The following is a 115,343-nucleotide window of genomic DNA, read 5'->3' as shown; positions in this document are numbered from 1 at the left end:
GAGTTTGCCGCCCTGCAGTACGTACTCCGCCAGCCGGCTCTGAAGCTCCGCCTCCATGTACGCGGTCGAGAATACCCATAGCGTAGGCACGTCCTGCACGCGGATCGGCCGCAGCAAATCCACCGCTTCGAACTGCAGGTTCGCCGCCACGAGAAGCCGGACGATGCCGTCGAATGCCGCTTGTTCCCGCTTCGCCACGATTTCGCGGATCATCCCTTGCTCGCGCTCCTCCACGACCTCCGTCATATAGTCGTTCGGGTGGAAACCGATATGCGTGTGAATGCGCTTGGGCGCATTCAGCAGCCGGGTTCCGATCGCCTGGAACATGCGGCCCAGATGCTGGGCTTTCCAATAATTCGCGCCCGGATTGCCGGCGGAATCAAGCGGCGCCTGCCATTCGTGGCGGCGGCCGAACAGCCCGATATGCTCGTAATTCTCACCGGCCGCGAACATGTAATAGTTGAGCGCGTTCATGCCATGCGCGACGCAAGTACGCGTGTTGAGGTCGAGGTCCTGGGGGTATAGGCGCGGCCGGTCGACCAGGCGTCCGGATTGGAATTCCGCCGAGAACAGCGGCTGTTCCGGATGTGATACCGCCTTCGTGTAGGCGGACGCCAGCACCAGGTCGTGATAGCTGTCGTAGCCGATGTGACCGGGGTAGAAGTCCCCCGCCAGCACGACGTCGTCGAATTGCACCGTCTCATACAGCTGGGACAGCCCGACCGGATAATCGGTGCCCCGGCTGTAGATCGAGTAGTCCTTGAAGCCGTGCACGTTGATGATGAACGGAACGTCGATGCCCGTCCAGCGCGCGAAACCGCGCAAGTCTCCCACGTAATCGCGGATATACGTCCGCCAGAACTCGCCCCACAGCGTATGGAACGAAGGATCGTTCTCGCTTAACCCGCGGCCGAACCGCTCTGCGAACGCGCCGAAAGACGCTTCCTCCACGCCGTAAGCTTCGTTGAACGACGCAACGGATTCGAAACGCCCGGATAGATATTCGCCGAACCTCTTCAGCGTGTCCGGATTGAAATCGGACGTGTTCGTCACCCAATGCAGCATGCCGATCTCGTTGCACAGCTGGTACATGATGACCGGACCGCCGCGCGTGATTTGCATGGGCGCGAGAACCTCGTTTACCACCTCGTACCAATTGCGCACCTTCGCAAGGAAAGTCGGATGGCGATAAGACACGATGCGGGCCGGATGATTCTCCCCGCCGCGCTGCTTCGCCACGACTTCGGGATACTGCTCGTGCACCCAGGTCGGCACGCCTTCATAACGCACCTCGGCCATAACGTACGGACCCGGGCGGACGATGCAGTATAAGCCGGATTCCGCCACCAGTTCGAGGAACGATTTCAGATCCCGCTCTCCCCGCGTCGTGCCGGTCAGGTCGTAGCTGCCTTCCGAAATTTCGTGCCAGACCCATGGAACGTAGGTGCTGACGAGGTTGCAGCCCGCCGCCTTCAATTTATCGAGCCGGTCTTTCCACTCTTGCTTCGGAACCCGGAAGTAATGGCATTCCCCGCCGTAAAGAAAAACGTCTTGCCCATCGATCGTAAATTTGCCGCTCTGCATCCGCACAGCCATGATGTTTCCTCCCGCTCCAATCGCGATCCGATCCTTCTCTTCTCTCTATCACTTCAGTTTGGCGTTCAAGGCTTCGATCTGCTCCTGCATGCCCGGCTGGCTGCCGAATGCGTCGGAGAGCATATCGAGCACGTCCTTCGCTTCGTCCTTGCGGTCCTGCTCGATCAGCTTCTTCGTGGAAGACACAAGGATTTCCGGCAGGAAGGCGTTATCCTGGCGCAAATACTTCTGGACAAGCTGCACGCCCGCTTCGGGGGTCAGCTTGTCGTTCACGATCTCGTCGATTTTGTCCTTCGCCTTGTCGTACACCGCCGGCCTAGGCCAAGCGTACGGACTCTTCCAAATGCTGAGCACTTGTTCGTAACCGCCCACGTACTCGTATTTTTTGGAGGTCCGGTTGTAAGCTTCATCACCTTTAAGGGCGATATCGTACCTTTGTTTGTTCATGTTCTCTTCGGCCTGGTCGTAATACTTGACGGCCATCTTGTAGCTGCCCAGCCATACGTAGCCGTAGACCAGCACGACGGCGAGGACGGCGGCCAGCGCGGCAATCCATTTTTTCATCGCCTCTGTCGCCTCCTTATTTCAAGCCCACGCCGGTAAAGGCGTTGACGAAGTATCGCTGCAGGAAGAAGAAGACCACGACCACCGGCAGCGTGGTCATCGTCAGCGCGGCCCAGAGCTGGTCCAGATTTTGTCCGGGAATTTCCGACTTGATCGTGTACAGCCCGAGCTGCAGCGTGTACATTTCCCTGTCCTGAAGATACAGGAGCGGACCGGCGAGGTCGTTCCAGCTGCCCATGAACGTCAGGATGGCGACGGTCGACAATACCGGCAAAGACATGGGGAGCACGATTCGCAGAAAAGTCTGGATTTCCGTGCAGCCGTCCAGCCGCGAGGCCTCGAGAAAATCGTTCGGGATGGCCGTCATAAACTGACGGATCAAGAAAATATTGTAGGCGCTGAGCGCCGCGGGAATGATCATGACCGTGTAGGTGTTGATCCATCCCCATTGGTAATACATCGAGTACGCCGGGATCATGAGCAGCACGCCTGGGATCATCATCGATCCGATAATGACCTGGAACAGCAGGCCTTTGCCGGGAAAATTCAACTTGCTCAGCGCATAGGCGACCATGGAGCTGAGCACGACGTTCAGCGCGGTGACGCTGACGGCGATGATGATCGTGTTTTTGAACATATTGCCCAGGTCAAGCTGCTCGAACACTCTATGGTAACCGTTAAGGGACCAATGCCGGGGCAGACGCGTCGGGTAATTGAGGATCTCCGTTCCGATCTTGAAAGAGTTCAATATCATGAAAATGAACGGATAGACGACCAGCAAAGACCCGAGAATCAGCACCAGATAAACCCATAACTGCCGTTTTCGTAATAGAGTCATGCTCATCGTCCTTTCCTAATTCGTTTCTTTCCGGTTAAACAGCTTCCACTGAACGGTCGTAAGGAAGACGATGATCAACATGAGGAAAATGCCGACCGTAGAGGCGTATCCCATGTTCATTTCGTTGAAGCCCTTCTTGTAGAGATACAGAACAGGCGTCAATCCCGAATGGTACGGACCGCCTTCGAGGTTGAACATCATGAAGACTTCGGAAAACATCTGCATGCCGTTGATAATATTCATGGTGGTGACGAATACGATTTGCGGCTTCAGCATCGGCAAAGTGACGTTGCAGAACCGATTCCACCAGCTTGCACCGTCGACTTCCGCCGCTTCATAGAGCTCGGGATTTATGGAGAGCAGGCCGCCCAGGAAAATGATCATTTGGATCGCGAACCATTTCCAGCTGTTGAACAGCGCCAGCACGGGCATCGCCCACCATTTGCTGAACGCCCAATCCACGCCCTTGTCCAGGATGCCGAGCGAAATCAGGATCTGTTGGATCGGTCCCGACGGACCGGACAGCATGTTGAACACGATGATGGATACCGCGACCGACGTGATGACGGGCAGAAAATACATCGTCCGGATCAACGCGCCGCCCTTGGTGATTTCCTTGAGCAGCAGAGCCAAGCCGAGCGAGACGACGAATACGACCGCAATGAAGATGGCCTGGTTGTAAACCACGTTGAACGTGGCTTTCCAGAACAAGGAGTCCTGAACGACGGCCACCCAATTGCCGAAACCGACGAATTCCGCTTTATTGGCTTGCGTGACGCTGATGTTTTGAAAGCTCATTTTGAAAGCCAGCAGCAAGGGATACGTCAGGAACACGAGGAAAAAAACGACCCAAGGCAGCGAGAACAAATAGCCGGTCATCGCTTCGCGTCTTTTCTGCGGGTTCATTCATCTTCACTTCCCTTCAGGAAGAGGAACAGCCTGCGCAGGGCAGACTGTTCCGCTGATTTGTGGAATTGTGACGGGCGACGGCCGGCGATCAGCCTTTCAGTTTCTGGCGGGCTGCCTCGGCCGCGTTCTTGACGGCGTCTTCCGGGCTGATTTCGCCCTTGAGGACCGCGCGCGTGTATTCGCCGAGTAGAATATTGCTGACGTCGTCGAGTTCCGGCACCGTTTCGTTCGGAATGACGTTCGCAAGCTGGTCGACGAACGGCTTCACGTCAGGCGTTTGGAAGAACGGATCGCCTGTCAGCGATTTCAGCGTCGGCAGCTGGGCAAGTGCCTTGAGGGATTCCAGGTTAACCTTGTCGTCCATCATGAACTTGATGAAGTCGAATGCCAGCTCTTCGCGTTCCGGGTTGCTCTTGAAGATCATCAGCGAGCGTCCGTCCAGCGTAGACCAGTGCGTGTCGCCTTCCTTGCGTACCGGAATCGGAGCGAGACCTACGTCTTTGCCGATTTCCATCGGCTTGTCTTTGGCTTGCTTGAGGTTCGCCATCCAGCCGTAGCCGAATTGCAGCCACATGCCCTTGTCGCGCTTGAAGAAGTCGTTGTCTTTGGAGCTCATCGGCGCGTAGGATTGGGCTTGTTTCATGAACTTCAAGAATTCGACCATGTTGGCTTCCGGTTTGTCGAACACGATGTCCGTGCCCATCTTGTTGAACAGGCCGTACTTGGCGTCGTTGAAGTTGTAGTAGATCTGGGTTTTCATCGTCCAGTACCAGCCGCCCCAAGTGAGCGCCTCGTTCCAGAAATAGTCGCCGTATACTTTGGAGCCGTCCGCGCGCTTAGGCAGCGCGCTGATTTTCTTGGCGGCTTCCAGGTATTGGTCGAACGTGACCGGCGGCTTCTCCGGGTCCAGGCCTGCTTCGCGGAACAGGTCTTTGTTATAGATCATGAGCTGGGTCGTCGCGTTCCACGGCACATAGTAGCGGCCGCCGAAATCTTCATGCACGAACTGAGGCGCGATGCGGTCGAACAGTTCCGGCGCTCCCGGCATGTCTTTCAGGTCGACGATCAATTTCTCCTTGGCGAACTTCGCGGGCTGGTAGCCGAATACGCCGACGTACACGTCCGGCAGGTCGTGTGCGGCGATCCGCGCGGTCAGTTGGCCGCCTTCCGGCTCCTGCTCGACCTTAACCGTGACGCCGGGGTTCTTCTCCATGTATTGCTTGGCGATGGTGTCCTGTACGTAAGCCAGGTAGTTGCCGCCGCCGGGAACCATGACTTTCACTTCGCCTTTCAGCGGCGCGCTGCTTGCGCTTGCGCTTGGGCTTGCGCTTTCGCTCGGCGCTGCCGACGCGGAAGGAGACGCCGAATCCTTGCTTGCCCCGTCATTGTTGTTCTTGCCTCCGCAGGCGGTCAGGATAAGCGACAAAGCGAATACGAACGTCAAAGCCAGACTCCATGTTTTTTTCACGATTGTGTCCTCCCCGTTTGGGTTCCATGTTCTTGATTGCCGTTTGCGGTTAGTCGACCTTGCGGCAGGACCCGCGTTCCACGAGTTCCACCGAAAGCTTGTAATCTTTGTTGTCGACGGCGTGCCGTTCCACGCATTGGAACAGCAGGTGCGCGGACAACGCGCCCGCCTCGTACTTGGGCTGCCTGATCGTCGTCAGGGCCGGCTGCGTGTATTCCGCCAGTTGGATATCGTCATATCCGATGACCGACACGTCGTCCGGCACGCGGATTCCCGCTTCTGCGAACGCTTTCAAACCGCCCAATGCCATCTCGTCGTTGGCGTAAAACACAGCCGTCGGCAAATCCCCTTGCATGATCAGCATTTTGGTAGCCTGGTAGCCGCCTTCCTGCTGAAAGCCCCCTGACAAATTCCACTTCGGCATTTCCGGGATTCCGTGTTCCTCCAAGGCTTTGCGAAAACCGCAGTAACGCTGCCGGTTATCGTAGGACGTCGGCGGACCGCTGATATACGCGATGCTGCGGTGACCGTCGCGGATTAAATAATCCGCTGCCTCATACCCGCCCTGCACGCCGTCGACGAGCACCTGGATGATGAACTCCCCTTGGAGCACCCTGTCGAGCACGACGATGGGAAACCCTTCCCGCGCCGCGTCCAAGATATCCTCGTCGGTAATGTTGTGCGCGAGAATGATGGCTCCGTCCACGCGCTTCTCCCGCAAAAACTTCACCGCGGTCGAATCGCGTCCGCCTACCGAGCTGCAGGCGATCAGATCGTAACCTTTGGACAGGGTCACCTCCTGCACGCTCCGGATCAGCTCCGAGTAATACGGACCCGACAGATCGCTGAGGATAAGCGCGATCGTCTTCGTCTGGCTTCGTTTCAGATCCATGGCGAAGCCGTTCTTCTGATAATTCAGCTGACGCGCGGCCTCGACGACTTTCCGGCGAGTCGAAGGACTTACCTTGTTGTCGCCGTTCAAAGCGATGGATGCGGTCGACACGGCGACCCCGGCCAGCTTCGCAACATCTTTGATCGTAGCCATGGCCGATACTCCCATCCACGGTAAATTTTCTAGCGAACGATGTTTCGAAACGTTTCGATTTTCGTTACGCCTTTAGATTATGACAAACTTTAAAGTCGTCAATATCTAAGTTATATGGATTTTTACCACATGCTATCGTTATCGAAACGTTTCGTTGTAAGCGGTTGCTAGTTTTCCTTTCCATTTGCTCTCCGTGAGGCTTTACCGAGAGACGGGAGAATACAAAGCCCGCCGCTCCTGACTGGAGTGACGGGCTTTCATTCGATCAAAGAGTAAAGCCTCGATACCAATTCTCTTTGGATGTTCTCCGTGAAAGGAATTAAGATATTTCCTTCGTGAGTAGGAACGACAACAACTCGCAAATTCGGGTCGTATGAGCTTATCTTTTTCACGTTCACGATCGTTCCCCGATCCAGCTGCATAAATCCTTCGTTCTGCAACAATGTGAACCAGTTCTGCAATGAGGTTAACGGTTTGAACCTCTCGTCAAAGGCGTAAAAATCCAATCCTCCAAAACCACTCGTTTGCAAGTATAAAATATCCTGCACATTCATTAAGCGAAGCTTCCCCTTCGAATCGATCAGCAAAAGAGTCATCGTTCTCTCCCTCAATGGAATCCATGAATAAGATTCATTTAAAGCAGGAATGATATTTGTATGGCTCATACCGAAAAGGAATGCGACTTGAACATCACAATTATACATAAATTTAATACCCATAGGCAACAGTAATGCGAAAAACAATATTCAACAACCTATGTATGCTCTATTTCTAGTTCTCTACACTTTTTAACAAGAGGTGTGGACGATGGAAGATGATATTCTCAGACTGGTTGGCCGAAGAATTCGTGATTTACGTAAAGAGAGGGAGATGTCGCAGGAACTCCTTGGGGAGAAGGGCGGCTTTCATTACTCTTATATCGGTCAAATCGAGCGGGGCGAGAAAAACATTTCTCTCATTAACCTCGCGAAGATTGCAGCAGCATTGGATGTCAGCATTTCTCAATTGTTCACCTACGTAGATGAAGAAGATAAACGAACCGATTCCGAGACTGACCTCCAAGAGATCGTGTCTACTCTGAGGATCAAAAAACCAAACGAAGTACTAATGATCAGAAATGTCGTACGAGAGATTTTCGGGGAATACTCAGGCGACAATAAAAAGGGACAATAAAAAAATCGGTAAAACCTAAGGGCACCAAAACTGTGACAGGCTCCCCTCACGGCACCAGGGTTTCATTATTTGACCTGTCTACCGTATGGGGAGCCTATCAGCTTGAGCGGATACGGCCTTTTTCTATTAAACGTTAAATTCAGAGCTTCAATACTTCATTTAGCTTCTTCCTTATTTTTTGCTCCTCGCCACTTTCTGTCGTAGGTATTCTTAATATTGGAATCCTATATTTCTCGAGTATATTGTCCTTTAATTGATCTCTTTTTAGCTGCTTAGGGTTATTCTCGTGATAAGCAAAGCCGTCCACTTCAATAACCATTACTGGACTTTTATCAAACTTTTGAAAAAGAACGAAGTCAACCGAAGCGCCGTTATTTATGTATTGCCTCTCCTCATCGTTTAGTTTCTCTATGTCTTTCAATAAATTTCGAACCATAATCTGAATATTACATTCAAGTCCGATATATGACGTATCTTGCAAAATACGGTTCAATAAAGTCCACGTGATATTCTCAGACGCATACTTCGTTGGCCCCAGGAGTAAACTTTTGAAAGATATCAGTTTTTCCGAGTACTCCTTATATAGCAGATCAAATACTGATACTATCTCACTTTCGATAACATTTTCATCCAAAGTGCTATATTCCATGTATCTAATCAAATCTCGAATCTCACTGCCGAAATCACGGAATAATCCATTATCCGTTACTAAGATAAACTTCTGCTGGGCTCTGGAAACGGCAACATTGATCATGCAAGGGTCGTTAACAAATGTAAGCCCCATTTTACCAGAACGAGATTTATCCAAGACTGTCGAAAGTATCATGATTGGCTTTTCCCGACCCTGATATTTATGAATCGTATCACTCTCAATGTCCTTTGCAAGTTGGTCGGTAGCCTTTTCCACCTGCTTCCGATAAGGCGTAGTGAATCCAATGTCGGAATTATTTCTAATAGCATTATTCAAATCTATTAGCACTTCCTGTTGAATTACATCAAGCTCCCGCTGATTAAACTTTCCTTTACGCCCATGAGTCACTTCTCTCATATGGTTGCCCTTAACCGTCCGATAGATTAAAAGTGGAACGTCTCCATCTTTCTCCTCCGTAAAAGCAATTAGTTGTCCGTTATAATATTTTTGATTACAGAACTCAATGATCTTGGGATGGCATCTGTAGTGCTCTTTTAACATAACCTTAGGCAATTCCTCACCAAATAATTCGAGCATTGAAGATAATAGATTTTGACGAAAATAATCGTAAACAGCATCGATATTTTCCTTCTCTTCACCTAAGCGTTCCTCAATGGTTTGTTTTACGATTTGAGGTAATTGCTTTGTGTCCCCAACAATAATTACTTGCTTACAACAAGAAAGTGCGAGGGCGCCTGTTAGAAGATCTACTTGGGATGCCTCATCAATAATGACATAGTCGAACAAAAAGTTCTCAGGTATACAATTACGAAGTGAATGTGTCGTGCTAATGATTATCGGATATTGATCGATAAACTCTGCAAAATTTTTCTTGTAATTTTTTTCGTTAGTTTGAATTTGTTCACGGCCATTGTACTTCTCATATAGTTTATGACGGAACAACTGCTCTGAATATTGCTGATGCATTTTAATGAGCATTTCGAATGACCCTTGATCCAACTTCTTCTTTAAGCCTTCAATCTGCTCTGTTAGCTGCTCGATCTTCAACTGGTAATACTTTCGCTGAAAGTTTAAAAGCAAGTCTATTTCTTTATTCTTTAACCGGTTAAAATCTTTAATTCCATATCGAATAAGGAGCTTGAGCTTATGTAAGATGCTGTTTGTCCTGTTTCGTTCAGATGCAATATGGTTGTCAACGAGGAAGTTTAAGATTTTATCAGGTGTTTGACGGTAAAACGAGAGTCTCCGGATTTGCTCAATTTCTTGTTTTACAAAATAAACCTCAAAATGTTCTTGCTCGAGTCGATACGAAGACAACTTTTGTTGCAATCTGGCCCTCTCTTTCTCTACTTCCATTAAGTGCTGAATATCACCATTTATCTCAGTGATTCGTTTCAGCAGTTTCTCCTCCGTGGAATCACTCTTCCAGTTCGAGACTTCGGGAAGGGGACGATTAGCAAAGAACCGCTCCTTATTTTGGTTACTTCCTAGCGCCGCTACAAGGAAATGATAACCTTCAGTCTCCAGTTTATCCTTCACATTTTGTACAGCGGCATTATTGCCGGATACAACAGCTACTTTCTTGTTTTGCATAACCACAAGATTAGCAAGGATATTCAGAATCGTTTGCGTTTTCCCCGTTCCGGGAGGCCCCTCAATAATTGAAATTTGGCTCCTCAATGCATGGTCAAGTGCATCCCTCTGGCTCAAGTTAAATTTGAACGGAAATATTGTGTCGCGTATAGTGGGCGACGTTATCCATATAGGTTGTCGATTAAGAAAACAGCTCAATGCGCTGTTTGGACTTACGAATGTAAGCTTATCAAATTGTTTTTTTAAAAATGCGTCTTTGTCCATCTCGTCTTCCGTGATGTGAGTATGCTGAGAAATAGAGGTCCAGTATTTCAGAATTTTTACAGACACTGAATTCTCTAGAGCACTTTTCTCCACCCGAATCGTTTCTGTATCGTATATTCTACTTTTACGTTTGTTAAATTTAATACGAACTTTAGGGCCAAAATAATAAATTTGAACTACATCACCCATAGGAATATCAAGGTGATACACCATCATGCCCTCAATAATGTCAGATATATTGGGGGATTGATACACTCTAAAATCCTTAAAAGAACACGGATACTCTTTTGATGAACGATGATAAGTGATCCATACAGCTGACTCACGTACTTCATAAGCATGAATTTCCGCTGTTTTGTCTTCTTCTTTTACAAGAATTAAATAGTTGTTCTCATCCATTCCGATACACTTCCACTTACTATAAAGATTATATATTTAGGCGATAATGTCCCGCTTTTTATTTCCACATATCGCCAAAATAAGCCTTTTGAAGTAGAATGGTATCACAAATAGTAAAAAGAAACTACTCCTTCTTGAGGTGAATAAGAATGGATAACTTTATTGATCAAGTAAAGTCTTTATCTCGCCGAGTCCAAAAAATGAAGGAAAACATTCTAACAGAGGAAGCAACCAAAACCTCCGTTATAATGCCTTTTTTCCAACTCTTAGGTTACGATATATTTAATCCTGAAGAATTCATTCCTGAGTTCGTCGCAGATGTCGGTATCAAAAAGGGAGAAAAAGTGGATTATGCAATTCTTCAAAATGCACAGCCCGTTATTCTAATTGAGGCGAAATCCATACAAGAGGAACTAACTAAACACGACTCCCAGCTATTCCGTTATTTCGGTACTACTAGCGCAAAATTCGCTATACTAACTAACGGAATTATCTATCGATTTTATACCGACTTAGAAGAACAGAATAAAATGGACACATCCCCATTTTTTGAATTCAGTCTTTTTGATATCAAAGAGCATCAGCTTGTGGAATTACATAAGTTCCAAAAAGATAAATTCAATATTGAAAGCATTAACTCAGCTGCTGCCGAACTTAAGTATACAAATCAAATCAAACGGTTTTTGAAACAACAATGGGATGCACCAACGGACGAATTCATAACCTTCATACTTTCAGATATATATCCCGGAAAGAAAACAAAACAGGTTATTGAGAAGTTCAACAGTATTGTAAAAAAGTCATTAAAAGAATTCGTGAATGATCTTCTTAATGACAAATTACAATCCGCATTAGCGAATACTAATAATGAATCAACATTTATTAATGAAGTGGCTGCGACATCAGAAATAGCCACAGCCCAAGAGCAACCGGATGTTGTGACTACTCAGGAAGAAATTGAAGGATACATAACAGTAAAAGTCCTATTGAAAGACATAATTTCACCAGATCGAATCCACTATCGAGATAATCTTAGTTACTTTAACATTTTAATTGACAACAGTATCCGCAAGTGGATTTGCCGACTACATTTAAATTCAACAAATTGGGCTTTGACTTTTAATGATGAAGCTACAACCACAGTAAAGATCTCGTCCGTATCCGATATTATTGGGCATAAAGAAAAAATTATTGAAGTCGCCAAAAAGTTTCAGTAGCTGTATTAAATAATTTTCTCAACCAATGTGAAAAGACCGTCAAATCTTTGACGGTCTTTTCACATTGGTTGCTTAACGTCTGCGATATATTGATCTAGGGCTCATAGTCATAGATATTAAACGACTACACTAATAATCTCATCCCATTTTTTCACTTCTGCAGTGCCCCAAATATCATCAAAATGTTTCTCATATGAATAAAATAATCCTTCCTCAGTTCTCTTAAATAAAAACAATGGTGCTGATTTTCCTCGAAGGCCATATAAATGGGGCGTCACAAACAACTCATCATCAAATCTATAGAGTGAACAATACAGAGGAGAGCAATGTAATCTTATTTCAATGCTCTTATTGTTTTTTAATGAACTTAAACGTGCCAAGCTTGTCTCAATTCGACTTGAAATTGATCCTTCAAACTTCTCTTCAAGGTTTCGTTCCTTCACAGCATTTGATTTTGGATCTCCGAGCAATATTCTTATTTGACAACCTTCTAATGCTTTTTTTCAAGCAACTCAACAAAATGTGGATGCTCCGGCAAGAATGCCATCGCATAGCCCAAAAAGTCCAATCTCTCCTTTGATGATTTTATTTTTTCAATCCAATGAGAATCGTGTACATCTGCACGGTGTTTCCATATTGAAATCAAACCTGTTTTATTAGCTCTTTCAAGTATTTCAATTGATCCTCTAAGCTTGTCCAGGATTGGGGAAAATGGATCTCCTAATACTAAATTAACAATAAAGTATATTACCGCAGTTGCTATAAAAGATGTACCGATACTTACCAACACATTTTGACCGACATTACTTTTAATTAAAAAACCAGTGATAATTAATATACTTCCGGATAATGCAAGGCAGATATAAACCAACCACTCGACAATCCGTTTAGAGAACTCCTTTTCAGCTTTTTTCATCTCTGCCTCCCCGATCATCTAATAAAGGTTTTTTCGGAATTAGCACATGCATCTTTTATTCTTATAAGTTGTGCTGGGTGAATTGGAATAGTATTTATTTCTTCTAGTTTAAAAAAACATAATTCATGTGACTCAGAGCTAAGAGTCATTTTCCCATTTACAATCAAACATTCGAAACATATTGAAAATTGCTGTCGGACTTCTCCATCTGAGTATTCAATTATGTGGTTTGGATCAGTGTATATCCCGACGACTCGTTTTACCTCAACATTAAAACCCGTTTCTTCAAAAACCTCACGTTTAATTGTATTTTCGATGTTCTCACCCGGATCCATTCCTCCCCCTGGGAGTGACCAGAGCAAATTATCAGTACGCTTATGGAGTAAAACCCTTCCCTTGTCATCGAAAATTACAGCCGAAGCAGCGGGAACAATAGAATTTGGTACTGGTGCGTTTGCATCATGATAATAGTCTTTTCTCGACATTTAGTTTCCCTCACTTTGAATCTAGAAATGACAAGCTCTTCTCTAACCTGTCTTACCTATGTCAATTAAATATTTTCCTCTTCCCAGGATTCCATTTGCCCCATCTTCTTAACTTGTCTTCAATGAGTCCTCCATGCCAGTAGTCTACTCGGTATTGCTCCGCTTCCTTCTTGGCTGGCCCCGTTAAATCGGAGGTTGTGATCAGTAAAGCTAAGATGCAATCATGATTCCTCTTGGCCGTGCCAAGTTCCCTTACCGTCTGCACGGGTACTAAATTATGGTTTGAGTAACATTTGGCTTGAACAGCTGTCTTCTCTCCGCGTCGATCAATAATAACTAGATCAACCCCGCCGTCATTGCCACCGATACCAACTTCACGAACTTCATAACCTTGGTCTCGGAAATATAGTGCAAGAAGGCGTTCAAACTCCGGGCCATTCAAGTCGCTTAAAAGACTAGTTAGAATAACCTCGTCTGTCCGGCATACTTTCAATCTTCGATGATTCAACAACTCTTTACTAACTGTCTTTGTCTTACTTTTAGAAGAGCTTGCAACTCGTTTCTTCTTCTTTTTCTTCGTAGGTTTAAGTAAACCTGAGATAACTCCCAAGGCAATCGGTATGAGTAATAACCACCAAAATGTTTGCATCTCCACGTCCCCATCCTCTAGGTTTCTTGTTCAATAGCTAAGGATTCCAAAGTGTTTGCGCGATCCAAATTGTAAGCATCCCACTTCACATTCACCTTACCGCGGCGCCGCTTTTCTCGCCAATCTCGAAGCTGCTCCTCTGACTCGAGCCGTAGCTCGGCCACTTCTTCTGCTCGGTTGAAAATGGATTCCGAAGTGAAAAGCACATGCTGGATCCCATGCCCACCCGGTAAAATAGGTCGATCTCGATGCAGCCATTCCTCTACATCGAACTTTACATACAACTCCGACGTTGCTCCACGGCGAGATGGGATCTCACGAATCTGCTCCCGGGGCAGCACACTCCATGATTTAACTCGCCCGTACAAGGTAATACCTGCCTGCTCTCGGCCAAACGTTGCAATCGATTGATAAATCGACACGTAATCAAGCTTTGCCATTTCCCCGTGATCGGTGAAATGCTTCAAAGGAACATGGTAGAAACCGTGCCTCTGTAAGTCACTTAACTGATCCTTATGGCTAAGTGCACCGACGAGTACGTTTTTTCCAGCAAGCTTGTCTTTGTAGTATTCCTTCGTCCCTCTTGGTTGTGACGCTCGCTCATATGCTTTTTCCGGGCTATCCATGATCAACTCATCAAGGAATTGCTCAACCAACGTCGTGGTACTTGGCAAAAATGGTAAGGCCCCTACATTCACAAGCTCGATGCTTCGATATAATGGATGCTGCCGGTACTCTTCTTCGTTGGGATACGGAAACAAGACATAGGCACCAAACATCGTCCGTTCGAACTCTTTTTGTTCCCTATCCTGAGAGGACTCATATACAATCGCATCCCGATACCGGTGCATCGTATTGATATCCTCTTCTAGCGGCCCCGGCGTCAAATAATCTCTTTTGTACGAGGTCCCTTCATAGGCCGGGTTAATGCGGTACTTGGCATCAAAAACGTACTTATACTCGATGGCCGAATGTTGTTTTTTCAATGTCAGGACATTGTCGGGTCGCTGGGATACCGTCCTACTCCTATCTCCTGAGGGGAGCGAGTTGTAATACAGCGTAAACTGCTCACCATTCCTCGGGTTGCGATACACAATCCGCGCAGCATTTGTACGATCCAGGGTAACGAACAGTCCTCCGCGGTTGAGTTTAATTACATTTTGAGATACCAGTTCATATTTGCGGCTCAGCAGGTCATGTATCTTTAAAAAACACCAATATTCATAAAGCTGCGCAAGATCCTTCATGGACAACCTGAACAGGTCATTCTGAATGGACAAGCCTTTCATCAGTAGAAGATAGTTCTTGTAAACCTCACGATATCCTGGGGCCATCTGTAAAACCAAGGAAATCGTAAGCTGAGTCATGTCCCCCACTTGAAGAAAATCAAGCTTTAGCAAGCGCTGCAAATCCGACTGCATGCGGTTTAGTTTCGTGACGATGACTGGATCTGTTGCACGCTCTTTTTGCGCAAGGAGCCTCTTCAATGTTTTGAGCCTTTGCTGAATGCGAAGCAACACCCACCGGACAAAACGATTTTCTAAAGTGTCATAATCCACATGGCGCCTGGTCTCCAACACACGCTTCGGCGTGTACGACTTGCCTTGGATATGTAGCTGCCCACCACGTTCGTTCAATTCCAACAAATGAGGCCGTTTTGAGAGAAACGAAATGTTCGCTCGCCCTGTTTTCTTCACGCGGGCAGAATCGACGAGCCGGTTTTCCACGCGATGCCGATGGTTAGGAGCACTTTGAATCAGCTCCACCTGATGGACAAGTTGTTGAAACACCTGCTGAAGAATCACAAAAAACTCTGACAAGCTCTGATTCCTTGATTCCTTTAACCCCATGAGATTATATGTTTTACGTAAGAAATCGAAGGCAAGGTTATAGATCTGCTCATTCACATCTCGAAGGATGGCTTCGTAATCTTTCTTATAGTCCATCTTCGAAGGAAAGATTTCTAGTTGCAGTCTGAATACGGGCTCCCCATACAGACGGAGCTCCAGTTCAGTAAATCCAACCTCATTCTGAAAATTCAGTAGCCCTGATAAGAGCCGTTTCCCTTTCGGGAGAATCGCTTCACGTAACGAAATGTTTTCGTGAAAAAAAGTTAAAGGGAAGTCCGGTTCCAGTTCCACGATTAGCTCGTAGTTCTGTGTCTCATAGAACAGTGGCGGACTAATTTGGTCTGGATCCCAAGGGATCAATTGCTTCTCAATTGGCGAGAATCGCTCGACGGAGAGAAAATTCAACTCTGAATGCAGAGATTGCGGTTGGAATCGAGCATTCACCCAAGTAGAATCTTCTGTCCGATGAAGCTGCAGTGTCTCCACAGTTGGGTGAAATGGCTTGCCTTGAATATAAAGCTGAAACCAATTTGTTTCGATCCGGAGCAGCTCTACCGCACGGTTAAGAGAGCCAGTAGGAGGTAAAGCCATCCTCGTCTAACCTCCGCAACATGAAGATGATTTTCTTCGCGCTTTGTGGATAGGTCGCAGCTTCGATTGTTTTCTCGACGCTCGCCCACAGTTCCGAAGCATCGTCTTCCAATTCAGTTTTATTTAGTCGCTTCCTGAGAGTGATCTCCAATAGCTGTAACAACACTCGCTTCACCGCGCGGTTGCTGCCTTGGATTCTGGGCAATATTTTCTGGAGTAGTTGAAGGTCGAGCGCTTGCTCTCTCGTCATTAAATCCGACTGCTCGTTGTAGATTAGGTAAAAACAAATGGCATCCCGGATGCGAAAACCTACATGAGCATGAATGCCCTCTAGGATTTCATTAATCCGAACCAGCATTTGAGTTGTAGATTCGATTTGACCTTTATATTCATCGTGATACGCGTCTACCAGTTGCAAGTATTGAGACTGTAAAAATGAATTCGGAGCTTGCTGGGGCGTTACTACTGCCGAAGTGCTTATCGGATATTGATCCAACTGGATGTAGTTAAATTCAATCGTGTTTGCACGATCGAGCACCTTCTTACTAAAGGGATGCGTAGTCTCGTCCATGTTTACGGTCCCGATCAGATATACATTGTCGGGGATTCGAAGATCACCATACGTCGACTGGTCATCCGGAGTCACAAGTGCAGAACGCCTAAGAAGCACATCGGTTTCAATGCGATCCCCATAGCGGTTTTGCGTTTCAAGAATGCTCAAAATATCGCTGAAATAATGCTCCACGCGGGCCAAGTTCATTTCGTCCAGACAAACGAAATAGGGCTTGTGCCGATTAGCTGGATTAGACGCCTGCACAAGCACCTCCGCAAGTGGCCCAGGTCGAAACCGATCGTTGAGATCCTTATAACCAATCAAATCCGCGGGATCGCTCCAATCCGGTCTTACCGGAATGAGTGTAAACTGACCATTCTCGCTTGTCGCTCCAAGGGATTCGGCGAACAATTGGACAAGCTTCGTTTTTCCTGTTCCAGATACGCCAGCAAGAATGACAAAGGGCTTCGTTTTTAAGCACAGGTAGAAGTTTTCGATCAGGTTGTCGGGGAAGGAGAAGCCTTTTTGACGGATGTATGTTTTCGTTGCATTTAAGCGTTCAGTGACACTAAGGCTCACTGCTGCGTTTTCGTTCATAGTCACTTGTGTTGTCTCCTGACCTTCACGGGATTGAAGTTCTATATCCACGAATTGCTTGTAATTGGAGACCAAGTTAACAAGATCGGAAACCAGCTGTTCCTCGGTCGGTAGATTGTTCTGATCGTATTTGTAGTAGGCTACGGTTGATACTTGATAATCTCGGCCTAGCCCACCAGAGGTCAGATAAATTTCTTCATCCTTCCTTAGGTTTTCAAGTGGCAACTGAGTCCTGATCTCTTGGACCCTACGGCGAAGATATTTGTAGCCTTCTGTTTTGCCATTTTTGTTCGGCTCCGTGACACCTTGGGCCAACGTCAAATAGACGGAGCTCATGTCTTCCGCGAACAAATAGACGATGTATACTCCATTCTGCGTTGACTCTGTAAGTCGACGATCCATAATTGCGATCCACGGAATGGTGGCCCAGTTTCCCATACCAGCGGAAGCTTGAACCTTTAGATTCGGATCTTCACTAATGAAATCGAATTCTCTGAACCCTGTGGGAATTTGTTGGCGGATGTACATCCCCATTGAATTGTTCCTAAAAGGTTCCCGTTTGGCATCCGAATACTTAGTCAGTACAACGGACAATGCTTCTCTTATGGAAAAATTGGAGGGCTGTCTTTGTTGATGATATTTCTCGAGCTCTTGGAAGGCATGATCATAAAGCTCGTTCAATACACCTTGTTCCCAAGAATTATAAAAATTCTCTTTGAACGCTAAAGTCTTTTGTTGGGGGTTGACATCCAAGAGTTGCTCCAGCGCGGTTATTGGGGTTGAGATTACATGTGATATTTGATTCAAAGTTACATCCGCCCAGCGCATTGCCGGACTGACTGGAGTATCAATAGATTCATTTCTGATTTCTCGATCTTGAAGTATCGACAAGAAACGAGCTTTCACATTTTCAAGAGACACCACACGTTTTCCTATTTCATTCATTTCTTGCAACAAAGCAATGATGAGAACCATCTTATACGATTTCTGCTTGTGTGTGAAAATTCCAGAAAGTTCATTAGGTAAACTCATAAAAAAACCACCTTGGGCGGAAGTGTAGGAAAACGACATTATTCCTACAAATTCGTCAAGGTGGTATTTGGTTCCTGCAAAACAAACCTTTGAGAATCAAGATCTTGGTAGGCTTCCGGAACCCCTTGCCAATCACTAACGGGCAAGCATGTTATATACGGAAAGCCGAGCCATCACCCGCTGAATGGAAATGTACGGTGACCCGACATTAATTCGTTTGATTAATGTGCTTTTGTTCGTATTAAGCCCTTCTTTTCCCGTAAACAAGTATGGAATGTCCGATTGGTGTGCGATATCGACCAACGTGCTATCGTACTGGCCGTGAGGAAAACACAGCAGATTAATCTTGTTGCCCAATCTGGCGTTAAGGATGTCGTCCGCTTTGCTCAAATCCTCACGGATTCTGGCTTCGTATTCCCCTTCAGTTTCGATTCGATTGGCACCAGGAATAGGAAGCTTGGCGACTAACGGCGATGTCGGCTTCCCTTTGATTTGCACATCTTCGTGAGAATGAAAGGAGTGGGAGTAGAAGCTGAAGCCGTCGCGGTGCATCTCCATGATTTCTTGCCAGTTTAATATCGGCGGGTGGTGAATGGTTCCGTCCTCAATATACCCGACAATGAGAAAGAAGGTGGCCGTCATGCCCTCCGATTTCAAAATCGGATAAGCATACTTGTACACGGATTCGTAACCGTCATCGAAGGTAATCACGACCGCGTTCGGCGGAACGGGCTTTTTCTTTTGCAAGAAGGCAACGAAATCCTCCATCGAAATCACATGAAAACCGTTCTGCTTCAACGCTTCCAAATCGGATTTGAACCGCTGCGGCGTAATCGTAATGGACGATTCCACGGCATCAAGGTGATGGTAAGTGAGTACCGCGACTTTGTCGTTATAATAGATCTTTCCTGCAAAATTATATTGAGGCGAAATTACGTTCTGACTTTGCTGTCTGCCCATTGTACGGGTCGAACGGGGTATCCGCCTGATGGAGTTGGGGTTCGCATAATGCCCCGGATAGCTTTGCTGCCGGTGTTGGCCGATTCTGCCATGCCAAATACCGGCCGATATCGAAATCACGACAATCGCAAAAATAGCCCAAATATACTTTGTTTTAAGCAGTCGTTCGACCATTGGACTTGCTCCCTCACCCCATATTGGACCTATAATTATTATATTAGCATCCTTAAATTAAAGTCGCTTCCTAAAAACCAAAAACCAGTCCAAACACCAATAAAAGTGTCAGACTGGTTAATGATTTTGGGAGTACCCCGCACTCGTCCCCCTACTCCTTCACTGCCCCCAGCATAATCCCCGACACGAAATACTTCTGCAGAAACGGATATACCAGCAGCATCGGTACCATCGCGATAAACACCTTAGCCGCATTCAGCGTCCTGTTTGATAGCTCGGACAGCTTCTTATACTGTTCGGGCGTAAGCGACGTGCCGACCGGGATGTTGACCACCAGCTGCTGGATATAGGTTTGCAGCGGATACTTATCCGAGGTGTTCATCAGCACCAGGCCGTTGAAGAACTCGTTCCAGTGATACACGCTGATGAACAGTGCCACGGCCGCGAGCACGGGGACGGAGCACGGAATATAGACCCGGAACAGGATCGACCAAGGGCCGCCGCCGTCCACCACTGCCGCTTCGTTCATATCCTTCGGCAGATTGCGGAAGAAGTTCATGATCAGAATGACGTTGAAGATCGGGACGCCGCCGCCGAGCACCAGTGCCCAGATCGTGTTAATGAGATGATAATGCTGGACCGTGAGATACCAGGGAATCAAGCCGCCGTTAAAGAGCATGCAGAAGACGAGGATCCACATGAACGTATTGCGCATTTTGAATTCTCGATTGGGTCTCGCCAGCGGATAGGCCATCAGCACGGTAACGAGCATGGAGAATGCCGTCCCGAGCACGGTGCGTTGAATGGAAATCCAAAATGAGTTCAGGAACAGCTTGTCGTTAATGATTTCCTGGTACGGAGTCAAGGAGAAGCCGATCGGATAGATGGTGACCAAGCCCGCGTTGGCGGCCGCTTTGTTGGAGATGGATACGCAGAAGGTGTACCACAACGGGTATAGGCAACTGAGCAGCAGCAGGCCGAGGAGGATCACATTGGTTATTTCGAAAGTCCGCGAACCTAACGTACGATTTCTGACCAATGCGGCACCCTCCCTTTAAAACACCGTATAATCGGCGAATCGGTACGCCAGACGGTAGGATACGTAGATCAACACGAAGCTGATGACCGACTTGAACAGACCTGCCGCGGTGGCCAGCGAGAATTGAAGATTTTGCAAGCCAAGCCGGTAAACCCAAGTATCCAAAATATCGCCCGTCGAGTACACCAGCGGATTATACAGGTTGTACACCTGGTCGAACCCCGCATTGAGCACGTTGCCGAGACTGAGCACGCCCAGCAGCACGACGGTAGTTGACAGCGCCGGAAGCGTGACGTGCCAGATGAGCCGCCAACGGTTGGCCCCGTCGATGGCCGCCGCTTCATACAGGTTCAGATTCACGCCGGTCAACGCCGCGAGAAAAATGATCGCGTTATAACCGAACTCCTTCCACACATCCGTACCGATGACGATTTGCCGGAAAATGCCCGCATCCGCCATGAACAACTGGGGATGCCCCCCGAAGGCTTTCACCACCGTATTGGCCACTCCGTAATAACCGAAAATCCCGATGACGATCGTCGCCATGATAACCCAAGACAAGAAGTGCGGCAGATACACGACCGTCTGGACCCATTTCTTATACCGCATGCTCCTCAGCTCGTTCAGCAAAATCGCGAAAATCAGCGGCACCAGCAGGTTGAACACGATTTTGCCGACCGCGATGATGAACGTGTTGATCAGCACGGGGATGCTGTCATTGAGCTGGAACATGTACTTGAAGTTCTCCAGCCCCACCCACTCGGAACGGAGGAGGCCCTGACCCGGATTGTAATTCTGGAAGGCCATGATGATGCCGAACATCGGCACGATGCTGAACATGACGAGCCAGACCATTCCCGGAAGCAGCATGAGATAGTAATGCTTCTGAACGCCGCCCAATCTCTTCATCCGTAAGCAACCTCCAATCTCGACAGTCTCGATGAAACCCGCAAAAGGCGCCCCGCCTGCAGACGCCTCTTGCCGGTAATCCCAAGCGTTACTTTTTCAGCAGCTCCGCGACTTCCTTCGTGATCTCGTCTCCGCCTTGCGATTTCCAATCCTTCACGAATTGGTCGAACGCGTCGATGGACGATTGGCCCAGGATGATTTTCAGAACGGTCTCGTCCTCGAGCTTCTTGAGGTTGGCCCACTTGGTCTCCATCGTCGGAGTCTGGTTGTAGGTGACGCTGTACACTTTCTTATCGATCGGAATCGTCGAGTACGGACGGTCGCCGATCATGAGCGAATACATTCGCTGGAAATCGCCGAAGTTCGTCATGTCGAAGTTGCTGACGTTCAGGTTGTCGTACGGAGGTTTGATGACGTTTTGCACTTTTTTCGCGTCCGCGTACATCAGCTTATAGAGGCTGTTCGGCTTGTTGTAATCTTCGGGTTTCGTCTGCCCGTTCAGGACCTTGAGCAGCTCGGTATACTCGTACTCGGTCTCGTTGGCGGCCGCCATGACGTTGCGCAGCGGGTACCAGCCCACGGCGACGGACAGATCGAAGGTCGCCTCATCGCGTACCAGCGCGTTGTTCATGATGAGAATGGCTTTGACGACGTCCTCTTTCGCTTTCTTGCTGATGACCGTGTAGGTGCTGCCCGTCGTCTTCATGTGAACGTTCCATTTGCCTTGGTCGTCATAGACCGGGTAGGCTTGCCAGTTGGCCGTCTTGTCGTTCTTGAAGGAGTCGCCGTTGCCGTAACCGCCGTTCCACCACGGGCCGAAGAAGATCCCCGCTTGGTTCGCGTTGATCGGATCGCCGACATTGTCGCGGGTGCCGACCTCCGGATCGATGAGCCCTTTCTTATACCAGTCGGCCAGCAGAGCCAGCGTTTTCTTCGTATTTTCGGTCGTCGTTCCGTACGTGACCGTGCCGTCTCCGTTGTCGAGCCAGTATCCCGGGTAAGCATCCATGGCGCCGAAAACGGGATCGAAACCGCCCATGTTGTTGGAGGAAACGAGGAACGTCGCGTAAGGGAACGTATTCTTGGACGGGCCGGCGATGCCGATCGTATTGGCCCCTCCCATTTTGTTATCGATGAAGGCTTTCGCCGTTTTCTCGATGTCGCTGAGCGTCTTGGGCACCGGCAAATTCAGCTTGTCGAGCCAGTCCTTGCGGACCCACATGACGTGAACGCCGTCGGTATCGACCGTAATATTAGGGAGCGAAACCATGCGACCTTTATAGCTGGCGTTCTCCATCGCGCGTCCCTGCGTACTGGCCATAATGTCCTTGACCTGCTGCGATTGATACTGCTGGAACAGGTCGGTGATATCATACAGCAGCCCCGAGCTGGCGGCTTTGGTCATGAAGGACCGGTCGTCGACGACCATGCCGTCCGGCAGGTTGCCCGATGCGATGGACAAGCTGACTTTCTGTTTAAAATCGTTGCCCGTCGCCGCCGTCCAATCCACGATGATGTTGATGTTGTACTTGTCCTTCAGGTAGCGGGTGTACTGGTTGTTGCCGACGCTGTCGCCTTTGGGCAGCGTTTTGTCGGTCGGATCGACGACCATGCCGATGTGCACGTCGACGGGCTTCGGGAACTTGTAGAAGGCCAAGTCATCTCCCGATAGATTCGACGAACTTGAGGATGGAGACGCTTTCACATCATTCGATGATTTGGAGGACGTGCAGGCTGATAAGCTTACCGCTAGCAATGCCGTGATTAGGGTGAAGGCCATCTTTCTTTTCAACAGAATCCCTCCCTTGTTCTATTCCCCTCCATTGTAGCGCGGGTGTTGGAATAAAAAGTCAGAAGGGTGTCTCGTGTTTATCGACAGCGGATATGGATCAGGGTAGACGATTGTTCGATTCGCGGTGATCAATGTTCCCCGTCGTCTGGTGCCTGGCGCGGTATTCGGACGGCAGCAGCCGGGTCTGTTCGTGGAAAATGTGCGAAAAATACTTCGAGTCCCCGTACCCCACCGCATTGGCCACCCATGTCACCGACTGGTTCGTCTCGGCGAGCAGACGCTCGGCCGCACGGACCCTCTCTTGCCTCAGAAAATCGTTAAACGTCGTTCCCGTCACCTTCTTGAACATCTGGCAAAAATAGCTCCGGCTCATGTTCACATGGTCGGCCGCGTCCTCGGCGTGAAGCGGATCGGCGGTATGTTCGCGAAGGTAAAGCACGGCTTTGAGCATGCATATCGCCGTTTTCGTGAGGTCGGTGGAGCCGGCCGCCTGCGCATAGATTGTCTTCCGGTATTGGCGAATCCGTTCCATCGCCGACCGAATGTCGTCCACTTCGGACCAGAACTCCGCCTCCAACTGCGTGGCCGTCTCTACCTGCGAGATGACGCGCATAAGTAGTGACTCGATCCGGCGAACGGAGGGATTCGCCTCTTCGGTCTGTTGGCAGAGCCGCTCGAAAATCCCCTCGCTATACAGCCAGTACAGGGAACGCCAATCTTGCTCGAGCTTGCGCCATTGTTCCTCATTGCCGGATGATGCGTTGTTGTGCGTCGTGGCAGGTGTGCGCGGCTGAACTTCGTCCGTCAGCTTCTCCCGGATCCGCTTCAGGATCTGCTCGTCATCCTCCAGCTCCAGACGCGCTTTGGACACGTAGTCGAGCACGCCGAGCCGGTACGCCGTTTGCACGTTTTCGAATTCCTCATGAAACGTCAGCACCACCGAACGCAGGTTGGGATACTTTTTTCGCGCGGCCTGTATCAGTTCCGTTCCCGACATGACGGGCATGGAGAGGTCCACGAACATGAGATCCACGGGATGCTGTTCAAGAAACTCCATCGCTTTGGCGCCGTTCGCCGCTTCCCCGGCCACCGTCATGTCATGAGCGGACCAGGGCATGATGGAGATCAAGCCCTTGCGCGCCAGCTTGTCATCGTCCACGATCAAGACACGGATCATACCGCTTTCTCCTTTCCGTAAGGGAGATACATGCTGACCGTCGTCCCTTGATGGGGCGTGCTGTTAATTTGGATACGGGCTTTATCTTCGTAAAAGGATTCGAGCATGGACCGCACATACCGGAGTCCGATCCCCCGGCCCTTCTGCTGTTGCTCTTGCGTTTCCGGCTGCAGCAGCGCCAGCGTCTCCTGGCTCAGTCCCTTGCCGTCATCGCGGATGACGATTTGGATCGTATGCGTGGCGGGGTCGGGTGCGATGCGGATTTCCAGCTTGCCGTGCTCATCGAGACCATGGGTGACGGCATTCTCGACGATCGGCTGCAGGATGAACCGCGCGACTGGGCGATCCAGATAGCTGCCCTCTTCGATCTCGAGCTCCACTTCGAAGTCGTACCGCATTTGCTGCAGATCCAGATAGGCACGCATAACCTCGATTTCCGACCGCAGAGTGGCCGTTTCCTGAGACTTCCCCAAGTTGTAGCTGAGCAGGAAAGTGAGCGAAGAAACGAACTTCTCGATCTCGGGTTGCCGATGCATGACCGCCAGCCAGCGCACGGAGTACAGGGCATTCATCAGAAAATGGGGATTGATTTGGTGAGCGAGCTTCTCGATTTCGAGCTGGTGCCGCTTCTTTTCCTTCTGTTCGACATCAAGGATGAGCTGCTGGATTTGCCGCTTCATCCGATCAAACTGGTCGAAGAGCCGGTCGAATTCGAAAATGCCCGTCCGGTACTGCATGGCACTCAAACGCCCTCTTCCGAGCGCTCTCATTTCCAATTCGAAGATCCGCAGCGGTCGGTTGATCAGCCGTTGCAGCAGCAACGCGATCGATAACAGGATCAACAGCGCGATTCCGAGGATGAGGAACATGTGGTTTTTCCAGGCGTAAAGCTCATGGTTGTAGCTGGAGATCGGCAAGAGGAGCGCGAGTTCATAACCGTAGTCGCTCTGCGTTCGCTGCCAGATGTAATGGCCGGTGGTGCCCGAGTCGCCGGTGAGCGCGAGTTTCTGGCCAGAGGGTACGGCAGTTGGGTCGCTGCTGTACTTCACCACCCCTTCCGGGTCGGTCAGGAGGAGCACATACGGCATATTCACGCTGGAAGACAGAGTGCTCATGTCCGTCGCGATGTCGGACTTGGCTTCGACGTAAATCACTTGCTGCGTCCCGTCCGAAAAGGCGATTTCGCGCGTCACCGAAACCACCTGATCCGAGCAAAACCTGCACAACGATTGATGGGGCGGCTGGTAGTTGATGCCCGCATTGCCCGCCACGTTCACCAAGGTGGGCAAAGTGAAATCTTCGCGAAGCGGAAGGTTGGAGTAGGAGGTTAGCCTATTTTGGGGGTTGTAGTACATCACCATTTCCATGGTGGGGTTCGAAAACGTGATCAGTCCGATATTGTAGGAAATGCTTCGCGACAAGAGCGATCGGTTGAAAGGGTCGCCGGTTGAGCCGGTGGAGAAATATGTTTCCACCAGGCTGCCGACGGTACCTTGGGGGGTCATTTGTTGAGTAACCATCAGCAAACTGTTGTAGATTTGCGTGAGCTTCATGGATTGCTGATACAAATCGAAGGCCATGGAGGTTTTGATTTTGTTCTGCTGCATCGTGTAAATCGCGTTGTATGAGACGGCGGCCATGAGAATGGAGCATCCCAGAAAACCGACGGCCAAGACGACCACGGTTCTTTTTCGGAGCGATGACAGGCCGAAGGCGTTGAACAACCGATGGAGCAACCCCAAGTTGCGCACGTCCACCACCCCATGAGCTCAGGCTTGCAAGCGGATTCATGGCTGTGGTAAACCTTATTCGATACGGATTGTATATATCCTTCTCCCCGCAGCAAAAGGGCGACGAGTGAAATACTCGCCGCCCAGTTGTGTAAATTTACGAAGCCACGCTGAGCGATTTTGCGGCTGCTTCCTTATTCCGATAACGGCTGGTGACGATGGTATAGCCCATAGCCCCATAGGCAAGCCCCCAGAATAACGCGAACCAGCTCTCCAACCCGGGAATGCCGAACGATACGAGCATAACGACGAACAGCAACACGTTCCAGAGAGGAAAGACTTTGGCACGGAACGTTACGATGCCCAGCAGGATCGTGCCCAGCATCATTCCGATTCCGACGAGCGCGCCGGTTACGTTCACGAATAATCCCTTTTCTGCATAGGCGCCATAGGCCCAAATCCCGTATTGCTGCCCGGAAATGACGATGTTGCCGGCTGCCGTAATGAACACAGCCGCGAAGCCAAGTTTGCCGGTTTCCTTCATTTGAGGCAAATAGAGCGCGATTGAACTGAAAGCCATGAGAATCGCGGCGACGTATCCGCACAGCAGCTCCTGATGGCTGTCACCTCCCCAGATGAGTGCCGAGGGAGTCATTCCCATTCTCGCGATGCCCGCCAAAATAACGACCACGCCCAACCACTTCACAACTTTTTGCATCCGTTTCATAACCTCCAGGAACTTAACTGTTTTACAAATGAATCATAACAAGGCGGCATTCCCGATCACGAGGGCAGGGCATACCTATTTCGGTCGGGAAGTTTCGGTAGGAGATTCGGGAAACGAAAGGTCCGGGAGAGTCGTTCTATGCATGGATTTTCTTGGTTGATATAATAATGGCATCCAAAATGGCGGGCCAGGTGATCGTGATGAGACTCAGGAATCTATCGCTGCAAATTCTCGCTTATCTGATGATTGCGGCTGCCTCGCTATTTTTTATCCGAAATATACCTGTCTATTACGATTTATTGCGGTCGAAATGCTTTCTTCAATCCTGCGAGCCGATCGGACCCTTGTTTTATACGATTGAGACGTTAAGCCGATACCGCCTGACGCCGGACTCCTACGCTTTGGCTTTCGTGCTCAATGATTGCGGGCTGGCTTTGGTTTATTTCGCGGCGGCGGTCGTCATTCTTCTCAAAAGCAAACGGGACGGGATGGCACTCCTTGCGGCGGTCGCTCTCGTTACGTACGGCTGCACGTTTTCGTCCCTGTTGTATCTTGCCGCTGAGGGGCGCCCGGCTATTGCGTCATGGACGGAATTCATCGCGGTCGTCGGAAGAATGGCGCTGTTTTTATTTTTGCTGCTATTTCCGAATGGCAAGCTGACAACGCCATGGACAATGGCCGCTTACGTTCCGTTCTGCTTGGTCCAGCTGCTGAGTCTGACCTTCCCCGGAACGCCGCTTGATCTCAAGGTTTGGCCCGGTCATCTTAGGATCATGTACTACGGAATTATGATCGTGACCGCCCTAGGGTCGCAAATCCATTCTTATCTGAAGCGGATTAACCGTGAGCATGGGCAGCAGACCAAATGGGTCGTGTATGGCGCCGCAATGTCCTTTCTCGGTTTCTTCGTGACCAGCGGATTCATCGTGCTGCTCCCCTCGCCTAATCCGATCACCTATATCTCCTTAATTGCTGTGCTGTCGGTTGCCGTCTCCATCATCCCCCTCACGCTTGCGTTCGCGGTGCTTCGCCATCGGTTGTGGGATATCGATCCGCTGGTGAATCGGACGCTTCTGTACGGAGCTTTATCGCTTTCCATCCTGCTCGTCTACTCACTCTCCGTCTGGTATCTGGGGAATTTATTTCAGGCCCGGGGCAATTACTGGGTTTCGTTGATCGCCACCGCGATTGTCGCCGTCATGTTCGGGCCCCTCAAAGAATGGCTGCAAAAGCTTCTAAAACGTCTGATGAAAGGCAGGCATGATGATCCTTATGCCATATTGGCCGGCCTTGGCAATCAGTTGATCAAACCGATCGACCCCGAGGAAATGGTGAAGGTTGTCGCGGAGTCCGTCCGGGACGCGCTGCGTCTGCCTTATGCGGCGATATCGATTGATGTTAACGGCGTGCCGCAATTGGCGGCAGCTTCGGGCGTCACGCGATACGACACCTATCACTTCCCGATTCTGCACGGAGGGGAACGTGTCGGATCGCTGACGATCTCAAGCCGTTCTCCGGACGAAACCTTCTCCTCGGATGACCGAAAGCTGCTGGAAGTCATGTTGCGCCAAGCCGGCCCGATCGTCCAAAACGTGAAAATGCATCTGGGCATGAAGCTTCTTGCGGGCGACCTGCAGGAGTCCCGGGAAAAGCTTGTGTTAGCACGGGAGGAGGAACGAAGGCAAATTCGGCGAAATTTGCATGACGAACTTGCGCCCCGGCTATTGTCGCTTGGTTTCAATGTCGCCGCGGCCGAACAGTACATCGGCAAAAATCCCGATACCGCGAAGCAAATGCTCTCGGAGCTTCGCGGGGAAATCCGTTCCACGGTGACGGATATTCGAACCTTGGTTCACGACATGCGCCCGCCGGCCTTGGATGAGTTTGGCTTGCTAGGCGCGATCCAAGCGCGCATCGACCAAATGCATCTCCCCGAATTGACCGTTCGCCTGCATGGCCCCGAGCAGCTTCCTCCGCTGCCCGCTGCAGTAGAGGTCGCCGCTTATCGCATCGTCGTGGAATCCTTCGTGAATGTCGTGAAGCATGCAAGGGCGACGAGTTGTGATATCAACATAGACGTTCACAATGACAAACTCATCATGCAGATCGAAGACAACGGGATCGGCCTTTCTCGCCTTGTGCAGCCGGAGCCCGGCGGAGGCATCGGCCTGAATTCCATTCAAGAACGGGCTGCCGAGCTCGGAGGTCACTGTACGGTGGAACCGCGCGACACCGGTGGGACCGTGATTAAAGCTGTCATCCCGTTCGGTGCCAAAGGAGAGGAAAGCGCATGAAAATTTTGTTGGCCGACGATCATCCGCTTTTTCGAAGCGGAGTACGCAATTTGATTCAAACCACGGACGATTTGGAAGTAATCGGGGAAGCTTCGACCGGGGAAGAGGCCGTTGAGCTGGCTGTACGGCTTCAACCGGATGTCATCGTGATGGATATTCGCATGCCGGGCATTAATGGGATTGAGGCCACTCGCCTGATTATGGAGAAGGATTCCCGGATTAAAATCCTCATCGTCACCATGCTCGCAAACGACAAGTCCGTTTTTAGCGCGATGCAGTCCGGGGCCCGGGGATACGTATTGAAGGATGCCGGGGAGATGGAGTTGCTGCAGTCCATTCGGATGGTGGGCAACGGCGGCGCTGTTTTCAGCACCGATATCGCCTCCAGAATGATGGATTACTTCTCGGTGACGAAGCAGAACGCCCCGCTCAATCCGGCATTGGCAGAGCTGACCGCGAGGGAAATGGAAATTTTGCAATTCATTAAAGACGACTACACGAATGCCAAAATTGCCGCGGCCCTTCACCTGAGTCCCAAAACCGTTGCGAACCACATTTCCAATATCCTTAATAAGCTGCAGGTTGCGGATCGTCACGAGGCCGGCATGCTTTATCGGTCAACCAGTGATGAATTGAATGACGAATGAGAGGTGAACGCCTTGCACGAATTTGATACCCCCGACAAGCAGAGAGCTCTATATAAACGGACGTTATTCATCGTCAGTCTTTCGCAAATATTCGGCGGTGCCGGGCTGGCGGCGGGGGTTACGGTGGGCGCGCTCCTCGCGCAGCAAATGCTTGGAACGAATGCGTATGCAGGATTGCCGGCAGGTCTGCTGACATTGGGGTCCGCAGGAGCTGCGTTTTGGGTCGGAAGGCTTTCTCAGCGTTTGGGGCGCCGGACAGGTCTTACGGCAGGATTTCTTGCCGGCGGGCTTGGCGCGATCGGCGTTGTCTCGGCTGCCGTGCTGAACAGCGTATTCCTGTTATTCGTCTCCCTGCTGATTTACGGCGCTGGTACGGCGACCAATCTGCAAGCTCGTTATGCCGGCACGGATTTGGCGAGCGCCAAGCAGAGAGCGACGGCGGTCAGCATCGCATTGGTTTCGACGACGTTCGGTGCGGTAGCCGGTCCGAACCTGGTGGATGTCATGGGCCGCTTTGCGAGCTCACTCGGCATCCCCGCACTCGCGGGTCCTTTTCTGCTCGGTGCAGCGGCATTCCTATCGGCGGGTCTTGTCGTTTTCGTGTTGCTTCGTCCGGATCCCCTGATCGTGGCCAAAGCGATCGCGCAAGCTCAGCAACATACCGGGCAAGCTGCGGAAGGTACGGCTGCCGTTCTACAACCGCTCAATAAAAGAGGCGTAGCGGTAGGCGCTGCGATCATGGTGCTCACTCAAATCGTGATGGTGGCCATCATGACCATGACGCCCGTACATATGCAGCATCATGGCCACGGGCTCCGCGAAGTCGGTCTCGTCATCGGCATCCATATCGGAGCGATGTACCTTCCCTCCCTCGTGACCGGTATCTTAGTCGATAAGATTGGCCGGATGGCGATGACCATCGCTTCGGGAGCGACCTTGCTTCTTGCAGGCGTACTGGCGGCTGCCGCACCGGGAGATTCCCTCGTGTACTTGGTTCTGGCCCTTGCATTGCTGGGTTTAGGGTGGAACTTCGGCTTGATCAGCGGCACGGCGCTCATTGTCGATTCGACGCAGTCGTCTTCGCGGGCCAAGACGCAAGGCACGGTGGACGTGTTGGTTGCGCTGGCAGGAGCTTCCGGCGGCACCTTATCCGGCATGGTTATGGCGGGCACCAGTTATGCCACGCTTTCCTTGGCCGGCGGTATCATGTCCCTGATTCTGATTCCCGTGGTGATATGGTCTCGTGGGGGCGGTCAGCGACAGACGGCCGTCCAGCAGGGAAAGTTGAACAAAACGTTATAGGAAAAGCCGACCTCACGGGGTCGGCTTTTTTCGGCAACCGTGCAACATTTATCCTCTTAGATCGTTCTACTTAATCGGGAGGAGTGACTTAGATGATGAAAAAGAACGCTGCATTTTTGGTATCGATACTGACGCTGTTGTTCACCTTGGCGATTCCGCAAACTCTTTTTGCTGCACCCAGCCAAGTGAGCGTGACTTTGCCGAGCTTTAACGTGTCCCTCAACGGGATTAAGATCGATAACGCTTATCGGCAGTACCCGCTGATCGTGTACAAGGACATTACCTATTTTCCGATGACCTACAATGACAGCCGGTTCCTCGGGGTGGAAACGACCTGGGACAGCAACAATGGACTGGCGATCAATCAAACCCGTGTCGCCGCCGCTTATCGCGATGTGCGGGGAATGTTCGTGAATAAGAAGACGCAGACGGCAACGATCCGGACGGGCGACCTTCATTTGAACGGAAAAGTCATTCGAGACGCCGATCAGGGGCAGTACCCGTTCCTCTCATTCCGCAACGTGACGTATTTTCCGCTTACCTGGAGCTACGCCGTGAAGGAACTCGGATGGTCTTATCATTTTGATTCCAAAACGGGACTAGCCGTCTCGTCCACCAATCCGAAGGTCACGAAAGCGGCCTCCATGCCCGGAACAACCGCGGACGGCGCAACCCTCTACCAAGGATACAAATACGCTATCGGAAAAGACGGAGCCGTGGTAAGTTCCAAAGTCGGAACCATCGGCAAATCCGTGACGCTCACTCAGCTTCCGATCTGGAGCGAAGGGGACGGAAAATCCCGCGTGACAGGCAGCTTGTACGTGCAAGACGGAAGTCTATGGCTGTCCTACCATCAAGGCGGAGCCATCATGGGACATGATGAATACTTTAGGTTGAACGAGAAGGGTAAATTCGAACTCGCGGAGTCCGGTTACCTGACGTTTCGGACGTTCGGAGACACGAAAATCAAAGTGAGACAAGGCTTTCCGCCGAGCCCGAACAATTTGAGCGTGGCAATCGGAACCCAGGAAGCAAAGCCGGCCGGCGATCCCGCTTACGTATATGGCGAGACTATGAAAGCTCTAGCTAATGGAGGATCCACGGGCAGCAGCAGCCGCGATCTCAGCTTGATCGATCACGATCTTTATGTACTGGCTTACAACATGGAGAAGGACACGGATTTCAGCCGCCTCCACAAAATCAATCTGGTAACCAACGAGACCACTCGGGTCAGCGATCTGGAAGCGACGGGATTCGCGATTATCGGGAACAACGTTTATCTGAACAGCGACGGCGACCTCTATCGATTCTCTTTGGAAGGCGGGCCGGAAGAACATCTGAACCCCGAATCCAAACTCGCATCGGTAACCGAAGACGATGGCTACGTCCTGTGCACATTCGTCAAAGAAGCCAATACGCCGTACACGCTTGTCGTTTATGATCTGAATGGCAATATCGTTTTCAAAACTTCCGATGTGGTCAGCAGCTCGGCTGTCGAGGGCGGGAAGGTGTATTATACGGAGAAGGAAGGCCATAATGTTTATAGCGCTTCGCTGAAATAAGCTAAGATGACAAATGCGCCCCCATTGATTGGGGGCGCATTTCTTTACTTGCTTTAACAACAATATTTTCGATTCATCTTTGTCACCCTTAGAAATTCTAGATACTCTTATACGATCATATCAAATCCGATTTTTGAAGCAAACGCTGGATCAGTACGGCAACTTCCGCTCTCGAAATATAAGCTTTGGGAGCCAAAAGGCTTTCATTTCGTCCCGAAACGATTCCCGCACTTATGCTGTCGGCAACGCCGTTCTTCGCCCATTCCGAAATGTTTATCGAATCTGCATACGGCTTCAGCCAATCTTCTGCCGAACCGGCCGGAATCTTTGCCTTCAAATTCGTGAATCGCATCGCTTTTGCCACGATCACCATGGCTTGTTCTCTCGTTATTTTCGCCGTTGGGCGGAACGTTCCGTCTTCGAATCCGCTGATCAGCCCGTACGAGTGAGCGGTCGACACCGCGCTGCTGAACCAATCCGAAGGCTTCACGTCAGAGAACGGGAAATTTCCGCTTTCGAGCTTCAATCCCAAGCCACGAACCATAATTGCCGCGAATTCCGCTCGGGTTATATCTTGATCCGGTTGGAAGAGGTCCGCGGTTATACCGCTAATCACCATTCTGGAGCCCAAGTCGTTCACGGCTGCTTTAGCCCAATGTCCGGCTACATCCTTAAACTCGCGCGGATTCCAAACAACGGAGTACGTTCCATTCGTCGGGCTGCTGATTTTGGCGTAATACTTCCCTTCAACGTTAATGATCTTCGTCGGCACTTGACGCACGGTTCCATCCGGTTCGATCACGACTCCGGTAGTGATCTTATGGGGATCTACTCCGTCCGGTATGGCAATGGTACGTTCCACAAAACCGTTGAACTTCGGGATCTCAACCGTCGTATTGCCGGAGGTCGCTTTTACCGTGAATTCGATTGGAGGCACGACGATCGCGAACCCTCCGGAAGCCGCGGTATTTTCCACGACCTTCATCATGTCGGCGGCAGGCTTGCCGATTTCGATTTGAAGATCGATATCCTGCAGGGCACCGATATTGATTAGCTGGGCCGGCAAAGTAAAGGTTGCGTTCTCCGTCTTGATCACGACGACCGCTTCATTTTGTTTCATGGCTTTGACCAGCCGACCGTTCAATTCGCCCACGATAACGTCGGATTGCGTACGGACCCGAATCGTGATCACTGCACCCTGGCCTTCAGCCGTCAGCTTCTCCCCTATTTTCTGCGGATCGACAACGACGGTCGTAGCGGTTTGCTCCTTCCTTACGGTTTTCGTCGCCATTCCTGCATTCTGCACCGCCTTGCCGTTGACCAGAATTTCCACTGCCTGACTCTGATTCCCGGTCGAGTTTGTAGACCCGGTCGTGCTCGTGGCAGGCGCACTCGGCGTGACGGGAGCGGAGGCCGCGGAAGCCGGACTGCTTCCCGCGCTGTTGATCGCTTTTACCGTAAAAGTATAGGACGTTCCGTTCGTCAATCCCGTAACGTTAATCGTATTCGTTGTCCCGCTCACAACGATACCGCCGGGAGAAGATATCACCTGATAGCCGGTCACGGCGCTTCCGCCATTGTTCGTCGAAGGGGTGAACGTGATGGTCGCTTGGCCGTCTCCTGCAGTCGCCACGACGTTGGTCGGTGCCAGTGGGACTGTCATCGGCGTTGCGCTCACCTGGTTGGAAGCTGAGCTCTCGCCGCTCCCGTTCATTGCCGTAACGACGAAATAATAAGTCGTTCCATTGGTCAACCCGGTCACATCCGCTCCATATACCGAACCGGTAACGGTTAATGCTTCCGTTCCGTAGGTGCTGGAAGTTACGCTTTGGTAGATTTTATAGCCTGTCGCGCCGGCCACCGGGCTCCAGCCCAGACTGACTTTGCCGTCTCCCGCAGTTGCGGAATGAATATTCGGCACGCCGGGAACATCCACCATGAAGTAGGCGATGTAGGTAATCGGAGCCGTCACCGGTGTCGATGCCACTTGCGCGGACGTGAGTTTGGTGACGCCGCCGTCACTGCTCCAGCCGGCGAACACATAACCGCTGTCGGGAGTGACTGCCGGCACTGTTGCAGGGGTTCCGCCGCTGCCGACCATCTCGCTCGTCGAACTGATCGAGCCATTGGCTCCAACAACATAGCTCACCGTATAGGTAATTTGCGCCCATTGGGCGTATACGTTCTGGTTGCCGGTGACGGTCGTTGCCGCCGTGAACGGGCTGCCGCTTCCGTTCGATGCGGTGTTCCAGCCTGCGAACGTGTAGTGCGCCCGCGTCGGCGCGGTAGGCAGCGTGCCCACATTGCCTCCATGGGTGACTGTAATCGTCGCCGGTGAGGCATCCGTATCCCCGCCGTTCTTATCGAACGTGACTGTGTACGTGTTCAGTGACCATTGCGCGTACACCGTCTGGTTTGCGGTGACGACCGTCGATGCGGTAAACGCGCTGCCGGTTCCGTCCGCAGCCGTGTTCCAGCCCGCGAATGTGTGGCCCGCACTCGTCGGCTCGGTCGGCAGCGTGCCTACGTTGCCTCCATGAGTGACCGTTATCGTCGCCGGAGAGGCATCCGTATCTCCGCCGTTCTTATCGAAAGTCACCTTGTGGTTGACCACCAACGTCGCCGGATTACTGGTTACACTGCCCCCTCCATTGGTGACCTCAACCGTGTAAACGCCCGCGTCGCCGGATTGTGCGCTGGCAATGGTAAAAGTAGCGGCATTCGCTCCGTTAATGTTGGTACCATCCTTCTTCCATTGGTAACTGAGCGGCTCGTCACCACCGGCAGTCACGGAGAAGGAAGCGGACTGTCCTTGCGTCACCGTCTGGTCAGCCGGGTGGATTATGATCGTCGGAGACTGCACCTGGTACAGCACCAAATCTCCCGAGATATCGTTATAGACCCCGAACCCCGGTTGAGGATTCAAGGTGTAGGGAGTATATCCATATTGCGAAGATTCGGATGAATCCGCAGCCGTCCAATCCTTGATTAGCACGCCTGCGTTTGTATATTCTTTCACTCTCGCTGTTTTGGTCGTACTGCTGAAATCATAGAGAATGGCTCTTCCGTCAGCCGTGGGGAATAGCATGGGATTCGGCCATGTAGGTTCGTAGTCGTAGGCAGAGACGGGACCGAAGGGCCCTCCCACGTTGATCGGTGTCCCCACGGCGCTCCCGTTTGGATCGTATATACTCATCGACAGGGAGGACGCGGGATCTCCGGAGAGGATGGCGAAGTTCCCGTTGGACAAAGCAGTGGCAAAAAGATTCGTCCCGCTGACAACGTCTTTTACGAAATTTCCGCTATTATCATATAACGTTGCCTGGAAGGCGTTGGTGGCCGAATTCGTTCTTTTGAGCAGCATCACCCGGTTATCGTTGTTCGCGGTCACGGAGTAAACCCTTTTGACCTGGCTGATCTGATCGGAAAACGTTACGGTTCGGACCGGGTTCATGTTCGCGTCGTAAAAATGCAAGCCGTAATCAAACCCCGTGTCATTGTGAAAAGTCACGGCCACTCCGCCATTGGACAGCAGGGCCGCGCTTGTCGGATAAGTCATATAGGTGGATGTTGCTAGCGTTGTTGCGGTGCCGACATTGCCGTCTTTATCGATAATCAAATATTTAAGATAACCGAATGAATCGCCGTTATTTGTATCTTCGACAAATACGATGAGCGTATCCCCCCCGTTCCTCGCGAAAGGGTAAACCCTGTAGGTCACAGTGTCATCCGTTCTTGTGAATAATTTTCTGCTGAATGCCTCCGTGCCGTTAGCGTTGAGAACCTTATACCAAATATCTTTCCAGCTGTTGGTATAAAACACGTATCCAACTCTTCCGTTCGGCAGTCCGATCGCGCTATCCACATAGCTTCCTGCTGAGTCATCGGTAATGTGGATTGTCGTGCGAGTGGCAGCTTGAGCTTTCCCTAAAAACAATCCGGAACTGAATAAGCAGACAGCCATTAGTAATAAAAAGAAAACTCTCGCACAAAACCACTTCGTTGCCGGACTATCGGACATGAATGCCCCTCCCAACGCGATTATCCATCGTGAAACATATTGTATCAAATTAATAATACATTTTGTATCATTCGGTGGGAGATGAAGTTTGGTGAGTACGAAAAAACCCAACCGGTGAGGTCGGGCTTGGTGATGGTCGCTCAAATTAACACGGGTTTTGCGGCTTATTTTTCATGAAAACGGATTTCGATTGTATTTTGCAAGTCGTGTCTTTATAATGCTTTGAGTAATGGGAACGAAATGACCCTTACCTCACTTGAAGGAGATTCATCCTATGTGGAAAGAGTTTAAGGCTTTTGCGCTGAAAGGCAATGTTCTTGACCTGGCGATCGGGGTTATCATCGGTGCCGCATTCGGAAAAATCGTGACTTCTTTAGTCAATGATCTCATCACGCCCATTATCGGTTTGCTTATCGGAGGCGTTGACCTGAATGGCCTTCACTTCAAGTACGGCGACGCTGTCTTGAATTACGGCACCTTTCTCCAGACGGTCATTGATTTCTTAATCGTCGCTTTTTCCATTTTCTTATTCATTAAACTCATCACGAAGTTCAAGAGAAAAGAAGAAAATAAGCCGCCGGCACCGGCCGCTCCTTCTAAAGAAGAAATTCTGCTGACGGAAATTAGGGACTTGTTGAAACAAAAGCAATAAACCGACGTGATTCTCCCCTTTAAGTAGGCGCGACTACTTAAAGGGGAGTTTTCATTTGTTTAGCCGCGATCGTTTGCTCTAACTTGCGATTGAAGAGCAACATCAAGGCATTCGCGAAAAGAACGCCCATGGTGATATAGAAAACGTAATGGATGTCGAACATCGCAGACACCGTACTGCCTAAGAGCGGGCCGATCATGTTACCGAGAAATTGGGAAGAAGAATTCAAACCGAATGCCCGGGCTTGAACTTCCTGCGGAGCCAGCTTCTTTACGAGAACGTTGAGAGACGGCAGCATCCCGCCGACAAACAACCCGAGCAGAAATCGGCCGATCAGAAGCACGTTGATATTGTGGGTTAAAGCCTGCGGTATAAAGGTCAAGCCCGACATCACCAGCGAGAAAATGAGGATCTTCCGCTGACCGACGCGATCCCCGAACCGCCCGAGCAAGGGAGACCCGATCAAATTGGCGACGCCGGTCACGGAGACGACCAGTCCCGCGATGAATTCAAGATGGACGCCATGGTAAAGCAATTTCGTATAGATCGACAAAATCGGTTGAATGGACATCATCCCGATTTGGGTGACCATGGTGGCGACGAATACGGGAATGAGCGGAGCCATCAATCGCCAATTGCCCGCTCCGCGTGAACTTTCTTTCTCTTTGGATCGCAGAGGAGCTCCTTTGTCCACGAAGACCATCACGACGATACTTGCCGCAAGCAGAAGCGCCCCCGTCAAGACGAATACATAACGGAAACCGACGGCTTCAGCCAAAATGCCCCCGATCAAAGGTCCGATCAAGCTTCCGGCCATTTGACCTGTCTGCAAGGTGCCCAAAGCCTTTCCGGCATGTTCATTCGGGGTGACCGACGCCTGCAAAGAAATGGACATCGAGATAAACCCGGAAAAAACGCCGTTGATCAGCCTTAAGACAAGCAATTGCCAAGGCGCGTCTACAAAACCCATAAGGATGGTCATGACGGCCATGCCAATTCCGGCCCTCAAAAGCATCACTTTGCGCCCGTATTTGTCCGCCATCGCTCCCCATAAAGGCTGGAAAATGACAGCGGTCACGGATTGCGCGGCAAAGATCCATCCGGACCATAGATTGATATCTCTCAGTTGATGAACGCCAAGCTCTTCGATATACAACGGCAAGAAAGGGATGATCAAACTCACCCCTGCCACCGCGATGAAATTAGAGGTCCATAAAATCCATAAGGTTCGTTTCCATTTCATCATGCTTCGTTCAAGCTTTCAATCCAAGCCCCCGCCGTCATCACGTCGGCCTGACGGGGGAACACTTTCTCCATGAGCACGTTGTGCACCTCGGGATCGGCGTCAAGACACGCATCCGAGAGCACCTGGAGTTCGAAATCCTTATCCGCCGCTTCCCGAAGCGTCGACAATACCACTCCGCTCGTTGAGATGCCGGTCAGCACAAGTTTGCTGATCCCGCGAGCGCGGAGAATGACTTCCAGGTCACTGCCGGCAAAGGCGCTTATGCGGCGCTTCGTTACAAGCACATCACCCGGTTGCGGCTTCACCGAGTCGTGAATTTGCGTCGCCTCGTCCGATTCCGTCATGCCTTGAGGCCGTTGAGTGACCGCCCCAAAAAACTTGTTGTTCGGGCTGACTTCCGGATAACCTTCGCGAAAAGCGACGCGGACATAGATGATCTGGATGCCGCGGCTGCGCGCGACCTCGATCGCTTGCCGGAACGGAAGCAGCGCCTCCGGCTTGTCAGCGAACCGAGACACGATGCCGTTCTGCAGGTCCATCACCAGGAGAGCCGTGTTTGGAAGCTTACTTGTCATAGGTTGAACACTCCTCTGTCGCATGTTAGGATGAAGCGGAGACCTCTCCTCTTTATATAAACGGAGAATTCTCCGCTTGTCAATGGCAGAGAATGATGGACGGAAAGGAAGCTGGAAATCATGAGCAAGGCAGAGATCCCCCCTTCCCGTGCGGAACGCCGGGATGCCGCGGAAAATCGGCAACGTATCCTGAACGCCGCCATCCGATTGTTCGAGCAGTATGGCGTCGAGCAGGTCAGCATGAATCAGATTGCCGCGGAAGCGCAGCTCGGCCCGGGTACGCTTTATCGCCGCTATCGCAATAAAAGCGAGCTTTGTCAGGACCTGATTAAAGATCATGTCGATCTTCTGTTTGAGGATATGGAAGCATATTTGGAGCAAAATCAGCCGGAACCTCCGTATCTGCGGTTGAGAGGCATCCTGCGTTTATTCTTGGCTTTTCGAGAGAAGAAATTGCAGTTGCTGACCGGAGTCGAGGAATCCGTAACGTCCGGCCGGCCGAAGGACCGCCGTGCGCGCGGCCCCATTTACCATGAACTGCACAAGCTGCTTGTTGGGCTGTATGATGAGATGGCCGCTAGCGGAGTGGATCAGTCACCCCCAGATAGCGTTTTTCGCGCCGACATGTTGCTCACCGCACTAAGCAGCGACTCGTATATATTCCAGCGGGACATTCGCGGCTACTCGCCGGATACGATGCTGGAGCAGCTTTACAGAACTTTCGTGTTGTCGAAGGATGAATGAGCGATAGCGCAATAAAAAAACTCTGACCCCAAGGTCAGAGTTTTGAAATTTCATCACATGTGGCCGTCCGGATCCTCGAAGCTGTACACGAATAGGGGGGGTTTTTAGGGCAATAATGAACGAAAAGAAGGTTCACAATATGAAGTGACGGGGATTTGTGAAATGCCATTAGTCGTATGTGTTTTTATCGCCTGGTTAACCATCATTTTATTCGCCATCACGCCAAAAAGGCTGTCTATTCTGGATGTTGTCTTTTTGTACGGTATTGTACTAAGCCTTACCGCAACTTCTTACACCATACTCGATCTAAACTTTCATTACATAAGCATTCCAAAGAACGGCACCGCTTTGCTTGCGGCGACGGTATATCGAGTCATTACCGTTCCGCTTTTCATCCTGCTGGCCTTGAATGCTCTGCAAACTCCAGATGGAAGAAAACCGCAGTGGGGCATCCCCATCGTCATTTGGGTTGGACTAACCCTATTCGACTGGGCCCTAAACCGTTTCAAAATTATTTCGTATCATTACTCCTTCGTATGGCCCGTAATAGGAATAGGTTATCTGGGTTTATTCGTAATTCTTTGGGGTTTAACGTCCTGGTACAAGCGGTTTGACCAAAGGAAAGAGGGACATGCTTGACGGCCATAAAAGTATATGACACTCATTTTAATGCCAATGAGTGGTATGTGATTGCGGGATTGTGCCTCGGGCTCTTCATTATTTATAAAGTTCCTCCGCGCTTCCCAAGAAAACTTTCCGCTATTTTCTTTCTATGCGGAGTGACATTCGGAGCGTTGGCAGACCACTACATAGGTTCGATCGCATTCAGCTTTTACGACACCAATGACACATCCGCATTCGATTTTGCGGATATTCCTGCGTTGTTGATGTATGGTCCCTACAGTTATTTATTCTTTTACCTTTACGATCCGATTAAAAGGAAAACCAAATTGGCTCCATTGTACATTCTTTCTTGGGCGTTGGTTTCGGTGGTTTTCGAATGGACTGCCGTGCTGGCGGGGGTATTTCACTATACCGACGGTTATTGGCTTGGAATCTCCTTCATGATCTACCTCTTGGTTCAGTCGATATGGGTCTTTCTATTTCATCTTCTGGTAAATGCAGAAAAGAATGGCCATGAAGCTCTATTCACATAGAAGTTCATGGCCTTAGCCGTTTAACTCGTAAGATATTTCATAAGGAGTCTAGGACAGAAGCGCCCCGCCCTCGATCAGGATAACGGTACCGGTGGTGAATCCGTTTTTCGCAAGATAAACATAAGCTTCCGCAATATCTTCCGGCTGCGCGACCCGTCCCACAGGCAACTGGCTCGCGATCGCGTTGAACATGGATTTCCGATGTTCCTCCGGCATACCCGCGTAGACAGGCGTATCCACGATTCCGGGAGAAACTACGTTTACCCGAATCGGTGCAAGGTCGACCGCCAATCCGCGCATTAAACCTTCCAATGCCGAATTGATTGCGGCTAGAGTGGATGCACCTTTCGCGGGCCGTTTGCCGTAAACGCCGGAAGTCAAGGAGATCGACCCTTCTTTGTTCAAATAGGGCAGCGCTGCTTTAACCGTCATATACTGGCCCCAGAACTTGCTGTTAAAAGCGGTTTGCGCCTGATCAACCGGCAATTCGCGGAAATCGCCCATTGCGCCTTCGCCCGCCGTAATCACCAAGTGATCGAACTCGCCGACCTTTTTGAAAAGTGACGCGGCGTTCTCCTCGCTCCGAAAATCCAGCTCATACGTCTCGACATTCCCGCCAAGCGTCTGTTTCGCTTCCGAGAGCTTGGCGGAGGAACGGCTGGCAATAACCACCTGAGCCCCTTCCTCCAGAAATGCCTTCGCAGTCGACAGACCGATACCTGAAGTACCTCCCACCACAATGACGCGCTTTCCTTTCAATGACATTCGGATAGCCCCCTTGGTTGAATACGATACTTGCCACCCATTATAGTTTTCCTGACCGGCCTTTACAAACCTGCCCTCTCCTTTCCTAACGGAGGATGAACGCCTTCATCCTCAGGCCTAGAACTTTACCCGTATGACTGTATGTTGCTTTAATAATGCGGTAACCGAGCTTCATTACATTCGGAACAGAAAGAAATTTCTCCTTAAGGCAGGCGTACGCCGAGCGGTTACCTCGTTTCGAGTTGCAATCGCTGCATGCAGCAAGCAAGTTTCGAGGATGATCGGACCCGCCTTTGCTGGAGGGAACAATGTGATCTACCGTCGATGCAGGCAGTCCGCACCACAAACAAGTGTAATGATCCCGTTTTAAGGCGGCTTTTCGATATTGTTGGAAAACAAATGGGTTGTAGAGTAATTGGATGGTCCGCTCGTCGATCCAGACGGCACGGGCTCGGTTCACTTCCCGTTCGGCCCGGTGAGGCAAACAAGGGGTGAGGTTTTGGCCGTCCACATTGAGAACTGTGATCATGGTGTGTCACCTCCGAAGATTAGATCAAGACTTCTCAATGCTCCCCATACGAACCCGACTATTTCATGTCGGTTTCTTGGGTCGCTTATCTACTCGGCGCGGGGGTATCTGACTTCTTTTATTGAAATTGCTGACGAAACTTATTCGACGATGACAACCTTAGCGGTAGAATCAGATGCCGTGCTCAGACTGCTTTGCAGTCTTGCGCGCGGAACGAACCCTACTGTCCTCTTTCGTACAGGTTCAACCCCTCGCTTCATACAAAAAAGCCGACCTCACGCGGTCGGCTTTCTTGATGGTGGAGGCGAGGGGAGTTGAACCCCTGTCCGAAAACAACGCCACATAGGCTTCTACGGGTGTAGTCCCAGTTTTGATGTCACCCGAGCAACGCCCCGGAACCGGCTTTGCGTTGGGTCAGCCTGATTATCTTCTTCAGCTAGCCCCAGGCGGAGACTAGACAGCGTATCCCACTAAAGTTGAGCCCTAATCCCGCCACATGGGCGATGGAGAGTTAGAGCCTGGTGACCGTTATTAGGCGGCCAGAGCCAGAGAAGGTTGTTTGTTGCCGTTTAATAGGCTTTCCGCGTTGTTAAAGCAGGCGCAGCCCTACTACCCGCTACCCATGCTCGAACTGTCCCCGTCGAATCCATAAACGCCCCCGAAAGTGATTGCGCGAACCGCCCACCAGCGGTGCAATCCAAGGGCGCTGCCATTCCAGACGGCAGCTATGGAGCATGACTAACTAAATTCATTATAGCACACGGAGCTTGAAAATACCCCGTGATGTTGCTGGTAACCTTGCCAAACGCCAAACCAACAACCAACGCAGCTTAAAAACTGACCTTTTGCTTCTCCCGAAGAATCCGCTGAATGTCGCGCTGCACGTCTTTCTTGGCGGCGTCGGCACGCTTGTCGAACTGCTTCTTGCCTTTGCCCAGGCCGATCAGAAGCTTGGCGTAACCATTGCGCGTGTACACCTTGAGCGGCACGATCGTGTAGCCTTCCCGCTTAACGAAGCCGAGCAGCTTATGAATCTGCTGTTTGTGCAACAGAAGCTTGCGGGCGCGCGTCGGATCGCCGTTGGCACGGTTGCCTTCCTCGAACGGACTGATGTGCATGTTGTGGATGAACATCTCGCCGTTGCGGATCGTCGCGAAAGCGTCGTTGATGTTCGCCCGGGCCCGCCGGAGCGACTTGATCTCGGTGCCCGTCAGCACCATGCCGGCTTCGAAGGTTTCCTCGATGAAGTAGTCATGGGACGCTTTTTTGTTTTGCGCGAGCGGTTTGTCGAACTGGTCTTTGTTTTTGCTGCCCATTTTCCTTCACCTTCTTCCCCTATTCCCGAAAATGCCGCCGGACACCCATTATAGCACGCCCCGCCGTCAGTCCGCCATATTGAGACACTTGGCGATGAGCGCCATTCGAATGTACAATCCGTTGTGCGCCTGGCGGAAGTACGCCGCCCTCGGATCCGCGTCCACTTCCTCCGTAATCTCGCCGGCGCGCGGCAGCGGGTGAAGCACGATGGCCTCCTTGCGCATGCGGTCCATCAACGCCGCGTCGATGATGTATTTGCCCGCGGCTTTCTCATACTCCTCAACCGACGGAAAACGTTCCTTCTGGATTCGAGTCTGATACACGACGTCGACCGAGCCGGCCACCGCGTTCAGATCGTTGGTCTCTTGATATCTTATACCCTTCTCATCCATGTACTGCTTCACGTAGCTCGGAATTTGCACGTTTTCCGGCGCGATGTAGTACACCATGACGTCTTGGTAATTCGCTAAAATGTAGCTGAGAGAGTGGACCGTCCGTCCGTACGTGAGATCGCCGACCATCGCGATTTTGAGCCCGTCGATGCGGCCGAACTCCTTCTGGATGGTGTATGCGTCCAACAGCGCCTGCGTGGGGTGCTCGCCCGCGCCGTCCCCGGCGTTTATGACCGGAATGCCGGCGACCTTAGCCGCACGCTTGGCCGCGCCGATCTCGGTATGCCGCATGACGATGACGTCGCTGTAACCGGTGATGATCCGAATGGTGTCTTCGAGCGTCTCGCCCTTGATCGCCGACGAGAATTGTGCGGCGTTCTCCGTCCCGATGACGCTGCCGCCCAACCGGTTCATCGCCGACTCGAACGACAGCCGCGTACGCGTGCTCGCTTCGAAGAACAACGTCGTCATGATCCGTCCAGACAGCCGCTTGTCCCCGCCTGCCGCGACGACGCCCTCCATCTCCTTCGAAGCCGCGAACAACCGGTCCAGCTCCGCCCGGTCGAACTGCTTCGCACCCAGTACATGATACAAACTCCGATCCATTGATCCGCACCCTCTCCGCCAAAATCCGTTCTACCGTGCACCATTTCTTATCCTATAAGATACGGCGCGAATTGTAAAATGGCTTGTGCGAACCAGGTTTACGATATCTGAATGCCTTGTTTCTTGGACTTCATGTCTTTGTTCGTATTGATAAGCTCCGGCAGCATCTTCACGCTTCTCACCATGGGGGATTGACAAAGATGGCAAACCGGCTCCTTGGCGAATGCGAAATTATCCCTGACCCAGCCCTTGCAATCCTCATTGACGCAGGTCCATATCACCGTTTCTACATGTTGGAGTTCTTCGATCGGTTTGCCTCGATAAGCCATGACAAAATTCCTCCTTTATGAAAAACTGCCCTTAACCTGGTGTTAAGGGCAGTTCGTTTGAATTTACAGTTTGACTACATTCTCGGCTTGCGGCCCGCGATTTCCTTGGGCTACATTGAATTGCACGCGTTGTCCTTCATCAAGCGTTTTAAAGCCTTCGCCTTGAATGGCGCTGAAATGGACGAAAACATCGCTTCCGCCTTCCACTTCGATAAAGCCGAAGCCTTTGTCCGCGTTAAACCATTTAACTGTTCCTGTTTGCATATGAGATATGCCTCCTCGTTTTTCATTAACATGTTTTTTCTGTATAAACAAAAATCACACATTGAAAAAGGTACCATCGCGACATGTGAACCCTTTTCAATATGTGAATTAGGATTTGCTTCGGCTAAGGAATTAATCATATCACAAAACCATACATAAGGCAAAGATGTATGTTATCATAAGGGGTAAAATCTTTTTTAGGGGAGTGCTAGGTCTGAAAAAAAGAAACAAGCCGATTTCCTTTGACGAACTGCTGATCGAATTGCAAGGCATGAAAACGAACGCGGGAAACCCCGATCATGTGCCCTTGGAAATCCTCTTTAATGAAGCATTCATGAGCGGCTGCTCTTCCTTAGCGAGCTTCGAGGAGTTTCTGCGGAAGGGGAATTTTTCGATTTCAACGATTGAGGACATCGGCGGTATTCCCGAGGAGCTCCTTGACCGGCATGTGGATCGGGAAACCCGCTTTGCCAATTGGAAATCGATGCTTGATCAAGCGAATGCGGAATATGCAGCTCAGCAACCGAGATAATCGGCGAACTTAATAAAAGACGATCATAACCCGCAAACGGGGAATGATCGTCTTTTTTGTTGTTCTGCACCGTCGGCTGCGTCCCATACGAAGGGCCAGCCCCAATATAGGAGGCTGGCCCGTTCGTTTATTCTTTCGGTTTGCCTCTTCTTCTCGGCGGTCTGCTGCCGCCACCACCGCCGGCATCCGAGCCGCCGCCGGATGGAGCTCCGCCGCCTTTGCGGCGACCGCCTCCACCGCCACCGCCGCCTTCGCGGCGTCTGGCTTTGCGCATTTCGGCGAGCGCTTCGCTCTCGCCGCCGTCGTCCTTCAGGCCCACGCCCGACACGGGGAGTCCCCACATGTCGACCTTCTTGCCCCGACCGCGCGGCGGCTTTTCAGCCGCTGCCGGTGCAGGCGCGGCGCTCGCGCGCTCGACCGCGGGGGCAGCGGCGTTGCCGCCGCCGGCGCCGCGCTTCTGCCGGCGCCCGCCGCCCTGCGTCGCCGCGGACCCGGCGTCGCCTCCGCTCGGCGCGGCCGCGATCGCTTCCGCGACGCGCTTATCGCGCCCGCCGGCGCCACGCCCGCCGCCGCGCCGGCCCTTGCCCGCGCCGCTCTCGCCGGCGCGGCGATCCTCGCGGCCGCCCACTGCGCCCGGGCCGCCCTGCTGCGCCGAGGCGGCGAACCCGCCGCCGCCCTGGCGCTTCTTCTTGCGCTGGCGGCCTCCGCCGCCACCGCCGAAACCTCCGGCGCGCGCATCCACCCAGCGCGCCCGATCCGCGCTGCGGTGCTTCATGTCGACCATCTCGAAATCGATCGTATGGTCGTCCATGTTCACGCGCGCCACGCGGATTTTCACTTCGTCGCCGATGCGATAGATCTTCGACGTACGTTCCCCGATCAGCGCCATTTGCAGCTCGTGGAAATGGTAGTAGTCATCCGTCAGATCGCTCAGCCGGATAAGACCTTCAACGGTGTTGTCCAGTTCCACGAACATGCCGAACCCGGTCACGCCGCTGATGATGCCGCTGAATTCCTCGCCGATCTTATCCAGCATGAACTCGGCTTTCTTCAGCTTCTCCGTGTCGCGCTCCGCGTCGACCGCCACGCGTTCGCGCTCGGACGACTGCTGCGCGATGTCCGGCATCCGGCCCGACAGGACGTCGAACCGAAGCTCGGGCAAGCCGCCTCCGCCGTTCTCGAGCACCTCTCGCATCACCCGGTGGATGACGAGGTCAGGATAGCGCCGGATCGGCGAGGTGAAGTGCGAATAGAACTCCGCCGCCAGCCCAAAGTGTCCCAAGCTCTCGGCGTCGTATTTCGCCTGCTTCATGGACCGCAGCATCATCGTGCTGATGACGGTCTCTTCCTTCGTGCCGCGGATTTCCTCCAGCAGCGACTGCAACGCTCGCGGATGCACGGAGTTACCCTTGCCGCGCACCGCATAGCCGAAGTTGCCCGCGAACTGCATGAAGTGCCGCAGCTTCTCCCCGTCCGGCTCCTCGTGGATCCGGTACAGGAACGGCACCTTCAGCCAATGGAAATGCTCCGCCACCGTCTCGTTCGCCGCCAGCATGAACTCCTCGATCATCTGTTCCGCGATCGAGCGCTCCCTTTTGACGATATCGACCGGTTTGCCCTGCTCGTCCACGATGACCTTCGACTCCTGGAAGTCGAAGTCGATCGCGCCCCGGCGCATCCGGCTGCCCCTCAGCGCCAACGCAAGCTCCTTCATCAGCCGGAAGTTGTCGACGAGGTCGGCGTAACGCTCCATCACTTCCGGATCTTCGTCCTGGACGATTTTGCGCACGTTCGTATAGGTCATCCGTTCTTTGGTACGGATCACGCTCGTGAAAATATCATGCCGGACCCGCTTCATCGTGCGGGGATCGAATTCCATTTCGCAGGACATCGTCAGCCTGTCCACTTTCGGATTGAGCGAACAGATGCCGTTCGACAGCCGGTGCGGCAGCATCGGGATGACCCGATCGACCAAATAAACGCTGCAACCCCGGTTGTAGGCTTCTTGATCCAGCTTGGAGTTCTCGCGCACGTAATAGCTGACGTCCGCGATGTGGACGCCCAGCAGCCAGTTGCCGTTTTCGAGCCGTTCCACGTTGACCGCGTCGTCCAAGTCCTTCGCGTCTTCGCCGTCGATCGTCACAATGACGCGGTTGCGCAGATCGCGCCGGCCTTGGCGCACGATTTCATCCTCCGTAATGGAGTCCGGCGCGGCTTCGGCTTCGGCCATGACGTCGTCAGGAAAGCCTTCCGGCAGTCCATGCTTGCGGATAATGCTCAGAATATCGACGCCCGGGTCGTCTTTGTGCCCAAGCACTTCGATGATTTCGCCTTCGGCGGCAGACCGCCCTTCGGGATAGCGGATGATGTTGGCCACGACCTTTTGGCCGGTGACCGCACCCTTGAAGTTCTCCTGGCGGATGAAAATGTCCTTGTTGATCCGCTTGTCGTCCGGCACGACGAACCCGAACGTTTCATGGTTCTGGAACAGGCCGACGACCTGCGTGACCGCGCGCTTGACGATCCGCACGATTTCGCCTTCCATACGCTGGCCGTTGTCGCTCTTACCCGTCACGCGCACGAGCACGATATCGCCGTTCATGGCGCTTTTCATGTCGTTCGCGTGAATATAGACGTCCGGATGGTCCGGCTCGTCCGGAATCAAGAAGGCAAAGCCTTTGGGATGGCCTTGCAGACGTCCCCGAAGCAAATTCATCCTTTCCGGCACGCCGTAGCGCTCGGTTCGGGTACGCAGGATTTTACCGTCCTGCTCCATCTCGGTCAATAAACGCAGAAAGTCCTTGAAATCCTCGGCATTATCGATGCCAAAATGCTTCTCCAGCTCCTGGTACGTCATGGGTTTATAAGCCGTCTCGCGCATGAAGTCGAGCAGCTCCTGTTCCGTACACATCGGCATCCGCATCACCTCGTTCTATGTATAGTATACACGCTTTATCGCCCGGGCAACCGGAATGCGCCTTCCAGCCTCACCCATCCTTGATTTTCCAATCCAAGACGGCATAAAAAAAGCAGGAAGCGCTCGCTCCCTGCTCTCTCCCGTTATGCTTAACGATTCACGAAATAAGCCACGACCAGGGCCAGGATGAAGAATCCAGCCGCCAGTACGACCGTGAGCCGCTGCAGGAACAAATCCAAACCGCGGGCTTTCTGCTTACCGAACAGGTGCTCAGCACCGCCGGAGATGGCACCCGACAGACCCGCGCTCTTGCCGCGCTGCAGCAGAACGACGGCGATCAGGCCCAGCGAGAAAATGACCAATACGACCTTAAAGAAAATTTCCAACGCTTCCACCTCCCAAGTGCCGAAACACGCTGACTCGAATCGACATAAACGGCAACGCCGTATCTAGAAAAACAGTATTTTCATTCTATCATAAGGGGGTTCCGGTTGACAACCATTCGAATAAGAGGAACGGCTGTGAAACTTACCCAATCATCCCCTCAGAAAAAGTCCGCCAAGTACGGAGTTTGCCACGGCACTCGACGCTCAAGCGCGGCCAGCGCCGCCTCCGGCGCTTGCAGCCTGCCGGCGCGTTGAAGGAACCCGGGCCTGCGTCCTCCCACGAGCATCGCCGTCAACGCCGCGATGTCGATGGCCGTGACTCCGTCTCCGTCCCGCCTTACCCCGTCATCCGCAACCCGCTCAAGAGATCCGATTCCTTCCGAATCCACACATAGCCTGAAAGTGCCCGCATTCCACGGAGCTTGGGCGTCTTCGATGCGAAGAACCACCTCATCCGCAGCGCCGCCGCTTGAAGGCTTGAACGGATACTGCGCGACGAAACCCGGCGCATCCACGATCCGCGACATGAAGTAGGGCTCGATCTCCTGCTTGAACCGGGGATCCGGCACGAGGAACGGCAGGCCGTCGTCCGCCGGGACGGTGATCTTCAGCTCCCGAATCATGGAATCATGGTTCCCTATGTAGCTCCACAGGCCGATCCGCGCGTCCTCCGTCAGTTCCGCCCAGTCGTGCACCTTGAGCACCTTATCCGCCACCTCGTACAACACATAACCCTGCGGCTTCCCGTTCTCGTCGTAATAGACCGCCGCAAGACCGGGCTTGTTCATCACCCGGTTCTTCCACCACTCTCCGTCGCGGGACAACGTCCCGTCGTAACGCGAAGCGTAGGCTTCGTACACCGGAGCGAGAAGCGCGAAATCCTTGTCCACGATACGTACAGTGCCGGGCGTTTCCTTCCGCGCGGGCAGATACTTGGTCTCGAGCGTGTAGTTCTTGCGCTCGATCGTGAATTCGTAGCCGAACTTCCGGTAGAAGGGGAACGAGAACGGATGCAGCATGCTGAGGCTTTGCCCCTCCCGCTTCATCGTCTCGAACGCATGCGAGAGCAGGCCGGCGACTCCGCCCTGCCGCCGCGCATCCGGCCAGGAAGCGACGCCGGCCACGCCTCCCATCTTGAATTTACGTCCCTGCACCCAGGCTTCGAACGGAATCAGCAGCAGCGCGGACAGCAGCCTGCCGTCGTCCGAGAACAAGCCGTAGTCCCATTCCGGGTGGAACGCGGCCCTGCGTACTTCCATCTGGTCCGCAGGAATTTGGAATTGGAACGCGAACTGCGACAGTTTCATCCGTTCCTCGAATTCGTCTGCCTTTAACTGCCGAATCTCTGCCATAACCAAGGCACTCCCCTCTTGCTCCCAACATTTTCTAATCCATCATACCTTACGCGGGGCTGACAAGAAAAGAACCCGGCCGCATGGGCCGGGCCGGGTTCCGCTTGAATCGGTTATGCCGTTTTATTCGTTCCACAGCTTAACTCGGTCTTTGACGAGCTGTTCGCGAAGCTGCTCCGCTTTGTGCACGTCCGCTTTCTCCAACTGGGCGACATAATCGTCCCACAAGGCATCGAACTCTTCCGGCTTGGCGAGAATCGCCTTCGGGATCATCTTCCAGGTGATGTTCTTCAGTTTCTCCTCGATGACCGTCGAATCGCTGTCGGACGGGACCGGGATGTTCCACGCCGCTCCCCACAGTTTGATTTTGAATTCTTCTTCTTTGGGGAACAGGTCTTTCCAGATCGTCGCGCCGTAATTCTTCAGCACTTCTTTCTCCACGTCGCTGTAATCGTTCACCAGCTGTTCCGGGAATTTCAGCGTGTAATAGTTGCCCGTCGGATCCTTCACGCCGTCTCCGTAGTGAGCGGAGAGCAGCGTATAGTTGCCGATGCCCGTTTCCTTCTGGAAATTGGTGCCGTCGTTGATGCGGCGGTCGTTGACTTCTTTGATCATGACGCGTTTGCCGTTCTCGACGGTGTAGTGCTTGCCTTCGATGCCCCAGTTGATCAGCACTTGGCCTTCGTCGGAAGCGAGCCAATCGAGGAACTTGATCGTGCGGACCGGATCCGGATTCGTCTTGGAAATCGAGACGCCGTTGCCCGCCATGAAGCCCGTCGGCCAGAAAGAAGTATCTTTGAAGTTCTCGTTTAACGTAACCGGATAATGGCCGTAAGCTTGGTCGAACTTGCCTTCCGCTTTCAGCGCTTTCTCGCCGTCCGCGTAATCCCACAGCTGGTCGATCAAGCCGAGCACGCGGCCGGAAGCGACTTTCGCCTTGTACTGGTCGTACTTCTGCACGAAGCTTTCTTTGTCCAGCAGCCCTTCCGCGTTCATATGGTTCAGCCAGCGGAAGTATTCCTTTTCCTCCGGACGAAGAAAGTGGTACGTTACTTTCTGCGTCTCGACGTCGATGTTGAATTCGCCGTCATCCGCGCCGCCGGTCGTCAGGAAAGCCGGGTTCGTAACGGAGATATACATGTGCCAGTCGTCCGCGTTCAGCGTCAGGCCGATGTTCTTGTTCCCTTTCTCGTCGGTTGGGTGTTTGGCCAAGTATTGCTTGATCGCGTTCTCGAAATCCTGCACCGTACGGATTTTCGGATAGCCGAGCTCTTTCGCGACGCGGTGTTGCAGCTCGAATCCGCCGCCGGCTTCGAAATAAGTCTGGCCTACGCCCGCATAGCTGGGCAGAACGTAAATGGAAGGATCGTCATTGCTGTAGCGCAGGCGTTTCATCTGGTCCCCGTATACTTTTTTGAGGTGGGGTCCGTATTTGTCGATCAAGTCGGTCAAGTCGATGACGGCGCCGGCGTCGACGAATTTGCTGATGCTGTTCTTTGCGCTGATAAGGTCGGGGTATTTGCCGCTGGTCGCGATCAGGGCCGACTTCTGCACGGCGTCGCCGACGGCGAATTCCGCGTCGAGCGTGATGCCGGTTTTCTCGGTAATGACTTTGCCCGTCTCGTCCTGCATGTTCGCCCAGTTCGGGTTCGGGTCCTCGCTGTAATACGTCAGCTTGAGCGGTTTCAAATCCTCGGCCGGCGCGGATGCCGATGCCGAAGGGCTTGCGGAACCGGATGCGGCGTTGCCGCTCGTACCGGCACCGTTGTTGCCCTTGCCGGAGCAGCCCGCAAGCAAACCGGCGATCAGCGCGGTGCTCATGAGCAAGACAGGCCATTTTCTTTGTTTTGCCATCTTCAGATACCCCTCCTGAATAGGAATGCGTGAATCAAGCGTTTATGCGTATGAACAGGTCGTCCCTGTCGATACCGGAAGTGACGGTTGCTCGGCGCGGCTTATGGGCCTTAACCTTTAACGGCGCCAAGCGTCATGCCTTTGACGAAATACCGCTGCAAGAACGGATAGACGAGCAGAATCGGCACGGTGACGACGATCGTGATCGCCATTTTGACGGACTCCGGCGAAACCGTAGCCAGTACCTGCGTGATGTTCGTGTTGCGGTAATCCCCGTTGTTGCCTGAGGTCGTACTGAGCAGTACCTTCGTCAGCTCGTACTGCAAGGTCGTCAGGTTATCGCTGGAACCGTTGTAAAGGAACGTATCGAACCAGGCGTTCCACTGTCCGACCGCCAGGAACAACGCGATCGTCGCAAGCGCTGGCGTCGACATCGGCAGGACGACCCGCCAATAGATCGTGAAATCGTTGGCGCCGTCGATCTTGGCCGATTCCTGCAGCGCATAAGGGATTCCGTCGATGAACGACCGGATGATGAATACGTTAAACGCGCTGACGAGGCCGGGAAGTACGTAAACCGCGAACGTGTTCATCATGTGCAGGTCCTTGATCAGCAGATAGAACGGGATGAGGCCCGCGGACACGTACATCGTGATCGCCAAATACGTGGAGACGAATTTGCGTCCCTGGAAATCCGGGCGGGCCAGCGTATAGGCGAGCATCGAAGCGCTGATCAGGCCCAGGATCGTGCCGACGACGGTTCGGAGCACCGAAATCTTGAAACCGGTGACGAGCCCGCTAAACGAGAAAATGATGCTGTAGTTTTTCAGCGTGAACTCCCGGGGGATGATCGTGATGCCTCCCCTGACGCTGTCCGTCGAATCGTTGAACGAGAGCGCGAGCACGTTCAGGAACGGGTACAGCGTCACGATCACGACGAACAACATCACGATCACGATGACGGCGTCGAGCACGCGGTCGGACAGGGGAGCCCCTCTCGTCATTCGTTTGGCGGCCATGGCGGCTCCCTCCTTACATGATGCTTTCTTTGGTGATCCGCTTGAACAGTCCGTTGGCGGCGAACAGCAGGATCACGCTGACGACGGAGTTGAAAATGTTGATGGCCGTGCCGAACGAATAGCGGCTCATTTGCAGACCGTATTGCAGCGAATACAGATCCAGCACTTGGGAGTAATCCCGGACCAGGTTGTTGCCGAGCAGGAATTGTTTTTCGAAACCGATGCTGATCAAGTGGCCGATCGACAGGATCAGGAGCACGATGATCGTGGATCGAATGCCCGGCAGCGTAATGTGCCAGATCTGGCGCAGGCGGCTCGCGCCGTCCACCTTGGCCGCTTCGTACAGCTCGGGACCGATGCCCGCCATCGCGGCCAGGTAAATGATCGCGTTCCAGCCTGTCTCCTTCCACACGTCGGATACGGTGACGATGCCCCAGAACAGATGGCCTTGTCCCATCCACTGAACCGGTTCTCGGATCAACCCGAGCGCCATGAGCACGTCGTTCACGACGCCGTTGTCGCTCGACAGCATCCTGGTGATAATGCTGGTCGCGACCGCCCACGAGACGAAATGGGGCAAGTATGAGATCGTCTGGACGGCCCTTTTGAAAAACATGCTTTTGAATTCGTTGAGCATGACGGCGAACAGAATCGGAACCGTGAAAACGGCGACCAAACCCATCAAGCTCATGGCGAGGGTGTTGCGCATGACTTGGTAGAACAGATCGTCGTGGAACAGCGTTTTGAACTGGTCGAAACCGACCCATTTCTGTTCCCAGATCGACTTGCCCGGCTTCCATCTCTGGAACGCGATCAGCCAGCCCCACAGCGGATAGTAGCTGAACACGAACACCCAGATGACGAATGGCAGGGACATCGCGTACAGATAACGATTCCGGAGCGCGACCTTCCAGAAGCTGCTCTTCTTCGGTCTCGCTGTACCCGGGGCTGCCGTATTCGCGGCGGCGACGGCTGATACCGCTTTCATTCGACTCCTCCTTCATGCTGCGCGTCAGGCTGCGTGCCTTGCGTGATACTTTCATGATAAAGAAATCGCCCCGGAGACTCTACCCGGAGGATTCGGCACAAAATCATATAAAAATCCGCACAGGATTTCCGGAAACGGCGCGATATGAAAAACGGCGCCTGTTTACAGGTCGCCGTCAGATTGTTTGCGGTACGCGGATGGGGAGGTCCCGACGTACTTGCGGAATTTGCTATGAAAATAGTCCACGTTGGAGTAGCCGACCTTCTCCGCGACCTGATACACTTTCATGCCTTGGTCGAGGAATTCCTTCGCCTTCCCGATGCGCACTTTGTCCAGGTACGTATTGAACGATTCCCCTGTGGCGTTCTTTAGCAGCTTGCCGAGATAGGAGCTGTTGTAATTGAACACTTCGGCCAGCGTCTCCAGCTTCAGGTTCTCGTGGTAGTTGCGGTGGATCAGGTCGAGCAGCTTGCGGATCTGCTTGTCCGTCCCGTACGCGTTGAGCTTCCCGGCCATCGCGGCGCCCAGCGAGCACAGCCGGTCGAGCAGCGCGTAATATCGGTACTCGGCGTAGGCATCGAACAATTCGGTAGAAAAAGTCTCGCTTTTCTCGCGGAATTCCGGGTTGCTTTGCGCCAGCTTCCCGATCACGTTCGTCATCATCTGCACGAACGCCGTCTTGATGTACGTTTCGGACATGCCCGACGACAGCATCGCCGTTCCGGCTTCTCGGATGAGCGCCTCGACGCCTTCCGCGTTCCCCAGATCGAGCGCCAAGTAGATTTTCTCTTCCGTCACCGCCCGGTCGAATCCGCTTTCCCGATCCGTCTGCGGCTCCCGGTCATGGATCCGCCCGCCCTCGTAGACGAACCGATGCGCCATGAGCTCCAGAGCACGGCGGTAAGAGCTTCCCATCTCGCGAGGATCGCGGACCGCGCCGCCCGATACCGCGGTAAAATCGACGCCATATTCCCGGCATGCGGCCGCGATGCCCTCATAGGCCGCCTGATGTGCGCGTCCTTCTTCCGCCGGAGTTCCGGTTCCGCCAAGGAGGATGCCCAAGTACGGATCCATCGAGAACACGGTTCCGGAGCCGGACGCGTCGAACGTCTCCATCAACCTCGACTTGATGTGGGCGACGGTCGAAGCTTCGATTTCCGTGCGGTTCTGCAGCTTCACGAGAAGGACCTCGTACGCCGGGCGATCCCATCCGGTCAGATCGAAAGCCTCGATATCTCTCTCTTCCCCGGCCAACAGCTGCTCGATCCGCTTGCCGACGATCTGCCGGTCCGCCAGGTCTTCTTCGTCCATCAGCCGTTTCAGCCGAACCAGATGGTCGATCAGCTCATCCTCGTCAACGGGCTTCAGCAAGTACCCGTCCGCCCTCATCTGCAAAGCGGCCCGGGCGTAATCGAAATCCGCGTGTCCGCTCAAGACGAGGAATCGGGGACTCGGCCGGTATTGGCCCTGAATCGTCCGCATGAGCTGGATGCCGTCCATGCCGGGCATTCGAATATCGATGATGATCAGATCCGGCTTGCACGACGGAAGCTTCTGCAGCGCGTCCATGGCGTCGGTCGCGGTACCCACGACCTCGAATCCGGACTCCTCCCAATCGACGATCGTCTTCAACCCTTCGCGGATCAGCGGCTCGTCATCCACGATCAGCACTCTATACATGCGCGATTCCCTCCGTCAGCGGGATCCGGAACGAGACGCGGGTCCCCTGTTGGCTGCTCTCGATCCGCAGCTCCGACCGGCTTCCGTAAGTAAGCCGCAGCCGCTGCTGGATATTGTTCAAGCCGATCCGCTCGGCCTCCTGCTCCGCCAGCGATTGGCGGACCGCCTCCAGCTTCTCCGGGGAGAAGCCGATGCCGTTGTCCTCCACCGTAACCGTCAATCCGCCGTCCTCCAGCCGCGCCCGGACGGCCACCTTCCCGCCGTCGAAATGCCTCTCGAGGCCGTGGATGACCGAATTTTCCACGAGCGGCTGTATCAGCAGCGGCAGCAGCGTGACCCGCTCCGCGCCGGGCTCGACGTCGATGTCGTAATCGATCCGGTCGTCATGCCGGAACTTCTGGATTTCCAGATAACAACGGACGATCTCGATCTCGTCTCTCAGGCTGATTTCCTGCCCCTTGATCTCCAGGTTCTTGCGCATGAGCTTGCCCAGCATCTTCACCGCCTGGGAAATCTCCTTCTCGCCCTTCAAATGCGCCTTCATCCGGATCGATTCCAGGGCGTTGTACAAGAAATGGGGGTTGATCTGGCTCGCGAGCATTTTCAGCTTGATTTCGCTCTGCTTGCGTTCGAGCTCGTTGGTCTGCTCGTGCGACTTCGTCACTTCCTCCATCAGATCGCGGATGTTCGCGACCATCTGGTTGAACTGCCGCGTGATCTGCCCGATCTCGTCGTTGCCGTCCAACGCCAGCGCCACGTTGAAGTTGCCCATGGACACCCGGTTGATCTGCCGGCTGAAGTTCAGGAGCCGTTTGGTCAGCAGGGTACAGATGAAATAGATCAATATCAAGGCCAGAACCGCCGCCACGCTGATGACCAGAAGTCCCGTCCGGTTGATCCGGTTAGCCTCTCTCACGATGCTCTCGATCGGGGATACGGTCATGATGCGCAAGCCGGAGAAGCTTTTGTCGGGCGTGAACTCGTCCACGAACACCTTCGATTTGTGCCCATCGACGTCGAGGTCGTAAGTACCCGGCTTCAGATCGACCGCATCCGGCCCCAGATGGGTATCCTGGATTTTGCGGCCGATCATGCTGTCGCGGTTGGAAGCCACAATGACGCCGTTCCCGTCCGCCAGGACGGTCTCGGTATCCTCCTGCCGCAGCATGGAGTTCAGCAGGTTCGTGTTCACGTCCATCACCTGCACGCCGAACGTCCGGCTTTCCGCGAAATAAACGCTCCGGACCAAACTCAGCATGCTGTTCGCGTTGCGCGTCACGTCAGGGAAATAGTACCACCCGATCAGACCGCTCTGCTTCCGGGCAGCCTGGTACCAGAAGCTGGTCTCCGTATCCTTCTCGATCGGCAGGAACTCCCAGTTGTTGAGGAGCGTCGGATTATCCACGTAAAGCTTGATCCGCGAAATCTCCGGGTTGAAGTCGGTGTAATACGACCGGAATTTCTCGTATTCCCGGTAGGCGTCCACGACGTCGATCGTGTTCTGGTACCGCGTCGTGACGATCGTCTCGAGATCGTTGTCCAGCATCAGCCGGCTCGATGCCGCGATGACGACGCCAAGCGTTTCATCCGTGCGCATCTTCACGCGCTCGATCGTGCTTTTCGTTTGCTCGGTCGCCTTGTCGATCGCGGATTGCCGGTATTGGTCGACGACGAAGAAACCGATGAGCATGAACGGAAGGAGGAAGAACAGGAAGTTGGACAGCACCATTTTGTTGCGGAGCTTCATGTCATTGAATTTGATCGGTAATCGACGAAGCAGGGGACGTTCCCTCCGATCGGATGACTGTTGGACTTCGCTTTGCTTTGCTAGTTTTCACCCTCGATACTACCATGAAGACGCTTACGGTTTCGATGCGAAATTCGGAATATGAGCGAAAAGTCACGGCGATCTCTCCTCGCCGATACCTCTCGTGGATGCCCCCAGCCTTCTCTTTTCCAGATTTAAGACGTTGGGAACACCTTATTACCGCCCATACGCACCCATTCTCGAAAATAAGCTGATGCGAAACCGTTAATTTGTCGAAAATGCCGTCGGAGCGCCAACCTGGGGAGCAATAGCGTTACCGCAGCGTCTTATCGCAGACCCCGCCGGGCTTCACCGAGCAAATAACGTTTTGTCATAACGTTATTTTGCTTTGTTGTTACCTCCAACGGTTCGCTTTCGGACCGAGGACGTAAGTCCGAACGCGGGCGGAGCCCGACGCGGGAACGAGCAGCTCCTTCTCCACCAACTCGTGCAGCAGTTTGCGCGCATACTGGGCATGAACGCCTAGCGGTACGCAGATCTCGGTTGGCGTAAAGGGACGGCGAAGCACGGAAGCCACGCGCATGATTTCCCGCTGCTCCAGCGTTAACAAGTACGGTTCCATCAAGCCGTTGCCATACAGCTTACCGAGCATTTGCAGAATGAACTGCTGGCATTGCCGAGGGCGTTCCGTGATCGCATCAAGCGTAAACCGAATCACCTTCCATCCATCCGCCACCAATTGGTTCTGTCTGTCACGTTCGTAGTCGAAGCTCCGTCTGCTCACGTTTTTCGCATGCGAGCTAAAATCATCGACTTCCCAATCAATCAGATACGGCGGCCTCACATAGGCATGATCCAGATAATACGATCCGTCCCGGAAATTCGCCACTTCGTATTCCGCATGAAGATAATCGAAATTGCCGATCGCCGGCCACCAGATGTTCTGTGCGAACAACTTTTCATTTCGGCCATGGCCTACCTTCAATCTCCGCAGCGCTTCGCCCGTGCGGTTCTTGGCCTGTTTGTCCAGCCACCTGAGATATTGCTCTTCCACGACGCCGAAACCTCCCCGAAAACGCGAAAACACCGCAGCCTCCCCCTCCGGGGCGGTGCGGTGTGCTTCACGCGCTTATTTTTATAATTTTAGATCCATCCGCGTTCGCGGAACCACGCGAAGTTCAGCTTCGCGCTTTCGAGCGAACCGACTTCGTACCGCTCTTGCTCGATAATGACGTACTCGACGCCGGCTTTTTCGCAAGCCGCCAGCGCGGAGTCCCAATCGACGGAGCCGCGGCCGATTTCCGTGTCCACGCCGTCGTCTTTGAAATCCTTCGCATGGACAAGCGGCAGTCGTCCCGCATACTTGGCCACGTAAGCCGCCGGATCCTGGCCCGCGACCTTCACCCAGCCGAGGTCGAATTCCGCGAACAGCTTGCCGGCCGGAACCCGATCGAAAACGCGGTCGATCACGAGTTCGCTGCTGCCGGAGATCGGCTTGAACTCAAAATCATGGTTATGGTAGCCGAAAGTCATGCCCGAAGCCGTCACGATGTCGGACGCTTCTTCCAGCACTGCGGCCATTTTGTCCACCGCTTCGGCGGTCGCATTCTGGCCCAGCGGGTACCACGGCACGACGAAGCGCTTGATGCCCAGCTCGGAGTAGTATTCCACGGAAGCTTTCAGGTTGTCCTTCCACTGGTCCGGTTGGTCCATCGTCAGGCCGACGTGCGCGGAAGGCGCGTTCAGCCCGGCGTCGGACAACGCCGCTTTCAGATCCTTCGCGGATACGCCGTAATAACCGGCCAGCTCCACGTTCTTGTAGCCGATATCCGCGATTTGGCGGATCGTGCCGAGGAAGTCCTTTTCGCTCAGGTCGCGAACCGAATACAGTTGAATGCCGACTTGAGGTTTCGTCATTGTACCTGCACCACCTTCATTTTCTCTTTGACGCGCAATACGAGGTCATATCCATTATAGGCTTACGACCCCTCCCGTTCGAAAGCGGTTATTTTGCCGTATTTGTATGCCATTTGGACGAGGAGCCGGCCCGCGGCTACCAAACGGCTTTGCTGTGCCCCATCAACTCGGAGACGGTGACGAAACGATAGCCCAGTTTTTGCAGCTCCGGCAAAATGATTTTCAGCGCGTCCACCGTCTGCGTAGAGCCGTTCACGTAGTCGTGGAGCAGGACGATATCGCCGTTCCGGGCGTTGCGCAGCACCTTGCGGACGATTCGCCCGACGCCGGGTCGCGCCCAGTCCTTCGTGTCCTGATGCCAGGACCACATGACCGTCTGCAGGCGCTCCTTTTTCACTTCCGCGAGCACCACGTCGGTGAATACGCCTCCCGGAGGACGGAACAAACGCGACGTCTGTCCCGTCGTTTCGAAGATGATTTTCTGCGTTTTCGAGACTTCTTCCCGGATCCTCTCCTGCGTGCTGGAAGGACCGAGAAAACGATGCGTATAGGTGTGGTTAGCCAGTTCGTGACCTTCCGAAACCTGGCGTTTGGCAAGCTCGGGATTTTCGCGGACCTTACGCCCGATCGTGAAGAAGGTCGCTCTCGCATGGTATTGCTTCAGCAAATCCAGGATCGCGGGAGTGTTTTGGGGATCGGGACCGTCGTCGAACGTGAGGGCCAGGACCTTCTCGTTCCCCGGCACTTCCCATACGACGTCTCCTCTGGACTCATAGTAAGTACGGTCGTGCCTGGGCGCAGCATCGGCTTTCAAGGCTGACGAGGCCAGGACTGCCAGCGCCAACGCAAGGGCAGCCGCCGTTAATCGGCTTGCGCGTTTTCTCTGCATTTTCATCCCTCCGCAACCGGAAAGAAGCCCCGCTCGCGCGGCGCTTCTTCATGGAGTCGGCTTTTGATTAGAAGCCTTTATATTGGGGTTCTTCGTTCTCCAGCTGAGTGACGCGCGCTTCGACTTGCTGCAGGATTTGGCCGGTTTGGGTGGCCGCATCGGTGAACATCTGCTTCGCTTCTTGGTTCTGCGTGCTCAGGGCGAACGACTCCAGGCTGGCTTGGGCACTTTTCAGCGACGCTACGCACGTTTTAACTTGAGTTGCTACAGTCACGAATCGATCACCCTTTTGAGTTTAATGAATTGCCGAACGATAGGATGCCCCCGGCGCGGCCGATTACTCAGGAGACATTTTCCATCCCTAAAACATGCGATCCCAACGCATCCTTGTAATCAAATGGGCAGACGAGGGGGTCAACACATGGCCAACAAGAAATTGAAAAAGCTGACGCCGGTGCAGCAGGAGTATCAGAAAGTCGCCAAAAGAAGGGAGCCCAAGCGGCCGGTCCTTCTGAATACGGTGCGGGCGTTCCTCGTCGGCGGCGTCATCTGCACGCTCGGGCAAGGGATCCAGCAGGCGATGATCCGCTGGGGCGGCTTCGACGAGAAGCAGGCGTCCAATCCGACCGTCGCGATCCTTATTCTGATCTCCGTCCTGCTGACCAGCTTCGGCGTTTACGATAAAATCGGCCAGTGGGCAGGCGCAGGCTCAGCCGTGCCCGTGACCGGATTCGCGAATTCGATGGCTTCCGCGGCGATCGAGCACCGGAGCGAAGGGATCGTGCTGGGCGTCGGCGGGAATATGTTCAAAATGGCCGGCCCCGTCATCGTCTTCGGCACCGCGGCCGCATTCTTCGTCGCTCTGATCCGGCTGATCTTGAAAGGAGGGTGAGGCCGGGATGCTGAAGGGGCACCAAAGCTGGGTTTTCGAACGGAAACCCGTCATCGCGTCCACGGCGGCGGTCGTCGGGCCCTTCGAAGGCAGGGGGCCGCTGGCCGACGACTTCGACATCATCCACGGCGATTCCATGCTCGAGCAAGCCAGCTGGGAGAAAGCGGAGAGAACCCTGCTGGAGGAAGCCGCCAAAATCGCGATCGAACGTGCCGGCGTGACCAAGGAGGAAATCCAGTTCTACGTCGGCGGCGACCTGCTGAACCAGATCACGAGCAGCAGCTTCGCCGCCCGTTCGCTGGCGATCCCGTACCTCGGCGTATTCGGCGCGTGCTCGACGTCGATGGAGAGCCTTGCGCTCGCCTCCTACATCGTCAACTCCGAGGGGGCGAATTACGCGCTCGCGGGCACCTGCAGCCACAACTCCACCGCGGAGAAGCAGTTCCGCTACCCGACGGAGTACGGCTCCCAGAAGCCGCCGACCGCGCAGTACACGGTGACGGGCGCGGGCACGGCCGTCGTGTCGCGTTCGGGGTCGGGCCCGGTCGTTGCCGCGGCGACCATTGGCCGCATCGTCGACATGGGCATCAAGGACCCGTTCAACATGGGCGCCGCCATGGCTCCGGCAGCCGTCGATACGATGACGGCGCATTTTCGCGACCTGGGCATCTCGCCGGACCATTACGATCTCATCGTGACGGGCGACCTTGCCAAGGTCGGGTATGAGATCGCCTGCGACTTGATCGAGAAACACAAGCTCCCGATCGACCTCGCTCGTTATAAGGATTGCGGCATGATGATTTACGACTACAAGAAGCAGATGGTTCAGGCCGGCGGCAGCGGGTGCGCCTGCTCGGCCGTTGTCACGTACGGTCATATCATGAAGAAGATCCGCTCAGGGGAGCTCAAGCGTGTCCTCGTGGTCGCGACGGGCGCGCTGCTGTCCCCGTTGTCCTTCCAGCAGGGCGAATCGATTCCGTGTATCGCCCATGCGGTGGCGATCGAAGCGCCGGAAGGCGCCGCGGCGTCCGGCTCCAGTTCCGGTTCCGGGGAAAGGGGGTAAGCGCACATGCCGCAATGGATCGAAATTTTGCTTCGTTCTCTCGGCGCGCTTGTCTCCCTGTTCATTTTCACGCGCATTTTGGGGAAGAAACAGATTTCGCAGCTGACGTTCTTCGAGTACGTCACGGGGATTACGCTGGGCGAATTGGCCGGTTTCATCTCCACGGACATGGAGAGGCATTATATCCTCGGCATTCTCGCGATGTCCGTCTGGTTTATCGTCCCGTTCGGTCTCGAAATGCTGACGCTGAAAAGCAAAATCCTCCGCCAATGGCTGGAGGGCAAAGGCACCGTCTTGATCAAGGAAGGCAAAGTGCTCGAGGACAGCCTGAAAAAGGAACGTTTGACCGCGGACGAACTGCTCGAGCAGCTGCGGGGCAAAAACGTGTTCCGAACCGCCGACGTCGAATTCGCCGTCATGGAGTCCAGCGGCGAACTAAGCGTGCTCCTCAAAAAGGATAAGCAGCCGCTGACGCCGAGCGACATGAACATCAAGACCGTCAACGAAGTTGAGCCGCAAACCGTCATCATCGACGGCAAAATCATGCACGAGCCGCTCGCCACGATCGGCCTGAACCAAGGCTGGCTGAAAACGGAGCTCGAGAAAGTCGGCGTGACGGTGGAGAACGTATTTCTGGCGCAAGTCGACGCTTATCAACAGCTGTACGTGGACTTGTTCGACGACAAGCTCACGGTCCCGCTGCCTCAAGCCAAGGCGCTGCTGCTCTCGACCTTGAAGAAAATCCAGGCCGACCTCGAGCTGTTCGCCCTCACGACCCGCAACGCCGACGCCAAGAAGATGTATGGAGAACAAGCGCAGACGATGGACAAGATGGTTTCGGATTTGAAGCCGATGCTGCAGAATTGATGGTTTTGGGGAGGGGCAGGGACCGACAGGCGGTTCCCTGCCTTCTCGTTTAGGTGCTTTGTCCGGCTTCGTGGTGATATAGTAAAAGAGGGAAATTTTATCGGAGGTTGGAATTTTGGACTACATCATACTCGATATCGAATTCAACGGCCGCAAATTCGCGAGCGACCTGCCCATGGAGGTCATCGAGATCGGAGCCGTGCGGCTGAACGAGGCGCTGGAGACCACGGACGTGTTCTCGTCGATGGTCAAGCCGGTCTACTTCTCCAAGCTGAACAGCTTCATCAAAAAGAAAACCGGGATCGCCCAAGAGGAAATCGACGGCGCGGACGGGTTTCCGAAGGTGATCGGGGCTTTCCAGGCGTGGCTGAACCGCAGCGATTCTTTCATGCTCGTCACATGGGGCGGCGAGGATTTGAAGCGCATCGTGTTCGACACGCGCATGCACAAGCTGGATGACGCCTACTGGATGTCCGTTTACTACTATGATTTGCTCAAAGGATTTTTGCGCTACAAAAACGTCACCAACGACGTCAGCGTCGAGGCTGCGGTGGCGGATTTGGGGATCGAGGCGGAAGGCTCGGCCCACCGGGCGCTGGACGATGCGCGGATGACGGCGGAAGTGTTCCGGCGCGTTTTCGGCAATCTGGACTGGGATCGGAAGCAGCAATACAAGGACATGTTCTCCAACTCTAAAGAGCGCAGAATGGTTAAAAACGCCGTGCGGGCGATGCTCTCCCAGAAGACCGCGCCCCAATGGGAGAAGGTCGTGGAGCATTATTTGGACGGAAAAGTGGATTTGTCGGATGCGAGGAAAGCTGCGGAGCTGCGGGAGTTTTTCGAGGCGGAGGCCGCGAAAGTGGCGAAACGGTAAAGAGAAGGGAGCTTCCCGGGCGGGAGCTCCCTTCTTTTATTTGCGGCTGTTGCGCATGGCAGGCACGATTTTGACGTTTTCGACTTCGCCGGCCAGGAACCGTTGATACTCGGGGGATTCCCTCGGGATGAGCGCCAGCTTGCCTTCGGCGTTGAAGTGGATGCCCCAGCCGTACTTTTTCGGCAGCATCGACGCGCGCATGCACGCCGTCGGCTTCTTGTAGAATTCTTCCTTATGCTCGGCGAATTCCTCCTCCGGAATTCCCTTATGCCGGGCGTGCACCTCGAAAAGCAGCTCTTCTTGCGTGTAAACGTACGGCTGCTCGGCAACGAGCTCGAATTCGATGCCGGGCTTCGTTTTCCCGCTTTTCTTATCCGGAGGCGCAATGCCGTACTCGGCCGGACAATCCGGGGCTACCGTTATGAACGTGTCATAGTAGTTCCACTCCATGTGCGACTACCTCCTCGCTTTGTTCCCGTACTTGTCGTTCTTCATCTCTATTTATTACCACCTTAAGCCAAAATAGGCGATTTTTCAATCGGTCATTGTAACAGTCCCCATTCGCGAGTTCTGCACTCTAAGACGTTTTCGCCTTCTTACGGGGGCCATCTGCTGTGATTTCCACTCCCTAAGACGATTTCTCCGTCTTACGGAGGCCAACTGCCGTAATTCCTGCTCCCTAAGACGGTCTCGCCGTCTTAGAGCGGACGCTCAATCGCATGGTGGCGACGGACGGTGCTAGTTATTCGGATGGTGGGGACGTGCGGGTTTAAGTAAACGTGGTTTACTTATGACGGCAGAGGCGACTCTTCGGGCGGGGTTTAAGTTGTCGTGGTTTACTTAGTGTTACGGATTGCGGGGCTGCGGCTTGGTTTAAGTAATCGTGATTTACTTAACGTGACGATTGGCGGGGGGCCGGCTGGGTTTAGTAAACGTCGTTTACTTAAGGCAGCGGATGGCGTGGTTGCGATCGGGCAACACGAAAAAGCCGGGTCCCCTGAAGGGAACCCGGCCACCCAAACTTATCCCATATGCAGCGCTTCGACCGAAACCTCGGCCTTCGCGGCCTGTGCTTCGCCGTCCGAGGGCTTCTTGCCGCGGCGGAGTACGAAGCCGAGCAGGATGCCGAACACCGCGACGGAAAGCATGACGCCGAACGTGTAGTCGAACGCCTTGGGTGCCAAGGCGATCATCGCTTTCGCCGTCGCGGTTTGGTCCCCTCCGGCTGCCGCCATGGCCGGATCCGCGGCCGCCAGCGTCTTCATGTGCGTCGTGAGGACCGTCACGACCGTCGCTACCGCGAGCGAGCTGATGACCTGTTGCAACGCGCCCGTCAGCGAGGTGACGCGGCTGACGAGTTCGCGTGGCGCCTTGGTCATCAGATGCGAGTTGAGCGGCATCATCATAAGCCCCATGCCGGCACCGGCCATGATAAGCGGGAGCAGCAGGTCCTTCCCTTCCGTCGTCAGATCGAGGAAAGTGTACTGATAGATCGCGCCCGACACGAGGCTGAGGCCGATGACGACGAGCCAGCGTACGCCGATCCGGTCGAACAGGAAGCCCCCGATCGGCATCAGGCACGCCGACGCGAGCGCCTGCGGGAACAGCGTCAACCCGGTGTCCAGCGCTCCGAAGCCTCGTGCCTGCTGCAGGAACTGCGGCATGAGGAAGATCGCGCCGAACATGGAGAATTGGACGATCCACTGCGCCACGATGGCCAGCGAGAAATCCGCGGACTTGAACACCCGAAGCTCCAGCAGAGGCGTTTTGGCGCGCAGTTCCACGAAAATGAAGGCGATCAGCGCGATTCCGCCGACGATGAGGCCGGCCAGCGTTTTATCCGAGGTCCAACTGTGCGCTCCTTCGCTCACCCCGAACGACAAGGCGGCGAAAGCGATCGGTCCAAGGATCATGCCTGGCAGGTCAAAGCCGGCGACCTTCTGCCGGGCGATCTTCGGCAGGCTCCACAGACCGAACAGCACGCTGAAAATGCCCACCGGAATGTTGATCAGGAAAATCCAGCGCCACGAATGGTACTCGACGAGCCACCCGGACACGATCGGCCCGATCGCCGGCGCGAACAGGATCGGCACGCCGAGCAAGCCCATGACGGCGCCGATTTTGTTCGGCGGGCTCAGCCGGTAAACGTAAGCCATCGCGACAGGCATAACGAAACCGCCGCCGAGGCCTTGGATGATACGGAAAACGATCAGCCATTCCGCGCTGTTCGGCGTCGCGCAGAGAGCGGAACCGACCGTGAACAGGATGACCGAAGTGAGAAAGACGTTTTTCGCGCCGAACCGGTCTGACAGCCAGCCGGCCAGCGGGATGACGGCGGCGGTCGCCAGCATGTAGCCGGTCACCGTCCACTCCAGGGTAGGGAGCTGGGTATGGAAATCCGTCACCAGCTGCGATAACGCCACGTTCATGGCCGTCGTATCGAGAATGACCATGAAACAGCCCGCGATGATGGCGATCAGGGGAACCAGTATGCTGGACAGCCGGAATTCAGCTGAGGCTTCCCCATTTAATGCCGCTTTCGCCATGTTTCTTCCACTCCTCCCACTCTCAACGTCTGCATGGAGCCGGCGATCCTGATGTTTTTTCTCAGGTGACGGGCACATGAGCGTCGATTGTGTTATATTTGTATGGCGGACAATTGTCCGCACACAGAATATAACGGACAATTGTCCGCAAGTCAAATGAACTTTTGGTAAACTTCACCGGGAAAGGAGCCGAACCTGCCATGCCGCATGAAGAAACGGACGCCAAGGACCAACGCGACGCGGAATACCGCCGCCGCATTCTCGAGGCCGCCCGGGCTCTGGTCGACCGGAACGGCATCGACTCGGTCAACATGTATCAAATCGCGCAAGAAGCCGGAATCGGCCAAGGCACGCTGTACCGCCGTTACGAGCACGCCGGCGAAATCTATTCCGACATGCTCCGCGAGAGCGTGGAACATTTTCTGCAAGAATTGGAGAGCTGGCACGCTCCCTCCGCATCCGCGGCTTCCGCCTTGGAACGATTGGACGACGCGATCGGACGGCTCATCCATTACATCGACGATAACGTCGTGTTTCTGTCCACCATCAATTGCCTGTACGCCGGCAAGAAAACCTTCCTGCCCCATAAACGTCCGATCACCCAGCGCCTGCAAGGCATTTTTCAGGATCTGCTGAACGACGCCGTCAGGCAGGGAGAAACGGGCGAACTCGACGTCACTCTAACCGCGAATTTCCTGCTCGCCGCCCTCTCTCCCGAGCAATATTTGCACCACCGCGAATCGCTCGGCTACGACAAAGACATGTACCTGGCGGGGATCCGCCGTTTGTTCATAGAAGGATTGCGAAAAAGGGGATAAACCGGCAATGAAGCTCGTTTCTTGGAACGTGAACGGCCTGCGGGCCTGCGTCAACAAAGGATTCAACGATTATTTTGAGGAAATGGACGCCGATCTGTTCTGCGTGCAGGAGACGAAGCTCCAAGAAGGCCAGATCTGCTTGGACCACGGAGAAGCGTACGGCCAATATTGGAACTACGCCGAAAAGAAAGGCTATTCGGGAACGGCCGTCTTCACGAAACTGAGGCCGCTCTCCGTCCGTTACGGCATCGAGGAGGATTTTGAGCCGGAAGGCCGCATCCTCACACTGGAGTTCGATTCTTTTTTCCTCGTGACCGTATACACGCCGAATGCCAAACGCGACCTTTCCCGGCTGGAATACCGGCTGGAGTGGGAGGACCGGTTCCGCGACTATCTCGTCCAACTGGACGGCCGCAAGCCGGTCATCGTGTGCGGGGACTTGAACGTGGCGCATCAGGAGATCGATATCAAAAACGCGAAGGCCAACCGGGGAAACTCCGGCTTTACGGACGAAGAACGGGACAAAATGAACCGTCTGCTCGACGCCGGCTTCGTGGACACCTTCCGTTATCTCTATCCCGACCGCAAGGACGCTTTCAGCTGGTGGTCCAACATGCCGAAGGTGCGGGAACGCAACGTCGGCTGGCGGATCGATTATTTTCTCGCGTCGGACAGGCTGAAGCCGAAGATCACCGACGCGCGGATTGACTCGCACGTGCTCGGCAGCGATCATTGCCCTGTCGTGCTTGAGATCGACATTGACTAAGGACGCGAAAGGCGAAAGAAAGGCCGGAACCCTGCGTAAACGGGGTGTCCGGCCTTTCTCTTATCCTTGCGAATTGATACCCGTATAAAAGTGGATCGCGTCTCGCAGAAACTCCGCCGTTCCCGGCTGTTTCTCGTCGTAGTGCGCTTTGAAGCGCTCGTCGTCCACGTACATTTGGGCGAGGTTCGCGTGGGCTTCCTTGCTGTAATCGCTCCAGTAGAAGCTCAGCCACCGCTTATGCAGGTCGGCCGCTTTCTGGGCCAGCTCCCCGGCGGGGTTGCCCGTCCGGAAAGCTTCCGCCAGCACCGAGGATAGTTCCTCTGACAGGCGCGTCACTTCCTCATGCTGCTCTTTCGTCATGTTCTGCACTTTCCGGTTGGACTTCTCGACGGCCTCTTCGCCGTATTTTTCGCGAATTTCCTGGCCGTACTTCTTCTCGTTCTCCTCGATCAGGTTCCGTTTGAACCCTTCGAACTTCTCTTCATCGCTCATATCCATTCTCCCTTCGGATGCGGCAATCGTTTTATCCACGTTCTCGATCAGCAAATCCAATTGCCTTCTCTTGTCGAGGAGTTGCTCACGATGCTCCCGAAGCGCTTCGGCACCGTTAAAGGCGGGATCGGTCACGATTTGCTTGATGCGGTTCAGGTCGACTCCGAGCTCCCTATAAAACAGGATTTGCTGCAGCCGATCGACCTCCGTTTGCCCGTAAATCCGATACCCCGACGAGTTGGTCCTGGCCGGCTTCAGGATGCCGATCTCGTCGTAAAAACGGAGCGTTCTGGTGCTGATCCCCGCGAGGCGGCCCAGCTTCTGCACGGTGTATTCCATGTGATCTCCTCCCGACGATTTCACGATACACCTTTACGTAACGTTAAGGTCAATACGTTTTCAGAAGCTTTTTTAATTGATCCGCCGTTGCCTGATCCAGAGGGAGATTCACCGTAAGCTGCAGATCGGTGGAGTCGATGACGGAGAAGGAAAGATGGTCAAAATGGAGCGCTCCAACCTCCGGATGGTAGATCGTCTTATACCCCTCCGGCGCGTCGAGCACTTCGTGCTGCGGCCACCACTCCCTGAATTCCGGGCTGACGGCTTTCAGTTCCTCGATCATGCCGCTCCACCAAGGGTCCCCCACGTAGCGGCCGTAGTTGGCGCGGAACTGCGCGAGCCTTCGCCGGGCACTCTTCTCCCAGCCATCGCGGAACATGGCTTTCGTATCGTCGGACGTGAACAAACGCCATAGCGAGTTCCTCTCCCGGTCCGACATGCGGTCGTAATCGCCGAGCACGGCGCACGCCGCGCGATTCCACGCTACGATATCCCAACGCGAGTTCGATACGAAAGCCGGACACTCCCCTTGCCGGTCCAGCAAGCTTTGGAGCAGGGGGCTTACCTCTAGCTGCGGTTCGCGGCCCTCCGTCGGCTCATACCCGGTCGCGAGTATATAGAGATGCCTTCTCTCGTTGTCGTCCAACCGCAGCGCGCGCGACACGCTCTCCAGCACCTGGGCGGACACGTTGATCTCCCTGCCTTGCTCCAGCCACGTATACCAATCGACGCTGACGCCCGCCAAGTAAGCGACCTCGGAACGGCGAAGCCCCGGCGTTCGGCGGCGTCCGCCCGGCTCGAGTCCGGCTTGTTCCGGCGTCAAACGGGCACGGCGGGTTTGAAGGAATTGGCCGAGCTGCTTCGCCCGGTTGTGTTCGACGGCCATCGGTTTGAACCTCCCGCATCTATAGATAGGAGCGGCGCTCCTAGGATAAACCGCTCTCTCGAACCTTGTTCTCTCAGAATATACACTACAGAAAAGTTTCGCATAAAGTCTACGATTCGGTAAAGGAGTTGTTCCTCATGAATCAAGCGGTTGTCTCAACACCCGCTCCCCTGACCCGCGCAAGAAGCTCGCTGCTGCTCACCGGCCTCGCGCTCGGGTATTTCATCGTGCTGCTCGACACGACCATCGTCACCGTCGCGCTTCCCGCCATCCGCCTGAATCTCGGCGGAGGCCTTCACGGGCTGACTTGGGTCGCCAACGCCTACACGATGGTCTATGCCAGCCTGCTGCTCGGCATGGGCTCGCTCTCCGACCGCTACGGCGCCAAGCGCGTGTTCCTCGCCGGATTGACCGCTTTCGCGCTTGCGTCCGTCTTGTCCGCCGCCGCTTCCTCGCTGGGCATGCTCATCGCGCTGCGGGCCATACTCGGCATCGGAGGTGCCGCGATCCTGCCGGCGGCGCTGACGATCATCGCCCAAACCTTCACCGACCCGCAGCAGCGAGCGCGTGCGCTCGGCATCTCGGCGGCCGTATCCGGACTTGCGTTGGCGGCGGGGCCCGTGCTCGGCGGCTTTCTTGTGGATGCTTTCGGCTGGCCGAGCATCTTTCTGGTCAACGTGCCGGTCGCGATCGCCGCCTTCGTGCTGGTGAGCCGAAACCGGCTGGATCCCGCTCGCCGCGGTTCGGGCAGCGGCTTCGATCTTGCCGGGCAGCTAACGAGCATCCTCGCGGTCGCGGCGATCACGTGCGGAATCATGGAAGGAGCGCAGTGGGGCTGGAGCTCGACCCCTACATTTGCGATGCTTGCAGGAGGCGCCGCGCTGCTCCTGCTATTCGCGCGGATCGAGCGGAGAAGCGCTTCTCCGATGCTCCCTTTCTCCCTTTTCCGCAGTTCGGTGGTATCGGGCGGGATGGCCGCGGGTTTCCTGGTCAACTTCGGTTTCTCCGCGGCCCTCTTCTTGTTGACCCTCTACTTTCAAAATGAGCTCGGGCATTCCGCCCGTCTTACGGGGTTGGACTTCCTCGCCATGACGCTGCCGATGGCCATCGTTCCGATGTACATGGGCAGCATCGTGAAACGTTTCGGGGCGGGGCGTTCCATCGGTGCCGGATTTCTGATCGCCGCGGCGGGACTGGCGATCCTCACGTTCACGCCGGCGAATGCGGGATACGCGGTCACGATTCCCGCGCTGTGCATGATCGGCTGCGGACTCGCCCTCGTGCTTCCCGCACTGATGTCCTCCGTCATCGCCGCCGCTCCACAGGGCACCGCGGGCATCGCTTCCGGGGCGCTGAACGCGTTCCGCCAGCTCGGCGCTACCATGGGCGTGGCATTCTGCGGCGTCCTGCTGGATGCCAACGCCCTATTCGCGGACGCCTGGGTTCGGACGCTCGGCGTCACGAGCCTGCTGTTCGTCGCCGGGGCGGGAGTCGCATACCGCTATTTGCGGCCACGCGGGTAAATAGATGCAAAAGTGCATCTATTATTAAGCCAATGCCAGGCCGAGAAACGATTCATGCAAATATGCAGGTATTTTCTCGTTACCTCCCCAATACGCACCGCCATGACTCGAAAAACCTGCATAATCGCACCCATTCGCTTTGAATGAACGAGATTCGTCAAAAATACCTGCACTTTTGCAGGAGTTCACACCGGGACTGACTCGAGTGGCGGCTGCAGTTCGGAAAAACACACTTAGATACGCACACCGGAGGTTCGTGTCGTCTGCAGTTCGAAAAAACACAACTAAACGGGCCCTATTCGAGCCCCATATGCAAAACCGCTCTCTAAGCAGGCAAAATCGAACTACAGCCGCATTTTCCGAAGCTCCACCTCTGCAGTTGGGCAAAATCGAACTATAGCCGCATTTTCCGAAGCTCCTCCTCTGCAGTTGTGCAAAATCGAACTATAGCTTCGCGGCCCTACAGCCCCGCCCCAACCCCCACGCACAAACAAATAAAGCCGGGATCGCCCGCCAAGGCGATTCCGGCTTTGCCATTGCTTCTTACTGCGAGTTCGCGGCACCCGAATCCGCAGCCGACTTATCGGTCGATGCGTCCGAATATTTCCGCAGGATGGAGACTTCGACGCGGCGGTTTTTGGCCCGGCCCGCGTCCGTGTTGTTGCTTTCGACCGGGCGGTACTCGCCGTAGCCGATGGAACCGAAACGTCTCGGATCGAACGCTTTGTTCTCCAGCAGGATCTTCATGAAGTTGATCGCCCGTTTGGAGCTGAGCTCCCAGTTGGAGGGGAACTCCACCGTGTTGATCGGCAGGTTGTCCGTATGCCCGGTGACCATGACTTCATAATCGTTATACTGCTGCAGCATCTGGCCGATCGCGACCGCGAGCTTGCGAGCCTCCGGCTTGACGGCGGCGCTGGCCGGTTCGAACAGCGCGTTGTCCCGGATCGTGATCAGCAGTTCCGATTGGTTCAGCTGGGTATCGAGCTGGGAAGATAGCCCGTTCTTCTTGATGTACTGTTGCAGCTGCTGCTGCAGCTTCTCGAGGTTCTGCTGCTCTTCCTGCTGAAGCTGGGCTTTGGACTTGCCTTCCGGGCTCAAGTGCTTGATTCCGTCTTTCGGGCTTTGGACGTCGCCCGTCTGCACGATCGTTGAAGCTTCGAAAATGCTCAAGCCGTCGCTGAAAGCGGATTTGAATGCTTTGCTCAGTTGCTCGAGCTTCGAGGTATTAACCGAGCTGACCGCGTAAAGCACGATGAACAAAGCGAGAAGCAGCGTCATCAAGTCGGAATACGGGAGGAGCCACGATTCGTCCGCGTGCTCCTCGTGATGCTCATGCCGATGCTTTTTGCTCACCGCCGGCCTCCTCCTTCTGGTTGAACGCGACCCGTTCCGTAGGCGTCAGGAACACCATCAGCTTCTGCTGGATGGCGATCGTGGAAACGCCGGACTGGATGGAGAGAAGGCCTTCGACCATCATGAGCTTCAGGTCGATCTCTTTCTTGGAGATCCGCTTGAGCTTATTGGAAATCGGATGCCACAGCACGTAACCGGTGAAGATACCGAGCAGCGTCGCGATGAAGGCCGCCGCGACCGCGTGGGCCAGCGCCTCCATGTTATTCAAATTCTGCAGGGCGGCGATCAGACCGACGACGGCCCCGAGAACCCCGAGGGTCGGCGCGTACATGCCCGCCTGGGAGAAAATCTGCGCGCCGGAACGGTGGCGGTCTTCGGTCGCGGAGACGTCCTCGAGCAGAACGTCGCGAACAAGGTCCTGGTCGTTGCCGTCGATGATCATCCGCATGCCGACCTTCAGGAAATCGTCCTCGATCTCCTCGACTCTCGCTTCCAGGGCGAGCAGCCCTTCGCGGCGGGTGATCGTCGCCCAGTCCATGAACATGGAAATGAGCTGTTCGCGCGCCACGAGCTTCGGCTCTACGAACACGATCTTGAACAGCTTCGGCACTTTTTTCAGGTCGCTGAACGGAAACGCCATGCAGATCGAAGCGATCGTTCCGACAATGATTATGACAAAAGCGGCCGGGTTCGTGACCAGACTGATCAGCGGCGCTTTCTTGAGAATCATCCCGACGATGAGGGAGAACAATCCGAGAAACAAACCGATTATCGTGGTATTTTTCATCGTACACCTCAGCATGTAAGTTGTTGGGCGTGGCTGAGTTTCCTCACATACCGACACTCTATCCTGTTTATCGACATTCGGAGGGAAAAGCATTAGAGCGGAAAACAAAAAAAGAGCGGGAACGCCGCACGCGTCCCCGCCTCTTCACACCACGATTTCCGCTCTACAAACCACGTTTTTCCAACCGTTTACCCGAAACGTTTGCCCGACAGCTCGATCGACTTCCGGACGAGCACGTCCATGGCGTCCGCGCAGTAAGCCGCCGTCTCCTCGCTCACCGGAATGCACGACAATTCCGTACACGCCAGGATGGCGCAATCGCAGCCTTCCCGGTCGAGCAGCTGCCGGACGACGCTCTCCAGCTCCGCCGAGCTGTCTTTCTTGCCTTTTTTAAAATCATAGATAATGTCCATGACCTGCTGCTGGACGGACGCGTCCGGCTCGTACAGGCGAATGCCGAGCCGTTCGGCCGCCTTCCGGTAAACCCCGCTGCGCACCGTGCCGTTCGTCGCGAGCAGCCCGGCCTGGCTACCCTTGCCGTAACGCTCGGCAATGACCTTCAGCGTCTCCTCGACCATGTTGATGATCGGGATCGTCGTCATGCCCTGCATGTCATCGTAAAAATAATGCGAGGTGTTGCAGGGAATCGCGATATGGGACACTCCCGCATGCTCCATGAAGCGGAAATCCGGCTCGATGGCGGTCAGGAACTTCCGGCCGTCGTTCTCCAGAATGACCTCCGTCCGGTCCGGCAACGTCGCGTGGTTCAACACCAGCATGTCGATGTGATCCTGGTCCCGTTCCGCGACGGTATGATCGATGATTCTATCCATGAAAACGGAAGTCGCTTTGGGACCCATTCCTCCGATGATGCCTAACCGTTTGTTTTCCACTGCCAAACCCACTTTGCATGAAATTTCTTGCCGTTCCCGTCAGACATCCAGCGATTCGCGGTCTTTCAGCATGTTCAGCGCGATCTCCCCGCCGGGATCCATCCCCTGGCAGCCCGCCAGCAGGACCAGGTCCCCCCGTCCGGCATGGTTCAGCCCGTCCGCGATTGCGTCCGGCAATTGCTCGTACAGCCTGACGCGGATGCCGGCCTTGTCCATCACTTCCATGAATACGCGGGCCTCTTCGTCGGTCACCTTGTCCTTGGCCGTGACGTGCGAGACGCTCTTCGTCGCGATGATCTCGTCCAGCTCGAGACGCTTCATCCACTCGACGATCGCTTCCGCGTTCTCTCGGTTAACCGTCGGTCCCCGTTCGCCGCGGATCGCGTAAACGAGCTTCAAATTTTCGAAATCCATGTAGCGAAGCGTTTCGAGCGTGACGTTGATGTTGCCGGGATTCGCGAAATGGTCGTCGATGATCGTGAAGTCGCCCTCGTAGATGAACTGGAACCTTCTCTCCACCCCGGGGAACGTCTTCAGCGTATGCTGGATGACCGATACCGGAACCCCGCACAGCAGCGCGTTCACGATCGCGACCATCGAGTTGTAGACCGAATGAAGTCCCGGAACGGACAGCTCCACTTCGAACTCGCCGGGATTCAGCTCGATGTCCCTCCACCGGATCGGTTTCAGGATTTCGACCTTGAACTTGCCCCGTCCCGTCGACAGGTCCAAGTCCTTGCAGTGGATGTCGCCTTCCTTGCTTTTCACGCCGAAGGTGACGACTTGCGCGCGCGTGTCGTTCACGAGCGAAGCCGAGTAGGAGTCGTCCAAGTTGAGGACGGCCATGCTTTTCTCGCCCGCATTGCGGATCAAGCTCGCCTTGGCGTTGAAATATTGCTCGAAGGAGCCGTGGGAATCGATGTGTTCGCGGCTCAGGTTGTTGAACGTGACGATGTCGTAGTCGACGGTTTCGACCCGGCGCGCCTCCAGCGCGGCGGAAGAAACCTCCATCGTCACGTGCGATACGCCGCGGTCCGCCATCTCGCCCAGATAGCGCTGCAAATCCAGGGATTCCGGCGTCGTCAGCTCTGCCGGAATCGAAGCATCGTCGATCTTGATGACCACGGTGCCGATGAGTCCGGTCTTCAGCCCGTGGTTCTCCAGCATCGCGTTCGTCATATAGGAAGTGGTCGTTTTGCCGTTGGTGGCGGTGATGCCGATCATGAACATTTTGTCCGCCGGGTGACCATAGAAGGCCGCTCCTAAGCGAGCCAAAGCGATCCGACCGCTCTCCACGCGGTATTGCGGGATGTCGAGACCTTCCTGGAATTCCTCGACGACGGCCGCGACCGCTCCGTTCTGAACGGCACTGGCGAGGTACTTGTGTCCGTCTGTCTTATAGCCGCGCACGCAGACGAAAACATGCCCTTCGGCGACTTTGCCCGAGTGGTAAGAGACGCCCGTCACCTGCAGGTCGCGGTCGTGGATACTGTCGATGACTCGGACGGCCTTGAGAAGTTCTTTCAGCTGGGTCATAAACGAAACCTCCTACCCTCGCGAGTTTTTGCCGAACATTTTGCCGAGGGTGATGGACAGAAACGAGAATGCGGGCTTCGGATCCCGCCAATCCCAAATGGCGTATGCTTTGGGCTTGAAGAAGGACTTGAACACTTGTCCGAACGTCAGCTGCTTGGTCTTCAGGTAGCCCTTGATCGCCAGCAGGTCCTCGTAGGCGTACCAGAATACGAGGTTCGTGTCCTTCTTCACCGCATATGGTTCCACGGGGGAGCCCGTCAGCTCGCGGTAAGTGATATAGGGAATGTTGACGCCCGCCTTGTTCAGCAGGACGTTCAGGTTCGTGATCCGCACGTTGACCTCGATCAAGTAGAACTTGCCGGTTTCGGCGTCCTTCTTGAACTCGATTTCGGCGAAGCCCTTGTATTTCATGTCTTCCAGGAATTTGGCGCCGATCTCGTAGAGTTCCGGCACGTATTTCTGCCCGGTGTACACCGAAGCGCCGAAATTAATCGGATACTGACGGAACTTCTGGCAGGTCACCCAGTGGGTGACTTTGGATTCCTGGTTCAGATAAGCATCGAATGTATACATGTGGTCGTCGAAGCCCGGGATGATCCGCTGCACGATGACCTCGAGGCCGGCCTGGCGGGATTTCTCGACCGCTTCGACCAACTCCTGCTCATAATAAACCTTAAATAGCTTCCTTCTAAACTTGGCCACGAACGCGGGAGAATCGGAAGGCTTCACGAGACAAGGATATTTGATCGTCTGCGCCACTTTCGCCAGGTAATCTTCCTCGTCCACCCGGACCGTCTCCGGCACGGCGACGCCCTTCTCGATAGCCGCGCGCTCCAGCATCTCCTTGTTCATGAGCCGGGTATAAATGCCTTTCTCCGTCTGAGGTATCAGGTAGCTTTCCCGCAGCTCTTCCAGATATTCGTCGATGACTTCGACGTAGTTATCGTGGCAGGGAATGAGGACCGGAGGGGCGCTTTGCATGCTGGCGTAGTCTTTCAGATAACGGATGAAGCCCGCGGGATCCTCCTTATAGTGGGGAACGACGAGCTTCTCCGAGACGTATTTGGAATCGGCTGCGTACGTGTTTTTCGTCGAATAGTCGACAGCGACGGTATGGATGCCATGTTCGCCCAAGCACCGGATCGTGCTGAGGCCTATGTAATAGTTGCTTCCCAAAATGACCGCTTTATTGTTCAACGTGATTACACATCCCAGAGGTGGATTTTCGCCCTGCGGCCCGGACGGAAAACCCGGGTGCGGCCGCGTGGTGACGGCATCGGAGGCCGGCCAAGCCATTAGCGAACGGCTGAGTAAATTTTACTTCATGCCCTAGTAGAATACAAGACAAGCCCTCCCCCGCCGGCGCCAGGCGTAAAAAGGAAAAAAGCCTTGCGCGCAAGGCTTTCGGGGGAGGCGGGTTGGCAACACTTGCTAGGCGGAACCGATTCTTTCGGCCGCGTCCACGGTATGCTTCAGAAGCGTCGCGATCGTGACCGGACCAACGCCCGCCGGAACCGGCGTGATCGCCGCGGCCTTGAGGAGGCACTCCTCGTAATCGACATCTCCCACGTTGCCCGGGTTGTATCCCGCGTCGAGCACGACCGCTCCCTCGCGGATCCAATCGCCCCTGATGAACTTCGGCTTGCCGACGGCGGCTACCACGATGTCGCCCGAACCGACGATATCCGCCAGTCCCTGCGTTTTGGAATGGCAGACGGTGACCGTGGCGTTGCGGTTCAGCAGCATGAGGGATACCGGCTTGCCCAGAATCGGACTGCGTCCGACGACAACGGCGTGTTTACCTTCGATCGGGATTCCATAATCGTCGAGGATCGCCATGATCGCCGCCGGCGTGCAGGACGGGTAGGCCGCAAACCCGAACGCGTTCTGTGCAAAACCGAGCGTCGTGACGCCGTCCACGTCTTTGTCGATGCGGATGGCGTCGAAAGCGGCTCTCTCGTCGATCTGATGCGGCACGGGATGCTGCAGCAGGATGCCGTGAACGCTTGAATCTTCATTTAACTCGCGAATCGCGGCGATCAGCTGCTCGGTCGTCGTGCTTCGGTCCAGCTGGATGCGCCGCGACTCCATCCCCAAGCGCTCGCAGGCATTCCCTTTCATGCGGACGTACGTCGCCGATGCGGGGTCGTCTCCGACGAGAATGGTCGCCAAACAAGGGGTGATCCCCCGTTCGGCCAGCAGGTTCACCCTCTCAGCCAATCGTTCCTTGATGTCCCGAGCCACCCGTGCTCCGTCCAAAATCAGCGGTCCTTCCGTTTTCGCCATTTTCAGCCACTCCTTCATTACGGATTGAAAACGCAAAGAGGCAAGGGGGCGATCCCCCTTACCTCTGCCCAGGCGTACGGCTCGTTCCGCCGCGTGCTCCCCCATGGTTGGTCCATGTTCCGCCAGTCACACGCAACCGTCTATTTGCTTTCATCATACTCAAATCCGGCATTCCGCACAATAAGGAAGAAGTTGTCCCGCGGAAGGCTTTGAGATCGGTCCCCTTATCGTTTATGATGGTTGAGGAATGGCCTTCATTAGTGACGATAAGAAATTTACCGATAAAGCGAGCTGATTCGACTTGGATCCAAGAGACCTTAAATTTAAAATGCCTGCCGAGTGGGCACCGCACGAACGCACCTTCATGTCCTGGCCGGTGCGCGAATCGATGGTTTACCCGGACGACCACGAGCCGGTATGCGGCGGATACGCGCAGGTCGTGAAGGCGATCGCCGAATTCGAGCCCGTGACCGTGCTGGTCAATCCCGCGGACAAGGACTTGGCGGCGGGTTACTTCGACGAGCCGAACATCGATTTCGCCGAAATCCCCCACAGCGACGCTTGGCTCCGGGATAACGGCCCGACGTTCCTCGTCGGCAAGAACGGCGAGCTGGCCGGCGTGAACTGGAAGTTCAACGCCTGGGGCGGCAAGTACGCGCCATGGGACCTCGACGACGAAGTCGCTCCCCAAGTGCTGGAGCGCGTAGGCGCACGCCGGTTCGACGCCCCCCTCGTCATGGAAGGCGGCTCGATCCACGTGGACGGGGAAGGCACGCTGCTCACGACGGAAGAGTGCCTGCTCAACCCGAACCGCAACCCGAACCTAAGCCGGGAGCAGATCGAAGATTACGTCAAACGGTTCACGAACGTCAGCAAGATCATTTGGCTCAAACGCGGACTCGACGGCGACGAAACGGACGGCCATGTCGACAACGTCGCGTGCTTCGCCGCGCCGGGCAAAATCGTCATCCAGGTATGCGACGACCCGAGCGACGAGAATTATGAAATTACGCAAGAAAACCTGCGCATCCTGAGCGAATCGACGGACGCCCAAGGACGCAAGTTCGAGATCGTGAAGATTCCCCAGCCTCCCAAATCGATGTTCGAGGAAAGCCGGCTGACGCTCAGCTACCTCAACTTCTATTTCGTAAACGGCGGCATCGTGCTCCCCGTATTCGGCGGCGCGGCGGAAGAAACCGACCGCGAAGCGGCGCGCATTCTGCAGGAAACGTTCCCCGAACGGCGCATCCGCACGGTCGACGGGATGGCGATCATCAAGGAAGGCGGCAACGTCCATTGCACGACGCAGCAAATGCCGCGGAAAGGATAGGGATTGTCCATGAGAAAGGTGAAAGTGGCGGCTACCCAAATGAGCTGCTCCTGCGATATCTACGAGAACATCGCCAAAGCGGACAAACTCGTGCGCCAAGCCGCGGCGGAAGGCGCTCAGATCATTTTGCTGCAAGAGCTGTTCGAAACGCCTTACTTCTGCCAGAAGGAGAAGTCCGACTACTACGTCTACGCGACGGAGCTGGAGGAGAACAAGGCGGTCAACCATTTCAAGAAGGTCGCCAAGGAGCTCCAGGTCGTGCTTCCGATCAGCTTCTACGAGAAGAAGAACTACGCCCGTTACAACTCGCTCGCGGTCATCGACGCGGACGGCGAAATCCTCGGCCATTACCGCAAAAGCCACATCCCGGACGGCCCCGGGTACGAAGAGAAGTTCTACTTCAATCCGGGCGACACCGGCTTCCAGGTGTGGAAAACCCGTTACGCCAAAATCGGCGTCGGCGTCTGCTGGGACCAGTGGTATCCCGAAGCCGCCCGCTGCATGGCGCTGATGGGCGCCGAGCTGCTGTTCTATCCGACGGCGATCGGCTCGGAGCCGCAGGACGGCTCGATCGACTCGAAGGACCACTGGCAGATGTGCATGCGCGGCCACGCCGCTTCGAACCTGATGCCGGTCATCGCTTCGAACCGCATTGGCGCAGAAAGCGACGACGACTCGACCATCACGTTCTACGGCTCCTCGTTCATCGCCGGGCCGCAAGGCAACATGGTCGAGGAAGCCGGACGGACGGATGAGACGGTGCTGACGGCCGAGTTCGACTTGGACCAGCTGGAGATCCAGCGGATCGAATGGGGCATTTTCCGCGACCGCCGGCCGGAACTGTACCGTACCATCGTTTCCTACGACGGCAGCACGATCGTTTAATATCGAATGATGAGCAAAACAGCCCTCTGCAGACCATTTTGCGTCCGCGAGGGCTGTTTTCGTTATCGGGTTCCGAGGTAAATATCCAGTTGGGCCGGCTGCGCGGGATTCGGCGCAATCCGGTATTTCGTCCCTCCGGAAGATTCGCCCTGGCAGGCATTTCCGAGTTGCACGGCTTCGAGCGGGAGATCGCAGCCCAGCATTCGGGCCAACTCGAGAGCCAGTTTCACCGCGCGCTCCTCTCCTGCATCGTGAACTGCAACAAAGTGCGTTTCTTTACGTTCTGCATATTTGAAGGTAATCCGATAGGCGATCGACTTGTCCGACTCTTGCGTGACGTAAAGCGTCCTGCCGCTCGAAGAAAGCCGGTAATCCCGGTATTCCGGCTCCGAGAGCTTCTCTTTTAACGCTTGAAGAACGTCGAAATAGAGCATCAGCCGCCTCCACCCTTCCTCTTCGGCCGGCGATTGCTCCACCCTAACCGTTTCCGTCGTGTCTATGGTCCATCGCTTCCTTTCCCCGCGGCCCTGCCGATGTTACAATTTATGGAGCGTGCGCACGCACCCGCAAAGGAGCCTTTCCCATGCATCCAACCGCTCTCGATACGCCGTTCTTCCAAGGCATCATCCGTGATGAGGATCGGGAAGCCGTGCTGTCCCTTTTCGCCGAGCGGCATTATCCCAAAGGCTCGGTTGTTTTCTTCCATGGCGACGAGTGCCGCGAGATGTACATCATCAAAACCGGAGCTCTCAAAATCTACCGCCAAGATGCGGATCGGGAGATCGTGCTTGGCCATCAGTTTGCCGGGGAATCGATCGGGGAATTGGAGGTTTTCCATTACGACAAGTACCGCATGGCGTCCGTCGCCGCGATCGAGAAGTCCGTCCTCTGGATGATCAAGAAATCCGACCTGGAAGCGTTGACGAAGAAGTATCCCGAAATTCTTCGCAAAGCTTTCTACGTCGTGAGCGAACGCCTGAACCAGGCGGACCGCAAGCTGCAGTACCTGGCTTTCCTCGATACGAGGGTGCGCGTCGCGAACCTTCTGCTCGATTTGGGCTCCAACTTCGGCAAGGAAACGGATCAGGGCCTTGAAATTCAATGGAAGGTGACCCAGCAGCACTTCGCGAACATGATCGGCGTCGGCCGCGAGACGGCGGCCAGGGCGCTTCAGGAGCTTCAGCAGGAGGGCGTGATCCGGATCCGGAACAAGCAATTTTCCATACTCGACTTGGAGACCTTGAAGGCGATTGCCGGTCCCGATCAAGTCGTCTCGGACTCTCGCAAATGGCATTCGACCCACAAATATATGATATAATTCCCAGCCGGATTTTTCTGTGTTCCGACCGGCAATTCTTTTGTGCTCTATATCACAGTTTTTAAGAAGTGCTTTTACATAAGGAGGCTTCCTTCATCCATGAAAAGAACGACAGCGCCGCGAGTGCGGCGCCTGCTCATCGGCGCGCTGGCCGCCCTCGCCCTTCAGCTTGCACCGCTCCAGACATTCGCGGCCCAGCAGAAATCCGACGACACCCTGCTCGAAGCCTTCCATCTCATCCTGGATAACCACTATACGCATCCGGACGAGAACGCGCTGCTGCAAGCGGCCATCAAGGGAATGCTGGACTCGCTGGACGACCCCTTCAGCAATTACATGTCCGCCGAAGAGTACCAGGACTTCATGAACGCGATCAACCAATCGTACGCCGGCATCGGTATCACGATTGAAGCGGACGAGGAAAGCCCGGCGCTGGTCGTGGCCGGTCTAGTGGCGGACGCGCCTGCCTCCAAAGCCGGCATCCTGGCCGGTGACCGGATCGTCGGAATCGACGGCGTTGCCGTCACGGCCGACACGCTCGAAGCCGCGCCCGCGAAAATTCGCGGCAAGGAAGGCACGGCCGTCACACTCCAAGTCGTCAGGAACGGCAAGCGGATCGATTTCACGGTGATTCGCGCGAGCCTGCAGCTGCCTGAAGTCAGCTCGGACGATCTCGGGGACGGCATCGCGTACATTCGCATTTTTACGTTCGGCGACAATACGGCTTCCGAATTCGATCAAGCGCTGAAAGCCGCGACGGCCAAAAAGCCGAAAGGCCTCGTGCTCGACTTGCGGGGCAACGGCGGCGGTTCCGTACTGGCCGCGCTTCAAGTCGCGGATCAATTCCTGAAGTCGGGCAAAATCCTCATCGTTCACGACCAAGGGGAGGAAGCGGCGATCGAGGCGGATTCCGAGGGCACGGATCTCCCCGTCACCGTGCTGATCGACGAGAATACGGCCAGCGCTTCCGAGATGCTGGCGGGTGCCCTGCAGCGGAACGGCCGGGCCAAACTCGTCGGCGTCACATCCTACGGCAAAGGCACGATGCAGGCGCCGTATGATTTGCCGAACGGAAGCGAGCTGAAGGTGTCGATCGACAACTGGGAGCTGCCCGACGGCACTTCGATCCAGAAAACGGGCCTGACGCCCGACGTTTATATCGAAAGGCCGGAGGCCGCCGCCAACGCTGCGAAACAGCTGCTGCTGCCGGACCGCCGGCAGACGCTGACGCTGTCCCGGAAGTCTGCGACCGGGAAGCTGAACGGCACGATCGAGCTGATCGACGTCCCCTCTCCTCGCGTGGCGAGCGGCGTGACGTATGTCCCGCTGCGCTACGTTTTCGAGTCGTTCGGCTCGCAGATCGATTGGGACCCGGACAAACGGCTCATCCATTTTGAGCACGAAGGCAAAAAGGTGACCGTCGACTTGCGCAAGCAAGCCGTGACGATCGACGGCAAGAAGGTGGCGGCGGTTCAAGCGATCCGCTCCTTCGGGGAAAGCGCCTACGTCTCGACCGCCGTCATCAAGGCCATTACCGGCTCGGCCGTCAACGTCACTTCCGCAGCCGTGACGATGTACAGCAAGTAAACGGTAAAGAAGATCGCCAATATCCTGCCTGCTAGGCGAGATAATGGCGATCTTCTTTGTTGTCTGGCCGAGAACCTACTCCGATGCATTCGCAACGGAACTCAGCGACCTTATTCCTGCAAATAACCCCCGTTCGGGATGCTAACGGAACTCAGCGGCGCTATTCAGCCATTTCGAGGCCGTTTCTTCGTGATATCAGGACGATAACGTCGCTCAGTTCCGTTAGATTCTCAAATTGACGTTTGTCCGACGAATAACGCTTCTCAGTTCCGTAAGCATCCCCCAGCCTTTAACCTTCCCATTCCTCGTAAAAGCGGTTCACGTATTCTTCCATATAGCGATGCCGCTCCTCCGCGATTCGTTTCGCTGCCGGCGTGTTGATGAGGTCCTTCAGCTTCAGCAGCTTCTCGTGGAAATGGTTGATGGCGGTCGTTTTTCCCAACCGGTACTGCTCGGCGGTCATCGACTCGCGGGGCGGCAAGTGCGGGTCGTGCATCGGATGGCCCTTCCACCCGGCATAGACGAAGGCCCTGGCGATCGCGATCGCCCCGATCGCGTCGAGACGGTCCGCATCCTGGACGACTTTCCCCTCGATCGTACGCATCGGCGGATTTTGGCCGCCATTGTAAGACATCGTGGAGATGATCTCCAGGACGTGAGCCGAATCTTCCTCAGCGACCTGCTCGCTGCGAAGCCAATCGCGGACTTTCGCGAGCCCGGCTTCCTTCGATTCGTTCAGTTTTTCGTCCGCCACGTCATGAAGCAGCGCCGCCATGCGGCAAACGAACGCGTCCGCTCCCTCCTCGGCCGCAAGCCGAGCCGCCATCCGGTCGACGCGGTGAATGTGCCACCAATCATGGCCGGACAGATCGTTCCCCAGCTCCGCCTTCGCGAATCGTTCCGCAGCCTCGAGCTGGCTTTCCCGTCTATCGATCACTTCAACTTGCTCCCTTCCCGTACCATTGACGATCAAAATATACAATACTACCATGGAAAGAAGCAAAGGGAGGCTTCTTCATGTCCGAACGTTCCGAATCTAACCCGCTTGTTCCCGGCGGCGACCGCTCCCGCCTGCAAGCCGACTGCGAGAGCTGTTTCGGCTTGTGCTGCGTCGCGCTGCCTTTCTCGGCTTCGGCCGATTTCGCCATCGACAAAAACGCCGGCCACCCCTGTCCGAACCTCAGGGAGGACTTCCGCTGCGGCGTGCATGACCGGCTCCGGCCTCTGGGCTTCCGGGGCTGTACCGTATTCGATTGTTTCGGCGCCGGCCAGAAGGTTTCACAATCCACTTTCCATGGACAGGACTGGCGTCAAAACCCAAGTTCCGCGAAAACGATGTTCGAGGTTCTTCCGGTCATGCGGCAGCTTCACGAGCTGCTGTGGTATCTCTCCGAGGCCATGACCATGGACGCCGCTCTCCCGATTCGGGAAGAGCTCCGTAAAGCGTTCGACGAAACGGAACGTCTCGCCGATTTGGATGCCGAAGCGCTGCTTCGGTTGGACGTCGCGTCTCATCGGGCCGAAGTGAACGGTCTGCTTCTACGCGCCAGCGAACTCGCACGGGCCGCATCCCGCCACAAAGCTCAGCGTCCGCCCAAACATAAAAAAGCGATCGGCCGGGGAGCCGATCTCATCGGCGCGAAGCTGCGCGGCGCCGATCTAAGAAGCGCCAACCTGAGAGGCGCGTATCTGATCGCGGCCGACTTGAGAGACGCAGACCTCAGAGGGGCCGACCTGATCGGAGCCGATTTCCGGGACGCCGACCTCAGCGGTGCCGATCTCACCGACACTCTCTTTCTTACCCAAGCCCAGTTGAATGCGGCGAAAGGCGATGCCCGCACGAAACTGCCGCCATCCCTCACCACTCCCTCGCATTGGATACGGCACGCATCATAACGAACAAGCAAGCGGGGTGCTCCTGACGGAGCGCCCCGTTTTGCTTACTTTGCGATATCGTCCGGCATCTCCGAAACCAGTCCTAACGAGAAGATCAGGGCCACGACGATCACGGAAACGGCGAGCATGGCAACCGCCCAGCCGGAAAGCCCGCTTGCGTACAAGGCGGCCGACGCCGCGGCGAAAACGACGAGTTTCAGCACTTCACGAACCGGAGGGAAAAAGACCGGTATAGAGGCCTTCGGGGCCAGGAACAGCGACCAGACGACCAGCACGAGAACGGGAATGCCGATCGCGGCCCACAGGCCAAACCGGTGGCCCCAACGGGCGAAGGCGGCCAAAGAAGCCAGCTCGAGAAGAAACATGCACGCTAAAGTGAACATGGCGATCAAGGACAATTTCATGAGAACAACCTCCAAAATGTTTGCTATCTATAATAGCATATTAACTAATTACGTTAGTTTATGTCAAGCGAGAATTTTTTATTTTCTAAAGCCGTAAACATAAAGAGGCCGTCCCAAAAGTTTATGGGACAGCCCCTTGCTTACGGAACTGAGAAGCGTTATTCGTCGGACAAACGTCATTTTTAGATTCTAACGGAACTCAGCGACGTTATCGTCCGAGTATCACGAAGAATTGGCCTCGAAATTGCGGAATAACGGCGTATGGTTCCGCTAGTCTCCCAAACGGGCTCGAAAACAAGAAATAAGGTCGCTGAGTTCCGTTGCGGTTGAGTACAATTCAGACGGATTCATACGGATTCCTACACTTACAATCGGATTACCGTTCGCTGCTCATCCGCCCGGACGATGGCGTCCAGCACTTCCTGGTTGCGGTAACCGTCCATCAAACCCGGAAGTCCGTCCGGCTCCTGTCCTTTCAGCATCGCGATGAAGTCCTCATATTGAGAAACCTTGCAGTGCTTAGGCACATCGAGCTCCGTCTTTGCCAGCTGGCCCTTCTCCTCTTCGCGGATCCAGACGATCCGGTCCGGATCCAGCGTGGATGCGTGGATCGTCCCGAAATCTCCGTAAATGGATACCTCATGCTGATTGCCGGAACCGATGGCGTTGCGCGTCGTCTGGAAGACGCCCATGACATCCCCCGTCATTCTGGCTTGGAAACTCGCGAAATCATCCACCTCGATGCGAACCATCTCGCCCGTCGATGGATGCGGTCGCTCGGGAATGATCGTATGCAGCTGCGCCGACAGCTCTTGGAATTCCCCGAACAGAAACCGGGCCATATCGATCATATGCGAACCCAAGTCGCCCAGCGTACCCGTCCCCGTAATCCTCCGGTCGAACCGCCAGACATAGGGAACTTTGTATGGCGCCCCTCCCCAGCCCTGCAGATATTGAATCGAAAAGCTTCGGACGGCGCCGATCTTGCCTTCCCGAATCAGCTCCCTGGCGTAACGGAATGCCGGGGTATAGCGGTAGCTAAAACCGATCATGGCCGGCACCGGCTTCTGCTCGTACAGCTGCAGAAGCGGAACCGCCTCCTCGAAAACGCGGGTAAACGGCTTCTCGGCCATGAAAGGTTTTCCCGCTTCCAGACAGGCGCGAACGATGTCCGCATGCGTATGGTTTGGCGTGGCCGAAACGATGGCATCCACGTCCGGGTCCGCGATCAGACTGACGAAATCGGCATACCGTTTATCTTCCGCGATCCCGCACTCCGCCCCGACTTTTGCCAAAGCATCCGGGTTCACGTCGCTGACCGCGACGAGCTCCAAATTGTCGCCGTTCTCCTTCATCCAACGGATATGGGCTTGGGCCATTCCTCCGAGCCCGATGAGACCGATCCGAAATTTGCTCATTGCCACGATTTCTCCCCTCGACTTTTAGTCCTCTGCCCGGTACAGAATCACATTTGCTCATTGCCACGATTTCTCCCCTCGACTTTTAGTCCTCTGCCCGGTACAGAATCACTTGTGCTTCATAAGGTCTCAACACGCCGCTCAACGCCGGTTCCGCAACCGTCTCGTAATTGCCGATCAATCTCGTGCCTTGCCCCGGGAACGCCGATGCCTCCAGTTCATAAGAAGCATCCCGTTCGGTAAAATTGATCAGCACGAGCAGCCGTTCGTTCCCCAGCTTTCTCGTATAGGCGTATATCTGCTCATGGTCCGCCAAAATCAGCTCGAAGCTGCCGTAAACGATAATGTCATGGCTCTTCCGGAGCCGGATGAGCTCCTGATAGTAGTAATAGATCGAGTCCGGATCCGCCAACGCCGCTTTCGCGTTGATGGCCGTATAATTCGGGTTGACCTGAAGCCACGGCCGTCCGGTCGTGAATCCCGCGTTCTCTCCGTCATCCCACTGCATCGGCGTGCGGGCGTTGTCCCGCCCCTTCACATAGATGGATTCCATCACCATCGCGGGATCGGCGCCGCCTTCGGTTACGCGTTCCCGGTACATGTTGTGGATCTCCAGATCGTTGTAATCGGCCAGCGATGCGAAGCGGACATTGGTCATGCCCAGCTCTTCGCCCTGATAGATATAAGGCGTTCCCTGCATCATGTGGAGGAAGGTGCCCAGCATTTTCGCCGACAACACGCGATAAGCCGCGGTGTCGTTGCCGAACCTTGAAACCATGCGGGGCTGGTCGTGATTGTTCAGATACAGGCTGTTCCAGGCCCGTCCGTCCAATTCGGTCTGCCACTTGCTCATCGTCGCTTTCAAATCCGCCAGCCGCCACGGCCGCAGATCCCATTTGCCGCCCGCTCCGGAATCGAGGTCCATATGCTCGAACTGGAACACCATGTTGAGCTCCGAACCGTCCAGATTGGCGTAACGGATCGCCTCCTCGGGCGATGCCCCCGGCGCTTCGCCGACGGTGATCGTGTCGAACTTGGACAATACCCGCTCGTTCATCTCGCGCAAATACTCGTGAACCTTGGGGCCGTTCATGAAATGATCGCCGCCCCACGCATAGCGGTCGTTCCCGACGCTCGGCAGCCCTTCCGTTTTGGAGATCAGGTTGATGACGTCCATCCGGAAGCCGTCCACGCCTTTCTCCAGCCACCACGTCATCATGTCGTACACCTCTTGCCGAACCTTCGGGTTTTCCCAATTCAGGTCGGGCTGCTTCTTGCTGAAAAGATGCAGGAAGTATTCATCCGTCGCTTCGTCGTATTGCCAAGCTGAGCCGCTGAAGAACGACACCCAGTTGTTCGGTTCCCGCCCGTCGTCCTTGCCCGGACGCCAAATGTAATAGTCTCGGTACGCATTGTCCTTGGACTTGCGCGACTCCACAAACCAGGCGTGCTCGTCGGACGTATGGTTGACGACGAGATCCATCATCAGCTTCATGCCCCGGTCGTGCAGCCCTTTCAGCAGCGCTTCCCAATCTTCCATCGTGCCGAATTCGTCCATGATCGCCTGGTAATCGCTGATATCGTAGCCGTTATCGTCATTCGGGGAACGGTACACGGGCGACAGCCAAATGACGTCTACCCCAAGATTATGCAAATAGTCGAGCCGAGAAATGATGCCCGGAATGTCGCCGATTCCGTCTCCGTTACTGTCTTGAAAGCTGCGAGGGTAAATCTGGTAAACGACGCTTTCCTTCCACCAGGACTTGCGAATGTCTGTCATGATTGGCATGCACCTTCTTATTCGTATTCGATGACGATCATATCCCAATATTTGAGGTTCGGGACCTCGATATCCATGGCTTCTCCGTCTTTCTTGAAGGATAGCGGAATCGGAGAACCGCCGTACAGATCCGGAGTGGCCAGCCAGATCCGCTTCACTTTCTTGCCTTCTTTCGGCTGGAGGCGGTATTTCAACCCTTGAAGCATGGCCGGCTCCGGCTGCGTTCCCTTGGCATCCTTCCATTGCGTTGAATCCGCGTTCGTCAGGTTGATCAAGTGGACGATGCTCGTGTCCCCTTTGTCCTTGGCGAACGCCCAGAGTTTGCCGGTCTCCGGGTTGTCGGAAAGCGGCGGTCCCTCAACTGCTTTAAGCGGCTGCGCAGCTTCGGTCGCGCCGTCGCGAAGCAGATTCTCGTAGGCGGTCAGGAAATCGTAATAGTGCTGCAGCTGCCGCCACAGCGCATCCGGGACGGCCAGGTTGCGGTTCGGGAAGTACTCCTTCGCGAGCAAGCCCTCGCCCGCCTCGAGATGGGAGCCGCCGGCCGCGAAGATCGCGGCGTCCGCCAGCAGCACGCCCGGCGCGTTGAATTGCCCGGGACCGTCCGCCAAATCGTAATTCATGTAAGCGGCGACGACGGTGTTCTTCCGATGCTGGCTCAGCATGCCGTTCTGGTCGATGACGTCTTTCAGATCCTGCATCTCGTTCATCCATACTTCGGTGTACAGAAACTTCACGGGCGACTTCGCAATTTCCTGCTGGCCGAACTGATTGACGGCATTCATGACGTAATCCACGTGGAGATCCTTCTTCGCTGCTTCAAGGAAGCTTCGATAGGCTGCCGGCAGATCCACGAGATTGCCGCCATAATCGAACACGCCGCCCCTGTCTCCGAGTTGGTCCACGTGGTACCCGTCGAAGCCAAGGGTTTCGAACGCCTTCTTTTCCTGTCCCAACAGGTAGCGTTGCCAGTCCTCGTTCGCCGGGTTCATCAAGAAAATATTGCTTTTCCAGGAGGAAGGCAGCGGGTGCTGATCCTGCTCCTCATGCACCGGATCTTTGAACAAGCCCCATTCTTGCTTGGCTCCGTCCTGCTCGTAGCCCGCGTTCGCCCCGAACAGCAGGTTGTAATTCATCGCTTTCATGCCCCGCGCGTGCGCTTCGTCGATATAGCTCTTGACGGTCTGGGCGCTTATCGTCCGGTTGGCGATATCCGTCCAGTCAGAAGCCGGCTGCCCGCCTTCCATAGGGAGCGGATCATGGTGCTTCGACTGCCAATCGTAAAATTGGAGGCCATTGAGATGGAGGCGGTTGAGCCGATCCATCACGGCCTTCTGCGCGTCCTCGGTCATTTCGCCGAAATCAGCCAAGTAGCCGTACCGCGGGAACTTCCCCCAATCCGAAGATATGTCGACGCCGATGCCGGCATGATCGACGTAATCTCCGCCATGCTTCAGAAATACGTCCACGTAATAACCTTGGTAATCGTCTTTCGGCGGCTCCCAGCTCCATGAGGCGGTTGCGCCGTCCATCTTCACGGTCTCTTCCTTCAAATTGTCCGACAGATGGGAATAGCGCACCAATAGGGCGTCCCCTTGCGACGCATCCTTCAAACGAAGCTGAAGACGGACCGGCTTGCCCGGCTCGTACCGAGCCTGATCCGACGTCAGCTCGGCGATCCCGCCGCTTTCCCCGATTTTAACGACATCCGGATGAGACTTCGTAAAAGAGCAAGCCTGCAGCACGAGAGCCGAGACGGCCACCGCTGCAATGGCTGTCGAGATTCGAATCCGCACGCTCATTTCTTCTCCTTAATCGTCTCAAGCGGAGAAGTATTTCCGTAGACCGGAGCCGCCGTCCGGGCGGGTTTCGCCCACCGAACTGCGTTTGAAATGACCTTCAAAATCTCCGGATTGCGATACGTCGGATAAGTCTCGTGTCCGGGACGGAAGTAGAAGATCTTCCCTTGGCCGCGGCGGTACGTCAGTCCGCTCCGAAACACTTCGCCGCCTTCGAACCAACTGATGAAAATCAGCTCGTCCGGCGCGGGAACGTTGAAATGCTCCCCGTACATTTCTTCCATCGGCAGTTCGATGTACTCTCCGATCCCGGAGACAATCGGATGCGCGTGATCCACGACCCACAGACGTTCCTTCTCGTCCGCTTCCCGCCATTTCAATTGGCAGGTCGGGGTTCCCATCAGCTTATTGAAAATTTTCGAGCAATGCCCGGAATGCAGCACGATCAGGCCCATCCCTTCCAGAACCCGTCTGTACACCCGGTTCACGACGGTATCATCCACTTGATCGTGGGCCATGTGCCCCCACCAGATGAGCACGTCGGTTTCTTTCAGCACTTGCTCGGACAAGCCGTGCTCCGCTTCCCCCAGCGTGGCGGTGCGAATCTCGAACTCCTCGCTGCGGATGCCGGAGGCGATCGCCTGATGGATTCCGTCCGGATAGACTTCGGCCACCTTCGGATTACGGATTTCGTGCAGGTATTCGTTCCAGATCGTCACTTTAACGGCGGTCATTCGTTTCTCCTCCTCAATGGAAGAAGGGGTATAACCGCAGCCTTCACGGTCATACCCCTCCATTCAAGTTTCTTTATTTGCCGTTGGCGGCGCGCCAAGCGTCAACTTGCTTTTGGGCCTCCGCAACGATTTTGTCCATGCCGGCGGCTTTGAGCTTGGAGATCATCTTCGGCAGGTCGACCGCCGGATCCAATTGGCCCGATTTGAAGCCGGGATCGTAGGTGCTTTGGACTTTGCCGACCGCGATCAGCTCGTTCTTCACCGGCTCCGGATCGAACACGAATCCGAACAGCGGGGAAGGCTGGCTTTTCACCATCTCGTTGAATTGCTCATAGTTCTGGTACTTGTTCGGATCTTCTCCGACGCGGGTATAGTTCAGCATTTGGTTGCCGAGCTGCCACTGATTGTCGTGGAAGAATCCGACATTGTCCTGGGACTTGCCGTCCGGCAGGGCGATTTGGCCGTCCTTCAGCACGTAATGCTTGCCTTCGACGCCGTAGTTCATCAAAGTGAGCAGGTTCTTGTCTTTGTAGAACAGGTTAAGCAGCATCATGGCGCGAGCCGGATCTTTAGAGGTCTGGGAGATCGCTTGCAGCGTCGCCGAGAGCTTCGACGTGTGCAGACGGTCGATGTTCATCGGGATTTGGAGCAGATCCACGCCGAGCTGCGTGCTCTTGTTCGCCATAGGAGACGCATTGCCGATGGCCATGTCTTTCACGATTTCAAGGTCGGAACCGATCGAAGCAAAGGCGGTTTTCGCTTGAAACTTCTTGTAAATGTCGATGCCCGGCGTCGTCGCGTCCTTGTTGATATAGCCTTTAACGAACCAGTCGTGCGTCAATTGCGCGAGTTCCAGATAACGCGGCGTTTCGTATCCGTCAACGACCTTGTACGGGTTGTTCGGATCGGGATTCCGCTGATCCAATCCGACCATGCCGATGATGCTTTCCATGCTGCCGGAGTTAAAGTAGGCATCCAGCGGGAAGGCCGGTCCGACGGCAGGCGTAACGCCCGGTTCTTTTTCCTTGATCGTCTTCAGGATCGGCTCCAAGTCCTTGAATTCGCCGGACTTCAGCGCGCTGAGATCCAGGTTGTATTTGTCCACCAGCGCTTTGCTGACGACGATGCCCTGGGGATTGCCAAGCTCTTGGTGAACGTGAACGCCGTACAGCTTGCCGCCGCGGCGTGCGCCATCGAGCAGATTGCCTTCCGCGGCTGTAATATCCGGACCGTACTGCTTGATCAGATCATCCAGCGGAAGCAGCGCGCCTTTGACCACCTGGGACTCGTAATTCATCCAGTTGGCGGTCCACAGCAAGTCGAACTTCTCTCCGGAGGACATCATGAGGTTGATTTTGTCTCCGTAAGCGCTCCAGTCGATCGGGTTCAACTTGACCGTCATGTTCATTTCCGGATACGTCTTTTTCAAGTAATCGTTCATGGCGCTTTGCACGCTGCTCAAATCGTTCTGTTTGCCGTCCGGATAAACCATGACGACTTCATACGGATCGAGCGGCTTCTTGCCGGAGTCCGAGCTCTGCGCACTTGCGGACGCCGAAGGACTCGAGCTCGAGGCGGATTGTTCTTCCTTGTTGGAACCGCAGCCTGCCAATGCGATCGAAATCACGAGCAGCAGCGACATGACGATGGCCGATCTTTTTTTCTTTAACCGATCCATTTGTTACCCTCCTGAAAAATACGAATGAATGTTTTATACTAAATCGGCCGAAGCCGAAATTAGCCTTTCACGGCACCGATCGTCAAGCCTTTGACGAAATACTTCTGCAGGAACGGAAACACCAAGGCAATCGGTGCCACGGCGATGATCGCCATGGCCATCCGCAGTTCCTCCAGCGGCTGGAGGGGCGAGCTCGCGGCGTCTATGTGGGCCTTGTCCGCGATGGATTGCAGATATTGGGCATTCATCAGCGTGTTATATAGGAAATATTGCAGGTTGTAGAGCTTATCGTTATTGATGAAGACCAGGCTCGTAAACCAGTCGTTCCAATACCCGACGATGGAGAACAGACCGATGGTGGCCAGTACCGGCAGGGAAAGCGGAAGAATGATGCTGAAATACGTGCGGTATTCGCTCGCTCCGTCGATCTGGGCCGAATCCATCAGGGACGGAGGAATGCTGGTCGTGAAATAGGTCCGCATGACGAATACGTTAAAGCCGCCGAGCAGTCCGGGTACGATCAAGGCGAGCAAGGAATTCTGAAAATGCAGCACCTTCGTGTAGACCAGATACCAGGGCAGCAGACCGCCGCCGAACAGCATCGTGAGAAGCACGTAGAAGTTCATGAACCTGCGAAGCGGGAACTCCTTGCGGGACAGGGAGAAAGCCAGTGCCGAGGTCAAAAACAAGCTGACGACGGTACCGATCGCGGTCACCAGAATCGAGACGCCGAAGGCTCTCAATATCGGCTCCGCGTCGTGAATCAGATAGCGGTAAGCCGCAAAATCGAATTCCGCAGGCCAGAAGCTGTAGCCGTTCTTGGTCAGCGAATTCTGGCTGCTGAACGAGATCATCAGAATCAACCAGAAGGGGATGATGCAGACGAGGCTCGCCAGAATAAAGAACAGATGGATGACCGGATGCGTCCGATTCTCGCTTTTCATGCATTCCCCTCCTAGAACAACGCCTTGTCGCTGCTTATTTTTTTGACGACCGCATTCACCGTAACCACGAGAACGAAACCGACGACGGATTGGAGCAGACCTGCCGAGGAAGCGAGGTTCGAATCCCCGGAAACCAACAGCGCATTGTAAACGTAAGTGTCGATAACTTCGGTCGTGCTCTTGAGCATTCCCGCATTCAAGGTGACTTGGTAGAACAAACCGAAATCCGCGTTGAAAATGTGTCCGATGGAAAGCAACGTCAAAATGACGATGACCGGAACGAGAAACGGCAGCGTAATGCGGGTCATTTGCTTCCACTTGCCGGCGCCGTCCAGCATCGCCGCCTCGTAATACTCCTTGTCGATCCCGATGATGGTCGCCAAGTAGATCACGGAGCCGAAACCGACGGATTTCCAGATGTTCACGAACGCCAGAATGTAAGGCCAATATTTCGGGGACATGTACCAGGAAATCGTCGGATAACCGAGCGGTTCCAAAATCGACTTATTGATAAAGCCCAGGTCCGGGTTCAGGAAGCCGAAAACCAGATAGGCCACGACAACCATGGAAATAAAGTTCGGCAGAATCAAGGCGCTTTGGTAAAACTTTGCGAACAACCGGTTTTTGACCTCGTTCATCAGCAAAGCCAGCAATACCGCGAGTGTCGTGTTGACGACCAGAAAGACAAGGTTGTAAAGAATCGTATGGGCGACGATAAGCCAAATATCGTTCGTGGCGAATAGGAACTTGAAGTTGTCGAACCCGTTCCATTCGCTGCCGAAAATTCCTTTGGCATAGTTGAAATCCTTGAAAGCCAGAAAGATTCCGAACATGGGGAAGTAGTTATTCACCAGGAGCAGCAGGAAACCCGGAAGCGCGAGCAGCAGTAACGCCCGGTACTTCCACAGCCTCCGGAGTCTCGATTCTTTCATCATTTCCACCTTTTCATGCCTGACATGCAGCCTAGCGGCTAGCGATGAGTTCAGTATACTAACGCTCCGGTTTCCCACCCACCGTTTTTGTAACTTCGGCTTGGTCGTTATGTGACTTCGCTCGGCCAGCCGCAAAAAAAAAGAAAAGCATGGCGCAAGGCCATGCCTCCGGTTATGGCTTCGTGCGGGTCCGCTGACGGTAATCCTGCGGATTGACGCCGAAGTGCTTTTTGAACATTTTCGTAAAATGGGAGAAGTTGTAGTACCCCACCTGCATGGCGATTGCGCTCACCGTCATATCCGTCATGTCCAGCAGCTGCTTTCCCCGCTCCATTTTCGTTTCGATCAGAAAGTCGATCAGGCTCGTTCCGGTTTCTTTCTTGAACAGCCGGGACAGGTAAGCGGGGTTTAGATTGACGTGGGCGGCGACATCCTCGCGGGAAATGTCCTCCTCCACGTGTTGTTTCATGAAATGGATGGCTTTCTGTACGAAGCCGTCGGTCTCTTTCTCCGCGTACGCGGCATCCATCACGGCGGATACGAAGTTGACCGCCCAGTTCTTCCACTGCGGCAAAGTCCGGATTTGGGCCGTGCTCCATAATGCGAAATTCGGCACCCGTTCGACGCTGATCCCTTTGACGATAAGAAAGTGATAGATGACTTGCAGAAGGCCGTGATAGTACGTCTCCAACTGCTTAGGATGCAGATCCCCGTCTGCCGCCCATTGGTCTGCATGTTGCCGGATCCATTCGATGAACTTCTCCCGGTTCCCGTTGATCATATATTTCGACCACTCGGAAAGATCCAGGTTCACGGTCGGGGCGTGAGACTGTACGGCGGTCTCTTCCTCGTCGTAGGCGAAGACCGATTGGCTCCGGGTCAAATTGTTGCGCTCCAAGCGTTTCAGCCCGTCGCACATTCTCGGCAGTTCTTGCAGCGGCGTGAAGCCGCCGATATAGCAAGATACCCTGCAGTAGAAATACATCTCGCAAAATTCGATAAACCGATCGCCGGTTTGCTTCCAAGTTTCGGACATCGCTCCCGGCCGATCTAGCGCCGAAGCATAGACCATGACGAACAGTTCCCCGTTCTTCTCCATCACGGCATGCCCCGCATGCTCCATCAGCCAGATTTCCTCGGCCGCCTTCTTCACCGCGTACTCCATGATGTCATGGTCCCGCTCCTGAAGCGGCTTCGTCCATTCTTCGATACTGATGAGAATCGGCAGCACGGGATGCTCCGACGGCAGCTCGATTTGGGCATCCTGCAGCGCCCGCTCCAGGAAATCCCCGAAAGACAAAATGCGCCGGGACAATAAATCCTTCCAAAACCGTTCGGCCAACAGCGGCTGTTGTTTGTTCCACAAGGCATGATATTTCCGGTACATGCCGGTATTGCGAATCTGCTCTTCTTTTTCCTCGATCGATTTCAGCATTCGGGTGATGACTTCGGCTAACTCCGGGCCGTCAACAGGCTTCAACAAATAGTCGAAGCTGCCCAAGTGGATGGCTTCCTTCGCAAATTCGAATTCGCTGTGGCAGGTTAGAAACAAAGCCTCCGTAGACTTCGAATGCTGTTTCACCCATCGGACGAGCGACAATCCATCCTCGTCATGCATTTCGATATCGCAAATCAGAACGTCGATCCGCCGTTCCGACAGGATGTCCCTGGCGTCATCGGCGCTGTAGGCGACATGAACCCGGTCGATCCCGAGCCGTCCCCAATCGTTGGAATTCCGAATGCCTTCCACGGCAAATTTCTCGTCATCGACGATCAACATCTCACGCATGTTTCATCTGCTCCTCGTAAGACTCGACGGGCACGATGATGCGAACCCGCGCCCCTCTAGGTTCTTGCTGCTGAAACCTCAGCTGCGCCTTTTCCCGGTAATGCACGGCGAGGCGCTTCTTCACGTTCCAAATCCCGATATGGCTATCCTCAGAGTCGGGGGCATACTCATCCGAATTCAGTTCCTCTATTTTCTCCGGCGGGATTCCTTTCCCGTTGTCGCGAATCTCTACCAGCATCAGTTCTTCCGCTCCTTCCATCCTTCTCGCCTCGATTTCAAGAATGAAGGGCGGCGCCTTGATGCTCATGCCGTGAACCATCGCGTTTTCCACGAACGGCTGAATGAGCAGGGACGGAATTTCAACGTCACGTAAATCGTCCGCGATGCGGATTTCGAACTCGAAAGCCTCTTGATACCGGAGCTTCTGGATTTCCAAGTAATTGCGGACATGCTCCATCTCTTGGTTAAGCGTATTGAATTCGCGTTTGGAGTGAAGCATGAACCGGAAATACTGCATCAAATGCCGCACCGTCTTTTTGACCAACTCCGTCCGGCCGAGATCCGCCAGTTGAAACGCGATGTTCAGCGTATTCAGGAAAAAGTGCGGGTTGATTTGCAACTGCAGCTGCTTCATTTCCGCCTTCTGGGAACGCAGGCGTCCTTCGTAAACGTCGATTTTCAAATTCACGATTTCCTCCACCATTTGGTTGAAGGAATGGTTGATGATCGCGAACTCCATGATGCCCGAATCCGGCAGCCGGGTGTGCATTTGCCCTTCCTTAATCCGTCGGATGGCTCCCAGCAATTGCGCGATCGGTTTGAAAATAATGCTTCTGAAAATCAGGATATAAAAGAGCAGAATGACAACCGCGAGAAGAGGAAGCAAGTTAATGACCGTTTGGAAGGCGCTTAACCCTTTCAGCAGTTGAGAGTTCGGAAGGATAACGGCCATATTGAGCCCTGTTTTCTCCGAACGGCTCGCCACGACCAGGAGCTTCGAGCGGCCTTCGGATAACGAGAAGCTTTGATTGATGCCCAGCTTTTCTGCCGGCAATGCCTTAATGTCTTCCAGGGGCTCGGACACGCCGGAAAGAACCTTGCCGTCTTTTCCGGCGATCACGACGTCGCTCCCTTCCTGCAGATCCAAGTTGCCCAGCGGAGTAATCAAGCTGTTCACGTTGATGATCGCGCCGATGTACGCATTATTCTCCAGATCGTCGCTGACCAGCCGGACCAGGAAATATTGGTCCTCGATCCGGACGATCGACCATTTGTACATCAGGCTTTTGATCGTTTTCGGTTGATGGAACGAATCGGCCAGCCATTGTCTGACCTCTTCTTTATAGGAGGAAGCCGCGCCGAACATGTCGGTGGAATTCAGTTGGTCGTTGGGTTTGGAATAGATGAAGAACATATCTACGTTATGATAATACGTCTGGTAAGTCGTATTTCGCTGAATGAGCTCGATCTGCGTAAAATATTTCTCGGAGTCGGTCAGCCCGGGCTGGCCGAACTGCTGAAAGTTATCGTCATGATTGACGATGTCGAGCATGTTCTTCTCGATATCTTCCAGGCTTTTGTCGATCATGCTCAGGTTGGAGTCCACCAGGTTCTGATAGGAATTCGCTACCTGGGACAAGACGACCCCTTTGGCATAGTTGCCGACGGCAAAAAGAATGAGCAGAAGAGGGATCGTAATCGCGCAGAAAAGCAAGATGAAGCGGGAGCCCAGCGTATTCCGTTTCAACAATTCATGTTCCCTTCTTTCCGTTGAAAAACGATGCCTGATCGATTTCTAATTCTAGGCTCTCTTAGGTGCAGGCACAACAGGAATCTTGCAGGCATGTTTTTCTATTGCAAAAAGCCCCCGTCCTGTTGAAGAACGGGGGCTTCCTCTATGATCCTGCGGCTTCCGGGAGGAGGATATCGTCAATGATGCGGTTTTTACCGTTCCGCTTGGCTTCGTACAAGCACGCATCCGCCATTTTGAAGAAACGCTCCCTGCCCATCTCTTGCCGATAGCCTTGGAGACCGATGCTGACAGTCACGTTACCGCCGTGCAGCTCCTCATGCACGATGCCCTCGACTTCCTTGCGGATCCGTTCGAGCACCGCACGGGTTTGGTCGAGGGGCTTATCCGTAAACAGGACCGCGAACTCCTCGCCGCCGTACCGGAACGCGAAGTCTCCGTCGGCCAAATGGCTTCGCATCGTCGCGGCGATCCGCTTCAGCACTTGGTCGCCGGCCCAATGCCCGAAGGTATCGTTGATTTTTTTGAAATTGTCGATGTCCACCAGGGCCAAATTCACGGCGAAAGACGTCGTGTTCGTCTGTTCCAGCAATTGCGCCAAATATTCGTGGAACGTTTTGTGATTGTACAGGTCCGTCAGCGCGTCGGTCTTGGACAGCCTCTCCATCAACGTGTTCTGGACCAACAGCTCCTGCTTGTGTTCCGTCGAATTCAGCAGCGCCTGCTGCAAGGCGACGACCCGTGACATCAGGCTCAGCACGATGATCAGGCTGTTGATCAGGGCGAAGAGCGTGACCAGCAGCTCCGCCGTGCCGATTCTGTCGTGAATTACCGGATTCAAGAAATAGAGAGCGAGGAACGACGCCAGGTTCATGGCGAAAGAATAATAGAGCTTCCTCATGTCGTAAAAGGTCAGGGCACCGAACAGAGGCGGCAGGAACACCATCTCGATGCCGGGAATGTCTGGAAGCGTATTCACGATCACGATCGAAAAAACGGTACCCGAGGATAACATGAAATAATGCCGGAGGTCCGAGCCGGAACGAAGGTTCCATTCAGTCACCCCCAGCATCGCCGCGATGATCGCGGAGGGGATCAAGCACCCGTGCAGCAGGGAATGCCACGCACCGACACCGGGTTCCCGGGCGAACAGGCTGATCAGCGCAAAGGCGAATAAAGTGCCTCCGAACACGAGCCAGTAGGCGTGCATGATTTTGCGGTTCCATTGATGATAGTCTACGATGTTCAGAAAATACTTGGAATATTGGGAATACATAGGGTCACTCCCCTTGAACCGCTGATGTCTTTCGATTATACGTCAGGCTTGTTCCAAATTAAACCTTTTCCGGTAACCGCACTTGCGGCACAACTCTTCCACGGCCTTCCGCCTGGAGAAACCGTAGAACAGATTGTTCGCGCGCTCGCTTTCGACGATTTCCGAAAATGGGGTCTGATGCACGTTCCCGAGGTTGATCACGCCTTCCCCATCGAGACAGCAAGGCACGACCGTACCGTCCACCAGGATCGCGGCTTGGCTGCGGAGACCATGGCAGAAGCCGACTCCGTCGTCCTCGGGCGCGTGCAGGCTCGGCCATTGGAACTCGTAGTCTTGATTAAGATATACCCGCTCGGCGACTTTCAATCCGCTGCCGGGCGTGACTTTCTCTTCGATTTTATAATCCAGGCCGAACTCTCGCTCAAGGACTTCGAGAGTCTCCCGATTCCTTTGGCGTTCAAGATTCGTCATGTTGTCCTGGGTCAAATTCCAGAGCCGGAATGAGAAAATGACCTTGTGCGGCTCCGCTTCACGAACGAAGTCCAGGATCTCGCGCAAATAGCCCTCACGATTCTCTGACCCTTCATGCCCGTCGAAGCTATGGAGCGAAAAGTTCATTTGGCGCAGGGCGGGTTTGCCGAGGATCTTATGCCAGTTCTTGCGGATCAGCGTGCCGTTCGTCGTGATGTTCACCGTCAGCCCCTTGGCGTGCGCGGCGTCCAGCAATTCGTCGATTTTCGGATGGAGCAGCGGCTCCCCTTTCACGTGAAGGTAGATGTGTTTGGTGTGGGGTTTGACCTGCTCCAATATATGGTTAAAAGTTTCCAGCTTGATGAAATTCGCCTTGCGCTCCGTCGGCGGACAGAAGCTGCATGCGAGATTGCAGACGCTGGTGATTTCGACATAGACTTTCTTGAACGTTTTCATCGAGTTCTCTCCAATGCTCTTTCCTAGGTGCCTCTCTCTTTATATGAATTCGGTAGCCGTATCGGATTTCCTATCGGTTTTTCAAGATTCCTAAATATGCCGTCCAGGGACCGACGTCCTCCCCATATCTCTTCGCCATGACTCGCGCGATTTGGGCCAGATGCGTGAAATCGTGAACGACCCAAGTGGAGAGCAGCTCCCTTGCCTTTACTGTCCCGAATGCCGGATGGGAACCGGTCAACTCAAGCTGCGCGTCGGTATGGATGAGCGTTTTCAGTCGGGCGATATTTTCGAGTCTCAGGGCTTTGAATTCCGACAGTTTCTGCCGGATTGGCCTATCGTGGCTGGAATCCTCGGATGGAAGACGCACGAACGGAGTAAATACGGCGTTTTCCCCTTCCCGCAAAAGGATTTGCAGCCGCGGAATCCAGTTCGTTTTCTCTCCTTCGATGAGATGCTCGATGACCTGCGTGACATTCCACGTTCCCTCGCCTTCATCGCAGAGCAGCCATCCATCCGATAAACCCGTCAGAAAATACGCCAGTGTTCCCGGCGTGCGTTCCAAAACTTCAATCGCTTCTCCCAAATCGAAATGCATCCCCGCCACTCCTCTCCTATTGAATTTATTATGGATGGGAGCCGTATGTGCCGCAATAAAAAAGACCCGGAGCAGAGCTCCGGAGTCTGAAATGTTGATAGATCAAGGCAGGAACATCAATTCCCCAAACGCCTGAGGTACATGGAAGTTGACCCGCCCCGTCGGAGACCATGCCCAGTATTGGCGGTTTCCGTCCTGCTCGGCATCGATCCGGTATAAGTTCCAACGCCACACCGTACCCGGAGCAGGCTTGAAGCCCAGCGCGTCAAAAGGGATCGTAATTTCATAAGACCATTTTCCCGAGTGCTGGGTTACGCGGGTCTCCAGATTTTCCGCATTCCACGCCGTGTCGATCTGCAATCGGCCGTCCGGATCCCGGTGTATGATCGCGTCGAATACCACGTTCCGCGGACTGACCTCGAATTCGAAATACCGCTTGCCTTCCCCTGTCGGGTCGATGAAAATTTCGACGACGTCCTCCTCGTACAGAGGGTCGTCCCGGTTGTTCATGGTCGCCACGATATAATCTTCTTCGCAATCGAAGCGGACATAGAGGGCTTGATCATCCCAATACGCTTTCGCCTCGGTTTGAAGTCTCGGGACTTCACCCGTTACGGTATCGCGAAGGAGAACAGCCTGCGGCAAAGACCAGGGGTTTTCCGACGCCTCTTGGACATAAAGGCATTCGTATCGAAAATCGTGGCCGGCGGCCGTCTGAACATACGCCCTGATTAAGGGATGCACGACGTTCCGGAAAGCCGAGCGCTCCGGCTGGAACAAAGCCCCGACGTAGAAAGGGTGGCTTTCCAGTTCCATGATCCGGGTCTCCCCGTCGGGATCCACGCCGACGACCCGTAATCCGCCCTTCTCCAAAAGCGGGGAGAACTCCGGGTTGAGTCCGTAATTACAGGTCCCATATTGCTCCGTAGTCTCCTCGGCACCATAGATACGGGCAACCCGCGAACCCGCTGCCAATCGGAACGTGTTCGTCGTTTCGCTTACCGTGCAAGTCAAAGGTGCGACAAGCAGCATGGACGCCGCGGGATTCTCCTCCGCGTGATCCGCTTCCGACAGCCCCAACACGTTCCTCGCATATTCGATGACCATATGCTGGAATCCGCCGCAGGTACCGAGGAAGGGGATTCCCCGCTCCCGCGCGTAACGGATCCCGTTCAAGGCGCCCTGCATGCTCGCATACGGACTCGCGGGGACCGTCCAGATCGCTTGATAATCGGCGAGCTTCCGTTCATGGTCTTGTTCCAGCGTCGGCGTCGCGATCCAGTCATAAGCGATCTCGACGCCAAGCTCTTCCGCCGCCAACTGCAGGGCGACCGGGATGGCTCTGTGGGCTTTCACTTCCGGGTCGTAGTCTCCGATCAAACCGAAACGGATCATTCCGTCATCCCCTCTTGCTGCGCGATATGAAAATGATCCCAAGATAAGTAGATACATAGCGCGGCCACGATGCTGAACACGATCAATAACTGCTGATTCCTCCGCATTTTCACCGCCCACGTACCGAAGAAGACCGCCGCGGCCAGTTTGGCTGCGCTTTGAGCATATTCACTGTCCGAAACGAGTGAGCCGCTCAGCAGGATGGATAGGACTAAGGAGACAATACCGAGCACCTTGAACCATAGCGGTTCTCTCAGAAACATTTTGTAGAAAAAACGAATCCGTTGCATGGCGTTATTCAACCCTTCCGGTTTTTTCCTCTCCAAAGCATCATAACCTACCGCAGTAACTCCTGAATATACCGCGCCAGCTCTTCTGCCGCTTTTTCATGCGCGAGAACGCCAGGGTGCGTCCGCGATCCCATCGTTTCGGCAGTCGTATTCGGCAACTGGAATACGGACACGTTACCGTCGCCCGTCATTCTCTTATACTCGTCCACGGCACGGTAGATCGCCGGCATCATCGGGATGCCCAGCATGCCGTAAACCCACACGATCCGCGCGTTCGGATTATACTTTCGGATCTTCGCAAGAAAACGCCGGACGGCCGTCTCGAAAGCTTTCAAATCTTCTTCATGGTAGCTGCCGTCTTCGTTCAGCCGCTGCTTATGGCTTTCGCCGGTGGCCTCGTCCTTCCACTCCGGCGTCTGAAACGCGGACCCGTCGTTGGTCCCCAAATTCACGACCACGACATCCGGCTGCCAGGATCCGAAATCGTAATCGTCGAACGCGCCCAGAGCCGCATTTTTGTCGCCGGTCAACAGGCCGCAAACCTTCTCGTAGTAATCCGGCAAATTGTTCCTCGGATTATTGTCCCAGCTCGTCAGGACGCCCCACCCGCTCTGGGAAAGCACCCGGTATTCCGCACCCACCGCCTCGGCCGTCAAATACGTATAGTTGCGGACCGCGCCGAACCACATCGGGATCCAATCTTCCTCCGCTTTGGCGCCGACCGTTCCTTCCCCCGAAGTGATGCTGTCGCCGATGAACTCGATTTTGTAGGGCTTGTCCGCAATCGGCGCGAACTCCCCGTCGAACTTCAACGCATGGATCAGCAGCGAGTTGCCGGGATCCGCGCTCATGGCCTGCAGTTCCCTTACGACACGGACATTCTTGACCTCATCCGGATTCATGCCGCGGAATAAGCAAACCCAGTAACGGCCCGCGGTCAGCATCTGCCTGCTGACGGGAACGGAGTTGATCAGGATGACGATCCAGGGCTCGTACCGGTCATAATCGGCTTCTATTTCGATCCAGAGCTCGGAGCCTTTCGCGTTGAATTCGACCCCGCTTCCCGTCCAAAACAACGGCAATAGAGACAAGCCTCCGTTCGTCCGGCCATGCACTTTCATGTGAGCAATATCGGTTAATGCATACGTTCGCAGGTTATCGTTAGCTTTCATGGCGCTCCCTCCGTAACTCGTGCTATTCCCATCATAAGCTTCCCGCGCGGCGGTCCACCAGAAATAATTTTCGTCGTTTGTTATGTAAATTATACTTTACATTAGGAATGATATATATTACATTATGTTCATCAAAGTTTACCTACTAGGGAGGCCGCACATGAAAGCTATCGTGTACACCCAATATGGTTCGCCCGAAGTCCTTGAACTCCAAAACGTCGAGAAGCCGACCCCCAAAGACAACGAAGTTCGGATCCGGATCCGTGCAGCCGTCGTCACGCCCGCGGATTGCTCCTTCCGCCGGGCCGATCCCTTCATGGTCCGTTTCGTTTACGGCCTCTTCAGGCCCCGGAACCGAATCCTTGGGGTCGAACTTTCCGGAGAGATCGAGGAGATCGGCCGCGAGGTGAAAGGCTTCCAAGCAGGAGACCAGGTTTACGGAATCAGCCCGAAAAGCTTCGGCGCCCACGCCGAATACGTCTGCCTGCCCGAGACTGCCCCGCTCGCTCCCAAACCCGCCAATATGACGGACGAAGAGGCCGCCGGCATTTGCGACGGGGCCCTGACTTCCCTCGTTTTCCTGCGGGATGCCGCCAAAATCAAGAGCGGACAAAAAGTTCTCGTCAACGGGGCTTCCGGATCCGTAGGCGCTTATGCGGTGCAACTGGCCAAGTATTACGGCGCGGATGTCACCGGCGTGTGCAGCGCCGCGAACGTGGAGCTGGTTCGCTCCTTAGGCGCCGACCGCGTGATCGATTACACCCAAACCGACTTTACGCGCACCGGCGAGACTTATGACGTCATTTTCGACGCGGTCGGCAAAAGCTCATACTCTCGCTGCAAGGACGTGTTGGCACCGGCAGGCGTTTACCTCTCGACAGTTCCCTCTGCTGGCTTGATGCTGAGCATGCTCATGACCGCAATCGGCGGCGGCAAGAAAGCAAAGTTCGTTACCGCGGGTTTAAAACAAAATCAACAGAACCTCGATTTCCTCCGCGAACTCGCCGAGTCCGGCCAACTCCGGCCGGTGATCGACCGTCGCTACCCGCTGGAGCGGATCGCGGAAGCCCACCGCTACGTAGAAACGGGGCGGAAGAAGGGGAACGTCGTCATCGCGATGGATTGACAGCATCTGGATTGAACCATAAGATTTGGTTTGAACAATTTGAAAACGATTGCTTGGTGCGTTCTTGAACCGTCTAAGGAGGACATTGAACGCGATGAATGCTTTTTCCAAGCCGATTTCCATCCGGACGCTGCTCTTATCCATCTTTCTCTTGCTGATGATTTTTCCGATGGTCGTGATCACTTTCGTCACGTACAAGAAGGAAAACCAAATCTTCCAGGACCAGGTCAGCCAATTCCTCGCCCAAACCGTCGAGCAGACCGGCAAGGTGCTCGATGCCAATTTGACCGAGATCGACCGTCTCACTTGGTCGCTGCTGTATCAGCGGCAGCTCGATTTTCTCGATTCCCCCCTGCATACCCCCTATCAGCTGCAGGAAGCCAACCGCAAGTTTCAGCAAATGGTCTATTTCGATCTGTTCCGCGGCCGGCTGGACCATATTCAGGCCGTCTATTTCGTCACGCCGGACAAAATCGTCCTCTCGACCGACAACACCTACCAATGGGCCAAACAAATGGACGAGGCGAATTACCGCCGCATTCTCGATACGGTCGATCGCAACCCGCTCAAGATGTTTTGGTTCAGCGAAAACCAGGCGGCGTTCCGCCCCACCAGCGGATTCCAAACTTCGGTGCGGGATTCGGTCGTCGCGGTTCGCAAGCTGATCGACAGCAATACCTCCGCGCTGAGAGGTTACCTCTTCGTGCAGTTGAACGACCGCTTCCTCGCGGATACGCTGGCCAGCGTCCGGATCGGCTCGACCGGAGCGCTGCTCGTTACCGGTCCGGACGGAGAAGCCGTGTATCGGCAGGATGCCGCCTTGCTGCACGACCAACCGGTCGCGGAAGCCGTCAAATCCTTGCCCGCGCAGGGCAGCGGCACCGTGAAGCTGCAGGGAAAGTGGCTGCTCTCCTATGTCACCTCCGACATCAGCGGCTGGAAGATGACCGCGGTCGTCCCGCTTCACGAACTTCTGGGAGCCAATCAGCAAATTCTCAAATATCTTCTCGTCATGGCGGTGCTCGGCACGGTCATTTTCGTCGCCATATCCATCCTGTTGGCGACCGCGTTGTCCAAACCGGTCATCCAGCTCGCGCGGCTTATGTCTGTTACGTCCCTCGATCATCTTCATGTTCGGGATATCCAGGGATCCGTCCATGAAATCGGCATCCTCCAAAGAAATTTCAACCGCCTGATGGACCGCATCCAGCAGCTGATGCACGACAACGAACGCAAAGAGAAAGAAAAACGCGACGCGCTGCTGCAGACGCTCCAAATGCAAATTCACCCGCATTTTCTATACAACACCCTCGACACGATCTATTGGATGTCCAAGAAGCATCAGGCCGAACCGATCAGCAAACTCGTGGCCGCGCTCGGGAAGTTTTTCCGGTTCACCCTGAACGCCGGGCAGGAATGGACGACGCTCGATAAGGAATTCGGCCACCTCGAAAATTACTTGCTCATCCAATCGTTCCGATACCGGGACCGGGTCCGGCATCACATCGAGCTGGATCCCGCGGCGAGAGATGCCGCGATCATTCCGCTGCTCTTGCAGCCACTCGTCGAAAACGCGCTTGAACACGGGATTTCCAACCTGCCGGAAGGCGGCGTCGTGCGAATAGAAGCCAAGAGAGAAGGCGAACAGGTCGCCATTACGATCTTCAATTCCGGAAATCCCTTGGATGCGGCGCTCGTCGACCGGATCCTGCACGGAAACTCCCCGAATGACCATGTGGGCTTGCGTAACGTGCAAAGCCGGGTTCAGATGGCGTTCGGGCCGGAGTACGGCCTCGCCCTGGAACCGGGATCCGGCGGAGGCACGCTGGTGACATTGATCATTCCTTACAAAAGCCGACTGACGGGAAGGGCGACCGGATGACGAGAAATAAACTGAACATATGGCTGTTTATCGCGTTTGGGTTGATGGTGGTGTGGGCGCTCGGGGGAATCGTGCTTCTGGACCGGAACGCGGTGCCGGCGACGTCGGAAGCGAAGACACCGGACTCTATTAAGGTGCTGATCCGGACCGGGACGGAGGCCGCGGCCCTTCGGCAGCTGCTCGAGCCCTTCGAACGGTCCACCGGCATTCATGCCGATCTGATCGAAGTCGGCCGGGACGGCTATTTCACGACGGTCGGCACCCAGCTGCTCGCGGGCTCGGACACCTTCGACCTCGTGTTCGTGCCGAACACCTCCGTCGCGGAGCTCGCGTCAGCCGGCGCGATCGCGCCTCTGGATCCGTTCATCGACAATCCCGCTCTGACGGATCGAAAAGCGTTCGATTTGCCGGATTTTCTGGCGGTGTACCGGTACAACGGGACGATTTATGCGCTGCCCACCGACATCAGCACGCATTTTCTATACTATCGGAGCGATCTCATCCCGAACCCCCCGGAGACCTGGGACGAGGTTTACGAGTTAGCGGAAAAGTTCTCGCAAAGCCGCGACCCGGCGTCGCCGACCAAATGGGGCCTTGCCATGCCCGCCGTCGTGCCGGAAGAGAGAACCAAAATTTTCGCCTCCCTCCTCTGGACCTTCGGGGGCGACTTCATCAGCGACAGCGACGGTCACGCGCTGCTCGGCAAGCCCGAATCCTTGCAGGCAGCCCAATTCATGCAGAAGCTTCTCCGCAATAAACTCATTCCCGGGGACCTGCTCTACTGGGATTTCGCGAAAACCCGCGACGCCTTGCTCTCCGGCGATGTCGCCATGGCCGCGCCGTTCTGGAACGCCGCCTATCCCGCGATCCTCTCCGATAAAGAGAGTCGGTACGCCGGCAATATCAAGATCGCTCTCCTGCCCGGCATGAAAGACGAACAAGGCCATATCCGGCGGGCACCTTTCCAGCATGGATGGACGTTCGCCGTCAATGCGAGCTCCAAGCATCCGGAATGGGCATGGAAGTTCCTGTCCTACGCGACGGGCAAGCAAGGCGGAGCGCTTTACGTGAAGGCCGGAGGCGTACCGGCGCGCAGGTCCATCCTGTCCGATCCGGCCTATGCCGCAAGCAGACCGGATTTCCGGCTCATTCTGAAGAGCATGGAGGTCGCCCGGGAAGAGCCTTCGGTGACGTATTATCCTTCGATGGTGGAAATCACGGAGAAAGCGCTGGCGAAAATTTACACGCTGGAGAGCAGCCCGGAAGAGGCATTCCGGGAAGCGTCCAACGATTTGAACCGGCTAACGGCCGCTAATCCATAACAGAAAGGAGCTTCGGTACCATGAACCAAGCGTGCAAGGCGATCATTATCGATGACGAAGCCTGGATCCGCGAGGGCTTAAGCGAGCATGTCGGCTGGCGCGAGCTGGGCATCGAGCTTGTCCGTTCGTTCCGTGACGGGACGGAGGCTTATGCCTATCTGGAACAAGAACCCGTGGCCGTCGTGTTGTCGGACATCCGCATGCCGAACATGACCGGGCTGGAACTGCTGGCCAAGCTTCACGAGCGGAGGGGCGCGCGGCCTGATCTGCCCCTGCCCAAAGTCATCTTCCTGAGCGGTTATGAGGATTTCAAATATGCGCAAGAGGCGCTGCGCCTGGGCGCGGTCGATTATTTGCTGAAGCCGGCGGAGGTCGAGGAAATCGAAGCCGCTTTGGCGAGGGCCAAACGGATGGCGGAGGAGTCGCAGGAACGCAACGTCGTGCCGGGTGAAGCGGCAGGCGCCGGCTCCGACCGTTGCGGCACGGATGAACCGGGCTCTTATCTGATCAAGAAGGCAATCCACATGCTCACGACCCGGTACGGGGAAGATTTGCATTTGTCCGATATCGCAGGGGAACTTTTCATTACGCCCAACTACTTAAGCCGGCTGTTCCGGCAGGAAACGGGCAAATCCTTCGTCGAGCTGCTGTCGGATATCCGTCTGGAGAACGCGCAAGCGCTGCTTAGCAAGGAAACGATGAAAATTTACGAGGTCGGGGCGGCCGTCGGGTATTCCAATCCCCGGTACTTCAGCGAATGGTTCCACAAGAATACGGGAATGACGCCGGGAGAATACCGAAACCTGCACTACGGCACCGTCACCTAAACGATGGTTTTGTGCAAAATAGCGGAAGAAAAGATAGATCAGCCGCGTTATGTCGGTCGGCCCGCTCGAGATATGATGTTTTCGTAAAACGCTTTCATCATATCGCGAAGAGGGGTATGGAATTGAAACGCAAATGGGGTCTTATGATTTCCGCGGTGGCGATCGTCAGCCTGATGCTGTCGGCGTGCGGCGGGAGCAAGAGCGGCAGCGACGCTTCGCCGTCGCCATCGGATTCGCCGAAGCCGTCCGCGAGCGCGAGTGCAAGCGCAAGCGAGAGCGCTCCGGCTTCCCAGGCAAGCGGAGGGCAAGTCGAGATTTTCAGCTGGTGGACGGGCGCGGGTGAAGAAGCGGGCCTCAAGGGCTTGATCAGCCTGTTCTCCAGCAAGCATCAGGACATCGAGGTCATCAATGCCGCCGTCGCAGGCGGCGCCGGCACGAACGCCAAAGCCGTCCTGGCGAGCCGGATGCAGGGCGGAGACCCGCCGGACGCGTTCCAGGTCCACGGCGGCGCCGAGCTCAACACCGGTTGGGTGGCGGCGGACAAAGTCATCGCTCTCGACGATTTATACGCTTCCGAGGGCTGGGCGGACAAATTCCCGAAAGACCTGATCGACCTCGTGAGCAAAGACGGCAAACCCTACTCCGTGCCGGTCAACATTCACCGGGGGAACGTCGTGTTTTACAACAAGAAAATTTTCGACGACAACGGGCTGAAAGCCCCGACCACGTTCGACGAGTTCTTCAAGGTCGCGGACGCCCTGAAAGCCAAAGGCATCACGCCGCTGGCGCTCGGCGACAAAGAGCCGTGGACGGCTACGATGGTGCTGGAGAACGTCCTTCTCGGCGTGCTTGGCGCCGACGATTACAAGAAGCTTTGGACCAACGAGCTTTCCTTCGACGACGCCAAAGTGAAGCAGTCGCTGGAAACGTTCAAGAAGATGCTCACCTACATCAACGACGACCATGCCGCCCGCAACTGGCAAGACGCCGCGCAGCTCGTCGCCAAGGGCGATGCGGCCATGAACATTATGGGCGACTGGGCCAAGGGCTACTTCACGACGGATCTGAAGCTCGAAGCCAATAAAGACTTCGGATGGGTTCCGACGCCGAATACGGCCGGCAGCTTCATGGTCATCACGGATACGTTCGCGATTCCGAAGGGAGCCAAGAACGAAGCCAACGCCAAAGAATGGCTGAAGGTGCTCGGCTCCGTCGAAGGCCAAGACGTGTTCAACCCGCTCAAAGGCTCGATTCCGGCCCGTATCGACGCGGATAAATCCAAGTACGACGTGTACGGCCAATCGACGATCGAAGACTTCAAGACGGCGAAGCTCGCGCCGAGCATGGCGCACGGCTCGGCCGCTCCGGAAGGCTTCACGACGCAAGCCAACCAAGCGGTAAACATCTTCGTAACCAACGGAGACGTGGACCAGGCGCTCAAAGCGCTGAAAGCCGCACAAGCTTCGAGCATCCAATAACGACTCATGGGGCCAGATGGGATACAGGCGCATCTGGCCCTTCTTCATGGAGGGAAGGCACAATGATGCATAGATCGGAAAAGGCGATTCCCGTCCTGATGATTTTGCCCTCGCTCGCGGCGATCGCGATTTTCGTATACGGGTTCATCTCCTGGACGGGTTACGTGTCGTTCACCGATTGGAACACGCTCGTCCGAAGCTCCCATTTCGTCGGTTTCGCCAACTATCGTTTCCTGTTCCAGGATTTCCGGTTTCAGTCGGATTTGCGGAACACGCTGGCCTTCACCGTGCTGTTCATCGGCCTCACGATGCTCTGCGGGCTGTTTCTCGCTAAAATGGTGGACTCGAAAATCAAGGGAGAGGCTTTCTTCCGGAACGTCTTCATTTTCCCGATGGCGCTCTCCTTTATCGTAACGGGCGTCGTCTGGCAGTGGGTGCTGAACCCGACGACCGGCGTCAATCTGGCTTTGAAGTCGCTGGGCATCTCCCATCCGCCCAAATGGTATACCAGTATTTCCATCGTCCCGAAGCTCCATCTCGGCGCCATCGACTTCGGCTTGCCCGTCGCCGTGATCGCCGTCGTGCTGGCTGCCGTGTGGCAAATGTCCGGATTCGCGATGGCCATGTATTTGGCCGGCTTGCGGTCGATCCCCGACGACTTGCGGGAAGCCGCCCGCATCGACGGCGCCGCGGAGAAGCAGATTTTCCGCAAAGTCATCCTGCCGCAGCTCAAGCCGATCTCGATGAGCCTAATCATTATCTTGGCGCATATCTCTTTGAAAATTTTCGATCTGATCTATGCCATGACCGGGCCCGGAGCGATGTTCGTCACGGACGTTCCCGGCGTGTACATGTTCGAAACGACGTTCAGGGGCAACCATTACGCGCAAGGCTCCGGCATCGCGATGATCATGCTGCTCCTGGTATCCTTGCTGATCGTCCCTTATCTGATCTCGAGCTTTCGGAAGGAGCGTGGCTAGATGCACCGGCAAACGGCCCCCTCTTATTCGTTATATTTGCTGCTTGTCGTCTTGGCCGCGCTCTTCCTCGTTCCCGTCTATATCATCCTCGTGACCAGTTTCAAAGGGGCCTCCGAGGTCACGCTGGACCGGATGTGGCATCTGCCGGCTTCCCTGGATTTATCCGGCTATCGCGCGGCTTACGCCAAGCTGCTTCCGAACCTGCGGAACAGCTTCTGGCTCGCGATTCCGGCGACCGCGCTGTCGGCGCTGCTCGGGTCGATGAACGGATACGTCTTGTCCAAATGGTCCTTCCGGGGCTCCAACGTAATGTTCGCGCTGATGCTGTTCGGGATGTTCATTCCCTATCAGAGCGTCCTGATCCCGCTCATTCAGTTCATGCAGCAAATCAAGCTGTACAACTCGATTCCGGGACTCGTACTCGTTCACGTCGTCTACGGACTTCCGATCTGCACGCTCATGTTCCGGAACTTCTACGTCGGCATCCCCACGGAAATGCTGGAGGCGGCGAGGATCGACGGCGCGGGATTCTTCGGCATCTTCCGCAGGATCATGCTGCCGCTGTCCGTATCGGGATTCGTCGTCGTGTGCATCTGGCAGTTCACGAGCGTATGGAACGAATTCCTTTTCGCCGTCACGCTAACGACGCAGAAACAGCAGCCGATCATGGTTGCTTTGCAAAACCTGTCCGGCAGCCAAATCGTGCAATGGAACGTCCAGATGGCCGGCGCCCTGCTTGCGGCTTTACCTACGCTTGCCGTGTATGTTTTCCTTAGCCGCTACTTCGTCCGGGGATTGTTGGCAGGTTCGATCAAAGGCTAAAAAGAGGATTTGCTCCGGATGCCGTCGTATTCGTCTTAGAGAGTTTGCTAAGGCTGAACTGCGAAGGAGATCTGCACATGCAAGTGGAACCCGTTATTCTACAAGGAGCTAGAGTCACGCTGCTCCCGATGGAGATTGAGCATATCGCCCCTCTGTACGAAGCGTTGAACGATCCGGAATTATGGATCTATTCCCCTCCGGGCATGCGGAGTATCGGCGATATGGAAACCTACGTCCGCACGGCGCTCGACGAACGCGCCAGAGGAGTTTCCCTGCCGTTCGTCATTCGCGATAACGAGACGGATCGTCTCGTCGGCACGACGCGGTTCGCCGATATTTCCGCTGCCAATCGCAGCTTGGAGATCGGGTGGACGGCGCTGGCCCGCGAAGTATGGAGGACGCGCGTCAACACCGAGTGCAAATACTTGCTGCTGCGGCATTGCTTCGAGACGCTCGGCACCGTGCGCGTCCAGTTGAAGGCCGATTCCCGCAACGTCCGCTCGCGGCAGGCGATGGAGAGGATCGGCGCGGTTTTCGAGGGCATCCATCGCCAGCATCGCATTCTGGGCGACGGCTACATCCGCGACACCGCCTTCTATAGCTTCATCGCCTCCGAGTGGCCGGAGATGAAGTTGAAATTGGAAAAGATGCTGGAAATCTAGACGAACGCGAAGCAGGCTGCCGACTCCATAGTCGGCAGCCTGCTTTCTTCATAAAAATATCTTCATGTTTCGACAATCTTCGAAGTGGGTAAATACTTTTTTAGGCTTAAAATTTAGACTGACTCCGGAGGCGGCGGACCATGCATCGCGTAAACTTGAATCCAATTTCTTTCAACCAACAGGTGTTTGAGCACGCCTCTTTCGGCATCGTACTGATTTCGCCTGACGGCTTGGTTTTGACGGTGAATCCTGCATTCGAGAGGATATTCGGTTATACCCAACAGGAAATCGACGGCACGCGGTTCGGCGACCTCTCCCATCCGGATGAAGAAATCAAGACACTTCATGATATCCGGGAACTTATGGGTCCTGCCAATTTGGAAATCCAGCTCGAAAAAAGATATATCAAAAAAAACGGCGACGTGTTGTGGGGTTGGCTCAGCGTCAAGCTGTTCACCGACGACTCAGGCAACCCGCTTTATTATATCGCGCAAATCATCGACATCTCTAAACAAAAAGAATCCGAGCAGAAGCTGCAGGAAACCGTCGAAAGATACACGTCTCTCAAAAAATACAACCATGACGCCGTCATTTCTTTCGGTCTCGACGGACGTATCATTAACGGCAACAGCATGGCCGAAAAGCTGACGGGCTACACGATCGAGACGGAGCTGATCGGCATGGAGCTCGCGAATTTGATCGGACAATCCAACGTGGACCGTATTCTGGCCAAGGCACTCTACGACAGTACGATCGAACAAGGAATCGATACGCTGGTCACCAAAGACGGCGAAACGGTGGAAGTCATCACCAGCATCGCGCCAATCTTCGTCAACCGGAAGAATATCGGGTTCTACCTGATCTGCAAGGATATTTCCGAGCAGAAAAGGCTGTTGCTCGCGAAGGAGGCAGCCGAGTCTACCAATAAAGCGAAAAGCGAGTTTCTGGCGATGATGAGCCACGAAATCCGCACCCCCATGAACGGGGTGATCGGGATGACGGACATTTTGCTGGAAACGACGAATTTGGATGACGAGCAGCGAAGTTACCTTGAGGTCATTCGCAAAAGCGGAGACACGCTCCTCAATATCATCAACGACATCCTCGACCTCACCAAAATCGAAGCCGGAAGAGTAGAGCTGCAGGAAGAAACCTTCGATCTGCGCGAATGCATCAAAGAATGTTTTTCCATCGTGTCCCCGAGGGCCGACCTCAAGCGCCTGGAACTCTCCTGTACGATTAACCATGACGTTCCGGATTACGTTTACGGCGACGTCGAACGTCTCAAGCAAGTGCTTCTTAACCTGCTCGGCAACGCCGTCAAATTCACGCCCGAAGGCAGCGTATCCGTGAAAGCGAGTCTGTCGAAGGAAGACCCTTCCGTACTGGCCTTTACCGTATCGGATACCGGCATCGGAATCGATCCCGGCAGGCTGGCGGAAATTTTCGAACCTTTCGCGCAGATCGACAACTTCATGACGCGCAAGCATGAAGGGACCGGTCTCGGCCTGGCCATCAGCAGCAAGATCGTCACGATGATGGGCGGCAAAATTTACGCGGAAAGCGACGGCGAGAGCGGTTCCTCCTTCACCTTCACCATTCCTCTTAAAGTGATGGCGAAGCCCCAGGCTCAAGAAAGCCGGGACGATCAGACGATGCGCCAAGGAAACATTTTGCTCGCCGAAGACAATCCCATCAATCAGCTGGTCATGACGAAAATGCTGGAGAAATGGGGCCACCGCGTCACCCCCGTTCTGAACGGGCAGGAAGTCATCGAAGCGGTGCGCGGCGGGCACTACGATCTCATCTTCATGGATC

General features: G+C 54.6%; 102 protein-coding genes, 1 other RNA gene and 1 riboswitch (2 of these 104 only partly in view). Of the genes, 32 read left to right on the top strand and 71 right to left on the bottom strand.

All coding sequences use genetic code 11. From position 1 onward, the window contains the following. From EAV92_RS21545 to EAV92_RS21515, 7 genes are all read right to left on the bottom strand, one after another. On the bottom strand, positions 1–1,596 hold the 5' portion of the coding sequence (locus tag EAV92_RS21545) for a beta-galactosidase (RefSeq protein WP_123042988.1). It extends 765 nt beyond the left edge of the window; 1,596 of the gene's 2,361 nt are visible here — the first part of the coding sequence; the start codon lies at positions 1,594–1,596; its stop codon lies off the left edge, out of view. A 48-nt stretch (positions 1,597–1,644) separates the two neighbouring features. Then, a complete protein-coding gene (locus EAV92_RS21540; protein ID WP_123042987.1) occupies positions 1,645–2,160 on the bottom strand; it encodes a hypothetical protein in 516 nt (171 codons plus the stop codon). Positions 2,161–2,176: 16 nt separating this feature from the next. Further along, positions 2,177–2,998 carry a carbohydrate ABC transporter permease gene (locus EAV92_RS21535; RefSeq protein ID WP_123043849.1) on the bottom strand — a complete coding sequence of 274 codons (822 nt, stop codon included), beginning with the start codon at positions 2,996–2,998 and terminating at the stop codon, positions 2,177–2,179. A gap of 15 nt (positions 2,999–3,013) precedes the next feature. Continuing rightward, a complete protein-coding gene (locus tag EAV92_RS21530) occupies positions 3,014–3,904 on the bottom strand; it encodes a carbohydrate ABC transporter permease (protein WP_123042986.1) in 891 nt (296 codons plus the stop codon). Between the two features lie 91 nt (positions 3,905–3,995). Next, on the bottom strand, positions 3,996–5,375 hold the full coding sequence (locus EAV92_RS21525; protein ID WP_206424249.1) for an extracellular solute-binding protein: 1,380 nt from the start codon (positions 5,373–5,375) through the stop codon (positions 3,996–3,998). A 49-nt stretch (positions 5,376–5,424) separates the two neighbouring features. Then, positions 5,425–6,420 carry a LacI family DNA-binding transcriptional regulator gene (locus tag EAV92_RS21520; protein WP_123042985.1) on the bottom strand — a complete coding sequence of 332 codons (996 nt, stop codon included), beginning with the start codon at positions 6,418–6,420 and terminating at the stop codon, positions 5,425–5,427. A gap of 257 nt (positions 6,421–6,677) precedes the next feature. After that, on the bottom strand, positions 6,678–7,016 hold the full coding sequence (locus EAV92_RS21515; protein ID WP_164472880.1) for a LytTR family transcriptional regulator DNA-binding domain-containing protein: 339 nt from the start codon (positions 7,014–7,016) through the stop codon (positions 6,678–6,680). Positions 7,017–7,227: 211 nt separating this feature from the next. Between EAV92_RS21515 and EAV92_RS21510 the strand changes: the two genes are divergently transcribed. Then, complete coding sequence (locus EAV92_RS21510; protein WP_123042983.1) at positions 7,228–7,593, top strand: helix-turn-helix domain-containing protein; 366 nt, start codon at positions 7,228–7,230, stop codon at positions 7,591–7,593. Between the two features lie 139 nt (positions 7,594–7,732). On the opposite strand, the gene EAV92_RS21505 is transcribed toward EAV92_RS21510, so the two are convergent. Further along, positions 7,733–10,501 carry an AAA domain-containing protein gene (locus EAV92_RS21505; RefSeq protein WP_123042982.1) on the bottom strand — a complete coding sequence of 923 codons (2,769 nt, stop codon included), beginning with the start codon at positions 10,499–10,501 and terminating at the stop codon, positions 7,733–7,735. Positions 10,502–10,644: 143 nt separating this feature from the next. Between EAV92_RS21505 and EAV92_RS21500 the strand changes: the two genes are divergently transcribed. After that, entirely contained in the window at positions 10,645–11,718 is a 1,074-nt protein-coding gene (locus EAV92_RS21500; RefSeq protein WP_478210235.1) for a type I restriction endonuclease, read from the top strand. 116 nt (positions 11,719–11,834) lie between these two features. On the opposite strand, the gene EAV92_RS24645 is transcribed toward EAV92_RS21500, so the two are convergent. From EAV92_RS24645 to EAV92_RS21440, 13 genes are all read right to left on the bottom strand, one after another. After that, positions 11,835–12,188, bottom strand: coding sequence for a hypothetical protein (locus tag EAV92_RS24645; RefSeq protein WP_164472879.1), 354 nt, complete (start codon positions 12,186–12,188; stop codon positions 11,835–11,837). 20 nt (positions 12,189–12,208) lie between these two features. Next, positions 12,209–12,634: a hypothetical protein gene (locus EAV92_RS21495; protein WP_123042980.1), complete on the bottom strand. Its 426-nt coding sequence runs from the start codon at positions 12,632–12,634 to the stop codon at positions 12,209–12,211. Between the two features lie 14 nt (positions 12,635–12,648). Next, complete coding sequence (locus tag EAV92_RS21490; RefSeq protein ID WP_123042979.1) at positions 12,649–13,119, bottom strand: NUDIX domain-containing protein; 471 nt, start codon at positions 13,117–13,119, stop codon at positions 12,649–12,651. A 61-nt stretch (positions 13,120–13,180) separates the two neighbouring features. Continuing rightward, positions 13,181–13,768, bottom strand: coding sequence for a restriction endonuclease (locus tag EAV92_RS21485; protein WP_123042978.1), 588 nt, complete (start codon positions 13,766–13,768; stop codon positions 13,181–13,183). Between the two features lie 17 nt (positions 13,769–13,785). Continuing rightward, positions 13,786–16,209: a restriction endonuclease-like protein gene (locus tag EAV92_RS21480; protein ID WP_123042977.1), complete on the bottom strand. Its 2,424-nt coding sequence runs from the start codon at positions 16,207–16,209 to the stop codon at positions 13,786–13,788. After that, positions 16,181–18,391 carry an McrB family protein gene (locus EAV92_RS21475; RefSeq protein WP_123042976.1) on the bottom strand — a complete coding sequence of 737 codons (2,211 nt, stop codon included), beginning with the start codon at positions 18,389–18,391 and terminating at the stop codon, positions 16,181–16,183. The genes EAV92_RS21480 and EAV92_RS21475 overlap by 29 nt, the downstream gene beginning before the upstream one ends. Before the next feature lie 135 nt (positions 18,392–18,526). Beyond that, positions 18,527–19,525 carry a polysaccharide deacetylase family protein gene (locus EAV92_RS21470; protein WP_123042975.1) on the bottom strand — a complete coding sequence of 333 codons (999 nt, stop codon included), beginning with the start codon at positions 19,523–19,525 and terminating at the stop codon, positions 18,527–18,529. 151 nt (positions 19,526–19,676) lie between these two features. Continuing rightward, positions 19,677–20,564: a carbohydrate ABC transporter permease gene (locus EAV92_RS21465; protein ID WP_123042974.1), complete on the bottom strand. Its 888-nt coding sequence runs from the start codon at positions 20,562–20,564 to the stop codon at positions 19,677–19,679. A 15-nt stretch (positions 20,565–20,579) separates the two neighbouring features. Then, positions 20,580–21,473 (bottom strand): ABC transporter permease, encoded by an 894-nt coding sequence (locus EAV92_RS21460; protein ID WP_123042973.1) that lies wholly within the window; start codon positions 21,471–21,473, stop codon positions 20,580–20,582. Between the two features lie 88 nt (positions 21,474–21,561). Beyond that, the gene (locus tag EAV92_RS21455) at positions 21,562–23,130 is read right to left on the bottom strand and encodes an extracellular solute-binding protein (protein WP_241158344.1); all 1,569 of its coding nucleotides are present in this window, start codon (positions 23,128–23,130) and stop codon (positions 21,562–21,564) included. A gap of 232 nt (positions 23,131–23,362) precedes the next feature. Beyond that, a complete protein-coding gene (locus EAV92_RS21450) occupies positions 23,363–24,442 on the bottom strand; it encodes a helix-turn-helix domain-containing protein (protein ID WP_123042971.1) in 1,080 nt (359 codons plus the stop codon). After that, positions 24,439–26,193: a sensor histidine kinase gene (locus EAV92_RS21445; protein ID WP_123042970.1), complete on the bottom strand. Its 1,755-nt coding sequence runs from the start codon at positions 26,191–26,193 to the stop codon at positions 24,439–24,441. Before EAV92_RS21445 ends, EAV92_RS21450 begins: the two co-directional genes overlap by 4 nt. 136 nt (positions 26,194–26,329) lie before the next feature. Then, the gene (locus EAV92_RS21440) at positions 26,330–26,890 is read right to left on the bottom strand and encodes a hypothetical protein (protein ID WP_123042969.1); all 561 of its coding nucleotides are present in this window, start codon (positions 26,888–26,890) and stop codon (positions 26,330–26,332) included. Positions 26,891–27,243: 353 nt separating this feature from the next. Between EAV92_RS21440 and EAV92_RS21435 the strand changes: the two genes are divergently transcribed. The 4 genes from EAV92_RS21435 (at position 27,244) to EAV92_RS21420 (ending at position 32,704) form a co-directional block, all read left to right on the top strand. Then, entirely contained in the window at positions 27,244–29,193 is a 1,950-nt protein-coding gene (locus tag EAV92_RS21435; protein ID WP_164472878.1) for a sensor histidine kinase, read from the top strand. Next, on the top strand, positions 29,190–29,840 hold the full coding sequence (locus EAV92_RS21430; protein ID WP_123042967.1) for a response regulator transcription factor: 651 nt from the start codon (positions 29,190–29,192) through the stop codon (positions 29,838–29,840). The genes EAV92_RS21435 and EAV92_RS21430 overlap by 4 nt, the downstream gene beginning before the upstream one ends. Positions 29,841–29,852: 12 nt before the next feature. After that, the gene (locus EAV92_RS21425; RefSeq protein ID WP_241158343.1) at positions 29,853–31,142 is read left to right on the top strand and encodes an MFS transporter; all 1,290 of its coding nucleotides are present in this window, start codon (positions 29,853–29,855) and stop codon (positions 31,140–31,142) included. Positions 31,143–31,234: 92 nt separating this feature from the next. Next, positions 31,235–32,704, top strand: a complete 1,470-nt coding sequence (locus tag EAV92_RS21420; protein ID WP_123042965.1) for a hypothetical protein — start codon at positions 31,235–31,237, stop codon at positions 32,702–32,704. A 115-nt stretch (positions 32,705–32,819) separates the two neighbouring features. Here the strand turns inward: EAV92_RS21420 and EAV92_RS21415 are convergent, their stop codons facing one another. Continuing rightward, on the bottom strand, positions 32,820–36,215 hold the full coding sequence (locus tag EAV92_RS21415; RefSeq protein WP_164472877.1) for an S-layer homology domain-containing protein: 3,396 nt from the start codon (positions 36,213–36,215) through the stop codon (positions 32,820–32,822). A gap of 784 nt (positions 36,216–36,999) precedes the next feature. Between EAV92_RS21415 and mscL the strand changes: the two genes are divergently transcribed. Then, complete coding sequence (mscL, locus tag EAV92_RS21410; protein ID WP_123042963.1) at positions 37,000–37,377, top strand: large conductance mechanosensitive channel protein MscL; 378 nt, start codon at positions 37,000–37,002, stop codon at positions 37,375–37,377. 37 nt (positions 37,378–37,414) lie between these two features. Here mscL and EAV92_RS21405 read toward each other — a convergent pair whose 3' ends face one another. Then, complete coding sequence (locus tag EAV92_RS21405; RefSeq protein ID WP_277424241.1) at positions 37,415–38,620, bottom strand: MFS transporter; 1,206 nt, start codon at positions 38,618–38,620, stop codon at positions 37,415–37,417. Beyond that, positions 38,620–39,198: a cysteine hydrolase family protein gene (locus EAV92_RS21400; RefSeq protein WP_123042961.1), complete on the bottom strand. Its 579-nt coding sequence runs from the start codon at positions 39,196–39,198 to the stop codon at positions 38,620–38,622. The genes EAV92_RS21405 and EAV92_RS21400 overlap by 1 nt, the downstream gene beginning before the upstream one ends. 120 nt (positions 39,199–39,318) lie before the next feature. Between EAV92_RS21400 and EAV92_RS21395 the strand changes: the two genes are divergently transcribed. From EAV92_RS21395 to EAV92_RS21385, 3 genes are all read left to right on the top strand, one after another. Continuing rightward, the gene (locus tag EAV92_RS21395) at positions 39,319–39,942 is read left to right on the top strand and encodes a TetR/AcrR family transcriptional regulator (protein WP_123042960.1); all 624 of its coding nucleotides are present in this window, start codon (positions 39,319–39,321) and stop codon (positions 39,940–39,942) included. A 162-nt stretch (positions 39,943–40,104) separates the two neighbouring features. Further along, positions 40,105–40,581 carry a hypothetical protein gene (locus EAV92_RS21390; protein WP_123042959.1) on the top strand — a complete coding sequence of 159 codons (477 nt, stop codon included), beginning with the start codon at positions 40,105–40,107 and terminating at the stop codon, positions 40,579–40,581. Next, positions 40,578–41,099, top strand: a complete 522-nt coding sequence (locus EAV92_RS21385; protein WP_123042958.1) for a hypothetical protein — start codon at positions 40,578–40,580, stop codon at positions 41,097–41,099. The genes EAV92_RS21390 and EAV92_RS21385 overlap by 4 nt, the downstream gene beginning before the upstream one ends. 48 nt (positions 41,100–41,147) lie before the next feature. On the opposite strand, the gene EAV92_RS21380 is transcribed toward EAV92_RS21385, so the two are convergent. From EAV92_RS21380 to EAV92_RS21350, 7 genes are all read right to left on the bottom strand, one after another. Beyond that, positions 41,148–41,864 (bottom strand): SDR family oxidoreductase, encoded by a 717-nt coding sequence (locus EAV92_RS21380; RefSeq protein WP_123042957.1) that lies wholly within the window; start codon positions 41,862–41,864, stop codon positions 41,148–41,150. An 85-nt stretch (positions 41,865–41,949) separates the two neighbouring features. Next, entirely contained in the window at positions 41,950–42,393 is a 444-nt protein-coding gene (locus EAV92_RS21375) for an HNH endonuclease (protein ID WP_123042956.1), read from the bottom strand. A 296-nt stretch (positions 42,394–42,689) separates the two neighbouring features. Beyond that, positions 42,690–43,053, bottom strand: a transfer-messenger RNA (tmRNA) gene (gene ssrA / locus EAV92_RS21370). 170 nt (positions 43,054–43,223) lie between these two features. Next, positions 43,224–43,709, bottom strand: a complete 486-nt coding sequence (smpB, locus tag EAV92_RS21365; protein ID WP_123042955.1) for an SsrA-binding protein SmpB — start codon at positions 43,707–43,709, stop codon at positions 43,224–43,226. 66 nt (positions 43,710–43,775) lie between these two features. Then, a complete protein-coding gene (gene pyrB, locus EAV92_RS21360) occupies positions 43,776–44,708 on the bottom strand; it encodes an aspartate carbamoyltransferase (RefSeq protein WP_123042954.1) in 933 nt (310 codons plus the stop codon). 98 nt (positions 44,709–44,806) lie between these two features. Further along, the gene (locus EAV92_RS21355; protein ID WP_123042953.1) at positions 44,807–45,037 is read right to left on the bottom strand and encodes a cold-shock protein; all 231 of its coding nucleotides are present in this window, start codon (positions 45,035–45,037) and stop codon (positions 44,807–44,809) included. 63 nt (positions 45,038–45,100) lie between these two features. After that, positions 45,101–45,301, bottom strand: a complete 201-nt coding sequence (locus tag EAV92_RS21350) for a cold-shock protein (protein ID WP_123042952.1) — start codon at positions 45,299–45,301, stop codon at positions 45,101–45,103. A gap of 205 nt (positions 45,302–45,506) precedes the next feature. Between EAV92_RS21350 and EAV92_RS21345 the strand changes: the two genes are divergently transcribed. After that, entirely contained in the window at positions 45,507–45,833 is a 327-nt protein-coding gene (locus EAV92_RS21345; protein ID WP_420888791.1) for a hypothetical protein, read from the top strand. A 127-nt stretch (positions 45,834–45,960) separates the two neighbouring features. On the opposite strand, the gene rnr is transcribed toward EAV92_RS21345, so the two are convergent. From rnr to EAV92_RS21285, 12 genes are all read right to left on the bottom strand, one after another. Then, positions 45,961–48,744: a ribonuclease R gene (rnr, locus tag EAV92_RS21340; RefSeq protein ID WP_123043846.1), complete on the bottom strand. Its 2,784-nt coding sequence runs from the start codon at positions 48,742–48,744 to the stop codon at positions 45,961–45,963. A 155-nt stretch (positions 48,745–48,899) separates the two neighbouring features. Continuing rightward, positions 48,900–49,136, bottom strand: a complete 237-nt coding sequence (gene secG / locus EAV92_RS21335; RefSeq protein WP_123042951.1) for a preprotein translocase subunit SecG — start codon at positions 49,134–49,136, stop codon at positions 48,900–48,902. Positions 49,137–49,294: 158 nt separating this feature from the next. After that, positions 49,295–50,488, bottom strand: coding sequence for a GNAT family N-acetyltransferase (locus EAV92_RS21330; RefSeq protein WP_123042950.1), 1,194 nt, complete (start codon positions 50,486–50,488; stop codon positions 49,295–49,297). 123 nt (positions 50,489–50,611) lie between these two features. Further along, entirely contained in the window at positions 50,612–52,342 is a 1,731-nt protein-coding gene (locus tag EAV92_RS21325) for an ABC transporter substrate-binding protein (RefSeq protein WP_123042949.1), read from the bottom strand. Positions 52,343–52,452: 110 nt separating this feature from the next. Continuing rightward, positions 52,453–53,361, bottom strand: coding sequence for a carbohydrate ABC transporter permease (locus tag EAV92_RS21320; protein ID WP_123042948.1), 909 nt, complete (start codon positions 53,359–53,361; stop codon positions 52,453–52,455). Between the two features lie 13 nt (positions 53,362–53,374). Then, positions 53,375–54,349: an ABC transporter permease gene (locus tag EAV92_RS21315; RefSeq protein WP_123042947.1), complete on the bottom strand. Its 975-nt coding sequence runs from the start codon at positions 54,347–54,349 to the stop codon at positions 53,375–53,377. 162 nt (positions 54,350–54,511) lie between these two features. Further along, positions 54,512–56,029 carry a response regulator transcription factor gene (locus EAV92_RS21310; protein ID WP_123042946.1) on the bottom strand — a complete coding sequence of 506 codons (1,518 nt, stop codon included), beginning with the start codon at positions 56,027–56,029 and terminating at the stop codon, positions 54,512–54,514. Beyond that, the gene (locus EAV92_RS21305) at positions 56,022–57,776 is read right to left on the bottom strand and encodes a cache domain-containing sensor histidine kinase (protein ID WP_123042945.1); all 1,755 of its coding nucleotides are present in this window, start codon (positions 57,774–57,776) and stop codon (positions 56,022–56,024) included. Before EAV92_RS21305 ends, EAV92_RS21310 begins: the two co-directional genes overlap by 8 nt. Before the next feature lie 415 nt (positions 57,777–58,191). Next, a complete protein-coding gene (locus EAV92_RS21300) occupies positions 58,192–58,884 on the bottom strand; it encodes a DNA-binding response regulator (protein WP_123042944.1) in 693 nt (230 codons plus the stop codon). A gap of 56 nt (positions 58,885–58,940) precedes the next feature. After that, a complete protein-coding gene (locus EAV92_RS21295; RefSeq protein WP_123042943.1) occupies positions 58,941–59,714 on the bottom strand; it encodes a sugar phosphate isomerase/epimerase family protein in 774 nt (257 codons plus the stop codon). Positions 59,715–59,850: 136 nt separating this feature from the next. After that, a complete protein-coding gene (locus tag EAV92_RS21290; protein ID WP_123042942.1) occupies positions 59,851–60,603 on the bottom strand; it encodes a polysaccharide deacetylase family protein in 753 nt (250 codons plus the stop codon). 67 nt (positions 60,604–60,670) lie between these two features. Further along, complete coding sequence (locus tag EAV92_RS21285; RefSeq protein ID WP_123042941.1) at positions 60,671–60,877, bottom strand: DUF1657 domain-containing protein; 207 nt, start codon at positions 60,875–60,877, stop codon at positions 60,671–60,673. A 147-nt stretch (positions 60,878–61,024) separates the two neighbouring features. Between EAV92_RS21285 and spoVAC the strand changes: the two genes are divergently transcribed. The 4 genes from spoVAC (at position 61,025) to EAV92_RS21265 (ending at position 64,299) form a co-directional block, all read left to right on the top strand. Continuing rightward, complete coding sequence (gene spoVAC, locus EAV92_RS21280; RefSeq protein WP_123042940.1) at positions 61,025–61,495, top strand: stage V sporulation protein AC; 471 nt, start codon at positions 61,025–61,027, stop codon at positions 61,493–61,495. A gap of 7 nt (positions 61,496–61,502) precedes the next feature. After that, the gene (gene spoVAD, locus EAV92_RS21275) at positions 61,503–62,558 is read left to right on the top strand and encodes a stage V sporulation protein AD (protein ID WP_123042939.1); all 1,056 of its coding nucleotides are present in this window, start codon (positions 61,503–61,505) and stop codon (positions 62,556–62,558) included. A gap of 6 nt (positions 62,559–62,564) precedes the next feature. After that, complete coding sequence (locus EAV92_RS21270; protein WP_123042938.1) at positions 62,565–63,425, top strand: DUF421 domain-containing protein; 861 nt, start codon at positions 62,565–62,567, stop codon at positions 63,423–63,425. Between the two features lie 115 nt (positions 63,426–63,540). Then, entirely contained in the window at positions 63,541–64,299 is a 759-nt protein-coding gene (locus EAV92_RS21265) for a 3'-5' exonuclease (protein ID WP_123042937.1), read from the top strand. A gap of 36 nt (positions 64,300–64,335) precedes the next feature. Here EAV92_RS21265 and EAV92_RS21260 read toward each other — a convergent pair whose 3' ends face one another. Together EAV92_RS21260 and EAV92_RS21255 are read right to left on the bottom strand one after the other, a co-directional pair. After that, a complete protein-coding gene (locus tag EAV92_RS21260) occupies positions 64,336–64,749 on the bottom strand; it encodes a DUF6157 family protein (RefSeq protein WP_123042936.1) in 414 nt (137 codons plus the stop codon). A 572-nt stretch (positions 64,750–65,321) separates the two neighbouring features. Next, positions 65,322–66,845 (bottom strand): DHA2 family efflux MFS transporter permease subunit, encoded by a 1,524-nt coding sequence (locus EAV92_RS21255; protein ID WP_123042935.1) that lies wholly within the window; start codon positions 66,843–66,845, stop codon positions 65,322–65,324. Between the two features lie 200 nt (positions 66,846–67,045). Between EAV92_RS21255 and EAV92_RS21250 the strand changes: the two genes are divergently transcribed. Both EAV92_RS21250 and EAV92_RS21245 read left to right on the top strand, forming a co-directional pair. Beyond that, positions 67,046–67,663: a TetR/AcrR family transcriptional regulator gene (locus EAV92_RS21250; protein ID WP_123042934.1), complete on the top strand. Its 618-nt coding sequence runs from the start codon at positions 67,046–67,048 to the stop codon at positions 67,661–67,663. Between the two features lie 7 nt (positions 67,664–67,670). Next, the gene (locus EAV92_RS21245) at positions 67,671–68,429 is read left to right on the top strand and encodes an exodeoxyribonuclease III (RefSeq protein WP_123042933.1); all 759 of its coding nucleotides are present in this window, start codon (positions 67,671–67,673) and stop codon (positions 68,427–68,429) included. 60 nt (positions 68,430–68,489) lie between these two features. Here the strand turns inward: EAV92_RS21245 and EAV92_RS21240 are convergent, their stop codons facing one another. Continuing rightward, positions 68,490–69,260 (bottom strand): MerR family transcriptional regulator, encoded by a 771-nt coding sequence (locus EAV92_RS21240; RefSeq protein WP_123042932.1) that lies wholly within the window; start codon positions 69,258–69,260, stop codon positions 68,490–68,492. 49 nt (positions 69,261–69,309) lie between these two features. Beyond that, a complete protein-coding gene (locus EAV92_RS21235) occupies positions 69,310–70,146 on the bottom strand; it encodes a helix-turn-helix transcriptional regulator (RefSeq protein WP_123042931.1) in 837 nt (278 codons plus the stop codon). A 137-nt stretch (positions 70,147–70,283) separates the two neighbouring features. On the opposite strand from EAV92_RS21235, the gene EAV92_RS21230 reads away from it, so the two are divergent. Continuing rightward, complete coding sequence (locus EAV92_RS21230) at positions 70,284–71,669, top strand: MFS transporter (protein WP_123042930.1); 1,386 nt, start codon at positions 70,284–70,286, stop codon at positions 71,667–71,669. Positions 71,670–72,212: 543 nt separating this feature from the next. On the opposite strand, the gene EAV92_RS21225 is transcribed toward EAV92_RS21230, so the two are convergent. The 6 genes from EAV92_RS21225 to EAV92_RS21200 all read right to left on the bottom strand — a co-directional run bounded on the left by EAV92_RS21225 (position 72,213) and on the right by EAV92_RS21200 (position 78,527). Next, positions 72,213–73,025: a flagellar motor protein MotB gene (locus EAV92_RS21225; protein ID WP_123042929.1), complete on the bottom strand. Its 813-nt coding sequence runs from the start codon at positions 73,023–73,025 to the stop codon at positions 72,213–72,215. After that, the gene (gene motA, locus EAV92_RS21220) at positions 73,003–73,812 is read right to left on the bottom strand and encodes a flagellar motor stator protein MotA (protein ID WP_123042928.1); all 810 of its coding nucleotides are present in this window, start codon (positions 73,810–73,812) and stop codon (positions 73,003–73,005) included. Before motA ends, EAV92_RS21225 begins: the two co-directional genes overlap by 23 nt. A 188-nt stretch (positions 73,813–74,000) precedes the next feature. Further along, positions 74,001–74,705 carry a cysteate racemase gene (gene cuyB / locus EAV92_RS21215; RefSeq protein WP_123042927.1) on the bottom strand — a complete coding sequence of 235 codons (705 nt, stop codon included), beginning with the start codon at positions 74,703–74,705 and terminating at the stop codon, positions 74,001–74,003. Between the two features lie 39 nt (positions 74,706–74,744). After that, entirely contained in the window at positions 74,745–76,241 is a 1,497-nt protein-coding gene (locus EAV92_RS21210; RefSeq protein ID WP_123042926.1) for a Mur ligase family protein, read from the bottom strand. A 12-nt stretch (positions 76,242–76,253) separates the two neighbouring features. Next, positions 76,254–77,438, bottom strand: a complete 1,185-nt coding sequence (locus tag EAV92_RS21205; protein WP_123042925.1) for a carboxylate--amine ligase — start codon at positions 77,436–77,438, stop codon at positions 76,254–76,256. A gap of 234 nt (positions 77,439–77,672) precedes the next feature. Further along, positions 77,673–78,527, bottom strand: coding sequence for a bifunctional 5,10-methylenetetrahydrofolate dehydrogenase/5,10-methenyltetrahydrofolate cyclohydrolase (locus EAV92_RS21200; protein WP_123042924.1), 855 nt, complete (start codon positions 78,525–78,527; stop codon positions 77,673–77,675). A 59-nt stretch (positions 78,528–78,586) separates the two neighbouring features. Beyond that, positions 78,587–78,667, bottom strand: a riboswitch (ZMP/ZTP riboswitch). A 224-nt stretch (positions 78,668–78,891) separates the two neighbouring features. Here EAV92_RS21200 and EAV92_RS21195 point away from each other — a divergent pair. Further along, entirely contained in the window at positions 78,892–79,857 is a 966-nt protein-coding gene (locus tag EAV92_RS21195) for an agmatine deiminase family protein (protein WP_420888790.1), read from the top strand. Positions 79,858–79,866: 9 nt separating this feature from the next. Next, positions 79,867–80,742, top strand: a complete 876-nt coding sequence (gene aguB / locus EAV92_RS21190) for an N-carbamoylputrescine amidase (RefSeq protein ID WP_123042922.1) — start codon at positions 79,867–79,869, stop codon at positions 80,740–80,742. A 62-nt stretch (positions 80,743–80,804) separates the two neighbouring features. On the opposite strand, the gene EAV92_RS21185 is transcribed toward aguB, so the two are convergent. Beyond that, positions 80,805–81,218, bottom strand: a complete 414-nt coding sequence (locus EAV92_RS21185) for a hypothetical protein (protein WP_123042921.1) — start codon at positions 81,216–81,218, stop codon at positions 80,805–80,807. Between the two features lie 107 nt (positions 81,219–81,325). Between EAV92_RS21185 and EAV92_RS21180 the strand changes: the two genes are divergently transcribed. Together EAV92_RS21180 and EAV92_RS21175 are read left to right on the top strand one after the other, a co-directional pair. Next, the gene (locus EAV92_RS21180) at positions 81,326–82,060 is read left to right on the top strand and encodes a Crp/Fnr family transcriptional regulator (protein WP_123042920.1); all 735 of its coding nucleotides are present in this window, start codon (positions 81,326–81,328) and stop codon (positions 82,058–82,060) included. A gap of 99 nt (positions 82,061–82,159) precedes the next feature. Continuing rightward, entirely contained in the window at positions 82,160–83,647 is a 1,488-nt protein-coding gene (locus tag EAV92_RS21175) for a S41 family peptidase (protein ID WP_123042919.1), read from the top strand. A 289-nt stretch (positions 83,648–83,936) separates the two neighbouring features. Here EAV92_RS21175 and EAV92_RS21170 read toward each other — a convergent pair whose 3' ends face one another. Next, a complete protein-coding gene (locus EAV92_RS21170; RefSeq protein ID WP_241158583.1) occupies positions 83,937–84,581 on the bottom strand; it encodes an HD domain-containing protein in 645 nt (214 codons plus the stop codon). 83 nt (positions 84,582–84,664) lie between these two features. Here EAV92_RS21170 and EAV92_RS21165 point away from each other — a divergent pair, with 83 nt between their 5' ends. After that, a complete protein-coding gene (locus tag EAV92_RS21165) occupies positions 84,665–85,543 on the top strand; it encodes a pentapeptide repeat-containing protein (RefSeq protein WP_123042918.1) in 879 nt (292 codons plus the stop codon). 44 nt (positions 85,544–85,587) lie between these two features. Here the strand turns inward: EAV92_RS21165 and EAV92_RS21160 are convergent, their stop codons facing one another. The 16 genes from EAV92_RS21160 to EAV92_RS21085 form a co-directional block, all read right to left on the bottom strand. Then, entirely contained in the window at positions 85,588–85,947 is a 360-nt protein-coding gene (locus tag EAV92_RS21160; protein WP_206424248.1) for a YrdB family protein, read from the bottom strand. 365 nt (positions 85,948–86,312) lie between these two features. After that, positions 86,313–87,365 (bottom strand): Gfo/Idh/MocA family protein, encoded by a 1,053-nt coding sequence (locus tag EAV92_RS21155; RefSeq protein ID WP_123042917.1) that lies wholly within the window; start codon positions 87,363–87,365, stop codon positions 86,313–86,315. A gap of 85 nt (positions 87,366–87,450) precedes the next feature. Continuing rightward, complete coding sequence (locus EAV92_RS21150) at positions 87,451–89,136, bottom strand: glycoside hydrolase family 13 protein (protein WP_164472939.1); 1,686 nt, start codon at positions 89,134–89,136, stop codon at positions 87,451–87,453. A 26-nt stretch (positions 89,137–89,162) separates the two neighbouring features. Further along, positions 89,163–90,938 (bottom strand): glycoside hydrolase family 66 protein, encoded by a 1,776-nt coding sequence (locus EAV92_RS21145; protein WP_164472876.1) that lies wholly within the window; start codon positions 90,936–90,938, stop codon positions 89,163–89,165. 2 nt (positions 90,939–90,940) lie between these two features. Beyond that, positions 90,941–91,675 (bottom strand): ThuA domain-containing protein, encoded by a 735-nt coding sequence (locus tag EAV92_RS21140; protein WP_123042914.1) that lies wholly within the window; start codon positions 91,673–91,675, stop codon positions 90,941–90,943. Between the two features lie 73 nt (positions 91,676–91,748). Next, positions 91,749–93,353, bottom strand: a complete 1,605-nt coding sequence (locus EAV92_RS21135) for an ABC transporter substrate-binding protein (protein WP_123042913.1) — start codon at positions 93,351–93,353, stop codon at positions 91,749–91,751. Between the two features lie 59 nt (positions 93,354–93,412). Beyond that, entirely contained in the window at positions 93,413–94,297 is an 885-nt protein-coding gene (locus EAV92_RS21130; protein WP_123042912.1) for a carbohydrate ABC transporter permease, read from the bottom strand. Positions 94,298–94,308: 11 nt separating this feature from the next. Then, on the bottom strand, positions 94,309–95,229 hold the full coding sequence (locus tag EAV92_RS21125; RefSeq protein WP_123042911.1) for an ABC transporter permease: 921 nt from the start codon (positions 95,227–95,229) through the stop codon (positions 94,309–94,311). 172 nt (positions 95,230–95,401) lie between these two features. Continuing rightward, positions 95,402–97,018, bottom strand: coding sequence for a response regulator transcription factor (locus tag EAV92_RS21120; protein WP_123042910.1), 1,617 nt, complete (start codon positions 97,016–97,018; stop codon positions 95,402–95,404). Next, positions 97,011–98,768: a sensor histidine kinase gene (locus EAV92_RS21115; RefSeq protein ID WP_123042909.1), complete on the bottom strand. Its 1,758-nt coding sequence runs from the start codon at positions 98,766–98,768 to the stop codon at positions 97,011–97,013. The genes EAV92_RS21120 and EAV92_RS21115 overlap by 8 nt, the downstream gene beginning before the upstream one ends. A 145-nt stretch (positions 98,769–98,913) precedes the next feature. Continuing rightward, a complete protein-coding gene (locus EAV92_RS21110; protein ID WP_123042908.1) occupies positions 98,914–100,044 on the bottom strand; it encodes a GGDEF domain-containing protein in 1,131 nt (376 codons plus the stop codon). 42 nt (positions 100,045–100,086) lie between these two features. Continuing rightward, entirely contained in the window at positions 100,087–100,971 is an 885-nt protein-coding gene (locus tag EAV92_RS21105; RefSeq protein ID WP_123042907.1) for a radical SAM/SPASM domain-containing protein, read from the bottom strand. A 70-nt stretch (positions 100,972–101,041) separates the two neighbouring features. After that, positions 101,042–101,569: a DinB family protein gene (locus EAV92_RS21100; RefSeq protein ID WP_123042906.1), complete on the bottom strand. Its 528-nt coding sequence runs from the start codon at positions 101,567–101,569 to the stop codon at positions 101,042–101,044. Between the two features lie 102 nt (positions 101,570–101,671). After that, positions 101,672–102,964, bottom strand: a complete 1,293-nt coding sequence (locus EAV92_RS24640; RefSeq protein WP_164472875.1) for a CTP synthase C-terminal region-related (seleno)protein — start codon at positions 102,962–102,964, stop codon at positions 101,672–101,674. After that, positions 102,961–103,254, bottom strand: a complete 294-nt coding sequence (locus EAV92_RS21090) for a hypothetical protein (protein WP_164472874.1) — start codon at positions 103,252–103,254, stop codon at positions 102,961–102,963. Before EAV92_RS21090 ends, EAV92_RS24640 begins: the two co-directional genes overlap by 4 nt. A gap of 47 nt (positions 103,255–103,301) precedes the next feature. Then, positions 103,302–104,426 carry an SGNH/GDSL hydrolase family protein gene (locus EAV92_RS21085; RefSeq protein ID WP_123042904.1) on the bottom strand — a complete coding sequence of 375 codons (1,125 nt, stop codon included), beginning with the start codon at positions 104,424–104,426 and terminating at the stop codon, positions 103,302–103,304. A gap of 160 nt (positions 104,427–104,586) precedes the next feature. Here EAV92_RS21085 and EAV92_RS21080 point away from each other — a divergent pair, with 160 nt between their 5' ends. From EAV92_RS21080 to EAV92_RS21040, 9 genes are all read left to right on the top strand, one after another. After that, positions 104,587–105,552, top strand: coding sequence for an NAD(P)-dependent alcohol dehydrogenase (locus EAV92_RS21080; RefSeq protein ID WP_123042903.1), 966 nt, complete (start codon positions 104,587–104,589; stop codon positions 105,550–105,552). Between the two features lie 94 nt (positions 105,553–105,646). Beyond that, on the top strand, positions 105,647–107,434 hold the full coding sequence (locus EAV92_RS21075) for a sensor histidine kinase (protein ID WP_123042902.1): 1,788 nt from the start codon (positions 105,647–105,649) through the stop codon (positions 107,432–107,434). After that, on the top strand, positions 107,431–108,756 hold the full coding sequence (locus EAV92_RS21070; RefSeq protein ID WP_123042901.1) for an ABC transporter substrate-binding protein: 1,326 nt from the start codon (positions 107,431–107,433) through the stop codon (positions 108,754–108,756). Before EAV92_RS21075 ends, EAV92_RS21070 begins: the two co-directional genes overlap by 4 nt. Before the next feature lie 20 nt (positions 108,757–108,776). Next, entirely contained in the window at positions 108,777–109,583 is an 807-nt protein-coding gene (locus tag EAV92_RS21065) for a response regulator transcription factor (RefSeq protein ID WP_123042900.1), read from the top strand. Positions 109,584–109,699: 116 nt separating this feature from the next. Then, positions 109,700–111,061 (top strand): ABC transporter substrate-binding protein, encoded by a 1,362-nt coding sequence (locus EAV92_RS21060; protein WP_123042899.1) that lies wholly within the window; start codon positions 109,700–109,702, stop codon positions 111,059–111,061. Between the two features lie 62 nt (positions 111,062–111,123). Continuing rightward, the gene (locus EAV92_RS21055; protein ID WP_123042898.1) at positions 111,124–112,041 is read left to right on the top strand and encodes a carbohydrate ABC transporter permease; all 918 of its coding nucleotides are present in this window, start codon (positions 111,124–111,126) and stop codon (positions 112,039–112,041) included. Further along, complete coding sequence (locus EAV92_RS21050; RefSeq protein WP_123042897.1) at positions 112,042–112,863, top strand: carbohydrate ABC transporter permease; 822 nt, start codon at positions 112,042–112,044, stop codon at positions 112,861–112,863. A 77-nt stretch (positions 112,864–112,940) separates the two neighbouring features. Next, a complete protein-coding gene (locus EAV92_RS21045) occupies positions 112,941–113,525 on the top strand; it encodes a GNAT family N-acetyltransferase (RefSeq protein ID WP_123042896.1) in 585 nt (194 codons plus the stop codon). Positions 113,526–113,665: 140 nt separating this feature from the next. Further along, positions 113,666–115,343 carry the 5' portion of a PAS domain S-box protein gene (locus EAV92_RS21040; protein WP_123042895.1) on the top strand. It continues 206 nt past the right edge of the window, so the window shows 1,678 of its 1,884 coding nt (coding positions 1–1,678); its start codon is at positions 113,666–113,668; the stop codon falls past the right edge of the window.

The organism is Cohnella candidum (assembly GCF_003713065.1).
GTDB classification, from domain to species: domain Bacteria; phylum Bacillota; class Bacilli; order Paenibacillales; family Paenibacillaceae; genus Cohnella; species Cohnella candidum.
The sequence above is the reverse complement of the archived record's forward strand: the minus strand, read 5'-3'. Positions and strand labels throughout refer to the sequence as shown.

Excerpts from the sequence above, each read along its gene's own strand:
- EAV92_RS21110 (WP_123042908.1), bottom strand. The coding sequence starts at position 100,044 with ATGTATTCCCAATATTCCAAGTATTTTCTGAACATCGTAGACTATCAT.
- EAV92_RS21350 (WP_123042952.1), bottom strand. The coding sequence starts at position 45,301 with ATGCAAACAGGAACAGTTAAATGGTTTAACGCGGACAAAGGCTTCGGC.
- EAV92_RS21310 (WP_123042946.1), bottom strand. The coding sequence starts at position 56,029 with ATGTATAGAGTGCTGATCGTGGATGACGAGCCGCTGATCCGCGAAGGG.
- EAV92_RS21130 (WP_123042912.1), bottom strand. The coding sequence starts at position 94,297 with ATGAAAAGCGAGAATCGGACGCATCCGGTCATCCATCTGTTCTTTATT.
- EAV92_RS21460 (WP_123042973.1), bottom strand. The coding sequence starts at position 21,473 with ATGAAGAGATTGGGCGGCGTTCAGAAGCATTACTATCTCATGCTGCTT.
- EAV92_RS21180 (WP_123042920.1), top strand. The coding sequence starts at position 81,326 with ATGCATCCAACCGCTCTCGATACGCCGTTCTTCCAAGGCATCATCCGT.
- EAV92_RS21315 (WP_123042947.1), bottom strand. The coding sequence starts at position 54,349 with ATGAAAGCGGTATCAGCCGTCGCCGCCGCGAATACGGCAGCCCCGGGT.
- EAV92_RS21160 (WP_206424248.1), bottom strand. The coding sequence starts at position 85,947 with ATGAAATTGTCCTTGATCGCCATGTTCACTTTAGCGTGCATGTTTCTT.
- EAV92_RS21495 (WP_123042980.1), bottom strand. The coding sequence starts at position 12,634 with ATGAAAAAAGCTGAAAAGGAGTTCTCTAAACGGATTGTCGAGTGGTTG.
- EAV92_RS24640 (WP_164472875.1), bottom strand. The coding sequence starts at position 102,964 with ATGATCCGTTTCGGTTTGATCGGAGACTACGACCCGGAAGTGAAAGCC.
- EAV92_RS21070 (WP_123042901.1), top strand. The coding sequence starts at position 107,431 with ATGACGAGAAATAAACTGAACATATGGCTGTTTATCGCGTTTGGGTTG.
- EAV92_RS21200 (WP_123042924.1), bottom strand. The coding sequence starts at position 78,527 with ATGGCGAAAACGGAAGGACCGCTGATTTTGGACGGAGCACGGGTGGCT.
- EAV92_RS21075 (WP_123042902.1), top strand. The coding sequence starts at position 105,647 with ATGAATGCTTTTTCCAAGCCGATTTCCATCCGGACGCTGCTCTTATCC.
- EAV92_RS21400 (WP_123042961.1), bottom strand. The coding sequence starts at position 39,198 with ATGACAAGTAAGCTTCCAAACACGGCTCTCCTGGTGATGGACCTGCAG.
- rnr (WP_123043846.1), bottom strand. The coding sequence starts at position 48,744 with ATGTGTACGGAACAGGAGCTGCTCGACTTCATGCGCGAGACGGCTTAT.
- EAV92_RS21245 (WP_123042933.1), top strand. The coding sequence starts at position 67,671 with ATGAAGCTCGTTTCTTGGAACGTGAACGGCCTGCGGGCCTGCGTCAAC.
- EAV92_RS21100 (WP_123042906.1), bottom strand. The coding sequence starts at position 101,569 with ATGCATTTCGATTTGGGAGAAGCGATTGAAGTTTTGGAACGCACGCCG.
- EAV92_RS21515 (WP_164472880.1), bottom strand. The coding sequence starts at position 7,016 with ATGACTCTTTTGCTGATCGATTCGAAGGGGAAGCTTCGCTTAATGAAT.
- EAV92_RS21530 (WP_123042986.1), bottom strand. The coding sequence starts at position 3,904 with ATGAACCCGCAGAAAAGACGCGAAGCGATGACCGGCTATTTGTTCTCG.
- mscL (WP_123042963.1), top strand. The coding sequence starts at position 37,000 with ATGTGGAAAGAGTTTAAGGCTTTTGCGCTGAAAGGCAATGTTCTTGAC.
- EAV92_RS21405 (WP_277424241.1), bottom strand. The coding sequence starts at position 38,620 with ATGAAATGGAAACGAACCTTATGGATTTTATGGACCTCTAATTTCATC.
- EAV92_RS21140 (WP_123042914.1), bottom strand. The coding sequence starts at position 91,675 with ATGACCGCCGTTAAAGTGACGATCTGGAACGAATACCTGCACGAAATC.
- EAV92_RS21420 (WP_123042965.1), top strand. The coding sequence starts at position 31,235 with ATGATGAAAAAGAACGCTGCATTTTTGGTATCGATACTGACGCTGTTG.
- EAV92_RS21135 (WP_123042913.1), bottom strand. The coding sequence starts at position 93,353 with ATGGATCGGTTAAAGAAAAAAAGATCGGCCATCGTCATGTCGCTGCTG.
- EAV92_RS21485 (WP_123042978.1), bottom strand. The coding sequence starts at position 13,768 with ATGCAAACATTTTGGTGGTTATTACTCATACCGATTGCCTTGGGAGTT.
- EAV92_RS21440 (WP_123042969.1), bottom strand. The coding sequence starts at position 26,890 with ATGCAAAAAGTTGTGAAGTGGTTGGGCGTGGTCGTTATTTTGGCGGGC.
- EAV92_RS21230 (WP_123042930.1), top strand. The coding sequence starts at position 70,284 with ATGAATCAAGCGGTTGTCTCAACACCCGCTCCCCTGACCCGCGCAAGA.
- EAV92_RS21250 (WP_123042934.1), top strand. The coding sequence starts at position 67,046 with ATGCCGCATGAAGAAACGGACGCCAAGGACCAACGCGACGCGGAATAC.
- motA (WP_123042928.1), bottom strand. The coding sequence starts at position 73,812 with ATGAAAAATACCACGATAATCGGTTTGTTTCTCGGATTGTTCTCCCTC.
- EAV92_RS21430 (WP_123042967.1), top strand. The coding sequence starts at position 29,190 with ATGAAAATTTTGTTGGCCGACGATCATCCGCTTTTTCGAAGCGGAGTA.
- EAV92_RS21060 (WP_123042899.1), top strand. The coding sequence starts at position 109,700 with ATGGAATTGAAACGCAAATGGGGTCTTATGATTTCCGCGGTGGCGATC.
- EAV92_RS21450 (WP_123042971.1), bottom strand. The coding sequence starts at position 24,442 with ATGATCCGTGTCTTGATCGTGGACGATGACAAGCTGGCGCGCAAGGGC.
- EAV92_RS21240 (WP_123042932.1), bottom strand. The coding sequence starts at position 69,260 with ATGGAATACACCGTGCAGAAGCTGGGCCGCCTCGCGGGGATCAGCACC.
- EAV92_RS21395 (WP_123042960.1), top strand. The coding sequence starts at position 39,319 with ATGAGCAAGGCAGAGATCCCCCCTTCCCGTGCGGAACGCCGGGATGCC.
- EAV92_RS21540 (WP_123042987.1), bottom strand. The coding sequence starts at position 2,160 with ATGAAAAAATGGATTGCCGCGCTGGCCGCCGTCCTCGCCGTCGTGCTG.
- EAV92_RS21355 (WP_123042953.1), bottom strand. The coding sequence starts at position 45,037 with ATGGCTTATCGAGGCAAACCGATCGAAGAACTCCAACATGTAGAAACG.
- EAV92_RS21195 (WP_420888790.1), top strand. The coding sequence starts at position 78,892 with ATGTCCTGGCCGGTGCGCGAATCGATGGTTTACCCGGACGACCACGAG.
- EAV92_RS21390 (WP_123042959.1), top strand. The coding sequence starts at position 40,105 with ATGCCATTAGTCGTATGTGTTTTTATCGCCTGGTTAACCATCATTTTA.
- EAV92_RS21520 (WP_123042985.1), bottom strand. The coding sequence starts at position 6,420 with ATGGCTACGATCAAAGATGTTGCGAAGCTGGCCGGGGTCGCCGTGTCG.
- EAV92_RS21475 (WP_123042976.1), bottom strand. The coding sequence starts at position 18,391 with ATGAGTTTACCTAATGAACTTTCTGGAATTTTCACACACAAGCAGAAA.
- EAV92_RS21255 (WP_123042935.1), bottom strand. The coding sequence starts at position 66,845 with ATGGCGAAAGCGGCATTAAATGGGGAAGCCTCAGCTGAATTCCGGCTG.
- EAV92_RS21085 (WP_123042904.1), bottom strand. The coding sequence starts at position 104,426 with ATGAAAGCTAACGATAACCTGCGAACGTATGCATTAACCGATATTGCT.
- aguB (WP_123042922.1), top strand. The coding sequence starts at position 79,867 with ATGAGAAAGGTGAAAGTGGCGGCTACCCAAATGAGCTGCTCCTGCGAT.
- EAV92_RS21090 (WP_164472874.1), bottom strand. The coding sequence starts at position 103,254 with ATGCAACGGATTCGTTTTTTCTACAAAATGTTTCTGAGAGAACCGCTA.
- EAV92_RS21080 (WP_123042903.1), top strand. The coding sequence starts at position 104,587 with ATGAAAGCTATCGTGTACACCCAATATGGTTCGCCCGAAGTCCTTGAA.
- EAV92_RS21050 (WP_123042897.1), top strand. The coding sequence starts at position 112,042 with ATGCACCGGCAAACGGCCCCCTCTTATTCGTTATATTTGCTGCTTGTC.
- EAV92_RS21260 (WP_123042936.1), bottom strand. The coding sequence starts at position 64,749 with ATGGAGTGGAACTACTATGACACGTTCATAACGGTAGCCCCGGATTGT.
- EAV92_RS21325 (WP_123042949.1), bottom strand. The coding sequence starts at position 52,342 with ATGGCAAAACAAAGAAAATGGCCTGTCTTGCTCATGAGCACCGCGCTG.
- EAV92_RS21045 (WP_123042896.1), top strand. The coding sequence starts at position 112,941 with ATGCAAGTGGAACCCGTTATTCTACAAGGAGCTAGAGTCACGCTGCTC.
- EAV92_RS21490 (WP_123042979.1), bottom strand. The coding sequence starts at position 13,119 with ATGTCGAGAAAAGACTATTATCATGATGCAAACGCACCAGTACCAAAT.
- EAV92_RS21125 (WP_123042911.1), bottom strand. The coding sequence starts at position 95,229 with ATGAAAGAATCGAGACTCCGGAGGCTGTGGAAGTACCGGGCGTTACTG.
- EAV92_RS21290 (WP_123042942.1), bottom strand. The coding sequence starts at position 60,603 with ATGCAGAGAAAACGCGCAAGCCGATTAACGGCGGCTGCCCTTGCGTTG.
- EAV92_RS21175 (WP_123042919.1), top strand. The coding sequence starts at position 82,160 with ATGAAAAGAACGACAGCGCCGCGAGTGCGGCGCCTGCTCATCGGCGCG.
- pyrB (WP_123042954.1), bottom strand. The coding sequence starts at position 44,708 with ATGGATCGGAGTTTGTATCATGTACTGGGTGCGAAGCAGTTCGACCGG.
- EAV92_RS21155 (WP_123042917.1), bottom strand. The coding sequence starts at position 87,365 with ATGAGCAAATTTCGGATCGGTCTCATCGGGCTCGGAGGAATGGCCCAA.
- EAV92_RS21480 (WP_123042977.1), bottom strand. The coding sequence starts at position 16,209 with ATGGCTTTACCTCCTACTGGCTCTCTTAACCGTGCGGTAGAGCTGCTC.
- EAV92_RS21510 (WP_123042983.1), top strand. The coding sequence starts at position 7,228 with ATGGAAGATGATATTCTCAGACTGGTTGGCCGAAGAATTCGTGATTTA.
- smpB (WP_123042955.1), bottom strand. The coding sequence starts at position 43,709 with ATGGGCAGCAAAAACAAAGACCAGTTCGACAAACCGCTCGCGCAAAAC.
- EAV92_RS21270 (WP_123042938.1), top strand. The coding sequence starts at position 62,565 with ATGCCGCAATGGATCGAAATTTTGCTTCGTTCTCTCGGCGCGCTTGTC.
- EAV92_RS21375 (WP_123042956.1), bottom strand. The coding sequence starts at position 42,393 with ATGATCACAGTTCTCAATGTGGACGGCCAAAACCTCACCCCTTGTTTG.
- EAV92_RS21120 (WP_123042910.1), bottom strand. The coding sequence starts at position 97,018 with ATGCGTGAGATGTTGATCGTCGATGACGAGAAATTTGCCGTGGAAGGC.
- EAV92_RS21210 (WP_123042926.1), bottom strand. The coding sequence starts at position 76,241 with ATGACCCAGCTGAAAGAACTTCTCAAGGCCGTCCGAGTCATCGACAGT.
- EAV92_RS21380 (WP_123042957.1), bottom strand. The coding sequence starts at position 41,864 with ATGTCATTGAAAGGAAAGCGCGTCATTGTGGTGGGAGGTACTTCAGGT.
- EAV92_RS21505 (WP_123042982.1), bottom strand. The coding sequence starts at position 10,501 with ATGGATGAGAACAACTATTTAATTCTTGTAAAAGAAGAAGACAAAACA.
- EAV92_RS21320 (WP_123042948.1), bottom strand. The coding sequence starts at position 53,361 with ATGGCCGCCAAACGAATGACGAGAGGGGCTCCCCTGTCCGACCGCGTG.
- EAV92_RS21470 (WP_123042975.1), bottom strand. The coding sequence starts at position 19,525 with ATGGTCGAACGACTGCTTAAAACAAAGTATATTTGGGCTATTTTTGCG.
- EAV92_RS21330 (WP_123042950.1), bottom strand. The coding sequence starts at position 50,488 with ATGGCAGAGATTCGGCAGTTAAAGGCAGACGAATTCGAGGAACGGATG.
- EAV92_RS21165 (WP_123042918.1), top strand. The coding sequence starts at position 84,665 with ATGTCCGAACGTTCCGAATCTAACCCGCTTGTTCCCGGCGGCGACCGC.
- EAV92_RS21295 (WP_123042943.1), bottom strand. The coding sequence starts at position 59,714 with ATGACGAAACCTCAAGTCGGCATTCAACTGTATTCGGTTCGCGACCTG.
- EAV92_RS21535 (WP_123043849.1), bottom strand. The coding sequence starts at position 2,998 with ATGACTCTATTACGAAAACGGCAGTTATGGGTTTATCTGGTGCTGATT.
- EAV92_RS21305 (WP_123042945.1), bottom strand. The coding sequence starts at position 57,776 with ATGAAGCTCCGCAACAAAATGGTGCTGTCCAACTTCCTGTTCTTCCTC.
- EAV92_RS21065 (WP_123042900.1), top strand. The coding sequence starts at position 108,777 with ATGAACCAAGCGTGCAAGGCGATCATTATCGATGACGAAGCCTGGATC.
- spoVAD (WP_123042939.1), top strand. The coding sequence starts at position 61,503 with ATGCTGAAGGGGCACCAAAGCTGGGTTTTCGAACGGAAACCCGTCATC.
- spoVAC (WP_123042940.1), top strand. The coding sequence starts at position 61,025 with ATGGCCAACAAGAAATTGAAAAAGCTGACGCCGGTGCAGCAGGAGTAT.
- EAV92_RS21055 (WP_123042898.1), top strand. The coding sequence starts at position 111,124 with ATGATGCATAGATCGGAAAAGGCGATTCCCGTCCTGATGATTTTGCCC.
- EAV92_RS21235 (WP_123042931.1), bottom strand. The coding sequence starts at position 70,146 with ATGGCCGTCGAACACAACCGGGCGAAGCAGCTCGGCCAATTCCTTCAA.
- EAV92_RS21105 (WP_123042907.1), bottom strand. The coding sequence starts at position 100,971 with ATGAAAACGTTCAAGAAAGTCTATGTCGAAATCACCAGCGTCTGCAAT.